We start from the raw sequence: 112,526 nt of genomic DNA, 5'->3' as shown, positions 1-112,526 counted from the left end.
CGCCTCCTTCGACAGGCCGGGGACCCGTCCGGGCGGCGGACAGAACAGCAGGTTCTGCCAGGGGCGGTGCTGCCGTCCCTGCCAGCCCGGCGGAGTTACCATGAGCAGTTCCTCCCGGGTAAAGCTGCGCCGGATCGAGGTCAGTCCGTCTGCGCGGATGAACGAGCCGGGGAAAAAGGGCAGGGTCCCGATGGAGAAGAGGGCATACGCCCAGGGGTTGCGTTCAATGTCGCTGTGCAGGCTCAGGTGCCGGGCCAGCTGCCGTGAATCCGCCAGCAGGGCCTGCATTTGTTCCGGGGTGAGGTGGTGCAGCATGTGGTTGGAGATCACCACATCGAAAACCTGCCCCTCAGCCACCAGATCGGAGCTGAAGGCCTGACGGAAGGTCAGTCCTTTGACCGCCGGCCGCGCGGAAGCGAAGGCGTGGGCCCGGGGATCGGGGTCAATCCCGGTGATTTCCACGTCGAGGCCGTCCCGCCGGGCCCAGCGGGCCAGGCTGCGGGCTACGTCCCCGCCTCCGGAGCCGATGTCCAGCAGGCTCCCGCCACCCGCTTCACGGAAGAGGGGGCGAAGGTAGCGGACATAGTTGCGCCGCCACCCGGAGACCACCGCATTGATGAGCCAGAACTGGGCATAGGTTCGCTCGAGGCGGCGCGGGTCGGCGTCCGGGCGGTCCATTTCCTCCACCGCGTCCACCGCCCGCTCTGCCAGGGACGGAAAGCCAGGCGTCATACGGCCGCAGGAACGCCCAGCGGCGCCGCCCGGTCCGCCTGCTCTGCTGAACCGGGCTGCACCGGTCCGCCAACGCGGGTGAACAGCCCCGTCTCCACCGTGAGTCCGGGCCCGAAGGCCATGGAGCAGATCCGCTCATTACCGCCATTGAAGGGCAGCTCCAGAATGCGTTTGAGCACAAACAGCACGGTGGCGCTGCTCATGTTTCCTACCGTGCGCAGGGTTTCCCGCGCCGGGAGCAGCTGCTCCTCGGTGAGTTCGAGTTTGGTCTCCACCTTGTCCAGGATGCTGCGTCCGCCCGGGTGGATGGCCCAATGCTCAATGTCGCTGTACGGGCGGCCGTTGACGGTCGGGTCGTGTGCCAGCAGCGGCTCAAGTGCCCCGACAATGTGATCGTCGATGATGTGCGGAACGTAGGTGCCCAGCACCATCTCAAACCCCTCGTCGCCGATGTTCCAGGCCATGGCTTCCTCGCCGACGGGCGTGAGCACGGTTTCGAAGTGGTCCAGCCGGATGGCCGGACCGGAAGCGGGGAGGTCTTCGCGGGCAGTGATGATGGCCGCCGCCGCGCCGTCTGCGAAGAGCGAGGACCCCATGATGGCATCCGGGTCATTGGAGGTGCGCACATGCAAGGAGCACAGTTCGGCGCTGACCACCAGCACCACGGCGTGGGGATCGGCGTCGCAGAAGGATTTGGCGGCCCGCATCGCCGGGAAGGCCGCATAGCAGCCCATAAAACCGAGGTGGTAGCGCTGCACCGAGGCGTTCAGGCCCAGCGCCCGGACCACCTTGTAGTCCGGTCCCGGGTTGAAAAACCCGGTGCAGGAGACGGTGATGACATGGGTGACGTCCGCCGCGGCAATTCCGGCGCACGCGTCCAGGGCCTTCGCGGCGGCTTCAATAAACAGCTTGGTGGCCTCGACCGCGAAAATATCGTTGCGGACCTTGGTGCTGGGACTCAGCAGCAGGCCGCTGCGGGCATCATAAAACTTAGGGTGTTCCGAGGTGTCATTGAGGGAAAGCTCGGCCAGCGCGGTGCGCCGGGTATCGATGGCAGCGGAATTGAAACAGGTGCGGACCAGCCGTTCGCCCAGCCGGGTCAGCCCCGGCTGCGCGGCGAACGTATCGCGGACTTCATCCTGCACCAGAACAGTGGGGGGAATTGCAGTTTCCAAGGACCTGAGGGTAACCGTCATAGTCCATTCTTAGGGGATGGTGATCTTCCGCACAATGCCCGGTGTCCCCTGACGGTTGCCCGAGGCTACCGGTTTAGCGGCTCCAGCAGGCCTTTTTCCACCACCAGTTCCACGGACAATGTTTTGTATCCCGTGGACTCGAAGAGAACCGTTACCGTGTCATTCTCGTAGCTCATCACGACGCCGGGTCCCCACTCGGCGTGCGTCACGGCGGACTGGAGCGGGAAAGGATCCTCCATTTCCCCGGTGCTCGGCGCTGCGTCCTCCACGGCCTCACCTTCGGCGGCAGCCCTGTCGCAGTTGTCGCAGTTGCCACACGGTTCGGGCAGTTCCTCGCCGAAATAGCCAAGCAGGAACTGGCGGCGGCAGCCGGAGGTCTCGGCATACTGGCGGGCCATGTCCACCCGGGACTGGTCAATGTTCTCGCGGCGTTCGGCGTAGTCCATGGCGGCCGCCACCGCATCATTGGGTGCCATTTTGCGTGCCTTGTAGCCGCGTTTGGACATGCTTACGGCGCCGGCTTCCTGCAGCAGGTTCAGCAGGCCGGAGAGCCTTCTGCCGCTGACGCCCAGCTTCTGCGCGAGCTGCGCGAGCTGCGCCTGCTTGATCGGGCCTCGTTCGGCGCGCAGTGCCGCCAGCAGCTGGCGCAGGGAACCCTCATCGGGGCGTTTGCTGGCGAAGAAGCGGCGCAGCCCCAGGTCCTCCGGGCGGTAGTGCAGTACGGCGGCCGACGGCAGACCGTCCCGCCCGCCACGGCCGATCTCCTGGTAGTAGCTGTCAATGGAATCCGGGATACCGGCGTGCACCACGTAGCGGACATTGGGTTTATCGATCCCCATGCCGAAGGCGGTAGTGGCTACCACCACGTCCAGCTGGTCATCGAGGAACTGCTGGTGGACCTCTTTGCGTTCTCCGGCGGGCCGGCCGGAGTGATAGGGCGCCGTGCGCAGGCCCGCCATGGCCAGGTCCGCCGCGTATTGCTCCGTTTCCTTGCGGGTTGCCACGTAGACCAGCCCGGGATGGGTGAGTTCCGTGACGCTCTGCATCACTGCGCGGCGCTTGTCCTCGGCTTCAACGTGCATATGGACGGCCAGGTGCAGATTGGGCCGGTCGAACCCCTGGGCAATCAGGAACGGGTCCTTGAGCTGGAGTACCTCGGCGATCTCGGCCCGGACCGGGGGAGCGGCGGTGGCCGTCAGCGCCACGACGGGCCGGCCCAGCGCCTGCGCCAGCCCGCCGAGCTGAAGGTAGTCCGGCCGGAAGTCATGGCCCCAGGTTGAGACGCAGTGCGCCTCGTCAATCACGAGGATGGAAACATCCAGGCCTTTGAGCCGGTCCGAGACCTCCTGGCGGGCCAGCTGTTCGGGTGCAAGGAAGAGGAACTTGGCCCTGGTGTCCTCATTCCGGTCTTCGGCGGCAGCCCAGGCGGCATCAATGCTGCTTTGGGGCTGGCTGGAATTCAGGACGTAGGCGCGGGTGGCGCCGGCGGCCGCGTTGATCCCGTCTGCCTGGTCGCGCTGGAGTGCAATCAGCGGCGAAATGACGACGGCGATGCCCGGCAGGGTGAAGGCGGGCACCTGGTACACGGCGGATTTACCGTGTCCGGTTGGCATCACACAGAGGACGTCCCTGCCCTGTGCCACGGCGGCCATGGCCTCCAATTGTCCTTCGCGCGGGGTGTCCCAGCCGAAGATCTCCGACGCCGTCCTGATCAGGTCTTCCCGCGTGATATTCATTCATGATCCTTCAGGCGTACCGGGCCGGCTCCTGCCGGCGTGAAGTAATCAGCTTACTGATGACGGGTTCCGGATGCGATTCGGCTGCGCGGCCGGGACCATTGGTACCACTGCCGGCAGAGCAGCACAATCAGCACGATTTCGACGGCGGCCCCGCCGTAGTACATCACCAGGGCGCCCTGTTCCGCGGCTGCCGGCTCAATGCCCGGCGGCGGGTCAGCGTAGATGCCTTTGGCCAGGATGTTGTGGGCGGCAATGGAGAGGATCAGGACCACGGCACGCAACCGGTATCCGGCCCGGTGCGGTGACGGGTCCCGGCCAATGATCGAGGCGGTGAAGAGGTATCCGGCGGCCAGCAGATGGAAGGTGACCAGCCAGTGCACCGGCATGGAGTCCTGCATGGCATCCAGCAGCCCGGTGCGGAACATCAGGATCATGCCCCCGGTATTCAGGACGGCGGCGGTGACGGGATTGCCGAGGAAGCGTACAAACCCGCTTCTCAGCAATCGGGAGAGCCGGCGTGCGGGATAAACATCGAGAGTCCGCAGGGCCAGGGTGAAGGGGCGCGAGAGGACCAGGAGCAGCGGCGAAACCATACCGGCCAACAGGTGGGAGAAGCTCAGCACGGCGAAATCGGTATGTGAGAGTTCGGCCAGGGGATTCAGCACGGTCGCCAGCACTGCGGCTACCCCCAGGGTGAAGAACACCGTGCGGTGCCAGGGCCAGCTTCCGGACCGGGGCGAGAGCGCTCCGGCCCAGTACGCCACCAGCGCCACTACGGCGGGAATGAAGAAAAGCGACTCCGCCGGGAATCCGCCCTCACCGTGGCTATGCATCGGTCCTGGCGTCCGCGGCCGGGGGAACCGCAGCACGGGTACGCCACAGCAGCACGGCTCCGGAGAGCATCAGCAGCACGGCCACCGCGTTCCACACCGTGTCATACACCAGCAGGTCCACCTCGTAGCGGATCTGGTGCAGCCCCATGAGCTTGTGCTGCACCGTCCCGTCATACAGCTGGAAGGCTCCGGCGCCCAGCAGAACCCCGCCGGCCCAGCGCTGCAGGATGACCTCGTGCCAGCGGCGCAGATCCGCGAACAGGAACAGCCCGGCCACCACGGCGAACCAGCCGAAGGCGTGGAACAGGCCGTCCGAAAACAGCCCCGCTGCAGTAGTGGACCGGTCATAAAAGTGGTGCCACTGCAGTAACTGGTGAAAAACCACCTCGTCTACGAAAGCAGCCACCCCGATGCCGAAAAGGGCTCCGGAAAGGAGGTTGCGCCGCCGGGGGGACCGTGATGGAGGAAGCGGAGAAGCCATGTTTCGAACATAACACCGGGCCCCGCACACCCGCAGGTCCGCCAGTGACAAGGTCCATCCCGGCAGCAAGGATGGAGGGATGTGGATCGGCGCGCTGGAAGTAGACCTGCTGCTGGGGGACGTGCACTCGCTGAAGGGCAAACGCTCACTCGTCCGGCCCATCCTCGCCGAGCTGCGGCGGAAGTTCGATGTTTCCGCAGCAGAGGTCGGGTCACTGGACCTGCATCGCAGGGCTGCCATCGGCGTGGGCGTGGTGGCCGCGGACCGTACGCATGTGGTGGATGTGCTCGACGCCGCCGAACGGCTGGTCGCTGCCCGGCCGGAAGTCCAGCTGCTGAGCACCCGGCGCCGGCTATTCACGGCAGAGGACTAGCCGACCGCGGCCCGACCTCGCCACGGTGGAGGCAATGGGGAACAATTGGGCGGGTGAGTCTTAGCGCAGCACCCGCCCCCGCCCCTTCCGCTCCCGATGCCGAGGTCATTGCCCAGCTGGCTGCCGAATTGGGGGTGGCGCCCTGGCAGGTCCGTGCAGCAGTTGAACTGCTCGACGGCGGGGCCACCGTTCCCTTTATTGCCAGGTACCGCAAGGAAGTCACCGGCACCTTGGATGACGCCCAGCTGCGCGAGCTCGATGAGCGGCTGCGGTATCTGCGCGAGCTGCAGGACCGCCGCCGGGTCATCCTGGCGGCCGTGGAAGCGCAGGGGAAACTGACCCCCGAACTGCGTGCCGCCGTCGTCGCCGCCGACACCAAGTCCCGCCTCGAAGACATTTACCTTCCGTACCGCAGCAAGCGGCGGACCAAGGCCCAGACCGCACGGGAAGCCGGGTTGGAGCCGCTGGCCGATGCCCTGCTGGCCGACCCGCGGCGCTCCCCGGAGAAGGAAGCCGCGGCCTATTTGGGCGACGGGGTCCCTGATGCCGCCGAGGCGCTCGCCGGTGCCCGGGCCATCCTCGTTGAGCGCGTCTCCCAGGACGCGGACCTGCTGACCGAGCAGCGGGAGAAGCTCTGGCGGCAGGGTCGGATGCGCTCGCAGGTCCGCCCGGGCAAGGAAACCGAAGGGCGCAAGTTCACCGACTACTACGACTTTTCCCAGTCACCGTCGGGGATGCCCTCACACCGGGTACTGGCACTGTTTCGGGGCGAGAAGGAAGGAATCCTGGAACTGAGCCTGAGTGAAGGAGACCCGGCCGACGCCGAGGCCCTCGCAAAGGCCCGGGCCCGCTATGAACGGTCCGTAGCCGCGCGGCTGGGCGTGGCGGACCGGGGACGTCCGGCGGACGCGTGGCTGGCGCAAACCGTGCAGTTGGCCTGGCGCCGGATCCTGGCCAAACTTTCCGTGGACCTGCGGGTCCGCCTGTTCACTGACGCGGAGGCTGAGGCCGTACGGGTGTTCGCGGCCAACCTGCGCGATGTCCTGCTGGCTGCCCCGGCGGGCAACCGGGCCACCCTCGGGCTCGACCCCGGGCTGCGGACCGGCGTCAAAGTGGCGGTGGTGGACGGCACCGGCCAGGTGGTGGCCACGGACACCGTGTATCCGCACGCTCCGGCGCGGCGCTGGGACGAGGCACTGGCGACACTTGCCGGACTGGTCCGGCAGCACGGCGTCGAACTTATTGCCATTGGCAACGGCACCGCGTCCCGCGAGACGGACAAGCTGGCCGCCGAACTGATCCGGATGCTGCCGGCAGGCACGCAGGTGCGGAAATTGGTGGTGTCCGAGGCGGGGGCATCCGTGTACTCAGCCTCGGCACTGGCTTCCGCTGAGCTGCCGGGCATGGACGTGTCGCTGCGCGGGGCGGTGTCCATTGCCCGCAGGCTCCAGGACCCGCTGGCAGAACTGGTCAAGATTGATCCGAAATCCATTGGTGTGGGGCAGTACCAGCACGACGTCACACCGGCCAAACTCGAGCGGTCCCTGGACGCGGTGATTGAAGACTGCGTTAATGCCGTGGGCGTGGACCTGAACACCGCCTCGCCCGCGCTCCTGACCCGGGTGGCCGGCGTCGGCCCGCTGCTCAGCGAAAACATTGTGGCGTACCGCAACGCCAACGGCCCGTTCACCCGGCGCCGGGACCTGGTGAAGGTGCCCCGGCTGGGTGCCAAGGCCTTTGAACAGTGCGCCGGCTTCCTGCGCGTCACCGGCGGGAGCGAACCGTTGGACGGGACCAGCGTCCACCCGGAGTCCTACCCCACGGCCCGGAAGATCCTGGCCGCGGCCGGGGCCACCATGAGTGCGGCAGGTGCCACCCTGGACGGGGTTGATCCGGCAGCTTTTGTGGACGGTACCGTTGGCCTGCCCACGGTCCTGGATATTCTGGCTGAGCTGCGCAAACCCGGCCGCGACCCACGCCCGGCCTTTGAAACGGCAACGTTCTCGGAGGGCATTGAAAAGATCTCGGACCTGCGTCCGGGGATGATCCTGGACGGTGTGGTCACCAATGTTGCGGCCTTCGGTGCCTTCGTGGACGTGGGAGTGCACCAGGACGGCCTGGTACACATCTCCGCCATGTCCACCAGCTTTATCTCCGATCCCCGCGAAGTGGTGAAATCCGGGCAGGTGGTCAAGGTCAAAGTGCTGGAGGCGGATCCGGAGCGCAAACGCATTTCGCTGACGCTCCGGCTCGACGACGACGCCGAGGGACCCGCGGGCGGCCGGCCGCGGCGTCTGCCGTCACCGGCAGCACCGGCAGGCAGCGCCGGAACCAAGCGATCCGTTCGTCAGGCCCGGTCCGACGCTGGGAAGCCGCCGGCCAAGGCGGGTGTGGGGAAGTCTGCCCGGGGAGGCGACAGCAAGCCGGCCAAAACCGGGGCGCCGTCGTCGTCCGCGTCCACCCCCGCCGCGAAGGCTGGCAGGGGCGGACCACAGACCACGGTTCCCACCGGTGCCATGGCCGACGCCATGCGGGCTGCCGGGCTCCTGAAATAGGGCGGTGCCGGGCTCAAGGAGCGGTGCCCGGCACAGGACTGCGCCCGGCCTGCGTGCGGAAGAGCTAGTCGGGGTTGCCGGGCCGATCGGCCGCTTCGGCTTCGTCCGCCTGATCCGGTGAGGCAGGTACGGTGCCCGCGGCATGGGTGCCCTGGTCCTCGCGGATGTTCCCGGCCGAGTGCGAAGAGCTTCCCGGCCTACGGGGTTCTCCGGTGGGGCCGGGCTGCGGTGCGCTCGGACCCAGCGGGTCCTCGGCGTCGTTGGCTGGTCCGGTGGGTTCAGTAGTCACGGTGTCCTCTCGGTGATGCTTGCTTCTTCTGGAAAATCAGTTGCGGCCGATCAGCGTGCCCAGCAGGCTGCTGTCCAAGGCCGCCAGCAATGCGCGCGGATCCTCGTAGACCTCTTCGGCACCGGCCTCGCGCAGTTCGGCTTCGCTGGTACCGCCGCAGGTCAGTCCGATGGTAGGGATGGAGAGCTTGCTTGCCGCTTTCACGTCCCAGACGGAGTCGCCCACAAAAACGGTGTCTGCTGCGTCCAGTCCGCCCGATTCCAGTGCCGCCTCCAAAATGTCAGGGGAGGGCTTGCTGGCCTCGGCATCGCCGGAGCTGGTGGCGCCGCTGATGGCCGAATCGGCGTCGATCACGGTGCGCAGGAACCCGAGCTCAGCCTCCGAAGCGGAGGAGGCCAGCACCACGGTCAGGTCCTTGCCGGCGCAGGCCTTAAGCAGGTCCCCCGCGCCGTCGAACGCGCGCAGCGAAGGCCACCAGGTGGAGAAGATGGCGCCGTGGGTGCTGTCGAGCTTTTCGTCCTCCTCCTTGTTGCGGTCCTCGCCAAGGAGGTGTTCCACGAGTTTGTCCCCGCCCATGCCAATGCCGCGGTGGATGGCAGACATGGGAACGTCATGTTCCATCCGGCGGAATGCCTGCCACCAGCAGACCGCGTGCAGATAATTGGAATCCACGAGGGTGCCATCCACATCGAAAAGGACCCCGCGCTTGCCGTTGCCGGAACTGCTCATAGCTTGCCGCCTTCGTTATCCGTAGTGCCTGTGCCTGCTCTCGAGTCTAGTGCCGGGGCCGGGAACTCTGCCCGTCCCGGCGGGCCCAGGAAGGCGCGAAGCTGCCGTTCCACCACGCTCAGTTCCTTGAGCTCACATTCCCACACCACCAAAACCTCCCAGCCCGCCGCCTCAAGGACGGCCCGGGCAGCGGCATCCCGTTCCACCGTGCGGTTTCGCTTCGCGGACCAGAACGCGCTGTTGGTTTGCGGGGCATGCTGCCCGGCCCGGCAGGAGTGGACATGCCAGAAACAGCCGTTGATGAACAGGACTTTTCGGCGGCCGGCGAACACCAGGTCCGGCTTCCCTGGCAGACGGGCGGGACCGTAGCTTCCGTGCAACCGGAACCGATATCCGGCGGCATGCAGGAGGCGGCGGACCAAAAGCTCCGGTTTTGTGTCCTTGCCCCGGATGCGGGACATGTTCCGGCTGCGCTGCTCGGGAGTGAGGATGTCGGCCATGGTCCCAGTCTAGGAAAAGGTCACGATTGGGTTTCGCGCTACCCGGATTGGCTGGAGGGGATTTCCAAAGCCATAAGGTCGCTTACTATTGAAGTCACTGATAAACCCTTACAAGGAGGTAAGTGATGTCGGGCTACTTCAAGCTGGTGGACGCCCACGAGGGAAGTTACCGGATCAAGCTCATTTCCGGTGACGGGACGCTGATGGCAGTGTCCACCACCTTCGACACCAAGCAGGATGCGGCGGCGGGAATCGAGCAGCTGCGCGAGATTGCCGGCACCGGACCCGTGGTTGACCAGAGCAAGGACGCAGACGTGTTGGGTGCAGCCAACAGCTCTGCGCCACGGGCGGCTGCCAACTAAGCCGGAAGTATGTAGAGCACCAGTAACACGGCATTTTCAGCAACACAGCACCTCCGCACTACGGAACAGGCCCCGTCCCCACTGTTTTAGGTGGGGACGGGGCCTGTTCTACGTCTCCGGGAGCTGCCGCGTCACCTGACGCCGGGTTCCCGGTGCCTAGGTCTGGTCCTCGCCGCCCTCAGCGGGTTCCTGAGGGTGGACCTGCGCCTCGTTTTCCTCATCCTTGCCGTTGCCCTCCGCAGGCTGCTGCGGATGCGTCCGGCCGGAGTCCTTTTCCTCGCTGCCCTGCTCGCTCATGGGATTCTCCACTTCGCTCACGGCCGGCACCGGCGGACGCCGGTTCTCCTGTGGAGCGGCCTTCGTTCCAGTCTAGGGACTTGGCCCGGTCTGGGAACCCCGGACGGTTCAAGCCGTCCCCGTCCCGCCGGGCGGCTGCGCTAAGTGCGGTGTGGGGCGATCAGACACTCCCTCACAAACTGCTGGCCTGTACCGCACACTGCCGGTAGCGTGAGCCGGATGCAGCCCAAAGACGCAGACGTCATTGTTGTAGGAGCAGGCCTCGCCGGCCTGGTGGCCACCGCCGAGCTGGTGGCGGCCGGACAAACCGTGATCCTGGTGGAACAGGAGGGACAGCAGAGCCTCGGCGGCCAGGCCTGGTGGTCCTTCGGCGGGTTGTTCCTGGTGGATTCACCGGAACAGCGCCGGTTCCGGGTCAGGGATTCCGTGGAACTGGCCTGGCAGGACTGGCTTGGCACGGCCGGCTTTGACCGGGAAGAGGATTACTGGCCGCGCCGCTGGGCCGAGGCGTACGTGCATTTCGCCGCCGGGGAGAAACGGGCCTGGCTGCAGCAGATGGGACACCGCCTTTTCCCGGTGGTGGGATGGGCGGAGCGCGGCGGGTACGGCGCCAACGGTCCGGGCAACTCCGTGCCGCGTTTCCACATCACCTGGGGTACCGGCCCCGGTATCACCGCACCCTTTGAAGCGAAGGTGCGCGACGGCGTCGAACGCGGCCTGGTCCGCCTGGCCTTCCGCCACCGGCTGGATGAGCTGGTCCTGACCAACGGGGCCGTGACCGGAGTGCGCGGCAGCGTGCTGGAACCCACGACGACGCCGCGCGGCACGGCCTCGTCGCGGACGGTTACCGGCGACTTCGAATTCACTGCTTCTGCGGTGATCCTGACTACCGGCGGCATCGGCGGAGACCATGACGCGGTGCGGGCGGCCTGGCCGCAACGGATGGGACCGGCACCAAAGAACATGCTCAGCGGCGTGCCTGAACACGTGGACGGCCGCGGAATCGGGATTGCACAGACGGCCGGCGGGCGGGTAATCAACCCGGACCGGATGTGGCATTACGTGGAAGGCATCCGGAACTGGGACCCGGTATGGAAGAACCACGGGATCCGGATCCTGCCCGGGCCGTCTTCCCTTTGGCTGGACGCGGCCGGCAACCGGCTGCCGGTTCCGCTCTTCCCCGGTTTCGATACCCTCGGCACGCTGGAACATCTGCGCCGCAGCGGGCACGACTACAGCTGGTTCATCCTCAACAAGTCGATCATCCGCAAGGAGTTTGCCCTCTCCGGGTCCGAGCAGAACCCCGACCTCACCGGCAAATCGGTACGGGACGTGCTTCGGCGGGCCACCGCGGGCGTACCGGCACCCGTGCAGGCCTTCCTGGACCACGGTGAGGATTTCCTGACGGCCGATTCCGTGGAGGAACTCGTGGCCGGAATGAATGTGCTGGCCAAAGGATCTTCGGCGCAGGGGCAGGTCCCCGAGCTGTCCGTTGACGCGGTCCGCAGTGAGCTGGAGGCCCGGGACCGCGAAATCCTCAATCCGTTCAGCAAGGATTCCCAAGTCACCGCAATCCGGGGCGCCCGCACGTACCTCGGTGACCGGCTTATCCGCACGGCCGCCCCGCACCGGATCCTGGACCCCAAGGCAGGACCACTGATTGCCGTCCGCCTTTCGGTGCTGACCCGCAAAACCCTCGGCGGATTGGAAACTGACCTGCAGTCACGGGTCCTGGGCGACGACGGCGCTCCGGTGCCGGGGCTCTTCGCCGCAGGCGAGGCAGCGGGATTCGGCGGCGGCGGTATGCACGGCTACCGGTCCCTGGAAGGCACGTTCCTGGGCGGATGCCTCTTCAGCGGCCGTGCAGCCGGCCGAGCCGCGGCCGGGCAGGGCACCGCACAAACATAGGCACCGTACAAACATAGGCACCGCACAAACATAGAGGCGCCGCTTAAAGACGCCCGGCCGGGACAGCAGCCTCATGGATGCCGTCCCGGCCGGTGCGGGAGTTGAAGGGACTAGCCCGCGTATCCCATCTTCCGGGCCTGCCGGTATTCCTTCATCTGGTTGTAGTAGGCGCTGGCCGGGCCCATGAACAGCATGACCACGCCGGCAATAAGCAGCAGGATGGAGACCAGGCTGAGGATGCCGGCCGGTGAACCATTGACCCCGATCAGGCTGGTGAGGGACAGACCGGCGAAAACGGCCATGACGATCCGGGCCCAGTTGTGTCCCTTACGGGCGAACACAGCGAACAGGACGTTGACGGCAAGGCTGATCACGCCGATAACGACTGCTGTGACCAGGCCAATGGTGACGGCCGTATCCACATCGGAGCCGGTCAGGCCGCTGGCGCGTGCCAGTTCAGCGCGGCCTGCATCGGAGGTCAGGGTAGCCACGGACAGAACCAGACCGATGAGGCTCGCAACAGCCGAGGCGATCAGCAGCCAGAAGCCGCGCTCCACGGCCGTGGGCCGCTGCGGCTCGTTGGCTACAGGGGCGGATTCTCCGCCGCTGTACGCGCCGTAGTTGTAGTTAGGCGTGCTCATAGTAATTTTCCCCTTTTGTTTCACACGAATAATGAATGACTATCAGTGAAGACCCAAACGATGTCCTGCCCAGCCTAGCCAAGTCAAAGCCCCAATGGGTCCCCATAACGGTGGATATTCCCGGGGTTTTTGCCCGGCTTCCGAAACCGGGCTCCACCGAATGGAGGATGTGCGGGCAGGTCACGCGGTGGTGCTGGCTGCCGGGTGCGGAAAGAGCGGGAATAAAGGGTGTGTCCGCGGCCGTTCCCCACTGTATGCAAACGCATGAAAAGGAGAATCGGATGACTGATCGCAGGCTAGTGGTGGTTTCGGGCGGGCTGGGCGTTCCCTCGTCCTCGCGGATGCTGGCCGATGCTCTGGCAGCGGCAGCGCGGATGGAAATCGAAGCCGGCGGACTGAGCGCATCTGTCAGCACCTTCGAGCTGCGGGAATACGCCGTGGACATTGCCAACTCCATGGTCACCGGCTATGCGCCTCCGCGATTGGAAGCGGCCATCAACGAGCTGGTTGCCGCCGATGCCCTGATTGCCGTCTCTCCGGTCTTCACCGCCTCCATGAGCGGCCTGTTCAAATCCTTCTTTGACGTCATCGATAATTCCTCCCTTGACGGCAAGCCCGTACTGATCGGCGCCACCGGCGGAAGTGCCCGCCATTCCATGGTGCTGGACTATTCCATGCGCCCCATGTTCAGCTACCTGCGCGCACGGACGGCCCCCACCGCTGTTTACGCTGCTCCCGGCGACTGGGGAGAAGGCGAAACCGGCACCGGTTCCCTGGATCAGCGGGTCCGCCGTGCTGCCGGCGAGCTGGTTGCCCTGATGGGGGATGCTCCCGCTCCACAGCCGCGGGCGGCCGCGGCGCCGCAGAAGCTTGCTGAAACGTCACTGCCGTTCGAAGAGCTGCTGGCCCAGACGCAGCGCAAGTAGCGTCCGCGGGGGCAATCCGGCCGGGACCCTGCCCGGCCGGACCCGCGGACCCTATACTTTTGGGACTGCCAGCTCACTTCGAACGGGGACCGTTCATGGAACCGAGCGTTGCAATCCTGCCTCAGGCCAGTGACTACCTGCTTCAGGCGGTGCACGCCGGCGGGGGCGTGGTTGAACCGCTTTCCCCGAGCACTCTCGGACTGGTCCTTACAGGCGGCCTCTCCCAGGATGCGCTGGAAACCGTACTGCTGCAGCATCCGCACCTGAGCTGGATCCAACTGCCGCTGGCAGGTGTGGACGCGTATGGGGACCTGATCCTGCGCACCCCGGACCGCCAATGGACCAGTGGCAAAGGCGCCTTTGCGCAGCCGGTGGGTGAATTCGCCCTGGCATTGACCCTGGCAGTACTTCGCTCGGTGGACACCTTTGCACGGGCACGGTCCTGGGGGAGTCCGCAGGGCGTTTCACTGCACGGGAAGAACGTAACCGTTGTCGGAGCCGGGGGAGTGGGTCGGGAGATCCTGCGCCTGGTCTCAGCCTTCACCGACCACGTCACCATGGTGCGTGCCCATGACCGGCCCGTGCCGGGGGCGGAAAGAACCGTCACCGACGCCGGGTTGGACGGCGTGCTGCCCGGCACGGAGGTCCTGATTCTGGCAGCACCCATGACAGCTGCCACGAAGCATCTGATCGATGCACGGCGCCTGGCACTGCTTCCTCCCGAGGCATTCCTGATCAACATTGCCCGCGGCCCGTTGGTGGATACGGATGCGCTGGTCGCTGCCCTGGCCCAGGACCGCCTGGCCGGAGCGGCCCTGGATGTCACCGATCCGCAGCCCCTGCCGGACGGCCACCCGCTGTGGTCCGAGCCCAGGGCGCTGATAACCCCGCACAGCGGTGAAACACAGGACATGATCCGGCCGCACTTTGCCCGGCGGGTGCGGAACAATGTGCACAATCTGGCGGTCGGAGCGCCGCTGGAAGGTTTGGTGGACGCGCAGGCAGGCTACTGAGCCCATGCCGGCGGGCCCCTCCCCGGCCCGGGTTTAGGTATCCACGGCCGGTCCGGAGGCGACGTCGCCGTCCCATCCGAGATTGCGCGCCATCCGCTGCAGCACCGTCAGCAGGGCGGCATATTCTTCTTCGGTAATCTCTTCGGTCATCAGGCCGCGGATGCGGTCCACTGCCCCGCGGAGGTTTTCCAGGCTGCGCCGGCCCAGATCGGTGAGCTCATACTGCTCCGCGTCCAGGGCCACCCACCCCGATTCGCGCAGTTCCTCGATGAGCTCCTCGGAGGTACCGGTTTCCACCGCGGGGAAAAACGGCCGCAGCCCGTCCGCCAGCTGTTTCTGTGAGGCAGGGCCCTCCACCAGGAGGTTCATCATCTGCCATTGCCGGCGGGTAACGCCGTGCTCCTCAAAGCTGGCACCGAACTGGTCATCAACCAGCTGGTCTACGAGTTTGAGCCAGAATCCAATGGGCCGCTCCTGAGTCGCCATCACTCCACTGTACAAATCAAACACCCTGCCGGGAACCCTTGGGCCTTCGGCATTGCCCCTAGTCCAGCCGTGCCCGCGTACCGCAGCGCGGACAGGGTGCGGACCTGGCCAGTTCCATGCAGACAATACAGACGGGGAGCTGTCCGGTGTCATCGCGCAGCGGACGGTTTGGCATGTGCTTGCCGCAGTACGGCACGGGCCGGCGGGCGCGGCGCAAAGCCTGCTGTTTACACGGGGTGCAGAACACGTGCACCAGATCATCTTCATCCCTCGGCGGTGCTTCCACCGGTCGGGTCAGGGTAGATTCCCGGACGCTCATTACCTTTCCTTGCCACGTGGTACCGGGGCCCGGAGCCGCAGGGCAGCCAACAGGCCTAGTTCCACGGTAGCTTTTTCTACACTCCGTAGAAAAAGTGGGGGTGCGCGGAAGCCGCTGTTCCACGGGCTTCACGGACCGGTGGCGTGCCCTATTTCACGCGGCAGTTATTGCAGCAGTGCCCGGATGTCCTCAGCGGTCAGGGCGGAACTGAAGACGGCGTCGTCGTCCATGACGGAACTGAAGAGTTTGGCCTTCTGTTCCTTCAGCGCCATGACCTTCTCTTCGATGGTGTCCCGGGCGACCATGCGGTAGACCATCACGTTGTTCTTCTGCCCGATCCGGTGCGTGCGGTCCACGGCCTGGGATTCCGCTGCGGGGTTCCACCACGGGTCCAGCAGGAAGACGTAGTCCGCCTCTGTCAGGTTCAGGCCGAAGCCGCCGGCCTTCAGGCTGATCAGGAACACAGGCACTACGCCGTCCTTGAAGGAGGCAATCACCTCCGCACGGTTGCGGGTGGAGCCGTCCAGGTAGGCATACTTGATGCCCTGCTCGTCCAGCCGGTCCGCTGCCTTTTTCAGGAAGGAGGTGAACTGGCTGAAGATCAGTGCCCGGTGGCCCTCGGCGGTGATGTCCTCCAGCTGTTCAAAGAGGACGTCGAGTTTGGCTGAGGGCACACCCTCGTGTTCTTCCTCGACCAGGGAGGCGTCGAGGCTGAGCATGCGCAGCAACGTCAGGGACCGGAACACGATCATCCGGTTGCGGTCCATATCCTGGATCAGGCCCATCAGCTTCTGGCGTTCGCGCTGCAGATGCGTTTCATAGATTTTGCGGTGTTTGGGGTGCAGCTCCACTTCCAGGACCTGTTCCTGTTTCTCCGGCAGGTCCTTGGCCACGGCTTCCTTGGTCCGGCGCATCAGCAGGGGCCGGATACGCCGGCGCAGCCGGGCGAGCAGGTCCGGGCTGTCGCCGCGCTCGATCGGCCGCTGGTACTCATCGGCAAACTTCCGGGCGGAGGGGAACAGCCCCGGCGCCACAATGGCAAAGAGCCCCCAGAGCTCCATCAGGTTGTTTTCCATCGGGGTGCCGGTGATGGCCAGTTTGAAGGGAGCCGGCAGGTCGCGGGCGCACTGATGCACGCGGGTTACCCGGTTTTTCACAAACTGGGCCTCGTCCAGGATCAGCCCGTCCCAGTCCAGTTTCCGATAGGAGGCGAAGTCCAGCCGGAACACGGCGTAGGAGGTAATGACGACGTCGCCGCCGGCCACCACCTCGGCCAGCGGCACCTTGGACTTGGCTGTGGTGTCTCCGATGGTCACTACCTTGAGGCCGGGAGTGAAGCGGGCCGCTTCGGATCCCCAGTTCGGCACCACGGACGTGGGGGCCACCACCAGGAAAGGCCGGGGCTCCGGGGCGCCGGGGGACTGCCCGGGGTTTCGGTCCTGGCCGGCCTGCTTTTCGCGGGCGTGGGCCAGCAGGGCCAGCGTCTGCAGGGTTTTACCCAGGCCCATGTCATCGGCGAGGATGCCGCCAAGCCCGTGGTCCCAAAGGAAAGCCAGCCAGTTGTACCCCTCGTGCTGGTACGGCCGGAGGTTGGCCTGCAGCCCGGCCGGCAGCGGCACCGGCTCTACGGATTCCAGGTCCAGCAGGGCGGAGACCGATTCCCGCCAGGCAACGGCTTCCTCGGTTTCCTCCGCCAGCTCCTCCAGCTCGGACCACAGCCCGGCCTGGTACCGGCTGATGCTCAGTTCCCCGGTGTCCCACTCCTGCAGCCCCTGCGCCTCATTGATCAGGGCATGGAGGTGCTCAAACTCCGGACGGTCCAGTGACAGGTAGGTGCGGTCCACCAGCAGCAGCTTGGTCTTGCCCTGGGCGATGGCCTTGAAGATGTCAGCAAACGGGACCAGACGGCCCTCTACCGTGACCATCACCGCCAGATCGAACCAGTCGCGGCGTTCGGTTTCCACCGTGGTGATCTTCAGCTTGGGTGCTTCAAGCAGTTCGCGGTAGTCGGGCCGCTCGCCCTGTATTTCCACTCGCAGGCCTTCGGTCCCCTCCAGCACCGGCAGCAGGTGCTCAGTGAACTCGGCGGCCTCAATGCCGTGCAGTGTCCGGTTCCGCGGCACGGCGGACAGCGCCTTTCCAGCTGCGGCCAGCAGCGCACCTTCGGCGGGAACGTCCCGGTAGGAGGTGTCGGCGTCGTCGGACGTGCCGGGGGACCTGCCCGTCAGCGGCAGCCGGGTCACGGTGCTGCCGTGGCGGTATTCCCACTCCCAGCGCAGGGCCAGCTGATCCTCGGCGCCGAAGGCGGCGGTGAGGACCAGGACGGGCGGGGAGATTTCCGGGAACTCGACCGATTCGTCGCTGCTGGTCACCGGCAGCACCTGGCGCAGCCGCGGATAGAACTTTTCGAGGAACACTCCGGCGTCCGCCCGGGGCACCATCACCGGAGCGCCCTGCAGCAGCAGGCCTTTGTCCTGTTCCGTAAGGGTTTTGGCAGTGGGTGCCAGGGTGATGGTGTTCTGCGGGGAACGCAGGTAAATGCCGTGACTGCCAATAATGCCGGCATCCTCCACGGGGACCACGGTGCCGTCGATTTCCAGCGTCGGCAGCAGCTGCAGGGGCGCCGGGGTTTCCACACCGGCGGCGCGGACGTCCAGTGAGAGGGTGGCGAGTTTCCCTACGCGGACCTGGGCGTCTTTTTTGCTGCCGACAAACGGGATACCCAGACGGGTGGCTTCCTCCAGCAGCTGCCAGAGCAGCGGATTGGCGAAATCGTCCAGGTACAGCCAGGAGTCGTTCTGCCCGAAATAGCTCACCCCGTTGGAGCGGTGCAGTGCCGGGAACTGGGAGAACCAGCGGTGCTGGTCCGGATCCAGCCGCAGCCCGTATGTCTGGTAGCTGATGTTGCTCCAGGCCAGGTTGTTCTTCACCCAGTTGCCCTTGGTATTGCGCACCACAGGGCGGACCCCCAGGCGGAAGGGAGTGGCCCGGTGCTGGCTGTGCGGGGCGGGCGCGCCCCACCGGGTGGCCGCAGCCACGATATTGCGCAGTTCAAACTGGAGGGCAAGCGGGGTGGTTTCCACCGCTTTGGTGCCATCCGCCAGGTCCGCATCAATCAGGGTCTGCAGGGACTGCTGCCAGGCCGGCACCGTGGGCCTTGATACCGGGGCGGAGAGCTCCTGCCGGGCGCGCAGATGCTCGGCATTGCTCTGCAGGGCCGCCGCTGCCACGTGCTTGCAGTCAAAGCCCAGGGGACAGCTGCAGTGGTTGTCCAGCAGCCGGTAGTCGCCCTGCCGTTTGGCCCCCAGCTGCAGCAGGGTCCGGTAGGGCGCCGCCGCGCTGCCGCGGACCTGCGCGCGCAGTACTTCGCCGGCCGGATCCCATTCCAGGGACTCCACGGCCCCGCCCCGCGAGTAGGTCTGTCCGCGCTGGAACGCGGAGCCGCCCACCACGCGGATGACGTCGGTGACGTCGACGAGCGGAGGGGTTTCAGGCATGGTTTTATCGTCTCACGCAGCACCGACCGTTTATGCGGCCGGCTCCGGCGGGCGGATTTGGTGACCACCGGGGGGCCATGCCTAGGATGGTGGGTAACGCGGATCACAATGGCGTGATCTGCGTGCTAATTCTTCTGCATTGTTCAGAGGGCCCGCCCGGAGATGACGGACGGCAGGCTGGAGGCGGCCACCCAGGCAGCCACCAGCAGAATCAGCACTGCGAACGCGCGGCTGACTACTCGCTCATTCAGCCGCCGGGACAAGCGCCCCGCTGCCAGGGAAGCGATGACCGCTACGGCGGCAAAGGACAACGTCAATGCCCAGTCCATGGTCAGGCCCGGCAGATGGGCGGCAAACCCCGAAGCCGAGTTGATGGCGATTACCGCCAGCGAGATTCCCACCGCCTGCTGCATACCCACCCGCAGAATCAGCGTGAGGGCTGGAATGAGCAGGAAACCGCCGCCGACCCCCAGCATCCCGGTGAGGAAACCGACCACCAGGCCGACGGTGAGCCCGCGGACGAGCATCCCGCGGATGGCCGCTTCCGGGCTTTCCCCCGGAGGGCGGGCGGTCCGCGCCGCCGCCCCGACGCGGCTGGCCAGCAGCATTCGGACGGCGGCAAACACCATCATCCCGGCGAAGAACAGCATCAGGACGTCCGGATCCAGGCGTTCAGCAACGGCGGCGCCGGCCCATGATGCAGGAATCCCCGCCGCACCAAGAACGGCCACCAGGCGCCAGTTGATGCCAACATGCCGGCGGGGGAGCAGGCCCGCCAGCGACGACAGTCCCACCACAATCAGCGAGGTGGGAACGGCATCCTCCGGGTCCAGGCCCACCAGGTATACGAGCGCCGGTACGGCAATGATGGCACCGCCCGCCCCGGTCAGGCCCACCACGGCGCCGACGACGAGGGCAACTGCCACTCCGACCACACTCATGGACTCCACGCTCGCACCGGGGGAGCCCGCAGACTAGGCGGCGCCGTCGCCGGCCGTTCAGTCGTGCTATCTTTTGGGAAGATAAATCTGATTTATTGTCGCTTCGGTCACACAAGTCAGATGTAATGACGCGTCTGAGGAGTCTATTGTCATGTCGTCGGCAAACCCGGGTGTTCCCCCGCTGATCGTGATGGGGGTGCAGGGGTGTGGGAAATCCACCTCCGGACGCGCCATTGCAGAAGCGCTGTCCCTGCCCTTCATCGACGGGGATGATCTGCATCCGCTCAGTAACAAGGCAAAGATGGCCTCCGGCCACCCGCTGACGGACGCTGACCGCGAACCCTGGCTGGCAGCCATCGGTACCGCCCTGGCCGAGGGACTCAGCCGCGGACAATCCACCGTCATCGCCTGCTCGGCCCTGAAACGCCGGTACCGGGACCTGATCCGCTCCTTCGCGCCCCGGACGCGGTTTGTGCACCTTGCCGGGAACCGCGGCCTGATCGCCGAACGCCTCTCGCACCGGAACCACGAATACATGCCTCCTGCGCTGCTCGATTCCCAGTTCGAAACACTGGAACCGCTGGAAGCTGATGAAGCAGGCATCCCGGTGGACATCAACCTCACGCCCGAGGAAATTGCCGCCGTCGTGGCAACCGCGCTCACCAGCCGCTGACTTCCCTCCCCCTAACCAACCGTTTTATCCAGATAGGACAACGATGACCGATCTAGAGCTCAACTGGACGTTGAGTACTCCCGGCCTGCTCCTCATCGCCGTGGCCGCCATTGCGCTGCTGCTGGTGATGATCATGAAGTTCCGCATTCATGCCTTCCTGTCGCTGATCACGGTCAGCCTGCTGACCGCCGTCGCCACCGGAATCCCGGCCTCGGGAATTGTGCCCACACTGACGTCCGGGTTCGGCTCCACGCTGGGCAGCGTTGCCCTGCTGGTGGGCCTGGGTGCCATGCTCGGGCGGATGCTCGAGGTCTCCGGCGGTGCCGAGGTCCTCACCAACGCGCTGATCAACAAGTTCGGCCAGAAGCGGGCCTCGCTGGCCCTGTCCATCGCGTCGCTGATGTTCGGCTTCCCGATCTTCTTTGACGCCGGCCTGGTGGTCATGCTGCCGATCATCTTCACCGTTGCCCGCCGGATGGGCGGCTCACTGCTGACCTACGGTTTCCCGGCTGCCGCCGCGTTCTCCGTGATGCACGTTTTTGTGCCGCCGCACCCCGGCCCCGTGGCTGCCACGGGCCTGCTGGGCGCCGACGTCGGGCTCGTCCTGATCTTCGGCCTGCTGGTTGCCATTCCCACCTGGTACCTGGCCGGTTACCTGTTCGGCACCTTCCTGGGCAAGAAGTTTGTCCTCCCGGTCCCGTCCATCCTGGACGCACCCACCGGCTCGGCGGAATCCGAGTTCCGGTCCGCTCCGAAGCTGGGCACCATCGTGACCCTGCTGATGCTTCCCTTCTTCCTGATCTTCCTGAACACCGGCCTGAACATGCTGGCCACTGCCGAAGTGGTCTCCCTGGAGGACGGCTGGGTGCAGATCCTGCGGACCCTGGGCGAAACCCCCGTGGCCCTGCTGATCACGGTGTTCCTTGCCATGTGGCTGCTGGGCCGCCGCCAGGGCAAAAAGGGAACCCTCATTGAAACGGTGGTGGACAGTGCCCTGGGCCCGGTCTGCTCCATCATCCTGATCACCGGTGCCGGCGGAATGTTCGGCGGGGTGCTGCGCGCCTCCGGAATCGGCAACGCCATTGCCGAATCGCTGGACGCCATCGGACTTCCGGTCATTGTGGCCGGCTTCCTGATCGCCGCCATTGTGCGGCTGGCGCAGGGCTCGGCCACGGTGGCGCTGACCACCGCCGCGGCGCTGGTCCAGCCCGTGGTGATGGACAGCCCTGACTTCAATGCCGTGCAGGTGGTGGCGATTGTGCTGGCACTTGCGGGCGGATCGGTCTTCGCAGGACACGTCAACGACTCCGGCTTCTGGCTTATCAGCCGCTTCTTCCAGATGGATACCAAGACCACGCTGAAGACGTGGACCGTGGGCCAGGCGCTGATCGGCGTCGTCGGCTTCGCCTTCGCGCTGGTCATCTACCTGGTGGCCTCCGGGTTCTAACCGCAGGACATGCAAAGGGCGGGCAGGCCGGAAGGCCTGTCCGCCCTTTGCGTTCAGCGGAACCCGGGTCAGCGCTACACCCCTTCAACCGCACGCAGCTGGCCCGAGCGCACTGCCGCAGCGAAAGCGGAGTAATCCTGCTCGTTTTGGTCGGCGTACCGTTCGCAGAAGCCGGCCACCGAGTTGTCGAACTTGTCGCTTTTGCCCAAATAAGCGGAAATCGCAACGGGGTCCCCGGACCTGGCATGCGCCCGGGCCAGGGTCCAACCGCAGATCCGGGCATAAAGCTCCATACCGTAGGGCTTCATCGCCTCAACGGCTATGGAACCCTTCATATCCCTCAGCTGGCGCCAGTAGAGGTAGCGGTTGTCCTGTACGCCCCTGGTCCAGCCCAGGAAAATATCGCTTGCCGCCTGGATCATGCGTTGGCCCTGCACCACCCGGGCACCCGGCTGCCGGTACTTGCTTTTGGGGAGGTGGTCCTCCAGTACGGAGCGGGTGGCTTCCTTGACCTGCAGGAACAGCGGATCACCGGCATCGCGGCCCTGCAACAACACGATGAAGCTCCGGGTACCCACGCTGCCGACTCCCACCGCCTTGCGGGCGACGTCGACCACCTCGAAGCGCTCAAGGAGCTGGCGCCGATCCTCCTGCAGGCTCGCCCGGTAGGACCGGAGCTGGTCCCGGATGGCTGTTTCCATTTCCTCGGCCGTCAACCCCCATGAAACGTCAAGCTCCCTCAGGGGAACGATGATGGGCGCCCGGCTAAGAATCCGGTATGACCCGTCTACCTCTTCGGCCAGCTTTGACAGTGCATGCAGGCTGTCCCGGGAACGGGCTTTCCGGGCTGTCTCCTTTGCCGTCCTTTTGACGTGTTTGGCGGCCTTCTTGTCTGCCTTGCCCTTGCCGGACTCCGCTGCGCGCCGGATGGTTTCCGCAACGTCCTGCTCCGCCAGATGGGCGTACCAAATGTCCATGGTGTCCATGTGTGCGAAGTCCTGCATTGCTTCCCGATAGGACCGAACCGCGGCCCCGGTGACCGTCCGGGTCTCTTCCGTGGAGAAGCCGTTGTTCCGGGCTGCGATGGTGAAACTCGCGGCCAGCCGCAGAACGTCATATTCAAACGGACCCGGAAGTGTCTCGTCGAAATCGTTCAGGTCGAACATCAGCGCCCGTTCCGGTGAGGCGAAGACCCCGAAATTGGACAGGTGCGCGTCCCCGCACAGCTGGACCGTCAGGCCCGCGCGCGGCATATCCCTGAGATCGGCGGCCATGACCTTGGCCGTGCCGCGGTAGAAGGTGAACGGCGAAGCGAGCATCCGGCCGTGCCGCACCGGCACCAGATCCGGATCGCGGGTGCGGTTTTGTGCCTCGATGAGCGTCACCGGGTCCGGGCGGCCCGATGCAGGCCCCCACCCCTGATGGGCGGAAACGGAAGTCGATTGTCGGAGGTCCTTGCCTGCTGCCGCCCGCTCCGCGACAGTGGGACGGGTGGTTTGGGTGCTTCCCATGGTCCGCGGCCTCTCTGCAGCAGTTCGCTGCTTCCCTCGGTCAGGCCCTGCGGGGTCAGGTTACCGCCGGCGATCTTCCTTAGGCCAGCGGTGAGCCCAAACCTCCGCCCTCGACCCTCACGGTGCACGCATCCCGGAAGGTGAGTACGGGGCAGGCCCGACCGCCCCCGCCCCGTGAACGCCTGATCCAACAGCTACGGAGGACAGGATGGTCCCGCTATTGCTCGCAGCCGCGGTAATGCTGGCCTACAGCGCCTTTTCGTCGCCATTGAGCCGGCACGGCGTGACCAGCGCGATGGTGTTTGTGCTCGCCGGGACCATCCTGGGCGCGATGCTCGGCGGATCGGCCCACGTGGAAGGCCACACGGTTGAGCGGCTGGCAGAACTGGCCCTGGTCTTCCTTCTCTTTACCGACGCCGCACGGCTGGATCTTGGCGTTCTGCGGCACAGTCTTGGCTGGCCGGGCCGGTTACTGCTCATCGGCCTCCCGCTGACCCTCGTTCTTGGGTTCGGGACAGGGCTCCTCCTCTTCCCGGAGCTTCCGCTCGCCAGCGTCTTCCTCCTGTCCGCCATGCTCTGCGCCACCGATGCGGCGCTGGGCCAGCGCGTGGTCGAAGACCCGGCCGTGCCGGGCCCGGTACGCCAGGCACTGACCGTGGAGAGCGGCCTGAACGACGGTATTGCCGTGCCCTTCTTCCTGGTGGCCCTGGACATCACCATGGCACCGCTGGAGGGGAGCCTCCCCTCGGCAGTTGCGGCCGCCGTTGCCGGGCAACTCGGGTGGGGCCTGCTGGCCGGGGTTGGGGTGGGAGCCGCTGGCGGGTACCTGCTGCGGGCTGCGGGGGAGAGGATTCAGCCCGAATGGCGCCAGCCGTTTAGCCTGGCCGTTGCCCTGGGCGCGTATGCGGCAGCGGTATCCCTCGGTGGCAGTGCCTTCATCGCGGCGTTTGTGGGCGGTATGGCGTTCCGTCTGGCCTCCGGCCCCGGGATCGTGGCGCCCACCCGCTTCACCGCGGAAACGGGGCAGGTGCTGGCGGCGGCAACCTGGATGATCTTCGGTGCCGTTGCAATTCTGGCCGCACTGCCGCACATTACCTGGCAGGTGATTGCCTACGCCGTGCTGAGTCTCACCGTCATCCGGATGCTGCCGGTCGCCGTCGCGCTGCTGGGCAGTGGGGCCCGCTGGCAGACCAGGGCCTTTATCGGCTGGTTTGGCCCGAGAGGACTGGCCTCCGTGGTGTTCGGGCTGTTGGCCTTTGAGCGCGGAACCCCGGAAGCGACCACGCTTATCACCACTGTGGCCGTGACCGTGGGACTGAGCGTTTTCGCCCATGGGTTCTCGGCCAAACCGCTCGTAGCGGCTTTCCAACGATGGACCGCTGCAAACCCCGGCGGGCCGGGTTAGGATCGCCGCGTGAATAACATCAGCGATCTGCAGGACTGGTCCGCCTCTCTGCTCACGGGCGAGCGGGTCCGCTTCCGTGAACTGCGGGAGCAGGACCTGCGGCACCTCGCCGAGTGGTGGAATGACCCGGCTCAGGCCATCCTGCAGCAAAACCGGGTGGTTGCACGGCCGGAGGAGTCCGCAGCAGCCATGTTCCGGACCTGGAGCAAGAACGAGTCACCCTCAGGATTCGGCTACAGCATCGTGAACCCTGCCGAGCGGCTGGTGGGGCATATCAGCGTCTGGGGCATCGCGGTGCCCGAGCGGATTGCCACCGTGGCGATCATCATCGGCCCGGAATTCCAGGACCAGGGCATAGGCCGGGAAGCGCTGCGGCTGGGCCTGCGGATTGTGTTCGAGGAAATGGGTGCGCACAAAGCGGAACTGCAGACCTGGTCCTACAACCATCGGGCGCTGCACCTCTACACGTCACTGGGATTCGCTGAAGAGGGCCGCCGCCGAGCCGCCGTGTTCCACCGCGGAGCCTTCCACGACCAGGTGCTGCTGGGCATGCTGGCGGACGAGTACCGGGCCTCCACCACCGGGTAGGGGGCTAGCGGGGCAGAGCGGGCGAGGGTGCCGCGATGCTGGCCAGCCAGTCATTTACGAGCGCCGAAACCACTGCGGGGCGCTCCATGTAAAGGTGGTGGCCTGCGGCGTCGAGCACGGCAAAGGTCCCGCGCACATAGTGATCCCGCAGCGCCAGGCCGTCCTCATACCCGGTGACGTGGTCCTGCCGTCCGAAGATATGCAGCGACGGCGCCTCGAACGGTTCCGGATAAGCTTCCTCCGGTTCCCGCTGCAGCGCGTAGTCCGCGGCAATCCGCTCGGTCACCTGCGGATCCGTTCCGCGCAGGCCGGGAAGGACAAACTCGTTGAACGCGGCAAGCGTGTCCGGAGTCTGGATCACGGCAATACCCAGGAAATCGCCGTCGACCACCTGCTCGGGAAGGTCCGCGCGGATGACGGCGGGTGCGGGGAGTAACCGCTCTTTGTGGTCGGCAATGAAGACGGCCCCGAGCGTGGCCAGCCCGAGCACCTGGCTGCGCATCGTGTGGGCCACATGGCGGGCGATCATGCCGCCGAAGGAATGTCCGATGATCGCGAACGGCTCCTCACCCAGCAGCTGCCGAAGTTCGTTGACGACGCCGTCGGCCACCTCCTGGGCGCTCGCAACGGATCCTGGCACCGCCTGCGCGGTCCACGGCAGGTCGAGGTAGATGCGCCGCCACGGACCCCCGGCCAGCGAGGCGTCCAGGGGCAGCATGCTGCGGTGGTCCAGCTCGAACCCGTGCACCAGAACCAGCGGCCTGCCCTGCCCAACCTCATGCGCTATCACCGGATCATCCTAGGGCAGCTGCGTGAAAATCCGCGGTTCGTCGGCCCAGACACTGCCGACTTCCTCCATGGTGCGGCGCATGATCTTGTCCATGGCAGTGCGGGCGGCCTCGGGATCGCCGCCGGATATCGCGTCGGCAACGTCCATGTGCAGCTGCAGGGCCTCCTCATGCGGGCGCTCGGGCATCAGCCCGTAGTCGGTCCGGCCACGCAGCACTTCGGCGATCATCGACTGCATCCGGGCAAACATCTCATTGCCCGAAGCTGCGAGCACCAGCCCGTGATAGTGGATGTCCAGGTCCAGGAACTGCTGCAGGTCTCCGGCCCGTCCCACGGAACGCATCTTGGCGGCGACGGCCATCAGCTCGGCGCCGAGATCGGAGGGGGCATGCCGGGCGGCGAGTTCCGCGGCGGCGGGTTCGACGGCGGAGCGCAGCTCGGTAAGTGAGCGCAGCTGGGCCCCCTTGCCGGCCGCGGCCAGCCGCCAGCGGATCACGGAGGGGTCAAAGACATTCCAGCTGGTTTCGGGCAGGACCCGGATGCCGACGCGCTTGACGCTTTCCACCAGGCCCAGGGACTGCAGCACGCGCACCGCCTCACGGGCTACGGAACGGGACACCTGCAGCTCGGTCTCGAGGTGCTCGGAGTGCATGGTGTCACCGGCCGCGAGGTCGCCGGAAATAATCCGGGTGCCCACGGATTCAATGACGAGGTTATGCAGCCTTGACGTCATGCGGCGGCCGGGATTCGAATCACCAGATCATTCTATGCATTGGGTTCTTTCCTGCGCTCCGGACGTTCCGGGCGGCTGCGGAATATCAAATTCGGCACGTAGTTATTTTGATGGTTTATTCCCGCTCCGCCGGACGCGTAAAACGGTTGTGCATTCCCCCGCGCGGTCATAGCGTGACCGGACAATTTCGGCTCGAGAAGGAGCAATTCCCATGTCCGCTAACAGCACTGAGCTTTACGGCGTTTTCGCCGCCACAGGAAAACAGGGTTCAGCGACCGCCGAGGCCCTGCTGGAGCAGGGCGCCCGGGTCCGCGCCCTTGTGCGGCGGACGGATTCTCAGCAGGCCAGGGACCTGGAAGCACGCGGCGCCGAGGTGGTCCTGGCGGACCTGGACCGCCCGGAGACGCTCCGTCCGGCCATGGAGGGCTTGGACGCACTGTGGTTTATGACCACCATGAACACTCCCGCCGGTCCGGCCGGGGAACCGCCCATGGCCAAGGCGCTCGGTGATGCCGCCGTGGAGGCCGGCGTCCGGCGCCTGGTCTTCAGTTCCGTGGACGGCGCCGAACGGAACAGCAGCGTGCCGCACTTCGACAGCAAGTACGACGCCGAGCAATACCTGCGGGAGCTGCCCGTGGGGCTCACCGTGGTTCGTCCGGTCTTTTTTATGGAGAACCTGCCGTATCTTTCCGCAGTAGAGGACGGGGAAACGGTGCTGCGGATGCCCCTGCCGGACGGGATTCCGCTGCAGATGGTGGCCGTGCGCGACGTCGGCCGGGTGGCCGCTGCGGCGCTGCTGGACCCGTCAGCGGTACCCGGCGGCGCGCTAGGCATCGCCGGAGACGAACTGACCGGAACCGAGATAGCGAATGTGCTCGGTGCCGCCGCCGGCCGGCCCGGACGGTATGAGCCGCTTCCCCTGGATTCGCTGGAGGGACAGACCGACTCGCAGGCGATGTTCCGCTGGTTCGGTGAGCTGCCTGCCTATCAGGGGGACTTCGAGGCAACCAACACGCTGGCCGGCGGTGCGCTGGAGCTGGACGGCTGGTTGGCTACCCGCTGAGGGCAGCCGCCGGCACGCCTTCCTACGGGCAGAGCGTGCGAAGGGAACTTAGGAGCTCGAGGCGCCGGCGTTGCCCTGTGGCCGGACCACGGGGAAACTGCCGTGTGACCGCTCGTCCTCTTCGAAGTGGTTGGCGGCCCGTCCCACTATCAGCGGGTCCGGTTCGTGGGCAATGGAGGTGTCCTTGTTCGGATAATCCACGGTGCTGAGTACATAGCGCATGGCTTCGAGCCGGGCACGTTTTTTATCATTCGACTTCACCACCGTCCAGGGGGCGTCCCCGGTGTCGGTGTAGAAGAACATGGCTTCCTTGGCCTCGGTGTAGGCATCCCACTTGTCCAGGCTGGCCAGATCGGTAGGGGAGAGCTTCCACTGTTTCACGGGGTCCGTCTCGCGGGCGGCGAACCGGGCCAGCTGCTCCTCGCGTCCCACGGAGAACCACAGCTTGTGCAGCAGCGTGCCGGAGTTGACCAGCATGCGTTCCAACTCGGGCACCTCACGCATGAACTCCAGATACTGCGCCGGCGTGCAGTACCCCATCACCCGTTCCACGCCGGACCGGTTGTACCAGGACCGGTCCATCATCACGATCTCCCCGCCGCTGGGGAGGGTGCGGATATACCGCTGGAAGTACCACTGCGTCTGTTCCTCAGCAGTGGGTTTCTCCAGGGCCACGACGCGGGCGCCGCGGGGATTCAAATGCTCATTGAAGCGCTTGATGGCACCGCCCTTGCCTGCGGCGTCCCGGCCCTCGAAAATCAACAGCATTTTCTGGCCGGTTTCCTTCACCCAGAGCTGCATCTTCAGCAGTTCAATCTGCAGCAGCCGTTTCTGCCGTTCATAGCTGCGCCGGCTGAGTTTGGTGTCATAGGGGTAGTTCTGCCGCCAGGCATCATCGTCAGCCTTGACCTTGACCTTTTTGCCTTTGCGGTTCAGTTCCTGGATCTCTTCGAGTTCCTCGACATAGTCCTCTGAAACGGAAACCCGCCGTACGTCTTTCCGGCCGTTTTCACCCAGCTCATCAGGGGAGGCGTCCTTCGGTGTTTCCTTGGTGCTCTTATTTGTTGGCATGGCCCCTCCTGCGACGGTTCGTTATCCGAACTTACGCGGGACGGCCACCTGATTGGAAGGGGCTGTCCGGTCTCCATCACGGGCGGGCCGTGTGCGGCGCGCCTGAACGGAAGCGCAGGACGCGCGGCCGATAATTGAGGGCGATGACTTCACTACGCACCAAAGTTCTGTCCCTTCTTGCCCTGCCCGCGGTCCTGTTCGGCGCTGCCGCCTGCACCCCTGTTGCCGAGAGTGTTCCCGGCGCCGCGCCGTCGTCCGCAGCAGCAGCCCCCGCCGTCACGGAGACGCCCGCGGATTCCGCCGCGGCGCCCGCCGAAACGCCGGCACCGTCGGCCGCGGCCGGCACGGCACTCGAGCAGCTCGCCGGCATCCCGATCAAGGGGCGGGCACCGAAAACGGGCTATGACCGTGAGCAGTTCGGGCCGGCCTGGGCGGACACGGACCGCAACGGCTGCGACACCCGCAATGACATCCTCGCCCGCGACCTCGTGGACGTGGTCTACAAGGACGGCACCAAGGAATGCGTCGTTGCGTCCGGCACCTTCCTGGACCCGTACACCGGGGCAACCATCGGTTTTGTCCGCGGCAACACCACCAGCACCGCCGTGCAGATTGACCATGTGGTGGCACTGTCCGACGCCTGGCAGAAGGGGGCGCAGCAGCTCAGCGCCGAGGAGCGGCGGCTGTTCGCCAATGATCCGCTGAACCTGATGGCCGCGGACGGTCCGGCCAACGGGGCGAAGTCCGACGGCGACGCCGCCACCTGGCTGCCGGCGAACAAGGCCTTCCGGTGCGAATACGTGGCCCGGCAGACTGCGGTCAAGGCGGAATACCGGCTGTGGATGACCCAGGCCGAGCATGACGCCATCGCGACCGTGCTCGCCGGCTGCCCGGACCAGCCGGTGCCCGAGCGTGCCGGAACCGCGTCCGCGTCGGTCGCTGCCGGGACCGGGGCAGGCGTGGCCGAGGCAGCCGTCGAGCCCGGGCCCGGGACTGCTCCCTTCGCCGGTGACGCAGCGCCCGTTTATGCCAACTGCTCAGCGGTGAAGGCCGCCGGAGCCGCCCCCATCCGCACCGGCGATCCCGGCTGGGATCCCAAGTTTGACCGGGACGGCGACGGCGTCGGCTGCGAGTCCTAGCCGAACCTGCCAGACCTGTTAGTCGCGGTCCTCGCCCAGTGTCAGGGCAGCCGTGATCAGTGCCAGGTGGGACAGTCCCTGCGGGAAATTGCCCAGGAATGAGGAGTCCTCTTCGGCGATCATTTCGGTGTACAGGCCCACGTCATTGGCCAGCGGCACCAGCTCATCCATCAGCGCTGCGGCCTCGTCCCGGCGGCCCACGCAGTCCAGGGCGGCGGCCATCCAGAAGGCACAGGCGACGAACGTTCCTTCCTCCTTCTCGGCGCCGCTGAACCGGTAGAGCAGCGGTCCGCGGCCGAGTTCGCGGCGCAGTGCGTCCAGCGTGGAGTTCATCCGTTCCCCGCGGTCGAACCCGCTGATGGCATGCAGCAGGATGGAGGCATCCAGCTGGTCGGTGCCGGGATACCAGACATAGCTGCCGCGCTCCTCGGACCAGCAGTTGGCCTCCACCCAGTCCCGGATCCGTTCCATCTCGGCCCGCCACCGTTCGGGGGTGCCGGGAATCTGGCCCAGGTCCGCCAGGTGGGAAGCGCAGCTGAGCGCATGCCAGGCCCCCAGTTTGGAGGTGGTGTAGTGCCGTTCCTCGTCCAGTTCCCACATGCCGGAGTCCTTGCGCTGCCAGACATCGCAGGCCAGGTCCGCCAGGTCCGCCAGGTAGCGGCCGGTGCCGGTATCAAGGACATGGCCGGCATCCACGTACAGCTGCACAATGTTGAACAGGTCCCCAAAGACGCCCATCTGCAGCTGCGCGGCGGCGTCGTTGCCGTTGACCACCGGCCCGATGCCCCGCCAGCCGGGCAAATCCAGTACCTCGGCGCCCTCGGCGCGGCTGCCGTTGAGCCGGGTGAAGACCTTCAAATCCGTGCCCTGTTCGCGCACGCTTTTGAGCATCCCGGAGACGGCCGCATGGACTTCCTCGCGCAGCCCGAAGCGGATCATGGCGTTCAGGGTGTAGGCCGTGTCGCGGACCCAGGCGAACCGGTAGTCCCAGTTCTTTCCACCGTTGACGTTTTCGGGCAGTGACGTGGTGGCCGCGGCGGCAATGGCCCCGGTGGGGCTGTGCAGCAGCAGCTTCAGCGCCAGCGCACTGCGTTCGACGGCGTCCGCCCACGGACCGTCGTACTGGAACTCGCTGGACCAGTCCTGCCAGTTCGCGATGGTGCGGTCAACGCCGTCGTCAATGGTGTCCAGGTCCGGCAGCGGCAGCGGTTCCTCATGGGTGGAAATGACAGCCAGCAGGTGACGTGTTCCGGCGCCGGTGGTGAAGGTACCGCTGATGTCCCGGTCGGAGGCCTGCTCCTCGCCGATATCCCGGCCGCGGACGGCCATGGTGGTGCCCTGCACCTGCAGCACGGGCCCGTGCACGGAATGCTGCACCCACGGGGAGGCGGTATTGAAACTGCTGCCCGGGGCAACGGACCAGCGCATGTCCACCTCGCCGTCGAGCCCCTCGATCCGCCGTGCCAGTTCACCCCACGGCAGCCGGCCGGCCACCCCCGTGTTCAGTGAGTCGGTGACCCGCACGGTTCCGGTGTCCGTGAAGAAGGTGGTGGCCAGGACATTGGTGCCCTCCACGTAGGCGCGTTCCACGGTGAAATCCGCAGCGGGCCGCAGCTCTATCTGCCCGCCGTTCTCCGCATCCAGCAGGCGGGCGAATGCCGGGGTGGAATCCAGGTCCGGTGTGGGATACCAGTCGATCGATCCGTCCAGGGCAACCAGTGCCACGGTGCGTCCGTCACCGATGGCAGCGTAGGAGCGCAGATCGACGTACCCGTCCACGCGGTCCGGTTGGGGCAGTGTCATGTGCAGCTCCTCGTAATGCGTCAGGCGGTCAGGCGGTTTTGCGTGCCTCGAAAATCCAGGGCTCCCGCGGAATCCGTGCCGGGTCGAACTGCGCCAGCGCAGCGTCCAGGGTCCCGGGAAGCCCCAGTGAGCCCAGAATGAGTTCCCGGGCGGCATCAGCGTCAATATCGGCGGCGGCAAGGTCCGGAAGGGTGACCGCCCCGTCCCGCTTGGCCAGCCGCTGTCCGGCGGTGTTCAGGGCCAGCGGCACATGCGCGTAACGCACCGGGGGAGCGCCGAGCAGGGAGCCCAGGTAGGCCTGCCGCGGTGCGGAGCTGAGCAGGTCATCTCCGCGCACCACCTGGTCGATGCCCTGCAGGGCGTCATCGAGCACCACGGCCAGGTTGTAGGAGGGCACCCCGTCATTGCGCAGCAGCACCAGGTCATCCACGGCGGAGGTGTATTCGCCGTGCAGCTCATCGGTCACCGTGAACTCGGGCACCTGCGCCCGCAGGCGCAGCGCCGCGGGCCGCTCACGCCGTCGTACCGCGCGCTGTTCCTCGGTGAGGTTCCGGCACGTACCGGGGTAGGCACCGGGCGGGGCATGCGGGGCGGAGGAAGCCTCCGCCACTTCCCGGCGGGTGCAGAAGCACTCGTACACCAGTCCGTCCCGGCGCAGCCGGTTGATCGCTTCGAGGTAGAGGTTGCCGCGTTCGGACTGCCGGACTATCCCGCCGTCCCAGTCCAGCCCGACGGCGGCCAGGTCACGCAGCTGCGCTGCTTCGGCGCCGGAACGGACCCGGTCCAGGTCCTCCATCCGGAGCAGGAACCGCCGCCCGGTGCTGCGCGCGAACAGCCAGGCCAGCAGGGCGGTGCGCAGGTTGCCCACATGCAGCTCTCCGGTGGGGCTGGGGGCGAAGCGGCCGGCGGCGTCGGAGGTAGGCACCCCCTCAGTCTATAAACCTGCGGCTCCGGCCGGGCCACCCGCACCCTGGTGCCGGCGCAACGCGGGTCCTGGAAGGCCGCTCACACCAGCGGACCGGAGGTGTCCGCAAAGGCGTGGGAAGTTTCCGGGGGAGTGCCTAGCGTGGCAGGCATGGGACTCATGGAGCTGGAACTTGCCCGGCTGGAGCACCGACAACGAACCGAGGACGCCGAGCGGCGCAACGGCTTTCAGCAGCTGAGGCGTGAACGGCTGCCGGCGCGGGACCGGCAACGGGAGCGACCGGCCGCATTGCGGTCCGCCGTGAAACTGGACTGGCCAGTCATCACGCTGCGGCTCGGTCCGTTCCAACTTGCCCTCTTCCGCACCGTGCACCTGCCGCAGCGGGGTCCGGCCACCGATTCACACGGGACGTCCAGCTTTTTCCCGGGGTGAGCGGAGTACCGTATTCCGCGAAGAGGCAACCGCCGCTTTCCGTGCTGGGCGGGACGGCGGCCCCGGTTGGGATGATCATGACAAGTGGTTACGCGGGACGCAGCTCATCATCCGGACGGCGAAGCACCACGACGGGCGGATCACGGTGGACCATTGTGGTGGTGGGCCTGGTGATGCTGCTGCTCATCATTGCCCAGGGGGTGGCGACAGGCTTCACCGGACTGCTCGGCTCGGCCGGACTGATAGCCCTGTGCACAGGGCTTTACACCTTCCTGACCAACCGGCCGTCCTGGCTGGACCTGCCCAACCGGCTGCTCGGCGGAATTCTGGCGCTGGCGGGGCTGATTGCCTCGATCATTGCCACCGCCATCCACTGGGGCTGACTAGACCCGTCCGGGAAGGGGTGCTTCCCGGTCCACCCCGGTTTCGTCGGCCAGTTCGGCGCGCACCCGGCCGTCGCCGCGCACCCACAGGCGGTAGGCGACAAAGAGCAGCGCAATCCAGACGGCGCCGACAATCAGCGCCACCCGGGTGCCCGGCATAATGCCGAGCAGCACCACAATGAACACCATGAACGCCAGCGCGGCGTAGGAGGCCACCGGCCAGAACGGCACGCCGAACTCCGACGCCGGCAGGTTCCGCCGGGCTATCTCCCGCTTCATTGCGATGTGCGAAAGCAGGATCATCAGCCACACCCACACGGTGGCGAAGGTGGCAATCGAGGCGATGATGGTGAACAGGGACTCGGGCAGCAGCGCGTTGAGCACCACCCCGGCCAGCAGCACCACGGCCATGGCCGCCACGGTCATCCACGGCACGCCGTTTCGGGAGACCTTGGCGAACGACGCCGGTGCCTGGCCCTGCCGGGCCAGCCCGTACATCATCCGTCCGGCACCGAAAATGTCGGCGTTGATCGCGGAGAGGGCAGCGGTGATGACTACTGCATTGAGGATGTGCGCCGCGGCGTGAATGCCGAGCGAATCGAAGATCTGCACAAAGGGGCTGGTGGAGCCGTCAATGTCCTGCCACGGGAAGATCATCATCAGCACGGCCAGGGTGCATACGTAGAAGAGCAGGATCCGGAACGGGACGGTGTTCACGGCCGCCGGGATGGCCTTCTTCGGATTCTCTGCCTCTCCCGCAGTGATGCCGATGGTTTCAATGCCGCCGAAGGCAAACATAACAATCGAGAAGGACGCCAACAGGCCCCAGAAGCCGTTGGCGAAGAACCCGCCGGAGCTCAGGAGAGTGTCCATACCCGGGGTGGCGCCGTCGTCGAGCCCGAAACCGAAAACGATGATCGCTATGCCGCCTACGATCATGGCAATAATGGCCGAAACCTTGAGGATGGACAGCCAGAACTCGGTCTCGCCGAACACCTTCACCCGCATCAGGTTCAGTGCCGCGATGAGCAGGACCACCGTCAAAATCCAGATCCAGCGCGGCACATCCGGGAACCAGAAGCCCATGTAGATACCGAACGCGGTGACGTCTGCAATGGCCACCACCGCCATTTCAAAGGCGAAGGTCCAGCCGGTGATGAAGCCGGCGAAGGGGCCGAGGTAACGGCTGGCGTACTGGCCGAAGGACCCGGAGACCGGATGCCGGACGGCCATCTCGCCCAGGGCGCGCATGACCAGGAACACAGCCGCGCCGCCGATCATGTAGGCCAGCAGTACGGCCGGACCGGCGGACTGGATGGCGGACGCTGAACCGTAGAACAGGCCGGTGCCGATGGCCGAGCCGAGCGCCATGAAGCGGATGTGCCGGACATTCAGCCCGCGGGCCAAGGCCTGGGTAAAGGAGGACTTCAAAGACAACGCACCTTGGAAATTGGGGGATCAGCCGAATAGTCGGCCTATCCATGGTACGCCTGCTGCCGGCGGCTCCCTTTTCACCGGCGTTCCTGAGCCTGGTGCCGTTCGACGCTGCGCACCGTTTTGTAGACTCGTCCCAACTGCACGCACCAATGGGGGGACAACCATGGACAACAGCTCGGGCCACAGCACTGCCTATCCGCCGGCAGGACCGCCGGCCCCGCCGCCACCGCACAAGGAAAAGCCGGAACCGGCAAACGGCAGCCGGCGGCGGAATCTCCAGCTGGCGGGCGTACTCCTTCTCGCCGTGCTCGCGGTCATCGCCGGACTGGTCCTGTCCCGGGACAACGACGGCGAGGAACCGGTTGCGGAGTCCGGTGCACCGGAGGTGGGAACGGCCCAACAGGTGGCCGATTACAACCTGACGGTGACCGGCGTGGACACTGATGCCACCGAGGAGCTCAAATCTGTCGCGGCGTTTAACGAAGACCCGCAGGGAAACTATGTGCTGGTGGACATCAGCGCGGAATATCTGGGCACTGGCAGCGGGACACCGTCGGAGGATCTCCAGATCCAGTTCGTCGCTGCGGACGGGAGCGAATACGGCCAGTGCAAGGCGCTGATGGCCAAACCCATGCACAACGTTCCGGCCATGGCCAACGGTGACACTGCGAAGTTCCAGACCTGCATGGACGTGCCGTCGGAGGACCTGGCCGGGGCCACCATTCGGATTGGCTCCTATATATGGGTCAATGAGGAGGAGGACGAGGTGGACTGGGCGGTGAAGTAGGCGCCTGCAGGTACAGCACAGGGCGGGCTTCCGGCGTGGAAGCTCCGCCCTGTGGGCTATACGGACCTGCCGCTGCTACGGAACAGTCGGCTGCACCGTCTGCGGAACGTAGGGCACCGTGTATTCCTCGATGTAGGTGCCCGTGGGCACGGTGCCGGAAAAGCGGTTCGGCGGGCCGAACTGTCCGTCCAGCTGGCAGATCTGCTGCGATCCGGAGAAAGACACGATGTCGAAGCCGTACGTCGCGATCTTCGACTGGCCGAGCGTTACCGGCCCCGAAAGCTGCAGTGGATCCTGGAGACTCCAGCTTTTACTCAGGGAGGCGTCGGCGTTGACCTGTGCCTGCAGGGGCTCAAGGATTTGCCCCAAAGGAACAGAACCGGACACCGAAGCGGTGGCGGTGGCGGGGGTCTGCGCAGTCAGTGAGACGGGGACGTCGAATCCGGAAGCATTGGACAGCGTGACCGAGGAGACGGCTTCCTTACTGGTGGTGACGTCATGGTGGTCGAAGCCTGTTTTCACATCACCGGGGCCGCACTCGGTCCCGGCAGCGGCTGCTGACGGTGCCAGGGCCACGGAGCCGGCAATGAGTCCGGCGGTTGACAGTAGGACGGCGGTTCTCTTGCTCGTGCTCAACATGTCGCTCCTTCGTGCAACGGAATCGTCCCGTTGCCTTGGGGAGCCCCCACGTTACTCCTCGGTACAGGAGTGTCAAGCATAAGGAAGGCATCATCGGGCCGGCATTCCGGTCTGTCAATAGTGTTTCGCCTAATTCATTCAGCATCAGTCCTGGTCTGCGCCGTAGCCGATGCGCGCCTCGAGAGGAATCAGGGGGCGGCCGGCGCGGACCTTCATTTCCTGAACCGTCCACGAATTGCCGTCCGGGTCCGAGAACCCGAACAGTGTCCCGCCGTCGCGCGGGTCGATGACCGTGACATCGCCGGCGTCAACACCGCGCTCCACCAGCTGCTGCCGGGCAGCCCGGGCGTCAGGGACCACCAGCTGCAGCCCGTGCAGGGACCCCGGTGCCATCTGCGCCATGCCCAGGACTATTGAGCAGCCCGAACCCGGCGGAGTCAGCTGGGCGAAATCCATCTGGTCAGTGGTGGTGCGGTGATCCAGGACAAAGCCGAGCTGATCACGGTAGAAGCTCACCGCGCGGTCCAGGTCACTGACCGGAACCTGCACCACTTCGAGGGCCCAATCCATTCGGATCATCCTCCTGTCCGGGCGGATGCCAGCAGTTCGTCCAGCTGGTCATAGCCGGCCGACATACCGTCCTCTATGCCGTTGGTCAGGAACTGATCGCGGGATTCCACGGAGGGATAGAGGGAGCGGCCCTGCACGCTGCTCCGTCCGCCGGGCAGGGCGGTGAAGGCGGAGTATTCAAGGGTCACCACGTCCGGATACCCCTCGAACTCGAAGGTCTGCAGCACAAATTCGTCCTGCCGTACCGTGTGGAACATACCCCGGAAGGCGAATTCGTCGTCGCCCCGCGACTGCACAAAGCGGTAGGTCCCTCCGGTGCGGGCCTCAAAAGCATCTATTCGGGTATCCAGGTCCCGCGGCCCGACCCACCGGGCATACAGGTCCGGGTCCGTGTGCGCGCGGAAGACATCGCTCACCGGGAAGTCGAAGTCCCGGTGGTATTCGAGTAACGGTTCGCCCGCCGGAGCGTTGAGGCTCAGAGGGTTGCCCATCACGCACCCCGTCCCTGCAGCGGTTCCGGCTGGAGCTGGGCGAGAAGTTCATCCATCCGGTCAAAGCCCTCGGCGACACCCGCCTCCATGCCGGAGGCGGCCATCCCGTCCCGTGCCTCCATGGACGGGTAGACGGCGTGGGCAGTGATCCGGGTGCGGCCGCCGTCGAGCGCTGTCAGTGTCATGAACTCAAGGCTGGTCACATCGGGGTAGCCGGAGAACTCGAAGGTCTGGATGGCGGCTTCGTTTTCCCGGACGGTGTGGAAAATCCCGCGGAACTCGTAGGGCACCCCGTCCGGTCCGGTGTGGATGTAGCTGTAGGAGCCGCCGGTGCGGAAGTCGTAGTGGTTGATCTCCATTTTCATTCCGCGCGGCCCCAGCCACTGGAGGATCAGGTCAGGTTCGGCGTAGGCGCGGAACACCTGGGCGACGGGGTAGTCCACTTCACGGCTGAAATCGATGAACGGAACACCGTCCGGAACGGAAAGCTGCAGTGCGTTGGTCATGATGGATCCTTTGCCTGCGGGCCGCCTTTCGCTGCGGCCTGTGCGTGAAGCACGGCGTCAAGGCTGCGGAACTGCTCTTCGCGGACCAGCCGGTATTGGCCGATCCAGGCGGTGAGCGCCTCCAACCGTGCGGGATTCAGGTGGACGGGCCTGCGCTGGGCGTCACGGCTGCGCGTGACAAGCCGGGCATGCTCGAGGACCTGGATGTGCTTCGAGACCGCCTGTTTGGAGATCTCGAAGGGTTCCGCCAGTTCGTTGACCGTGGCCGGACCCCGGGAGAGCCGGGCAATGATGTGGCGGCGGACCGGATCGGCCAGGGCCAGGAAGGCCTGGTCCAGAAGGGGTTCGTCGCTGTGGGAGTCCATGCGCCTGGTCAGTTTCTGTAAAGCACGATGCTGGTAGTCAAGGTACTGGTTGTTCAACCTTGCGGTTGATTACGAAGCTACGCCGCGGCCGAGCAGGGTTCAAGGGGTAGCGGTGAAAAAAGTCCGGGCAGTATGGTGGTGTCCCTCTGGACCGCGGGAGGCGTGGAGCGTGAAACGGGCGGGCTATACCCTTACCGAACCGGCGGTTGGAATCTTCTTCGTGGAGGGTCCGGCGTCGAACTGGATCATTGCGCGTCGCGGCCAGGAGTTCACCCTGATCGACGGCGGCTACCGGGGCGACCTGCCCCGGGTCCTGGCGTCGATCCGCGACGTCGGGCTGGACCCGGGCGGCGCCGTCGCGCTCCTGATCACTCACGCGCACGTGGACCACACCGGCGCTGCCGCACATTTTGCCCGGCGTTACGGCACGCCGGTGTTCAGCAGCGCGGCCGAGCACCTGCAGATGACGGGTGTTGTTAAATTCCAGGTGTCACCGCTGCAGATACTGGCCCGTGCCTGGCGGCCCAGGGTGTTGCGCTGGACGGTGCGCGCGCTGCAGTCCGGCGGTTCCAAAGCGGTGCCTGTTCCATCGGCTGAGGTCTGGGATGACGCGTTGCTGGCTTCGCTGCCGGGCGGGCCGGTCGCCGTACCCACGCCGGGTCACACGCCAGGGCATACGGCGTTTTATCTGCCGGCGGCCAGGGCGGTGGCCACCGGGGACGCACTGGTGACCGGCCACGGCATCAGCACGCGGAACGGCCCGCAGTTGCTGCACCCGATGTTCCATCACCACCGTGCCGGAGTACAGGGGTCGCTGGCGGTCCTGGCGAAACTGGACGCCGGCCTGCTGTTGCCCGGGCACGGTCCCGCGCTCCGGATGCCTGTCCGTGATGCGGTGGAAGCGGTGCGCCGGACCTCGGTGACCGGCAGCCGCGCCGGCCGGTCCACCCGGCCGGGGCTGGCACCGGTGCCGGGACGGACAGGGCTGGCCGGCAACGGCGTCCGCTTCTTCACCTGACCCCAGCACAGTCGTACACTGAGCGCCACGTTAGTACCGCCGTCGCTGTGCAGATGAACCGGAGCTGGCTCGCCCTCCGGCACGGTTGCGGACCGGCAAGCATACGAAGGAAGCGCATCATGCAGAAACAGGTCATGACGCCCCGGCGGCGCTGGATCGTAGCCTTGTGCTGGCTCACCGTGGTGTTTGAGGGCTATGACATTGTGGCGCTGGGCGCCGCCATTCCCACCCTGCTGGATACCCGGCACGTGGGCATCACCGCGGCCGGTGCAACCTATGTCTCCACCATTTCCCTGGTGGGCGTGGGTATCGGCGCCGCGCTGATCGGCCCGCTGTCGGACCGCTGGGGCCGGCGGGTCCCGCTGATCCTGTGCGTGGTGGTTTTCTCCCTGTTCACCCTCGTGCTGCCGCTGATGCCCAGCGTTGCACTGATGGGGGTGGTCCGGTTTATCGCCGGTCTGGGTCTGGGCGGGTGCATGCCCGTGGCCATCACCGCCATGCAGGAAGCGGCTTCCGAGAACGCGAAGGCCAATGCCAGCACCATCACCATGACCGGCTACCACTGCGGCGCCGTGCTGGCCTCGGTGCTGGCGATCATCTTCCGTGAGCACTGGGGGTGGCTGTTCTATGCCGGCGGTGCCCTGGGGCTGGCAGCCGCCGTCGTGATGTGGTTCCGCCTGCCGGAGACGGGATCCGTGCATCTGGCCGCCAAGGAGAAGGGAGCGGCGCAGGTGAAGCTGGGAGACCTGCTTCGTCCGCCGTATCTGCGGATAACCCTGGGCCTGTGGGTGGCTGCGTTTATGGGGCTCATGCTCGTGTACGGCCTGAACACCTGGCTGCCGCAGATTATGCGGGAGGCCGGCTATAGGGTGTCCGCCTCGCTGGTGCTGCTGCTGGTACTGAACGTCGGCGCGGTGATCGGGCTGCTGATTGGCGGCCGGGTGGCGGACAAACGCGGGCCCAAAGGAACCACCATGGCGTGGTTCGGTGCGGCTGCGGTGCTGCTGGCCATCCTCAGTATCCGGATTGAGAGTTCGCTGCTGTTGAATGCCGTGGTTCTGGTTACCGGCGTTTTTGTTTTCTGCGCACAGGTCCTGGTCTACGGATTCGTCGGATACCTGTATCCCCGCGCGGTGGTGGGTTCAGCCATGGGGTTTGTTGCCGGCGTCGGGCGGCTGGGCGCTATTGTGGGCCCGTGGCTGACCGGAGCCCTGGTCACGGCGGGGATTGCCTATCCGTTCGGGTTCTACGTCTTTGCGCTCGCCGCCGCCCTGGGAGTGGTGGCCGTGGCGGTCATCCCGCGCCCCGGGCGGCCCGTCGCGGATACAGCGGACCCCCGGGTGTCCCCGGACGGCCAGGCGGTCTAGGGGCACCCGTTCATAGTCAACGCAGCCGGGGCGGGCGGCAGACAGCATTACCTGCACGCTGAACACCCCGTCAGCAGAGATCCCGAACACTAAGTGGGCTGTCGATGGGCATGAACGGTGGCAAACCTGAAAGAATGGGAAACGCCGGCTCGGGGGAGTCACGCTGCGGAACCGTTGTGGAACCCCCTGCCGACGCGCCACCGACAGTCTCACGCAGGAGCATGCATATGACCCCCGAACCATCCGCCTCCCCCTTCAACATTCCTGCGGACTCCCGCGTCACCGTTTACGGTGCCCACGGGCGTCCGGAGGCGGCGGAGTTCGTTCCGGCCGGTGCGTTCCTTGCGGAGGATGACGGACGGTTCCCCGCCGACGTCGTGATCCTTTTCGTCTCCACTGCCGCTGACCTGGCCCACGAGCTGGCCACCGCCGCCGCATCCGTGGAATCCGGCGGGGTGCTGTGGGTCTGCTATCCCACCGCCGAAATAGACGGCGTTACTCCGGACCTGAACCGGGACACCGTGGCCTCCCTGTTCGAAACCAATGATTGGGAGCCCGTGGGCGACGGCACCCTCAACGCCCGCTGGTCCGCGGTGCGCGGGCAGCCGACCGGAATCTGACCGCCGAAACCGGCAAATTTCTCTTGTGTAAGCGGAGATCACGTGGATAAGTTGTCCGCGCCTACAAATAGTTGACGGGCTGGACCCGGCAACAGGTGCTACAGCGTTGTATCCGCTTGATCCAGCCGCCGCCAGCCGCGGCCGTGACGCCGGTTCCCGGCCGCACGGCCCCCGTCTTCCGACTGCGGGATCCTTTTCGAAGGCTTCAGCATGAGCACAATGAAGAATGTTTCGGCCATCTTCCTGGCCGCGGGACTCGCCGCCGGACTGGCAGCCTGCGCACCGGCAGGATCCAGCGAGGAGGGGGAGGGGGAAGCAGCCTCCTGCAACGTGGGCATCGCCATGCCCACCCGCAGCCTGGAACGCTGGATCAATGACGGCGAGGGCCTGAAGGAAAAACTCGAGGCCAAGGGCTGCCAGGTGGACCTGCAGTACGCGGACGACAAGACCGACCAGCAGATCAGCCAGATCCAGAACCAGGTGGCCGGCGGTGCGAAGATCCTTGTGGTCGCGGCCATCGACGGCGAGGTCCTGGGCCCCACCCTGGAGGATGCCAAGAACCAGGACATCCAGGTGATCGCTTACGACCGCCTGATCAACGGCACCGACGCCGTGGACTACTACGCCACCTTTGATAACTATCAGGTGGGACAGCTGCAGGGCGAGTTCATCGAAGAGGAGCTGGGCCTGGCCAACGGCGAGGGACCCTACAACCTGGAGCCGTTTGCCGGCAGCCCGGATGACAACAACGCCAGGTTCTTCTTCGCCGGCGCATGGGACGTGCTGCTTCCGTACGTGGAAAGCGGGCAGCTGGTGGTTCCCTCCGGCAAATCGCCCACCAGCAATGACGGGTGGACCTCCATCGGCATCCTCGGCTGGAAGTCCGCGGACGCCCAGGCGGAAATGGATAACCGGCTGCAGTCCTTCTACACGGGGGACAAAAAAGTGGATGTGGTCCTGTCCCCGAATGACAGCCTCGCTTTGGGCATTGAATCCTCTCTGGATGCCGCCGGCTATGAGCCCGGCACCGACTGGCCGGTGATCACCGGCCAGGACGCCGACGTCGCCAATGTCCAGGCCATGCAGGGGGACCGGCAGTCGATGACGGTGTGGAAAGACACCCGCCAGCTCGGCAGCCAGGTGGAAACCATGGTGGATGCGATCGTGGCCGGTGACGAGGTGGAGGTCAATGACACCGAGACCTACGACAACGGGGTGAAGGTGGTTCCCACCTACATCCTGGAGCCGATGGTGGTCACCAAGGACACGGTCCAGAAAGAGCTGGTGGACTCGGGCTTTATGTCCGCCTCCGACGCCGGGCTTTGACCCCGTTCTCCACTACTGAAGCGGGTTCGGCATGAGTAACGTCATCCTGAAAATGGACGGCATTGTGAAGGAATTCAGCGGGGTCCGGGCGCTGGACGGCGTTTCGATCGACGTGGAACGCGGCCGCGTGCACGCCATCTGCGGTGAAAACGGCGCCGGAAAATCCACCCTGATGAAGGTGCTCAGCGGCGTGTACCCGCACGGCAGCTTCGACGGGACCATCACCCTGGAGGGCAGCCCGGTCAGCTACGGATCGATCAACGATTCCGAGCGCGACGGCGTGGTGATCATCCACCAGGAACTGGCACTGAGCCCGTTCCTGTCGATTGCCGAGAACATTTTCCTGGGCAACGAGGTGTCCCGCGGCGGGGTGATCGACTGGAACAAAACCAACCTGGAGGCCGCCCGGCTGCTGCAGCGGGTGGGGCTGGCGGAGAACCCGGCCACCAAGATAGTGGAGCTGGGGGTGGGCAAACAGCAGCTGGTGGAGATTGCCAAGGCCTTGTCCAAGGAGGTGAAGATCCTGATCCTGGATGAGCCCACCGCAGCACTGAACGACGACGATTCCGCGCACCTTCTGGGACTGATCCGCCAGCTGAACGAAACCGGCATTACCTCCATCATTATTTCGCACAAGCTCAAGGAGATCCGCTCCATTGCGGATACGGTCACTGTCATCCGGGACGGACGGACCATCGACACCTTCGAGGTCCAGGACACCGAAGAGATCGAAACGCGCATCATCCGCGCGATGGTCGGACGCCCGCTGGACCATCAGTTCCCGCCGCGCGAACCGCAGATCGGCGAGGAGAAGTTCCGGGTGGAGGACTGGACCGTGCACCACCCCATTGATGTGGACCGGCTGGTGGTGGACCGTGCCTTCTTCTCGGTGCGGGCGGGGGAGATCATCGGCTTCGCCGGACTGATGGGGGCAGGCCGGACGGAGCTGGCCATGAGCATCTTCGGCCGGTCCTACGGCTCCGGGATCTCCGGCCGGGTCTACAAGGACGGCGTGGAAATCCGCACCCGCACCGTGGAGGAAGCCATCCGGCACGGCATTGCCTACCTCAGCGAGGACCGCAAGCGGTACGGGCTGAACCTGATTGGCAGCGTCACCGTCAACGTCTCCGCCGCGGCGCTGGGCAAGCTGGCCAGACTGGGCATCATCGACCGGAACCGGGAATACCGGGTGGCGGACGAGTACCGCAAACGCATGAACATCCGCACGCCCAGCGTTTCCTCCCTGGTGGAAAACCTCTCCGGCGGAAACCAGCAGAAGGTGGTGCTGAGCAAATGGATTTACTCCGGCCCGGAAGTACTGATCCTGGATGAACCGACCCGGGGCATCGACGTCGGGGCGAAATTCGAAATCTACGGAATCATCAACGAGCTGGCAGCGCAGGGCAAGGCGGTCATCCTCATTTCCAGCGAACTGCCGGAACTGATCGGACTGGCGGACCGGATCTACACCATCGCCGAGGGCAGGCTGACAGCTGAAATCCCCCGGGCGGACGCGACCCAGGAGGAACTCATGCGCCATATGACCGCGGACCGGAGCCAAGGAGCAGAAACACCGTGACCACCACAACTCCCGAACAGGCCCGGGCGCCGCTGCCGCCGCAGCCCGGCAGGAACGGCAAAAAACGCCGCCGGGTGGACCTGCGGCAGTACGGCATCCTGGGGGCCCTGGCCGTCATCATCCTGCTGTTCCAGATCCTGACCGGCGGGCGGCTGCTGTATCCGGGTAACGTCAGCAACCTCTTCCAGCAGAACGCCTACGTGGTGATCCTGGCCATCGGCATGGTCATGGTGATCATTGCCGGGCACATCGATCTTTCCGTGGGATCCGTGGTGGCCACGGTCGGCGCCATCGCCGCCCTGTCCATGAACAGCTGGGGCCTGCCCTGGTGGGCGGCCGTGACCCTCTCCCTGGTGGTCGGAGCCCTGATCGGTGCCTGGCAGGGGTTCTGGGTGGCGTTTGTGGGGATACCCGCCTTTATTGTCACGCTGGCCGGGATGCTGGTGTTCCGCGGTACCGCACTGATTCTGCTGACCGGCGGAACCATCAGCGGACTGCCGCGTCCGTACACGGCCATCAGTTCCGGCACCCTGCCCTCCACGGGCACACCGGACCTGATGACCCTGGGCATCGGCGCGCTGGCGTGCGTGGCCCTGGTGGTGCAGCAGCTCAAGGGACGGGCGGACCTGCGCCGGCTGGACCTGCCCCGGGAGAGGAACGGCTCCTTCGTCTTCAAGATCGCCCTGGCCGTGATCGCCATCATGTACCTCTGCTACCTGCTGGCCTACAGCCGCGGCATGCCGATCATCGTGGTCATCCTGGCGGTGCTGGTGCTCGCGTACTCCTTTTTGCTGAACCGCACGGTGTTCGGCCGGCACATCTACGCCATGGGCGGGAACCTGAATGCCGCGATGATGTCAGGGGTGAAAACCCGGTGGGTGAACTTCCTGGTGTTCGTGAACATGGGCTTCCTCGCCGGGCTGGCTGCGGTGGTGAGCACCGCGCGGGCCGGCGGCGCCGTGGCCTCGGCTGGCGGCGGGTTCGAGCTGGACGCGATTGCCGCGGTGTTCATCGGCGGCGCTTCGGTACAGGGCGGGGTGGGCACGGTGGTGGGGGCGGTGATCGGGGCGCTCGTGATGGGCGTGCTGAACCAGGGCCTGTCCATCCTGTCCGTGGATGCCGCCTGGCAGCAGGTCATCAAGGGCCTGGTGCTGCTGGCTGCGGTCGCCTTCGGGTTCAGTCGGCGGAAGGGTGCGCGGTAGGCGGGAAGATTTAGCCGGAGCGCTTCCACCGGGCCTGCCGCCGGAGCATACTCGGAGGCATCCGATCTGCCACGCGTAAGGAGACCATTATGCCCAGCCAGATGAACCCCTACCTCAGCTTCCGGGACAACGCCCGTGAGGCCATGGACTTCTACCAGAGCGTCTTTGGCGGCACGCTGGAAAGCTCCACATTCGGTGACATGAACATGTCCGATGATCCGGCCGAAGCCAACAAGATCATGCATTCCTCGCTGACCACGGACAGCGGCTTTGTCCTGATGGCCTCGGACACGCCCTCCAGCATGAACCTGGACGAGGGCAGCAGCTATTCCATCTCCCTGAGCGGCGATAACGGAGAGGAACTGCGCGGCTACTGGGATCGGTTGCTTGACGGCGGCCAGATGGACCTGCCGCTGGAAAAGGCGCCGTGGGGAGACCTGTTCGGCATGCTCACCGATCGGTTCGGTACCAGTTGGATGATCAGCATTGAGGGCGAGGACTCCTAGCCGGATTGCGCCGCGGCCCACTCGGCGACCCTGGCGGCGCTTTCCTCCTCGGATAGATCCTCCACCCGGCTCATCACGGACCAGCGCACCCCGAACGGGTCGCGGATGCTGGCGAACCGGTCTCCTGAGACAAAGGTGCGCAGCGGTTCCCGAATGGTGGCCCCGGCTGCTTCTGCCCTGGCCACGGTGTCATCCGCGTTTTCGCAGTACAGGCCCATCGAATAGCAGTCGGCATCACCATCCGGCGCGGGGACCAGACCGTAGTCGGGGTTGGGCTCGCCCAGTTGCAGCCTTCCGGTGCCGAAGTCCAGATCGGCGTGGACCACAATGCCGCCCATCTCGGTGGCATCGATCAACCGGGCGCCAAAGACATCGCGATAGAAACTGATGGCCTCGCGGGCGTCCGGAACGGCGAGGAACGGAGTCAGGGTGGTGACGCCGTGCGGGACGCCGCCGGTGGTGTGCCGGCCGGTGACACCTGAGGTGCTCTGCGGCGTGTTTGCGGGATTGGTGTTGGCTGAAGTAGTCATGCTTAGACGCTAGGGGTCCGGACCTGCATCGGGCTTGAAGATTTGCGACAGTCCGGAATCTTGCGACAGTCCGAAATGAGGCACAGAGGGGGAGGGACGTGGAGGAGCAGTGGCGTGGGACGCTGTATCCCGCCCGGCTGCCCTCCTTCCACCGGCTCCCGGCCCCGGCAGCGCTCGCGGACCGGGTGCGCTGGTTCTGGATCCCGGAATGGCAGCTCGCTCCCGGACGGGTCAGCCGGCAGGAAGTACTGCCCTTTCCTGCCCTGAACCTGGTGGTGCAGCCTGACGGGGTGACGCTGTCCGGGCCTGCCACCCGGCGTTCCTTCCGCGACTTGTCCGGGCGTGGCTGGGCGGTGGGGATGCTGTTGCGTCCGGCCGCGGTGCCGGCGTTCACCGGCGAACCCGGCAGCCTGCGCAACCGCGAAATCCCCGTGGACATGCCCGATCTCCATGCCGCCGTCGTCGCCGCCATGGCCGGGGAGAAGGGGAAGAGCGACGGCGACGGCCGGCGGGAGGCAACGGCGTGCTCGGCGGGGAGGTGGCTGGAGCGCAGGGTTCCGGTTCCGGATGCCGACGGGGTGCTGGTGAACCGGTTGGAGGAGCTCATCGCCGCCGATGCGTCACTGACGCGGGTGGGGCAGGCGGCGGATCTGTTGGGGGTATCGGTGCGGACGCTGCAGCGGCTGGCCCGGCGCCATGTGGGCCTGCCGCCGCTGGCCATGATCCGGCGCTACCGGCTGCAGGAAGCCGCCGAACGCCTGCGCCTGGAACCCGGCCTGCCCGTCGCGGACATTGCCGCCGAGCTGGGCTATGCCGACCATGCCCACCTGACGGCGGATTTCCGCACCGTCCTGGGCTTCACCCCCAGCGGTTACCGGCGTTCGGCCGCGGAACCGTAGTAGGACCGGATGGTGAACCGAACAGCCCGGCCACCTGCGCCAGCTCCGGGGGAGCGGCGGCGTTCCACGCGGCCCAGGTCTGGACCTGCAGCGAGTGTCCGCCGGCATCCTGAGCGGAAAGCGGCACCCATTTCCAGCCGGGAAAGTTGATACCGGCCGATGCCTCGGTGGTCAGCGCCGCATCCGCGTCCGCCAGATCCGCAATCAGCAGGCTGTGGTGGCTGAACTTCCGGAACACCCAATGGGCGCGGACGCCTTCCGCCTCGGCGGCGCTGCGCAGCTTCACTTCCTGGATGCGGATTTCCCCCGCGGCGTGCGCCATCACGGTGAGCCCGTCCAGATCAAACAAGCTCAGCACATCCCTCTCATTCATCGGCGAGGAGGGACGGACGGCAGCGCCCAGCGGCTGGGTGAGCAGGTGCTGCCGGTGCATGCCCTCGGCGGGTTCCGTGTGCAGCAGGGCCATATCGATCTGGCCGGCGCGCAGCAGCCGGTTCTGTTCATCGCTGCTGGCCTCGTAGAGGGAGAAGCTCACCGGCAGGCCGGCGGCCTGCACCCGGCCGACGGCGGCCCGGAACCAGTCATGCGGCAGCCCGGGCGGTGCACCCAGCCGGATCAGGGAATGGCCGCTGGCAGCCAGGCGGACAATCTCGGGCGTCCGGTCCACCTGCGCCAGGATGGTGTCGGCATGGGACTTGACCGCCCGGCCGAGGGGAGTCAGTGACACACCGCGGGGGTTGCGCTGCAGCAGTGTCCCGCCCAGTTCCTTTTCCAGGTCGGCCAGCTGCCGGCTCAGCGCGGGCTGGGTCATGTGAAGCTCGACGGCGGCGCCGCTGATACTGCCCGTTTCCGCGGTGCGTACAAAGTACTTCAGCTGGCGGATGTCCATGCCGGCCAGCCTATGCCTAAAAAGTATGTCGGGGGTCACATTTAGGCATTTGATTTATATGCCGGCGTGGCTGATGGTTCTTATGTGAGCCATGTGACGCGGCTCACGTGGACCGAACTAAGGATTCCCGTTTTTATGACTTCGATATCCGCAAGAACCACCTACGACGTTGTGGTTGCAGGTGGAGGGGCCGCCGGTGTGGCGGCCGCCGTCAGCGCCGCCCGGACAGGGGCCAGCGTGTGCCTCGTGGAGCGCTACGGATTCCTGGGCGGCGCCGCGACCAACAGCTCGGTCCTGGCCTACTGCGGCTTTTTTGACCAGACCCGGGAGCAGGTGGTCCGCGGCATCGGCCAGGACTTCCTGGATGAACTCGAGCGCCAGGAACTGCTGACCCTGGAAACCTCGCCGGCCACCGGCAACACGATTGTGGTCCTGGATATGGAAACCACCAAAACCGTGCTGGACCAGCTGGTCCGGGACGCCGGCGTCGACGTCCTGTTCCACAGCACGCTGGTGGCCGCGGACACCGATAACGAGCGCATCAGTGCCGTGCACATTGCCCACCGCGGCGGCACCCTGCGCCTTTCCGCCAGCGCCTTTGTGGACTGCAGCGGCGACGGTGCACTGCTGGAAGCCGCCGGCGCGGAGTTCCAGCTCTCCCCGGTGGAACGCCGCCAGGCCAGCACCCTGGTGATGCGGGTGGGTGGTGTCGGCGAGGACGCGGACCTCTCCACCGACGCCATGGACACGGCCTTCGCCGCCTACGGAAACGCCACCGGCGAAGTGCTGACCCGCAGCAACGGAACCTGCGTGCGGATGCCCCGCTCCCGCGAACTGATGCTGCTGCTGGCGGATGCCTACGTGGATGTGCTGGACGTACACCAGCTCTCCCGGGCCGAACTGGACGGACGGGCCCGGGCCCGCCACTACCTCAACGCGCTCAAGGCAGGAATGCCCGGCTGGTCCGGGGCCTACCTTGCTTCCACGGGTCCGCAGATCGGCATCCGGGAAGCACGCCGGATGCTGGGCAGGGAAAGCGTCAGCGCCGACGACGTCCTCTCCGCCCGCCGTCGTCCGGAGGACGGGATTGCCCGCTGCGGCTGGCCGATGGAGGACCATTCCACCCCCGGCGCCACCGAGTACAGCGGCATCAGGGACCGCAAGTGGTACGACATCCCCTACGGCGCGGTGACCAGCGCCAACATCACCAACCTGTGGGGCGCCGGCCGGCTCACCAGCAGCGACAGCCGTTCCTTCGCCTCGCTGCGCGTGATGGGCACGTCCTTCGCCACCGGGCACGCCGCCGGCCTGGCCGCGTCCCTGCACAGCTCCACGGGCAGCGTGGACCTGCCCAAGCTGCGCGGCCTGCTCCAGGACCAGGGGGCGCTGCTGTGAACCCGGAACGCGGCGCGAAGATCGCGCTCACCGGAGCTGCGGGCAGCCTCGCCGGTGACATCATCCCGCACCTGCTCGACGCCGGATACTCCCTGGTCTGCGTGGACCGGGTGGCACCCGCGGAGTCCTACGGCCAGGAATGGGTCATCACCGAGGTGACCGAGACCGAAACCCTCGTCAACGCGTTCGCGGGCTGCGCCGCCGTCGTGCACCTGGCCGGCATCCCGCTGGAAGCTGACTGGGACCGGATCCTCACCGCCAATATCGACGGCACGCACTCCGTCCTGGACGCCGCCCACCGGGCCGGGGTGCCGCGCGCCGTGCTGGCCAGTTCCATTCACGCCACCGGATTTACCGCCGTGCCCCGCCCCGGGGAACTGGTTCCGGATGACACCGCGGTGCGGCCCAACACTTTATACGGCGTCTCAAAGGCGGCGGTTGAAGCCCTTGGAAGCTACTATTCGGATCGATACGGCATGGATGTTATCTGCCTTCGCATCGCCTCCCGGTTCGACCGCCCCCGCGATGTCCGAATGCTGAGCACCTGGCTCTCGCCCGACGACGCCGCACGGTTGTTCCGCGCGGCCCTCACCGACTCCGGGCACGGCTTCCGTATTGTCTGGGGGGTGTCCGCGAACACCAGAAGCTACCTCTCCCCGGATGCCGGCAGGGCAATCGGCTACGTCCCACAGGACGACGCCGAGAGCTACGCCAAGGACCTGATCGGCCCGGCCGCGCCCAGCGCCGCCGCGGAAACCGACTGGGACAGACAATTCATCGGCGGCGTTTTCTGCTCACCCCGGCCTCCGCGCCATACCGATATGCACCCCTCCAAATGACCAGGAATCAGAACATGACACCAGCCCCACCCGCGGTGAATTACGCGTTCGAGGTCGACGCGGTCCACAAAGTCTTCTCCGGATCGCAGAACGTGTATGCCCTCGAAGACATCAACCTCAAGCTGAAGGAGGGCTCCTTCACCTGCATCGTCGGACCCTCCGGCTGCGGCAAGTCCACCCTGCTGCGGATCCTGGGCGAACTCGAAACCGCCACCGCCGGCACGGTTACCCGCAACGTCACCGCAGACAAGGTGCCCGCCTCCGCTTTCGTCTTCCAGGAACACGGAGTGTTCCCCTGGTTCACCGTGCTGCAGAACGTGGCCTTCGGCGAGCACATGGCCGGTGTGGGCAAACGCGAGCGGCTCGAACACGCCCGGCACTGGATTGCCGAAGCAGGCCTGTCCGGCTTCGAGGACAGCTACCCGCACCAGCTTTCCGGCGGCATGCGGCAGCGCATTGCCATTGCCCGCGCCTTCGCCACCGGTTCCCCGGCCCTGCTGATGGACGAGCCGCTGGGCGCCCTGGACGCACAGACCCGCATGCTGATGCAGGAACAGCTGGTCCGGCTCTGGGAACTCGAGCGCAAGACGGTGGTCCTGGTAACCCACTCCATTGAGGAGGCACTGCTGCTCGGGGACCAGATTGTGATGATGTCCGCCCGCCCGGGCCGCATCAAGGAAATCATCGACGTGCACTTCGGCCGTCCCCGCAGCATGGAAATCGAAGGCACCAGCGAGTTCGGCTCGATGAAGCAGGGGATCTGGGATTCGCTCCGCGACGAGGTACAAGCATCTTTGAGGTTCTCCTAATGACTAACACCACCGCCGACCGCACTGCCGCGAAGGCCAACCAGCCCGAGCTGGACGCCGCCATCCGCCGCGAATACCGCCAGGGTGTCCGGCTGCGCTACCGCGACGTCCTGCTTTCCACCCTCACCCCGGTCCTGCTTCTGGCCCTCTGGGAAGTTGCCGCCCGGACCGGCGCCCTTGACGCCCGGCTGTTCACCCCGCCAAGCCTGATCGCCCAGCAGGCGTGGAACATGCTGCTCAGCGGGGAACTGTGGACCCACACCTCGGCCACCATTGCCCGGCTGATGGCCGGTTTCCTGCTCGGCGCCGTCGCCGGGATCCTGGCCGGGCTGCTGATGGGGGTCTGGCGGCCGCTGCGCGCAGCGCTCGGGCCCACCTTCACGGCACTGTATGCGCTGCCGAAAATCGCCATTGTCCCGCTGCTGCTGCTGATCTTCGGGCTGACCGAAACCCCCAAGGTCCTCTCCGTGGCCATCTCCGTGTTCTTCGTAATGCAGATCAACACCCTGGCCGGCATTGTCCAGATTGACAGCCGCGTGCTGGAAGCGGCCCGCGCCTACAAGGCCAGCGGACTGAAACTCTTCCGCTACGTGCTGCTGCCCGGCGCCACACCGGCCATCATGACCGGCCTGCGCGTCGCCGCCGGTATGTCGGTAATTGTGATTACCGCCGTCGAATTCGTCGCGTCCAACAACGGCCTCGGCTACCTGATCTGGAACTCCTGGCAGCTGTTCCAGCCCAGCAAAATGTACGTCGGCCTGATTGTGGTGTCCCTGGTGGGCGCCGGCGTCACCGCACTGATCATCCTCCTCGAACGGGCGGCCCTGCCCTGGAAATACAAATCCGGATCCAAGAAGAAAGATCGAAAATGAAAAAACACCTGAAGGTCCTGGCAGCAACGGTGCTGGCCGGACTTGCCCTCTCCGCCTGCGGGGGAGACACCAGCGCCTCCTCCGAGGGTGACTCGCAGGAAAACGCGACGGTGAAGGTCGGCATTGTGCAGCTGCCCATCTTCGCGCCCATCTACGTGGCTGACGCCAAGGGCTACTTTGACGAAGCCGGCCTGGACGTACAGCTGGAAACCGTGAAGTCCGGCCAGGACGCGGTGCCGCTGGCCTCCAGCGGAAAGCTCGACGTCGTTGCCGCCGGGTTCTCCGCCGGCATGTTCAGCGCCATCGAAACCGGCCTGGACATCAAGGTGGTGGCGTCCATGGGCGTCAGCGACGGCGACACTGAGAAGAGCCCCACGGACCTGGTGGTCTCCAAGGCCAAGGTGGACTCCGGCGAGATCACTGACATTGCCGGACTGAAGGGCAAAAAGATCGGCGCTGCAGGCGGTGCCGGCGGTACCGGTGCCTTCCTGCTGAGCCTGGCGCTGGAAGAAGCCGGGCTGAGCATCAACGACGTGGAAATTGTGAACCTGGGCAACCCGGACATGCCGACGGCGCTGGCCAACGGCAGCCTGGACGCAGGCCTGATCTCCGCACCGTTCTCCACCATGGCCATCGAAGACGGCACCGGCGTGTCCATGGCCGTGCCGCCGGCCGGCACCTCGGGCACCGGCATGCTCTACGGCGGGCAGTTCGCAGACGGTGAGAACGCCCAGAAGTTCTTCGACGCCGTGGCCCGTGCCGCCAAGGACCTGCAGGGCGAGGACCGCTACTCGGATGAGAACCTGAAGATCATCGGCGAGGCCACCGGCCAGAGCGTGGAGGAACTGAAGTCGGTTCCGCTCTACACCTGGTTGCCGAATATCGAACCGCTGCCGGAGCAGCTCGAGGGCATGGAAGCGGTCTGGATGGAATCCGGTGCCATTGAGTACAAGGACGCCATTGACCAGGATTCCTACATCGACGCCTCCTTCTCGGAGAAGACGCCGTAATTTCGGTTGAGGCAGATCGGCAGCGGCACCCTGGGAAACCGGGGTGCCGCTGTTTTTGTTGCAGGGGAAATGCTCCCGGGCTACGTCCGCAGCAGGTACACCGCGAGGAGGGCAGCCGCCGTTGTCAGGGTGAGCCGGAGCAGGAAGTAGGCCTGCGGATAGCTGCGTGCCAGGCGCAGCCACACCCCCGGCTGGCCGGCCGGCCAGGACCGGGATTCACACCGGATCACGGTCAGCGTGAAAATGACGGCCCCGCCCACACCACACAGAGTGGTCAGGGCGCCCACCAGGTCCGCGTTGGCGCTCAGCCCGCCGGCCAGCAGCACACCCACAGCCAGGCCCAGCGAGCTGCCGCGGCCCACGAAATCCAGATAGCGCGCCATGCCGGGCAGGAAGGCATCCCGGAAACGGCGCGGAACCCCGCCCCGCAGCAGCCGCAGCCCCGCGGCCCGGCGCAGCTTCTCAGTGGCGGCCAGCTCCCCGGGAGTGCGCGCGGCGGCGACGGCAACGGCCAGCCCGGTGAGCTCATTCCCGGCGGACGGCTGCAGGCCCGGGGCCAGCGAGGGCCGGTTCAGCAGCTGCAGCAGTGCTTCCTGGGAGGCTGCACGTGCGGCCGGGGAGGGGCGCGCCTGCAGTGAGCGGCGCAGGCGGCGGAGGTAGCCTGACTCCTGCCGGTTGGCGGCGTGTTCCATCTCCGGGTCCTGCAGCCGGTCTTCCACCAGTTGCAGGTAGCGGTCCTGGAACTCCGGCAGCCCGGCGTAGTCCCAGCAGGCCCGGGCCAGGATCCAGATCCCGAAACCGGCGGTCACCAGAGCTGCTGCCTGCAGCACGGTCCAAAAACCTATCCCCAGCACGTTCCCCGGCCCCCGTTTCCACCTGGCCCGCAGCGGTTGCGGCCGGAAGAAATCCTTTCACAGGGGCCGAAGTGTTACGCGGCCGGCTACCGGGTGACTGCTTCGTCCTGGTCCAGCAGCGCCAGTTCATCGCGGGTGGGCAGGCCCTCCCAGTCGCCGGAGGCAAGGCAGGCAAACGCCCCGGTTTTGGCCGCCGTCGCCAGCCGTTCGGCCGGGGGCCGCCCGTTCATCAGCTCGGCCAGATACCCGGCAACAAAGGCATCCCCGGCGCCCACCGTGTCCACCGGGGTAATGGGCACCGGGGGCTGCACCAGGATCTGCCCGTCGATGTACGCCACCGCGCCCTCGCTGCCGAGCTTGATCACGGCCTGCGCGGGCCCGAGCTTGGCCAGCCGGCGGGCGAGTTCGGCCGGGGCTTCGTGTTCCCCCAGTGCCAGCGCCGCTTCCTCGTCGCCGCCAAACACAATGTCGGTGAGCGGAATCAGCTCCCGGTAGCTGCGCGAGGCGTCTTCGGCGCTCCACAGCTTGGTCCGGTAGTTCAGGTCAAAGGACACGGCGACCCCCGCAGCCCGGGCCGTGTCGATGCAGTACCGGATGGTCCGCGCCGCGGAGTCCGAGAGGGCAGGGGTGATGCCGCTGACGTGCAGCACGGCAGCGCCGGCAATCAGTGCGGCATCCACGTCCCCGGGGGAGAGCCGGGAGCCGGCACTGCCGGCACGGTAATAGTTCACCTTCTGTGTGGAGGCGGTACGGCGTTCCTTCAGCATCAGTCCGGTGGGCGCTTCCGGGTCCTGCACACTGCAGACCGTGATCCCTTCGGCCCGGATCTCGCGCCGGACCAGCCGGCCCAGGGAATCGGCGCCGGTGCGGCCGCACCAGACCGCGTGGCCGCCAAGGCGCTGCACCCCGATGGCCACGTTGGACTCGGATCCGCCGATGCCCAGGTCCATGGAGGACACATGGGCCAGCGGTCCCGGATGCCCGGACGTCAGCAGGGCCATGGTTTCCCCGACGGTCAGCAGGTACGGCTGCGGCAGCCCGGTCACAGTGCAGCCGCCGCTTCATCGACGACGTCCCGCAAATGGGCGGCACGTTCGGCCAGGCGGCGCAGGTCCCCGCCGTCGAACGCGTCGCCGAGCAGCGGTCCGCCCAGGCTGACGGCCGCGGCTCCGGCCCGTATCCAGTCCGCCGCGTCCTGGATTCCGACCCCGCCGGAGGGAACCACCTGGATGTCGGGGAAGGGCCCGCGCAGCGCCGAGACATAGCCGGAACCCACCACCGAGGCGGGGAAAACCTTCACCGCGGACGCCCCGGCGGACCAGCCGGTATACAGCTCGGTGGGGGTGAGCCCGCCGGGATAGACCGCGACGCCGCGCTGCACCGCAGCCTCAATCACGGCGGTGTCAGTGCAGGGGGTGACCAGGTAGGCCGCACCGGCGTCGATGGCCTGCACGGCGTCATCAACATCCGTCACGGTGCCCACCCCGAATTCCGCACTGTCGCCGAACCGGTCCTGCAGGCGCGGCAGTTCCGCGAAGACCCCCGGGGTGCTCAGCGTCAGTTCAATGCTCAGCACCCCGCCCTTAATCAGGGCCTCGACCACCGGGGCATAGTCGGTGGCATGCGCGGCCCGCATCACCGCGATGGTCCGGGTGCGCTGCAGCAGAGGTGAAGCGGGGATGCGCCGCGTGGCGGCCGGAGCGTCTTCGGTGGAGTACACGGCAGGTCCTTCGTCTCGTGGTGCACGGTGGCGGTCACCCGCCGGTGAGGAGCGTGGTACGTCAGCGGCCAAGCCAGCCGCCGTCGACGGGCAGAACGACGCCGTGGACATAGTCCGAGGCGCGGGACGCCAGAAAGACGGTGGCCCCGGCAAGGTCCTCCGGCCGGCCCCAGCGGGCTGCCGGAATGCGCTCGAGAATACCCCGTTCACGGTCCGGATCATCCTGCAGGGCCTGCGTGTTGTCGGTGGCGATGTATCCGGGCGCAATCGCGTTCACGTTCACGCCCTTCGGTGCCCACTCGTTGGCAAGTGCCTTGGTCAGGCCCGCCACGCCGGACTTCGAGGCGGTGTAGCCGGGCACATTGATCCCGCCCTGAAAACTCAGCAGGGACGCGGTGAAAATGATCTTGCCGCTGCCGCGTTCCAGCATCTGTGCGCCGAGCTCCCGGCTGAGCACAAACTGGCTGGACAGGTTCACCTCAATCACCTGGTCCCACATCTCATCCGGATGCCGGGCAGCGGGTGTGCGGGCGATCGTCCCGCCGTTGTTGACCAGGATGTCGATCGGTCCGGCCGCCCTCAGGTCGGCCGCGAGGCCGTGCACGGCGGAGCGGTCCGCGAAGTCGGCGCGCATGCCCGTAAACCTCCGGCCCAGCGCGGTGACGCGTTCTTCCACTGTGCTGCCCGAGGATTCGAGCTTGGCCGAGACACCGATGATGTCCGCTCCGGCCTCGGCCAGGGCCACGGCCATGGCCAGGCCGATGCCGCGGCGGGCACCGGTTACCACGGCGGTTTTGCCGGTCAGGTCAAAGAGGTTCCGTGCACTCATCGGCCGGCCTCGCTGCAGTTGACGAGGACCTTCATGACGCCGCCGGATTCCAGGGCCAGGAAGCCCTGTTCCACCTCATCGAGCGGCACTACCCGGGAAATCATTCCGCGCGCCGGAATGGCTCCTGCGGCCACCAGCCGGACGGCTTCGTCGAAGTCGGTGCGCTGATAGAGCCGGGCACCGAACATTTCCAACTCGCGCCAGAAGAACCGGTGCAGATCAATTTCCTTGGGCATGGGGTGGATCGCCACCATCACCAGCCGGCCGCGGGTGGTCAGCACTTCCACGGCTGAGGTGAGTCCGGCAGCGGCGCCGGAAACCTCAAAGGCGACGTCGGCTCCCGCCCCGTCGGTTTCCTGCTGCACGTACTCCAGCAGGTTCAGCTCGGTGGGATCGATGGCATGGAGGCCGAAACCCGCGGCGGTTTCCCGCCTGCCGGCGTCGAGCTCCGCCAGCACCACCCGGGCGCCCTGCTGCTGCGCCACGCAGGCAATGAGCTGGCCCACGGGGCCGCCGCCGATCACCACCACAAAATCCCCGGCGGCCACCCGTGCCCGGCGGACATCATGGACGGCGACGGCGGTGGGTTCGATCAGTGCCGCCTCGTCCAGCGCGAGCCCCTCGGGCAGGGGGATGACAATGTCTGCGGGGACGTTCCACCGGTTCTGCATTGAGCCTTCGGAATCAATGCCGACAAAGTTCAGGTGGTGGCAGATGTGGCTGTTGCCGCGGCGGCAGGCCGGGCAGTCTCCGCAGGAGATGGTGGGCATTACCGTCACCGGCTGGCCGGGGGCGAACTCCGTGACGCCGTCGCCGACGGCCTCCACCACACCGGACATTTCATGGCCGATCACGGCGGGCATTGTCACCCGGGCATCCATGTCCCCGTGGAAGATGTGCAGGTCTGTTCCGCACAGCCCGGTGTAGGCAACGGCTATTTGCACCTGGCCGGGCGGGGGAGGCCCGGCGTCGGGTTCCTGGATTTTGAAAGTCCGTGAGCCGGTGTAGGCGGCAGCGGTCATGGGTAGCTCCTAGGGATGAGGGGAAGGATTACCGGGGTCGGGTTCGGTACCCCGGTAGCCGAGCGCCTTTGAGATGGCTGCGGCAGTGCTGAGCAGGCTGCCGGACATCGCTTCAATCTGCTCGTCTGTATGTTCAATGGACAGGGTGGAAATGCTCAGGCCGTACCGCACCACTCCGGTGTGGTCGTGGACGGGGGCGGCAATGCAGGCAATGCCCGGCACGTTTTCGCCGCGGTCCCGTGCGGTGCCCCGCCGGCGCACGTCGGCGAGTTCGCGCTTGAAGTCCTCCACCGTGGTGATGGATGCTTCGGTGATCTGTGCCATTCCCGCCCGCGTGAGCATGCGCTCCACGGTTTCGTCGTCATAGGTGGCCAGGATGGCCTTGCCGATTCCGGTGGTGTGCAGCGGCACGGACAGCCCCACCCGGGAGGGCATTTTGTAGGGTTTGTCCGAGTCTTTGCGCAGGATGTAAATGACGGCATCTCCGCTGATGGCGCCCATATGGACGGTGCAGTGGATGCTGTCCACCAGGGCGTCGACAAAAGGCCGGGCAATGGAGGAAATATCAATGCGCTCCAGCGCTTTGCCGGCCATGGCCAGGATTGACGGTCCCGGGAGGTAATTCCCCTCCGGATCAATGGTCACGAACTGCCGGTCCGCCAGCGTGGAAATAAGCCGGTGCACCGTTGCCTTGGGAAACCCCGTAGCGGAAACAACCTCGGAAAACCGGGAATGTTCCAGGGCTGCCTCCAGCACAATCAGTGTTTTTTCACTGGTGCTGGGAGTGGAAGCCGAAGCCTGCGAAAGTGTTTTTTCTGCCATGACCGTCTCTCGTGATGGGGAAGTTACCTCCATCATGGTCGGTCAGAGCAGCTCGGTGATAGCAACGGCATCCATATCGTCAAAGGACTGGTTTTCGCCCGCCATGGCCCAGACAAATGAATAACTGGCGGTTCCCACGCCGGAATGGATGGACCAGCTGGGCGAAATAACTGCCTGCTGGTTAGCCGCCAGCAGGTGACGGGTTTCCTTGGGCTCGCCCATCAGATGCACCACCCGGGCATCCTCGGGAAGGTCGAAGTACAGGTAGGCCTCCATCCGCCGGTCGTGCGTATGGGCAGGCATGGTGTTCCACATGCTGCCCGGGTGCAGGGTGGTCACGCCCATGACTATCTGGCAGCTGCGCACACCGTTTTCATGGATGTACTGGTTCAGGGTGCGCCGGTTGGAGGTGGCCTGGTCACCAAGCTCACGCACCGTGCCGTTGCCTGCTTCCACCAGGGTGGTCGGGTAGGTGGTGTGGGCGGGGGCGGAGAAGAGGTAGAAGCGTGCCGGCTCGCCGTCGTCGTCGGACGCGAAGGTGACGTCCCGCGCGCCGCGGCCAATGTAGAGGCAGGAGGCGTGCTTCAGGGCGTAGGTTTCCCCGTCCACGGTGACAGTGCCGACGCCGCCGACGTTGATGATGCCGCCCTCGCGGCGTTCGAAGAAGTGCTCGGCGCGCAGCTCGGGGAATGTCGGCAGTGTCACCGGGCCGCTGGCCGGGACGGCACCGGCCAGCACCACCCGGTCCTGGTGGGAGTAGACGGCACGGACCTGGTCCTGGAGGAACAGGTCCTCGATGAGGAACCTGCTGCGCAGGTCCGTGGCGGTGAGTGAGGGTATCTGGTCGGGGCTGGTGGAGTGCAGTACATCCATGGGAAGTCCTTTGGGTTGGTGTTGGTGCGGAGTGGTTAGAGGAACCCGAGGAGCCGTGGCAGCCACAGCGAGAGTTCGGGTACGAAGGTGATGATGAGCAGCAGCATGATGAGCACGGCCATAAACGGCATCAGCTTCACGATCACGGGACCAATGTCCACCTTGGCCACCTGCGCTCCGACAAAAAGCACCGGCGCTGATGGCGGTGAAATGACCGCGATGGAGAGGTTGAAGACCATCATGATGCCGAAGTGCACCGGGTCCACGCCGTAGCTGACGGCGATGGGCAGGAAGATCGGGGTGAAGATCAAAATGGCCGGGGTGGCGTCCAGGGGGATGCCGATGACCAGCAGTACCGCCATCATGATCAGCAGCACCACCACCTTGCTGTCGGTCCAGCCGAAGAGGCTTTCCGCGAGCAGCGCCGGAATCCGGGTGAAGCTCATAACGAAGGACATGATCGTGGAGACACCGATCAGGAAGATCACCACGGAGCTGGTCCGGGCCGCGTTCATCAGGATGCCGGGCAGGTCCTTGAGCCCGATGCTGCGGTAGATAAAGGAGAGCAGCAGGGCGTAGACCACGGCCACGGCGGAGCCTTCGGTGGGCGTGAAGAAGCCGGAGACAATCCCGCCGATAACGACGACGATCAGGCTCAGCGAAGGCAGTGCCTGCAGGAAGACCAGCAGGGCCTCCTGCGGACGTGCCCAGCGTTCTGCCTTCAGCTCCGGGTGGCGCTTGGCGTAGAAGTAGACCACCGCCATGCAGGCCAGCCCCCAGAGGATGCCCGGAATGTACCCGGCCATAAACAGCGCGCCCACCGAGGTGCCGCCACTGGCCAGGGCGTAAATGATCAGCGTGTTGCTGGGCGGAATCAGCAGGCCGCTCGGTGCGGCAGCAACGTTCGCCGCCGCGCTGAAGGCCGGGTCATAGCCCTGTTTCGCTGCAATGGGTGCGGTGGTTGAACCCACCGCACCGGCAGTGGCGACGGCGGAGCCGCTGACGGCGCCGAAGAGCATGCTGGCCAGGACGCCGGTCTGGGCCAGGGGTGCCGGGGTTTTGCCCACCATCACCTTGGCCAGGTTGATCAGCCGGATGGCTATGCCGCCGTTGTTCATAATGACGCCGGCCAAAATGAAGAACGGGATGGCCAGCAGGGCGAACGAGTTGACGCCGTTGAACATCCGCTGGGCTGAGGCGAGGGCGCCGTCCTCGAACCCGAGGACGTAAACCATGGACAAGGCCGAGGGCAGGGCCACGCTGATGCTGATCGGCGCACCGATGGCCAGCAGCAGCACCATGCCGATGATGAGGATGGTTCCTACGGTTCCTGCATCGGTCATAGCTCCACCTGCACTTCTTCAGGGGCGGTCGCTTCTTCCCTGGCTGCGATGATCCGGACAAAGTGGTAGCAGAGGTAATAGGTGAGCAGCACGCCGGCCACGGGGACCGCCAGATACAGCACACCCTGGTTTACCGGCAGCACCGGGTTGGCCTGGTTCCAGGACAGCGTGGCATTCAGGTAGCCGCCGTAGACCATAAACAGGATCGAGAAGCTCAGGGCGGAGAGGTAGGCCAGGGCCGTCACCCAGCGCTGCAGGGCAGCCGGAAGCTTCTTCACCAGGATGTCGATGGCCACGTCGGCCCGTTCCCCGGTGGCCACGGAAATGCCGATCAGGCTCAGCCAGATGAAGGTGTAGCGCGAGGCTTCCTCGGACCAGACACTCGGATCGTTGAAGACGAGCCTGGTGAAGATCTGCCAGCAGACAAGGAGGATGAGCAGTGCGAAGAGCACAATGCACAGGGTCCTCAGGACGGTATCCACCGCCTGTTTAAGTTTGGTCATAGGAATAACTTCCGAGGGAGAGCCGCGCTTAGCGGGCTGCGTCGATCTTTTCGAAGATGGCCTTGGTGACGTCGTTGTTGACCTTGTCCTTGTGCAGGGGTTCCACCGCCTTGCGGAAGGCCTCGACGTCGGCTTCATGGAAGGTGGCACCGGCCTCTTCCGCCTTCGTTTTGGCCTCGGCGACCTTCTCGTCAAAGGAGGCCAGCTCGCTGTCCACGGATTCGGCGAAGAGGGAGTTCAGCGTCTCGCGCTCCTCCTCGCTGAAGGCCTCCAGGACCATGGGGTTGGCCACCAGATAGTCGGGGATCATCAGGTGCTGCGTGTAGGAGTAGTGCGGGGCGATTTCGGCGTGGGCCAGGTCGGCAAAGATCAGCTCGTTGTTCTCGGCACCGTTCAGGACACCGGACTGGATGGCGGTGTAGACATCGCCCTGCGGCATCGGGGTGCCCACGCCGCCCATCATCTGGATCATGGCCACGTTGGTATCCGAGGAGATGATGCGGATTTTCTGGCCGGCCAGATCTGCCGGCTTTTCCGCCGGTCCGCCGGTGGTGTACACGTTGCGGACGCCGCCGTGATAGGCGCCAATCACCGAGATGCTCTCGGAATCCTCGAGCGAGTCAAAGAGCTCTCCGGTGATGTCGGGTTCGTTCAGCACCGACATCTGGTGCTCGGGGGAGTCATAGACGTAGGGCAGGTTCAGCACCGAGAAGTCCGGGTTGAAGGCCTCCATCAGGGGGCCGGCCACAATCGCCATGTCCACCGCTCCGGACTGCACCAGTTCCAGCGTTTCTGCCTGGGAACCCAGCTGCTCGTCGGGGAAGAGCTCCAGCTCGTAGGCGCCATCCGTGGCTTCCTTGAGTTTGTCGCTGAGCTCGGTGATGGCCACGGCCTGCGGGTGGGAGGCGTTCTGGTTGAAGGCCACCTTCAACACCTTCGTTGACCCGGCTCCGGCGTCGCCGTTACCGCCGCCGCAGGCGGTGAGTCCCAGCATGGCCGCCGATGTGATGGCCAGTGTGGCGAAAAGCTTGTTGCGATGCATGTGAATCCTCTTCGTCGAGCCCACGCTTGTGGGCGCCTCATTGCGCCTGGAACCAGGAATGTCCGCTCCGCAGATCACGGGCGCACCGGCCCTCGAACGGCTCCTGGGTGGATTGATCGAAAATGGAACTCGGTTCCATTTCCGGCAACGCTAATGTGTGCCAGGTCACTTGGTCAAGGAATTCGGTGAGATCTTTTTTGGCGGGACGGGCGGTGCCTGCCGGTTGGGGGACGACGACGGCGGCCGGCGGGAGCGGCGTGTATCCACCGGGCGGCGGAGGGTTTCCAATCAATGCGGAGGCTGCCCGGAAAAAGCCGGCGGAGCGATAATTACGATTTGGCATAGGAATCCACGACACCTTTTAGCGGTCCCGGAATGTCACTGCGCCGCTGTATTTTGTTGTGCACGGCCACGGGTGGACTTTTAGTATCCGAATCCCCGCACCTTTCACCATTAGAGGCTTTATCCTGCAACCCTTGGAGATTCCCTGTTATGACAGCTGCGGCCACCCCATTGGCACCCGGTTACACCGTCTGGATCCCCGGCGCGGAGTGGCCGCGGGTGCGGGCCGGATTCGAGTCCATGAACACTGAGGATCCGGATGGTCCAGGCCTGCGGCTTCCGGCCGATCCCTGGCCTGCCGCGGTTGACGTCGCTGAGAACGGGGACGTCTCGTACTCCGACGGCGGCAGCGTGGACGCGGACGTCGTCGTTGGCGAATCCACCGGGTATGACGTGTTCGGTGAGTCCGGGTGGACAGTGCAGAAGTTTGTTTTATTGGTCCTCTCCCGCGACCATCTGAATTGTGAGATCGCAGGCAGGAAATCACCCACCCTGGCTGTATTGGCGGGGTATTGGCGCACTCCCATGCTGGTGGAAAACCGGTGCGGTGATATCCAGCTGGTGTCCTTTATTACCCTGGACGGAAATGTCACCATTGCCGAGTGCACGGGCGGCGCTGAGCCTTTGGCCACGGTGCGGAAAACCTTTTTTGCCCAGGGCCTGGACGCGGCACTGGAGTTGCCCGGCGTCGTCCTGCGCAAGGCCGGAGAGCCGGCCCTGCCAACGGTTGAAGGGGTGGCCGCCAGCCGGCAGACTCTGCTGCGGGACTGGGTTACTGCCCATGACCTCGGGCGGCTGGCCCTCCCCAAGGGCGCAGAGCTATCCCCGCGGGACCTGCAGTTCCCGTACCGGGACGACATTGATCCGGACCGCCCGGTGGTGGCCTATGCGCGCAGTTCCACGCACCGATATGAACTGCTGCATCCGGTGACGGAGGAGCTGGGGCCGCTGGAGCTGCTCTGCGCCAGGGACGGCGTGCTGCAGCACTACGCTGATCCGGATACCGGCGCGGAGCGGGGACGGGGTGCGCTCGGGCCCGACTGGGCGGAGTGGATTATGGCGGATTCGGTTCCTGAGGGACTGCGGACCGCAAGGCAGCCCTGGGAGGGCAACAGCACCGAAGCCCGGCTTTACCGGCTGGAACACAACATTGTGGACTTTGCCGAGCATGAGACGTCCACCGCCCAGTTCAGTACCGCCCTGGAACTGGAAACCTGGCTGAAGCATGCCCTGGGCAACCATGCCGCACCGCTGGCCGTCCACGTCCTGGACGACGTCGCTCTGATGCTGAAGGCGGAGATGACGCCGCTCTATCAGGAGCACACCTATGAGCGTTCCGCCGGCAAGGTGCTGAAAATCCGGACTTCCGAAAAGTTCTTTTACCCCTGGGCCGGCGCCGCGGACTGGACGAGCCCGGACCGCAGCGGCCATCCCTATCAGCCGTCACTGGAGACGGTGATGGACGGCGGGGAACTGGAATCCTTCCTCGCTGTGAACTGCCTGGATTTGAACAAGCTGGACCCCTATCTGCTGCCCGCCGGCACCCGGGTCCACCTGCATTCCTGGTTCCTGCTCAGCGTGGGGGAGTCCCGGACCTGCATCCTCTTTCCTGCCGCCGGCACCATGCTCAACATCAGTACCGACCATGACGGCGCATCCGGCCGGATTGTTGCGCGGGAGTACTTCAGCCGGCGCCGGGAGCTGGAACTGGAACGGGACTTCGCCGCCCAATGGGCCGACTGGCTGGACGAGGAACACCAGCTCACCCGGGAGGAGGTCCGGCTGGGACTTCAGACACTGGACCGGATGATCAAGGAGAACAGCAAATGATCGGCACCAAGGACGACACCACCTCCGGCACCGGAACCCTCGAAGACTTCGGGTCTGTGCGCTGCCTATGGGATGACTCGGTCTGCGTGGACCCGCCCACCCACTTTGTGGCACAGGAATGGGCGGACGGCACCGACGCCGAGGTGTTCTGCGTCCGGCACTACGTCCTGACCCTGGCCCGGCTCTGCCAGCTGCACCTGGCGGACTGCGAGGGTGATTTCGCCGGGCACGTGGCCAGCCACGGGGAGCTCTAAGCCGGGCGGCTTCCGCCACCTAGGACGCGGGTAGGAAGCATCTTTTTCCCGGCCGCGGCGCTGCCGCTCCTCTCCGAGATCCGGTTGGCGTGGTGCTGCGCATAAACTGAGGGCTCCTAACTTTTGCCCCGAACCTGGGAGAACTCCCCGCATGATCAGCACGCCCATCACCGAATCCCTGGTCTGTGGTGCCGCGGAATGCGAAACCACCGCCCGCGGACTGCGGCCGCACCGGCTGCCCGTCAGCGTCCGCACCCGGTTCCCGGATCCGCAGCTGCTGATGGTTGAAGCCCAGCCCTCCGGCGTCCGGCTGGTCTTTACGACGACGGCGCAGCAGCTGGAACTGGTCCTGCATTCCACGCGGGTGGTCTACCTCGGGGCGGACCGACCGCGCGGCCATGTGGACCTGATGGTCGGCGGTGAGCTGCTGCACAGCGACGAACTCACCGGCGGCTCCTACACCGAGGTGAACATGTCCACCGGAGCCAGCCGGCAGGTGGACGGGGAGTCGCATGTGAGTGTGTTCCCCGGGCTGCCCGTGGGCGGCAAGCGGGTGGAGATCTGGCTGCCGCACAACGAATCGGTGGAACTGGTCGAGCTGCGCTCGGATGCGCCGCTGGAGCCGGCTGCCTCGGACCGGCCGGTGTGGCTGCACCACGGCAGTTCGGTGAGCCACGGCTCCAACGCGGCGACGCCGTCGGGCATCTGGCCCGCGGTCGCGGCGCGGATCGGCGGCGTGGAACTGACGAACCTCGGTCTGGGCGGCAGCGCGCTGGTGGATCCGTTCACCGCGCAAGTAATGCGGGATACGCCGGCGGACCTGATCAGCGTGAAGCTGGGCATCAACATGGTGAACCTCGACGGGATGCGGCTGCGCACCTTTGTGCCCGCCGTGCACGGCTTCCTGGACTCCATCCGCGAAGGACATCCGGAGACCCCGCTGGTGCTGATTTCGCCGATCTTCTGTGGCATCCACGAGGACACCCCGGGGCCCGGTGCCTTTGATCCGGCATCCTTCGGCACGGGGCAGGTGAAGTTCCTTGCCACCGGGGATCCGGCCGGAGTGGCGGCGGGGCAGCTGACGCTGCGTGTAATCCGTGAGGCGCTGGCATCGCTGGTGGACCGCCGTGCCGAGGATCCGAACCTCTACTACCTGGACGGACTGGAGCTGTACGGGGAAGCGGACGCCCAGGAGCATCCGCTGCCCGACGCGCTGCATCCGGATACCGCCACGCACCAGATCATCGGGGAGCGGTTTGCGAAGTATGCGTTTGCGGGGGCGGGGCCCTTCGCGGGCGGCCGGCACCTCGACCAAGGGTGATCCGGCAGCCCGCGATGCCCGGCTAGTGGATGACGGCGGAGAGGAACTGTTGGGTCCGTTCCATCTGCGGTGACCCGACCACAGAGGCGGCGGGGCCTTCCTCCACGATGGTGCCGTCCGCCATAAAGATGATCCGGTCGGCCACTTCCCGGGCAAAACCAATTTCGTGGGTAACCACCATCATGGTGCGGCCGGACTTGGCAAGCTCCCTCATTACGTCCAGCACTTCGCCCACCAACTCAGGGTCCAGTGCCGAGGTGGGCTCATCGAATAGCATCAGCTCCGGATCCATTGCCAGGGCACGGGCAATGGCTACACGCTGTTGCTGTCCACCCGAAAGCTGGACGGGATAACGGTCGCCGAAGGCTGCCATTCCCACCCGTTCCAAGAGGTCCCGTGCCGTCTGCCTGGCAGCGTCCGGGGTGATCCCCTTGACCTTTACCGGGGCTTCCATGATGTTCTCCAGCACGGTCATGTGCGGAAAGAGGTTGAATTTCTGGAACACCATGCCGATCTCGCGGCGCTGCCGTGCCTTCTGCCGTTCCGTCAGGTCAAACCAGCGTCCGTTCTTCGGCCGGACACCAATGTATTCATCCTTGAAGTTGATAGATCCGGAATCGATGGTTTCCAGCTGGTTGATACAGCGCAGGACCGTGGACTTGCCGGATCCGGAGGGGCCCAGGAGGCACACCACTTCCCCGGGGTAGATCTCCAGATCGATTCCCTGCAATACCTGGTTGCTGCCGAACGCCTTCCGGACCTGATGCATCGTCAGCAGCGGCTCTCGGGCAGCAGCCTCCGTTGTCTGGGTCTGATTCATCGCCGTGCTCCTCTGGACATCCGCTTTTCAAGAAATTTCTGCGCTACTGACAGGACTGTCACGATCACCAGGTACCAGAAGGTGGCGACTGCGAGAAGCTCCAGGGTCTTGTAGCTGATGGCGCCAATATCGTTGGCCACTGTCATGAGTTCGCCACCGGCGATGACCGAGACGAGGGCGCTGGCCTTCAGCAGGGAAATCAGCTGGTTTCCGGTGGGCGGGATGATCATCCGCAAAGCCTGCGGCAGCACAATGCGCATCATGATGCGCGGTCCGGACATGCCAAGAGCCTTGGCGGCTTCCTCCTGTCCCTGGTCCACACCCTGCAGGCCGCCGCGGACCACCTCGGCCATGTAGGCGGCTTCGTGCAGTGACAACGCCAGGATGGACGCGACGAAGACGGTGATGACCGAGTTGGTGGGCACATCGAAGAACATGACGTCGGTGAACGGTATGCCCACCCCAAGGTTCGGAAAGAGCAGGGCGAAGTTGCCCCAGATGAGTATCTGCACCAGCAGGGGCACACCCCGGAAGAACCAGATGTACAGATTCGCCAGTCCGTTCATCAGCCGGTTGTTGGAGATCCGGGCACAGGCGATGATAACCCCCAGCACTGTGCCGATGAGCATGGACACAATGGTGAGCTGGAAGGTCCGCAGGAGGCCCTCGAGGATCATTTCGTTGGTGATGTTGGAAAGTACCGTGCCGAAATCCAGGTTCGGATTCACCAGGATGAGGGACACGATCCAGGCCAGGATGATGAGTCCGACGGCGGCAGCAACCCACTGCGCGGGGTTGCGGACCGGGACGTAGTCGGAGCGGGGCGGAACAGCCGTACCGGGCCGCCCGGTGATGGTTGAAGCGTTCACGGGACCCCTACTTGCCTTCACCCTGCAGCGGATTGACAACGATGTCCGCTGAATCCATGGCGTAATCCTGCGCCGAGTAGCGTTCCAGCACTTCGCCGTACTTACCCGAATCGGCCATTTCCACCAGCGTTGCCCGGACGATGTCCGCCAGCTCCGCCTCATCCTTGTGGGTGCAGATGGTCATCACGGATTCATCAATCGGCACATCGACAAAATCGAACGTGCTGCCGTTGTTCGCGGTTTCAGCGTTGTGCTTCAGCTGGATGCCGATCCCTACGAAGGCCTCAATGTTGGCGGACTGGAGCTGCAGCAGGCCGTCAGTGCTCTTGTCGTAGAGTTTCACCTCCATGGGCTCCATCCCACCGCCCTTGCACACGGTTTCCTGGAATGCTTCCAGGGCTACGTGGCTGTTGCCGCCCCGGACAATTCCCACGGACCGGCCGCAAAGATCCTCGCTCTTCTGGATGTTCGAAGGGTTGCCCTCGAGAACTATCGGGGAGCTGGTGGTCTTCAGGTACGGAACCATGTTCACGCTGGCTTCCCGCTCTGCGGTATCCGTCATGGCGCTCCAGGTCAGGTCCACTTTGTCCGACTGCAGGGCAGTGATCTGCGCGGCCATGGGGGATTCGATGAATTCGACCTCCACGCCGAGGATCCCGGCCATTTCGTCGGCAAGCTCGGGAATGAGTCCTTCCACTTCCTTGCCCGGCTTCTGCGTGAGCGGGGTAGTGGAGGTGACGGTGCCGATACGCAGGACGCCGCGGTCCTTGATGGCCTCCGGCAGCCGGTCATGGAGTTCCTGGACCTGCTGGCTCGTCTCCGGTTTATCCGCTGCCTCACTGGTGCTGCTTCCGCACCCGGCCAGGGAGAAGGCGAGGAGGGCGGCCGAGGCCAGTGCTAAGGACTTCCACGCGGAGGTTCCGGGAAGATTTTTATGCGAAGAAAACACAGGGTCCTCGTATTCTCCGTGCCTAAAGGGCACGACCATGATTCTGCTTGGTAAAAAAAGGTTTTGTCATGCAGAATGGTGGCACCGGCAAAGCATGTGAGTCAAGTCACAGAAACAGGTAGTCTGCCGACACTCGACCGCCGTTCCGCTGAATGATCGAAGCGGTTCAGGGGAACGCACTACCGCAATAGAGTCCGGAAGGCCGGCGAATAAGCGGGGCTGGGCTCCGGAAAGAGGACTGGGATGAGAACTAATTTGCTAGACGGTGTCAGGGTTTTGGACCTGACCAATGTGCTGTCCGGGCCGTTTGCCGGCTACCAGCTGGCGCTCATGGGCGCCGAAGTCCTCAAGGTCGAGGCAACCCGCGGGGGAGACCTTGCCCGGAAGCTGGGGGCGTCCGCAGACCTCAGTGCCCGCCATCTGGGAATCTCCTTCCTCGCGCAGAACAGCTCCAAGCAGTCGCTGACCCTGAACCTCAAATCCGAGCAGGGCCGGCAGGTCTTCCGGCAGTTGGTGGAAACCCACGACGTGGTGTTGGAAAACTTCCGTCCCGGGGTGATGGACCGCCTGGGCTTTGGCTGGGAGGCCCTGCAGGAGATCAATCCGGGCATTGTCTACTGCGCCATTTCGGGATTCGGGCAGAGCGGACCGCTGCGGGACCGGCCGGCCTATGACCAGATCATTCAGGGGATGTCCGGCCTGATGTCCGTGACCGGTGACCGGGAGACCGCGCCCCTGCGGGTGGGAGCTCCCATCGCCGACACCGTGGGCGGATTTGCCGCCGCCTTCGCCATCGCGTCGGCCCTGGTGCGTCGCGGGCGAACCGGGCAGGGCGCTTTCCTGGACGTGTCCATGCTGGAAGCAACGCTCACCGCCATGGGCTGGGTGGCCTCGGACTACCTGGTGGGCGGCAGCGAACCGGTGCCGATGGGCAACGAAAACCGGACGGCCGCGCCGTCGGGCACCTTTGCCACAGCCGACGGCGACTTCAACATCGCGGCCAACAAGCAGGAACAGTTCGAAGAACTGTGCCGGGTGATCGGCCGCCCCGAGCTCATCGGGGACCCGCGCTTCGCTGAACGGGAATCCCGCAAAACCAACCGCCTGGCACTGAAGGCGGAAATCGAGGCCGTCCTCACCACCCGCCCCAGCGCCCACTGGGACAAGGAATTCGCTGCTTCCGGTATCCCCGGTGCCCCCGTCATGGACGTGGCAACCGTCTTGGACTCCGAACAGATTGTGGAACGGAGTCTGGTCTCGACCTTGAGGATCGACGCCGCAGCCGGCATTACCGGCACCGGCGTGGGACCCGAGGGGGACATCCGGCTGCTCGGCGCCCCCACGCACGTGGACGGCTCACCGGTGGGTCCTGACGCGCCGCCGCCGCTGCTCGGTGAACACACCGAGCAGGTGCTGGCCGGCCTCGGGTACAGCCCGGACGACATAGCTGCAATGCGAAACGAGGGAGTCATCTAATGGAAAGCTCAACCTGGTGGAAGACCTCCATCTCGGACATCTCGCCCGGCGTGATCCGCTTCCACGGCTACCCGGTGGAACAGCTGATCGCCTCCGCCGACGTCGGCATGGCCACCATGGCGTGGCTGATGACCCGGGGTGAGCTGCCCGGCGTGCCGCAGGCCCGGCTGCTGGAACGTGCCCTGGTGGCCGGGGTGGACCACGGACCGCAGGCGCCCTCCATCGGCATTGCCCGCATGGCCATGACCTGCGGCGTCGGCATCAACAACGCCATGGCCTCGGCCACCAACGTGCTGGGGGACGTGCACGGCGGAGCCGGCCAGGAACTGATGGAGATCTTCGAGCGGATCCTGCAGGATCCGCGTCCGGTACCGGACGCGGTGGCCGCCGAAATTGCCCGGTTGCGGGCGGAGAACAAATACGTTCCCGGCTTCGGCCACCGCTTCCATCCGGTGGACCCGCGCAGGGCACCGCTGGTGGCAGCGGTGGAGGAAGCGCGGGACCAGGGCGTGGTGGAAGGCCGCGTACTGGAGGTTGCGCTGGAGATTGAACGGCAGATCAACGAGGGCCGCCAGCGTCCCATTCCCATGAACATCGACGGCGCCACGGCCATCATCTACGCGGAACTGGGGTTTGCGCCGGTGCTGGGCCGGGGGCTGTTCATCCTCTCCCGTTCCATTGGAGCGCTGGCTCACGCCTGGGAGGAATCCAACTCCGGACAACGCAATAAAGGGCCCGAACACCGAACGATCCTGCCGGACTACGTGGGACCCGCCCCGCGCGACGTCCCCTGATCCCGCCCTGCCGGTTACACACAAAGGATTGCCCCCATGCTGACCACGTCCTTCACCGCCTCAACCGGGACCCTGGACCTCTCCACCGGCCCCGTGCGCTACGTGGATATCACTACGGTGCCGGGCGTGGAGGGCCTGCCGCTCAGCCTGAAAATCCTGCTGGAAAACGTGCTCCGGCACGGGGCCGGGCCGGAGGCGGTGGCGGCGCTTATGCACTCCCCGTCAGCGGGAGAAGGCCGGCAGGTCCCGTTCCATCCGGCCCGGGTGGTCATGCAGGACATGGCCGGCGCCCCCGTCATCCATGATCTGGTCACGCTGCGGGAGGCCGTCGCCCGGCACGGCGGGGACCCGGCAGGGGTCAAGCCGCTGATCCCCGCGGAGCTGGTGGTGGACCACTCGGTGATCGTGGACAGCTCCGGCAACCGCTCCTCGTTCCGGCGCAACGCTGAACGAGAGTTTGAGCGTAATGAGGAACGCTTCCGGTTCCTGCGCTGGGCCCAGGACGCCTTCGACGGACTCAAAGTGGTTCCGCCGGGACGCGGCATCATTCACCAGGTCAACATTGAACACCTGACCCGCGGGGTGATGACCACCGATGCGGACGGCGAACGGATCGCCTACCCGGACTCCTGCATCGGCACGGACAGCCACACCACCATGGTCAACGGCCTGGGCGTCCTGGGCTGGGGCGTGGGCGGCATCGAGGCTGTCTCCGCACTGCTGGGCCACCCGCTGTCCATGCTGGTTCCCCCGGTGGTGGGAGTGGAATTCACCGGCAGCCTCCGGCCGGGAACCACCGCAACGGATCTGGTCCTGCGCATCACCGAACTGCTGCGCGGACACGGGGTGGTGGGCAAAATCGTGGAGTTCCACGGCGCCGGCCTGGCCGGCATCCCGGTGGCGGACCGGGCCACCATCGCCAACATGTCGCCCGAGTTCGGCTCCACCGCAGCAATGTTCCCCGTGGACGCCAAGACCGTGGAGTACTACACGCTCACCGGCCGCCCCCGGGAACAGGTGGAACTGATCGAGGCCTACGCCCGGGCACAGGGAATGTGGAGCGACGGCGGGAGCTCACCGGCGCACTACAGCGAGTCACTGCGGCTGGACCTGTCCGAAGTGGTTCCCTCGATAGCCGGCCCCTACCGGCCGCAGGACCGGATATCCCTGGACGCGGCCCATGACCGCTTCCGGGGAGACCTAGCTGCGCTGCTCGACCGGGACAGCGAGGGGGACAGCGACGGCAGCACGGGCAGCCGCCGCAGCACCACCGACGGCGTGGACGTGACCGTCAACGGGGCCAATGTCCGCCTGCGGCACGGGGCGCTGGCCATTGCCGCCATCACCAGCTGCACCAACACCTCCAATCCGCACGTGATGATGACGGCGGCGCTGCTGGCCCGCAACGCCGTCCGGCACGGATTGCGCGTCCCGCCCTGGGTTAAGACGTCGCTGGCACCGGGCTCGCAGGTGGTGACCCGCTACCTGGAGCAGGCTGGACTGATGCCGGACCTGGAAACGCTGGGCTTCCATGTGGTGGGCTACGGCTGCACCACCTGCATGGGAAATTCCGGCCCCCTGGCGGATCCGGTCTCCGACGCCGCGCAGGACGTGGTCCTTACCTCGGTGCTGTCCGGAAACCGGAACTTCGAGGGCCGCATCAGTCCCGATGTCCGCATGAACTACCTTGCCTCCCCGCCCCTGGTCATCAGCTACGCCCTGGCCGGAACCATGGACATTGACCTGCACCGGGACCCGCTGGGACAGGACAAGGACGGCAGGGCAATCCATCTCGCCGACCTCTGGCCAAGCCCGCAGGAAGTGGAGGAGGAACTCGCCCGGGCCGTCACCGGCGCCCTGTACCGCGACACCTATGCTGAGGCCTTCGCCGGCACTGCACAGTGGGAGGGCATGGCTATCCCTGCCGGCCCATCCTATGAATTCGGCGAGTCCACCTACATGCGCCCCTCCCCGTTCCTGGACGGTGCCGGCCTGCAGCCGGAGCCGGTGGCTGATTTGGCCGGAGCCCGGGTGCTGCTGAAACTGGGCGACTCCGTGACCACGGACCACATCAGCCCGGTAGGGCACATCCGGGCCGACAGCCCGGCGGGGCAGTACCTGCTCGCGCAGGGCGTGCCGCGCCGGGACTTCAACACCTATGGTTCCCGCCGCGGCAACCACGACGTCATGGTGCGCGGTACCTTCGCCAATGTGCGCCTGCGAAACGAGCTGGCCAACGGGCGGAGCGGGGGATTCACGCAGTTCCTGCCCTCGGGGGAGGAAATGACGGTCTTCGACGCCGCAGAAGGCTACCGCCGCCAGGGCGTCCCGCTGCTGGTGCTGGGCGGCAGGGAATACGGCAGCGGTTCAGCCCGCGACTACGCCGCCAAAGGTACCTATCTGCTGGGCGTCCGGGCCGTGCTCGCCGAGTCCTTTGAGCGCATCCACCGCTCCAACCTCGTAGGCATGGGGGTCATCCCCCTGCAGTTCCGCTCGGGCGACAGTGCCGAGGTCCGTGGACTGGACGGGACCGAGGAGTACAGCGTGTCCGGTCTGTCCGGGTTTAGCGACGGCGGATGGCCGCGCACCGCAGGTGTGGAAGCCCGGCGCCAGGACGGCACCCGCGTGATGTTCGACGTCGATATCCGCGTGGACACGGCCACTGAAGCGGGCTACATCCGCCACGGCGGGATCCTGCCGTTCGCCTTCCGTGCAGGATTGGCCGCATGAGCGGGATTCACCCCGCCAGTAACCAGGAGTTCTCCGCGCATACTGCCGGGAAACTGCCGGCCCCCGAAGAGGTGGCCGACGGCGTCTGGACCCTTCCGCAGCCCAACAAGCCCGGGCACATGCCGTTCACCCTGTCCTACCTGATCCAGGATTCGGCCGGGGACATCCACGTGCTGGACCCGGGGTGGGACCTGCCACCGAACACAGGGATCCTGGCCGCGGCCCTGGACCGGATCCGTCCAGGGCTGAGGGCACCGGCTTCCGCCATCCTCACCCACCTGCACCCGGACCACACCGGCCTGGCCGGGAGCCTGCGGGAGCAGCACGGAACCCGGACCGTGATGCACCGCCGGGAGCAGGAGGCGCAGCAGGACTATGCCCGCTGGACGGCCGATGACTCCCGCATCCGCGCCGATCTGGACGCCTGGGCCGTACCGCACGGCCGCTACACGGAGGTTTTGGGTTATGCGAAGGGCAGCCCGCGCGTGGTGGTTCCCGCGGACCGGCTGGTGGCGGACGGGGACCTGCTGCCGGTGCCTGGACGCCGGCTGCGGGTGCTGCACAGCCCCGGCCATACCCCCGGGCATATGTGCCTGGTGGAGGAGGACCAGCGGCTGCTGTTCTCCGGGGACCACCTCCTGCCGCGCGTCACGCCGGGCATCGGCGCGTCCGGCGGTTTCCCGGAGAATCCCCTGGAGCTGTATCTGCAGAGCCTGCACCGGCTGCGTGCCTATGACGACTGCCAGAACCTGCCCGGCCACGAGTACCGGTACCGGGGTATCGCGGACCGGGCGCACGCCATCGCCACACGCCATCTGACGCGCACGGCGGAGGTGGAGCAGGTGCTGGCCGCGGATCCGGATGCCACGGTGTGGCAGACCGCTGAACGGCTGAGCTGGGGGAGGGGCTGGGACGCACTGACCCGGCATTACCTTGTCTCTGCCCTGCGCCAGACCGCCATGCACATGGACCTGGTGGCGTCCGGCGGGCATAAAAAAGCGTTCGGGTCCTGGCAGCCACTGGCTGCCAGGACCCGAACGGCCTGAGGGTTACGCGCGGGCAACCACCGGCATGGTCAGCTCCCCGACCTCCGGGATGGTCAGCACCACGGTTTCACCGGGCAGGATCTGGCCCACGCCCTCGGGCGTGCCCGTGGCGATGATGTCGCCGGGCTGGAGCGTCATCACCTCGGAGTACACCTCGATCAGCTTGGCAATCCCGTAGATGAGGTAGGAGGTGTTCGAGCGCTGGCGTTCCTCGCCGTCCACCGTCAGCCAGAAATCCAGGTTCTCGGGGTCCGGCACCTCGTCTGCGGTGACGATGTAGGGGCCGATCGGCGTGAACGTGTCAAAGGATTTCCGGAAGGAACGGTCCTCTTCCCCGCGCAGGGTGATATCCAGCAGCGGGGTGTAGCCGAACACGTAGTCCAGCGCGTCCTCGGCGGACACCCGGCTGGCGGTCTTGCCGATGATCACGCCGATCTCCGCTTCATGATCGAACCGCCGGTCCTCCCACGGCAGCTCGATGGCGCCGTCGGGCCCGACCACGGAGGTCACGGCCTTGAGGAATCCCTTCCGCACCTCGGCGGTGAGGATCTTGCGGTCGGCGTAGACACCGTTCTCGCCGCCCATTTCCTGCTGGTGCTTGTGGTAGTTCACGGGAGCGGCAAACAGGTTGCGCGGGCGCGGCTGCGGCGCACGGAGCGTCACCTCGGCCTCCGGGATGCCGCCGCCGGCCGCGGCGCGCTCGGCCGCGGCGGCCTGCAGTGAATCCCACCCCGAAATCAGGGCGTTCATCCGGTCCTCAGCGTGCGTGTGCTCCGGCACCAGATCCGTCAGGTCCACCACCGTGCCGTCGTCGGCCAGACCGCCGAGACGCTGGTCGTTGAAAACACAAAGCCGCATTACTTGCCCACCTGCTCGCGCCACAGGCCCAGTGCCGTAATGGCCGGGCGGTCGGTGTAGGAGAACAGCACCGCGTCTTCGGACGTGGAGTTGTGGTGGGAGTGCTCGTACCAGAGCGGAACGGCCAGGGTATCGCCCTTGGTCCATTCGATCTTCTGCCCGTCCACAATGGAGTAGCCGCTGCCGCTGACCACGTGGTAGACCGTGCTGTGCGTGTGCCGGTGCGAACGGGTGTCCACACCCGGGCGGATCAGCTGCAGGTAGGCGGAAATGGTGGTCATGACCGGACCGCCGGTGACCGGGTTCTTGTACTCCACGATGATGTCGTCATAGGGGTCGCCTTCGCCGTCGCGCAGGTATTCCAGTGCCGCCAGGGCATCCGCCAGCTTGTAGACCAGCGGCTGCTGCAGCTGGTGCGGCTCGCCGTAGGTCTTCGCCAGCATGCCCTCCACATAGGCGGCCGGCATGGCCTTCTCCACCGGCTGCTCATCCGAAGACTCGTCGATGATGTACTGGTTCAGCCGGCTGATCAGCGGGGAATCCAGGCCGTCCAGCCAGATCATGGGACCGTCGCCCTCGTGGCCGTGTTCGTGCCAGTGCAGGGACGGGGTCAGCAGGAAATCTCCCACCTCCATGGGGACGCGCTGCCCGTTCACCACGGTGTAGGCGCCCTCGCCCTCAACGATGAACCGCAGGGCAGAGGGGGTGTGGCGGTGAGGGGGTGCCACCTCGCCGGGCATGACCAGCTGCAGGGCGGCCCAGAGGGAGTCGGTGGCACCGGTGCGCTGATCCGGGCGTGACCCCGGGTTGCGGAAGCCCAGGACGCGGCGGAGTGCATCCTCGAGGGGAACCACCTGGCCAGCCTTCACCATGAGTTCGCGGGCCTGCTCATAGCGCCAGATGTGCGGCACCAGGTTGGTTTTGGCCTCGGGTCCAATGCCGCCCATGAGCTTCCACAGCGGGGAGTAGTGGTTCTCGGCCAGCTCGGCGTAGAAGGCCTGGTCAGCGGTGACTGTCTCGGTTGTCATCATGGCTCCATTCTGCATGACAGATTCATATTCCGCTTACAAGAATGTGTCACCGGTCACGCCGCGTCAAGACCCCTCTCGCTGGGTGAGAGTACGGAGCTCCCTCGCCGCGTGCGGAATCAGGTGAAGCCTCCGGCTACGCGTACGGAATTGGGTGCCTGCGTGTGCCGGGTCTGCACGGAGGACATCAGCGTGGAACGGAGCCACTCCAGATCTGCTGCCGGCAGGTCCCGCCGCAGGGTGTACATCGCCACCTGGGTGAGGGGAACGTCGAACGGCAGCCGGAAGGAGCGGACCTCATGGCGCCGGATGAGGCGGCTGGCGACGCCGGTGGGTGCGTAGGAGACCAGCTCACTGCCCTCGAGCAGGTCCGGCAGCGAGCTGAAGGTCGGGATGACCACCGAGACCCGCCGGTTGATGCCAAGTTCACGCACCCGCACATCCAGAGCGGTGTGGCCGGTGGAGGTTGCCACTGCCACATGTTCTTCATCCTCATAGGCGCCCAGGGCGGGCTCCTCGGAAATGCGCGGATGGTCCGCGGCGCACAGCCCGACATATTCCTGGTTGAAGAGCAGGTCCCTGCGGATATCCGATTCGTCCAGCCGGGTGGTGCAGATGGCGGCATCTGCAGCCCCGGTCCGCAGGTCATGCAGGACCGTGGACAGGTTCAGTGATTCCACCTCAAGCGTCACCCCTGGCGCCTGGCTGCGGACGGAACGGAGGATGGAGGGCAGCAGTCCGCTCACGCCGACGTCGGTCATCCGCAGCCGGAAGCGGCGGCTCGAGACGGCCGGGGAGAATTCCCCCGGGGTCTCCATGATGTCGTCCAGTGACTCCAGCAGGTGGCGCAGCTTGGGGTAAAGCTCATGCGCCAGGCGGGTGGGTTCAAGCCGGTGGCCCTTGCGCTGGAAAAGGGTGTCCCCGAAGTGTGCGCGCAGCTTCCGCAGCGTGTAACTGACGGAGGGCTGGCTAATGAAAAGCCGTTCGGAGGCATGAGTGACGCTGCCGGTTTCGTACACGAGGACAAAAACGCGGAGCATCCCGAGATCGTAGGAAGACATTCCCCGACTATAAAGACCCTCTATGTCTGCATCAAGTATTCATTGTTTGAATTTATGCAGGGCTCTCCTAGGGTGATATGCAACACATTTACTGATTCCAAAGGCAACCACATGACTACAAACCGCGAAGCGACATATGAATTGTTGCGGCGGCAGGGAATGACCAAGGTCTTCGGCAACCCGGGATCAAACGAGTTGCAGTTCCTCAAGGACTTTCCCGAAGACTTCCATTACATCCTGGGCCTCCACGAGGGTGCCGTGATGGCCATGGCCGACGGATATGCCCAGGCCTCCGGCGAAATCCCGCTGGTGAGCCTCCACTCCGCCGCCGGCACGGGCACGTCCATGGGCGTGCTGGCCAATACCGTCCAGTCCAAGTCCCCGGTGGTGGTGCTCTCCGGGCAGCAGCTGCGGGACATGGTGGGCCAGGAAATCATGGTGAGCAGCACCAACGCCGCCCAGCTTCCCCAGCCTCTGACGAAGTTCAGCGCCGAACCCCTCTCCGCGAACGACGTCGTCCGCACCATGGCGCACGCCATCCACCTTGCCGGCATGCACCCCAAGGGACCGGCCCACATCTCGGTCCCGCATGATGACTGGGACCGGCCGGTGGATGAGAACACCCAACTCACCATTGGCCGCACGGTGCAGGATGCCATGTCCCTGGCTCCGGCCCAGCTGGAAGAGCTGGCGGCGCTGCTGGACTCGGCCGCCTCCCCGGTGCTGGTGCTGGGACCGGAAGTGGATGCCACCCACGCCAACGACTCCGCGGTGGTCCTGTCCGAGCAGCTGGGCGCTCCGGTCTGGATAGCCCCCTCGCCGGCCCGCTGCCCGTTCCCCACCGACCATCCGCACTTTGCCGGGCTGCTGCCCGCCAACGTCCGCGACATCTCCGGACTGCTGTCGAAGCACGACCTGGTGCTGGTGGTCGGGGCACCCGTGTTCCGGTACCACCATGACAAGCCGGGAGCCTACCTGGGGGAAGGCACCCGGCTCATCCACCTGTCCCAGGATCCGGACGAGCTGGCCCGGGCACCGTTCGGTGACGCCTACCTGGCTCCGGTCGCAGACACACTCTCCGCCCTGGCCGCACGGGTACAGAAGCGCACGGACACCGCGGTTCCGGCCCGGACCATCCCCGCACCGCGCACCGACCGGCCGGATCGCATGCACCCGGATACGGTGTTCCGGGCCATCCAGGACCTGGGCCCGGAGGACCTGATCCACGTGGTCGAATCCACCTCCACCGCCGAGTCCTTCTGGTCCCATGTGAAGCTGCGCTCGCAGGGCTCCTTCTACTCCGCAGCCGCCGGCGGCCTTGGCTTCGGCCTGCCCGCCGCCGTCGGCATCCAGCTGGCCCAGCCTGAACGGCGGGTGGTCGCTGAAATCGGTGACGGATCGGCGAACTTCGGCATTACGGGCCTGTGGTCCGCGGCCCGTCACCAACTGCCGGTGGTCTTTGTGATCTTCCGGAATGAAACCTACGGCGCCCTGGTCAACTTCGGCCGGCGCCTGGACACCCTGGGAACCCCTTCCTTTGAGCTTCCCGGAATCGACTTCGTGGCTATTGCAAAGGGCTATGGGGTGCGGGCGGAGTCCGCAACCACCGAGGCCGAGCTTCGCGACGCACTGGCCCGGGCGTTCAGCGCCCACGAGCCGGTCCTGATTGAAGCATTCACCTACTTCGAATAGGCGGAACAATGAAGATTACTATCGAGAACCTCCAGCTGCGGTACGGCAAGTTCACCGCAATCGACAACATGAATGTGGAAATCGGCGACCGCGAATCAGTGGTGCTGCTGGGCAAATCCGGCTGTGGAAAAACCAGCACCATGCGCTGCATCGCCGGGCTCGAACAGCCCACCGCCGGCCGCATCACCATCGGAGACACGGTGGTCTTCGATGCCGAGGCCGGGATCAACCTTCCGCCCAACAAGCGCAACGTCGGCATGGTGTTCCAGTCCTACGCCGTCTGGCCGCACATGACCGTCTTCGAGAACGTGGCCTATTCCCTCAAGATCCAGGGGGTCGGCAAGAGCGAGATCAAGCAGCGCGTACACGAAGTCCTGGAACTGGTGGGGCTGGAGGACTTCGCTTCCCGGGGCGCCAGCCTGCTTTCCGGCGGCCAGATGCAGCGCGTTGCCCTGGCCCGCAGCCTGGTTATGCGCCCGGACGTGCTGCTCCTGGATGAACCGCTGTCCAACCTGGATGCACGGCTGCGGGACCGGCTGCGGATTGAACTGCGCGAGATCCAGCTGCAGCTGGGCCTGACCACCGTCTACGTCACCCATGACCAGCAGGAAGCCTTTGCCCTGGCGGACCGGATTGCGCTGATGAAGGACGGCATCATTGTCCAGATGGAGGATCCCACCTCCATGTACCTGGAGCCGGCCAGCGCATCCATTGCGCACTTCCTCGGCGTCTCCAACGTCCATCCCGTGGTTCCGGCCCCGGGCGGCGCGTGGAGCTTCCCCGGTTCGGACCTTCTCCTGGCCCCGGCCTCCCCGGTCCGGGAGACCGGCGAGGATCTGCGGGCCTGTTTCCGCAGCGAGGACCTGAGGCTTTCCCGCGCCGGCGCGGCCGGAGCCAACAGCTGGCGCGGCGTCGTCAAGGTGTCCAGTTTCCAGGGAAGCAGCATCCGCTATGCCGTTGCGCTCGGCGACGGGCACATGGAACTCGATGTCCTGGCGCCGCTCAGCGCCGCGGAGCGTTTCCAGCCCGGGCAGGATGTCTGGGTCACCATTGATCCCGCTGCAGTGCAGATCCTCCCGGAGAATCCCGCACCGCAGACGCTGCAGCCGGCGGTGGCCGCATGACGTCCACACTGCGCCCGGTCGAACCCGAAGCCATCCCGACCCTCACCGGCACCCAAAACCCGCTAAACCGACCGCATCACAAACGGTCCCGCGGCGGGCGGGGCCTGGTTCGGCTGAAGAACCTCCGCCGCGAGATCCCCAGCGGGATCCTGGGCGTGCTGTTGTTCTTCCTGATCATCCTGCCCATCATCTTCATTGTCATTGCGGCGTTCTCCACCGCGGTGCCGCGGCCCGGAAACGCCGAAGTGGGCTCCTTCACCTGGGCCAACTTCGGAATCCTGGGCACGCCCGAGGGCATCCAAAGCATCATCAACTCGCTGATCATCGGTGCGGGAGCGGGTGTGCTCTCACTGCTGATCGGGGCGCTGCTGGCCTTCATCGCGGCCCGGACCGATGCGCCCTGGAAGCGGTTCATCTACATCACCGGAATCGCCCCGATGTTCCTGCCGGCACTGGTCGGCGCCCTGGCCTGGTCCATCCTCGCCAGCCCCAATGCCGGGCACCTGAACCTCTTCCTGGAAGCCATCGGCATCGGCGGGACGCTGAACATCTACTCCTACGGCGGCATCATCTTCGTCCTGGGCCTGTACTACGCCCCGTACGCCTTTATGCTCACCTACAGCTCCTTCTCCATGATGAACGCGGACCTGGAAGAGGCGGCATCGGTGCACGGCGCCAGCCTGGGCCGGCTGTTCCGCACGGTCACCCTGCCGCTGTCCATTCCCGCCCTGGCGGGAGCAGCCATCCTCTGCTTCACCCTGGCCATGGAGAACTTCCCGGTCAACGCCATCCTGGGCAACCCCGCCGGCATTGAAACCCTGCCCACCTACATCTACCGGCTGATGGCCGGGGACGCCCGTCCCAATGCGGCAGCCGGCATCGCGATCGCCCTCACGGTGGCCGTGGTGGCCGTCACCTGGCTGCAGCAGCGGGTGGTGAACCGGAAGCGGTTCACTACGCTCACCGGCAAGGGCAACCGGCCGCGCACCATTCCGCTGCGCTGGCTGCGGTGGGTCGCCACCGGCTTCGCCGCGGTCTACTTCGCCCTGGCCGTGGTCCTGCCCGTTGGCGCACTGGTGTTCACAGCGATGGGGGAGAAGACCTACATCAGCCGCTTCGGGGATCTGTTCGGCGGATTCTCCGCCCACCGGCTGATCCAGGCCGTCGGCCAGGCGGACTTCCAGCAGTCCACCTGGAACTCCATCCTCATGGCTCTTGCCGCCGCGGTGGCGGGCACCCTGATTGCCTTTATGGCCTCCTATGTCCGGTTCCGGACCACGTCCAAGGCCGGCCAGCTGCTGGAACAGGTGTCCATGCTTCCACTGGCCATCCCGCAGGTGGTCCTGGGCATGGGCATCCTCTGGGGCTGGCTGACCCTGCCGCTGCCCGTCTTCGGCACGCTGCTGCTGCTGGTCATCGCCACCGTGGCGGTCAACATGCCGCAGGGATACCGCAGCATTTCCTCCTCGATGCTGCAGATGGACGGGGACCTGGAACACAGTGCGGTCATGCTGGGGGCCGGGCGCCTCCGGGCCGTCCGGGACATCACCATCCCGCTGATGCGCACCGGCATGGTCTCCACCCTGCTGCTGCTGCTCATGCTGGGCCTGCGGGAGATGAGCGCCATCCTGTTCGTCTACACCTCGGACACCCGGGTGCTCTCCATACTGGTGTTCCACAGCTTCGAGAACGGCAGCATCAGCTACTCGGCCGCCATCAGCCTGGTGTTCGTGCTCCTGATCGCCATTGTTGCCATTGCCACCCAGGTGATCGGCATCCGGGAAAAGAAGTTCAAGGAACCCGGGCACTGAGTTTTCTACCGGGCAGTGCGCAGGCGCTGCCCGCCACCCCCCCACAACAATGAAAGGCACACCCATGAAGAAGCGAATTGGCAGCGTCGCCTCGCTTGCCGCCCTCATGCTGGCCCTCTCCGCCTGCTCCGGTGCATCGGCCAACTCCGTGGTCACCGACGAAGCCGAGGTGGACACCAGCAACGGCAGCCTGGTCATCGACGGGGAACAGATTGCTGACAAGGAGACCTACGAGACGGCCAAGGAGCAGACCCTCACGGTCTACACCGGCTACCAGGAAGCCAACCAGCATGTCCTCAACGAGGCGTTCACCGAAGACACCGGCATCAAGGTGGAGTACGTTCGCGACGTAACCAACAAGCTCTCCGAACGGGTCCTGTCTGAGGCCGGTGCCGGCCAGCTCGGCGCCGACGTGCTGATCACCTCCGACTACAAGGTCGCCAACGCCTTTGACGAGGCCGGAATCTGGGACTCCTACGTCCCGGACGCCGTGGCGGACCTGCCAGAGCTCCAGCACAATGACGGCAAGTTCGTCACCTTCGCCAATGTTCCCGTCACCTTCGCCTACAACACCAACAACGTTGCCGAAGAGGATGCCCCCACCTCATGGAAGGATCTACTGGATCCGGCCAACGAGGGCAAGATCGGCATTGTCCAGGGCACCGCGGGCGGGTCCTCCATTGCCCTGAACCGTTTCATCCAGGAAAAAGTCGACCCGGACTACTGGACCAAGATGGCTGCGCTCAAGCCCACCGTCTATGACAGCGGCGGACAGCGTCAGGAGGCCCTGGCCCGTGGTGAACTCAACGTTGCCACCGCCGGAACCGCTGCCGTGAACGTGGCCATCACGGAGGACGGCGCCCCCATCCAGTACGTGGTGCCGGAAGAGGGGATTGTGCTCTTCAGCTTCTTCGCGGGCAAGGCTGCGGATACCAAGAACCCGGAGGCGGCGGAGCTGTACCTGAACTACGCCCTCTCCGAGCGGGGCCAGTCCGTGGTCCGGCAGGTGGGGGACTACTCGGCGCGTGCCGATGTGGATCCGCCCGTGGCCGCCGGCCGTGAACTGCCCGCCCTGGATTCCGAGCAGGTCTGGCTGATGCCGGCCCAGGATGAGCTGAAGTACGCCACCGAAGACGCCGCCCTCTGGCGGAGCGCTTTCGGCCGCTGATCTGCCGCGCAGCCCGTCAGGCCGGCGTTCGGATCAGCACCGAACGCCACGCAGAGCCCGGCACGGACCCCGTGCCGGGCTCGCTTTTGTCCGGGCCCGTTATTGAACGGGGCCGACCGACTTCCTAATGGGGGAAACATGGCTGCCACCGGCCCGAATGTCCAGGGACATCCCTTCGCCGCCCTCCGCCACCGCGGGTTCGCCCTGTTCTGGACAGGTGCCCTGCTCTCGAATACCGGCACCTGGCTGGGAAACCTGACTGTTCCGTACGTGCTGTACCAGAGCACCGGCAGCGCCTTCTGGGTGGGGCTCGCCGCGGCCGCCCAGTTCGGCCCGGCCCTTATCCTCTCTCCGCTGGGCGGACTGCTGGCTGACTCGCTGGACCGCCGCCGGCTCCTGCTGTGGACCCAGATGTGCATGGGCGGGGTGGCGGTGGCAATGTGGCTGCAGTGGTCCTCCGGCCTGCACTCACCCGCACTGCTGATCGCCCTGCTCACCCTCTCCGGAGTGTTCAACGGGCTGAACAACCCCGCCTGGCAGTCACTGGTCAATGACCTGGTGCCCCGGGGCGATGTGCTCTCCGCCGTCACCCTGAACTCCCTGCAGTTCAACCTGGCCCGCGCCGTCGGACCCGCCCTGGCTGGTGTCCTGCTGGCCTCACTGGGCGCCACCTGGGCGTTCTTCTTCAATGCCGCCTCGTTCGCCGTAGTGGTGGTGAGCCTGCTTTTTGTGCGCGCCTACCGGACCATGGATCCGCCGGCACACCGGGAGGGCTTTGTGGCGCAGTGGCGCCAGGCCGGCGCCTACCTGGCGTCCAGCCGTCCGCTGATGCTGGCCGTGGCCCTGTGCTGCGTGGTGGGCATGCTCAGCAACCCCGTCTTCAGCATGACCGTGGTGTTCGCCGAAACGGTCTACCGTACGGACACCATCGGACTCGGGCTGCTGACGGCGGCCCTGGGCACCGGGTCGGTGCTCTACGCCCTGGCCGGGCTGCTGCCCCGCCGCCGGCCGGTTTCCTTCGCCCGCCGCACGCAAGTCGGCATCACCGTCCTGGGAATCGGCCAAATCGCCCTCGGGGTGGTCTCCGGGCTGGGCGGGGGAATCTTTGCGGCGGTCCTGATCGGCGCGGCGTTCCTGGCCGCCATGTCCACCTTCAACTCCGTCATCCAGCTGCTGGCACCGGATCTGCTGCGCGGACGCATCCTGGCTGCCCGGCACATGGTGTTCTCCACCTCGGTGGCCGCCGGTGCGCTCCTGGCGGGCCTGCTCACGGATGCCCTGGGCGTCCAGGCCACCTTCCTGCTCCTGGGCGGCGCGCTGCTGCTGGCCGCGCTGATCCTGGTCTGCATCCCGCGGGCCGCAGCCCTGCTGGATCGCGCCGGAGCCAGTGCCAGCGCCGGCACCGGCGCCGCGAACGCCTCCCCAAAAGACACCGAACCGGAAACTCCCGGCGCTAATTCCACCCGGTGATACATCCGGTACCGCCCCGGCTCCGGCTTCGTTTCACTGGAGTCCAACACGACATAAGGAGTAACCATGGCAGATTTCATTGAGTCATCGGCATTCGGCCTCACTGAGGACCAGCTCGTCATCCGCAAGGCCATTGATGATCTGTGTGCCCCCTTCGACAACGAGTACTGGCGCAAGCACGACGCCGAGCACACCTACCCGGAAGAGTTCGTTGACGCACTCTACGAAGCCGGCTGGATGAGCATGCTGATCCCGGAGGAATACGGCGGCGGCGGCGCCGATATCCGCGACGCGGCCGTGGTGCTGGAACAGATTGAGCGCAACGGCGGCCACGCCGGGGCAGCCCGCGCCGGCATGTACACCATGGGCGCCATCCTGCGGCACGGCTCCGAGGAGCAGAAGGCGGAGTGGCTCCCCAAGATCGCCTCCGGTGAGCTGCGGCTGCAGTCCTTCGGCGTGACGGAGCCCGACGCCGGATCCGACACCACCCGCATCAAGACCTTCGCCGTGCGTGAGGGCGATGAATACGTAGTCAACGGCAACAAGATCTTCATTTCCCGCGTCCAGCACTCGGACCTGCTGCTGCTGCTGACCCGCACGGCCAAGCGCGAGGACGGGGCCAAGCCCACGGACGGTTTCACCGTGCTGCTGGTGGACCTGAAGACGGCCCTGGCCAACGGGCAGATCGAAGCCACGCCCATCAAGACCATGGTCAACCATGAGACCAACGAGTTGGCCATCCGCAACCTCCGGGTGCCGGTGGCCAACCGCATCGGCGAAGAGGGCAAGGGCTTCCGCGTCATCCTCTCCGGCATGAACTCCGAGCGGGTGATCGTCACCAGCGAATACATCGGCGCCGGGTTCTACCTGCTGGACCGTGCCGTGCAGTACGCCAACGAGCGCGAGGTGTTCGGCCGCAAGATCGGCCAGAACCAGGCGATTCAGGTGCCCCTGGCCCGGGCCTACGCCCAGCTGCAGGCCGCCTCGCTGATGCGCTGGCGTGCCGCCGAAATGTACGCTGCCGGGGAAAATCCGCGCTTCGAAGTCAACGGAGCCAAGCTGCTGGCCTCGGAGGCACTGTGGGCTGCCGCCGACGCCGCCTTCGACACGTTCGGCGGATACGCCGCCGCGGAGGAATACGGCATTGAGCGCAAGTGGCGCGAAGCGCGGCTGCCGCGTACCGCGCCCATCAGCAACAACCTGGTGCTGGCCGGTATTGCCCACGGCACCCTCGGCCTGCCGAAGTCGTTCTGACGCCTTGGCCGGGAACACAGCGGAAATGGGTGCCACGGAGGTCCTCGCCACCTATGCCGTAACAGGCAGCAGCGCGGCGGCGGACCACCGGGACGAGGTTGCCCGGGCACTGATCGACACGGTGGCCGTGGCGCTGGGCAGCGCCGGGTCCGCCGGGGAGACGATCCTGCGCGACTGGGCCCGGACCCAGTCTCCGTCCGGACCTGCCGCGGTGTGGACCTCGGGGGAGCGGACTTCGGCGTCCAACGCGGCGCTGGTCAACGGAACAGCGGCACACCTGCTGGATTTCGATGACATCTCCCCGTCCATGCCGCTGCACCCCAGCGCCGTGCTGATGCCGGCACTGGTGGCCGCCGCCGAGGCCTGGGGCGGCGAAGCCGCCGCGCCGGTGAACTTTACCGCCGCGTACGACGTCGGCGCCGCCGCGTTCCGCGCGCTGGCGGACCTGCTGCCGCAGCACGTCCACTACGCCCGCGGCTGGCACAGCACCTCCACGGTCGGCCGGCTCGCCGCCGTCGCCGCCCTGGCCCGGCTGAGCGGCCTGGATGTGGAGACCACCCGGCACGCGCTGGGCCTGGTCTCCTCGCTGGCCGCCGGCTCGCGGCCGAACTTCGGCTCCATGACCAAACCGCTGCACGCCGGTGCAGCCGCCCGCGATGCGGTGATGGCGGTGGAACTGGCCCGGGCCGGGTTTACCGCCAACCCGGAGGAGCTGGAAGCGCCCAACGGGTTCCTGGAACGCTACGGCGATCCGCAGCTGGCACCGGTGGGATCGGCAGCCCAGACCCTGGACGAGCGCCTGGAATATTGGACGGACGCGTGGGTCCAGGACTGGGGGCTCAAACGCTACGCCAGCTGCTACGGAACCCACCGCGGCATCGACGCCGTCCTGGAACTGCGCCGGCAGCATCCCCGGGACCTGCCGGTGTCTCTCAAGGCGACGCTGCACCGCCGCGGAACCCGTCCGCTGCGCCGGACCGCCCCTACATCGGGCACCGAAGCGAAATTCAGTCTCGAATACGTGCTGGCTGTGGCCTACCTGCGCGGGCGGGTCACGCTGGAGGACTTCACCGAAGAAGCCTTCGCGGACGGGCAGGTCCGGGATTTGATGGGCCGGGTCCAGGTGGGGGAGAGCGATCAACCGCCGGTGGGGCCGGCGGAGTATGCCACCGGGTTCACCGTGGTGGAGGCCTCCTTCGCGGACGGGTCCACCCGGGCGGCCCGCGTGGAAATCACGCACGGACAGTATGCCGATCCGCTGACGGATGCCGAGCTGCGCGAGAAAAGCGTGGAGTGCATCCGGGCCGGCGGCTATTCCGCCGAGCTGGCGGACCAGATCATCGAGGCGGTCTCGGATGCACCGGGCCCCGCCTTCACACGAGTTATTTCCGGGAGGAATCCATGAGCAACGGCAGGCCCACCGTCGTGATCCAGGAAGAAGGCATGCGCGAAGGCATGCAGATCGAAAGCCGCGACATCCCCGTCGACGGCAAGATCCGCTTGCTGGACGCACTGTCCCGGACCGGACTGAAAAAAATCATCGTTGGCTCGTTCGTGAGCCCGAAATGGACACCCCAAATGGCCGACGTCGAGGCCGTCATTGACGGCTTCACCCCGGCCGACGGCGTGGAATACACGGCGATCGTGCTGAACCGGAAGGGCGCCGAGCGCCGGGCGGCATATGCCTCCAAGCTCACCCTGCCGGACCCCACGCTGGGCCGCATCAAGGTCCACCTCTGCGACGTGTTTGTCCGGCGCAACACCAACCGCAGCCAGCAGGATGAACTGGACGCGCTGGAAAACTCCGTGGCCTCCGCCCGAGAGTCCGGCATCACCCACGCGGAGATCTCCATCAACGCCGCCTGGGGCTCGAACTGGCTGGGCGAATTCACCGAGGACGAGCGGATGCGGCTGCTGCAGCTGCAGTATGACGCCTGGACCGCCGCCGGCATCCCGGTGACTCGCATCCAGATCGGCGACCCGATGAGCTGGAACACCCCGGCCGCCGTGCGGTCCATGATGCGCCGCGTGGTCCAAACCTGGCCCGAGGTCCGCAACTACCACCTGCACCTGCACGACGCGCGGGGGATGGCGATGCTCTCCGCCTACGTGGCGATGGAGGAACTGGATGAGCGGCACACCCTGCTCATTGACACCGCCATCGGCGGCATGGGCGGCTGCCCCTACTGCGGCAACGGCCGCGCCACCCGGATGATCCCCACCGAGGACTTTGTGCACCTGCTCGAATCCGAAGGAATCGAGACGGGCATCGACCTGCCGCAGCTGATCGAGGCCGGGAAGATCGCCGAGGAAGTGGTGGGCCATCCGCTGTGGTCAAAGGTGACCGCGGCCGGCCCCCGCCCCACCGGCGAGGACGTGTACCCGATGGACATGCCCTTCATTGAAACCTTCGAGGAAGCCCAGCATTTCCGGCTGGGACCCTCCGTCTACCAGGGGGCGCTCTCACCCTGGCGCGAGCCGGTGCAATCCCCGGCCCGGAAGAACTACGACGCGCGGCTCGCCGCAGGAAAGGAACCGGCGCTATGAGTACCCAGGGATCCCTGGCCGGAATCCGGATCATCGAAATCGGGACCAGCGTGGCCGTTCCCTACGGCTGCCAGATCCTGGCCGATTTCGGAGCCGAGGTCATCAAGGTGGAACGCCTGGGCGGCGGCGACGACGCCCGCACCTGGGCACCGCTCAGCGGCGGCATCTCCATCACCTTCCTGTCCCTGAACCGGAACAAGAAGTCCGTGGTGCTGAATTACAAGGACCAGCGCGGCGCGGAACTGCTCGAGGAGCTGCTCGGTTCCGCCGACGTCCTGGTGCAGAACCTGCGCCCGGGAGCGCTGGCCGCGGCCGGGTTCTCCTGGGAACGGATCCACGAGATCAACCCGAAGCTGGTCTATGTGGAAATGACCGGCTACGGACGCACCGGGCCGCGCAGCCAGCAGCCGGCCTATGACGCCATGCTGCAGGCCTACGCGGGCGTGGTGGCCATGACCGGGTCCGACGACGGGCCGCCGGCGCGGGTGCCGCTGTCCATGATGGACATGGGCACCGGCATGTGGCTGGCGCTGGGCGTCTTTGACGCGCTCCGCCGCCGCGAGCAGACCGGTGAAGGAACCCATGTGGAGGTCTCGCTGCTGCAGACCGCCCTGGCCTGGGTGAACACCCCGCTGATGAGCGTCGCCGCCGGCGGTGCCGTCCCCGAACGGCTCGGCTCCGGGTTCCGCGGCAACGTCCCCAACGGCGCCTTCCCGGCGTCGGACGGCTACGTGTTCCTCTCCGTGGGCAACAACGAGAGCTTCTACCGCCTGCTGGACGCCATTGAGGCCACGTACCTGCGCGACGAGCCGGGCTTCGAGGACAACCTGGCCCGGGTGAAGAACCGGCACACGGTCAATGAACGGCTCGGCGAAGCCACGGCCAAGTTCACCATGGATGACCTGCTGCAGCGCCTGGAGAAGGCCAAGGTTCCGCACTCCGCGGTAAACACCCTGGACCGGGTCCTGGCCGACCCCCAGGTGGAGGCCCTCGGCCAGCTCGAAGACGTAAGCCACCCGGTCCTGGGAGACGTGACCGTGGTGAACACCCCGGTCACCTTCAACGGGGAGTACCTGGCCCAGCGCCGGACCCCGCCCGCCCTCGGTTCGGATACCGCCGACGTCCTCACCGCCCTCGGCCTCACCGGCGAGCAGATTGACGGACTGCTGGCCGCCGGCGTCATCGAGACCGGCACCGCAACAGACAGCACCACCACAGAAGGAGCAGACGCATGAGCGACGGCCTGATCAGCGGCAGTGCCGAGGAAGTCCGCTACGAAGTACGGGACTCGGTAGCGTGGATCACCATCAACCGGCCCGAACGGCGCAACGCCATCAGCCGGCACACCGTCCAGCTCCTGGTGAAGGCCTTTGTGGAGGCCGAGGAGGATCCGGATGTCTGGGCCGTGGTCATCACCGGCACCGGCGACAAAGCGTTCTGCGCCGGCGGCGACATGAAGGAAATGGACAGTGTTGCCCGCGCCGGGCGGCAGGTGCACACCCCCATGACCGGTGAGTACCGTGCGCTGCTGGAAGTGATGCTGGAGACCTACAAACCCGTGATTGCCGCCATCAACGGGCACGCCCTGGCCGGGGGCTGCGAAATAGCCCTGGCCTGCGATATCCGGATCGCCGTGGAGGGAGCCACCGTGGGCCTCACCGAGGCCAAGCGCGGCATGGGCGCCAACTTCGGTTCCGTGGTGCTGCCCCGGCTGATCCCGCGCGCCCTGGCCATGGACATGCTCTACACCGCCCGGATGGTACCGGTGGAGGAAGCCCTGCAGATGGGCCTGGTCAACAAGGTGGTGCCGCGCGAGGAGTTCGAGACCGCGGTGAAGGACTACGTGGCCGGCATTGTGGCCAACTCCCCGGTATCCCTGCGCCGTTACAAGGAAATGGCCACCAAGAGCTGGGGCCTGCCCGTCAGCTCGGCGCTGCGCCTGAACGTGGGTCCGAATCCCTATACCAGCGAGGACCGTGCCGAGGGGGTCCGCGCGTTCCTGGAGAAGCGCGCCCCGCAGTGGAAGAACAGGTAGGAAGCGGCCATGGACATGCTTCAGGTTGAGGAATGGGCCGTCCCGCGCGGCGGGATCTGGACGGACGGCGACGGCGAGCCGCTGCCGGTGCGCGAGGCTGCCACCGGTGAGGTGATCATCACGCTGGCCACCGCCTCCGTGGCACAGGCCGAAGAAGCCGCCCGCACCGCGGCCCGCGCCCAGCGGGACTGGGCCGCGCTCCCGCCGTCGGCCCGCGCCGCCGTGCTCCGGCGCGCCAGCGAGCTGTTCGCGCAGCATTCGGACCGGATCACGCCGTGGATTGTCCGCGAGAGCGGCGGCACCTGGGCCAAGGCCGGCACCGAGATCCTCGCCGCCGTCTCCGAGTGTGCCGAGGCGTCCGCGCTGCCCACCCTGCCGCAGGGGGACACCCTGGCCACCAACAAGCAGCGGTGGTCCTTCTCCCGCCGGGTTCCCGCCGGCGTGGTGTCCGTCATTGCCCCGTTCAACTATCCGCTGACCCTGGCCATCCGCTCGGTGGCTCCGGCGCTCGCTGTCGGCAACGCCGTGCTGCTGAAACCGGATCCGCGCACCACGGTGTGCGGCGGCGCCGTAATCCAGCGGATCTTCGACGAGGCCGGCCTGCCCGCAGGCGTGCTGCAGGTCCTTCCCGGCGGGGCCGAGATCGGCGCGGCCGTGGTCAGCGCCCCCGAGGTGCGCATCATTTCCTTTACCGGTTCGACGGCGGCCGGCATCAAGGTGGGCGAGGCCGCGGCACGGCAGATGAAGCGGGCGCACCTGGAGCTGGGCGGCAACAACGCGGTCCTGGTGCTGCCGGGGGCGGACACTGCTGCCGCTGCGGCTGCCGGGGCCTTCGCTTCTTTCCTGCACCAGGGGCAGATCTGCCAGGCGGCCGGCCGGCATCTGGTGCACGTGTCCCAGGTGGAGGACTACCTTGCGGAGCTGGCCCGGATCGCCAAATCCCTGATGGTGGGGGACCCGTGGCGGCAGGAAGGCGTGCAGATCGGCCCGGTGATCGATGAACGCCAGCTGGCCGCCGTTGAAGCCCTCGTGGACGGCGCCGTGGCAGCCGGTGCCCGGGTGCACGCCGGCGGACGGACGGACGGCCGGGCCTACCTGCCCACCGTGCTCTCCGGCGTCGAACCGGGCATGCCCGTGTGGCGGGACGAGATCTTCGGGCCGGTGGCCCCTGTCCTGGCCTACGAAACCCTTGATGAAGCGGTGGAGCTGGTCAACGCGAGCCCGTACGGCCTCTCCGTGGCGGTGCTCGGTGATGCCGGCACGGCCATGTCGGTGGCGGACCGGATCCACAGCGGGGTAGTGCACATCAATGAGCAGACCGTGGGGGATGAGGCCACGGCACCGTTCGGCGGGATGGGAACCTCCGGAAACGGTGCTCGCTTCGGCGGCCCGGAAGCGAACTTTGAGGCCTTCACGGAGACACAATGGGTCACAGTACGTCCAACTATTGAGACCTACGCCGTGCCGTCCGGGCGGGCGCCGCTCAACGGATAGAATCGCCGGGTGGCTGGCGGAAACGGGCCCGCCCCACGGGATAGACGGAGATTTTATGGCAGGCAACGGCACGGTGGATCCGCACGAGGACACAAAGCGGTCCGTCCTTGGCAGGGCCTTCGAAATCCTGGACTGCTTCGAGGGCGGCCAGGAAATGACGGTGGCCGGGATCTGCGAACGGACCGGCCTGCCGCCGGCCACCGTGCACCGGATGCTCGCGGCCCTGGTGGAGTGGGAGGGCGTGGAGCGCCTGGCCCGCGGCCGCTACCGCCTCGGCGCGCGCATCTGGCGGCTGGGCGTCAGCGCACCGCAGGTGCGGCGCCTGCGGGAGCTCGCCCAGCCGTACCTGGTCAACCTGCACATGGCCACCCGCGGAACGGTCTACCTGGGCGTCCGTGACGGCCAGGACGCCGTCTTCGGGGACCGGATCACCCGGGTCAAACCCACCGCAGCCTCCTCCTTCGTCACCCGCCGGATGCCGCTGCAGAGCACGGCCGGCGGCCGGGTGCTGCTGGCCTACAGCGAGGACGCCTGGGCGCAGGTCCGGAAGGACGCGGCCCTTGAAGCGGAGGACAGCAGCGGCGCAGCGTACGACGACGGCGCCTCCGCCGCGGGTGCCGCGGTTCCGTACGGGCTGGCCGCGCTGGAACGCGAGCTGGCCGAGATCCGGAGGCAGGGTTACGGTGTGATGCTCAACGATGGGCTGCCCGGCCGGACCTCCGTGGCAGCGCCCGTGTTTGGCGAACTCGGCACGGTGGTGGCCAGCCTCACCGTCTCCTTCCCGGAAACCCGGATTCCTGAGCCGCGCACCATCCTGCCGCAGGTGCTGGGGACCGCCCGGGCCATCAGCGGCGACCTGTCCCGGCACTCGCTGCCGGCGTCGTCCGCTGTGCCGCCGGAACCTGCCCACTAATTACCGGGAAGCTCGTTTACAGCGACCTACGTTTTCAGCGACACCGGCGCAGAATCGCATTCTGGAGGGCGAGACCCCGCTAAGGTCTTGACGTATGACAGCTAAGCAGCGCGAGAAGGACGAGCCCACCTATCCCATCGGATCGGTGGACAAGGCCCTGCGCCTGGTGGTCCTGGTCTCCGAACACCCGGCCGGCATCCGGATCGGCGAGGTTGCTGCCGTCCTGGGCGTGGCTCCGTCTACGGCCCACCGGCTGCTCCAGATGCTGGTGCACCGCGGCTTCGCCCGCCAGGACCCGGACACCAAGGCCTACCATCCCGGTGAAACCCTGGACCGGCTCTCCGACCAGCGCGAGCGGGTGCGGCAGCTGGCCCGGCCCATCCTGACCGGCCTGGTGGAGGAGTTCGGCGAGACCGTGCACCTGGCCATGCTGGACGGATGGAACGCCCTGACCATTGCCTCCGTGGAAAGCCCGCATCTGCTGCGCGTGGGCAACCGCGAGGGCCACGCCCAGCCCGCGGTGCGCAGCGGCATGGGCCGGGTGCTGCTGTCCAGCAGCGACACCCAGGTTCCCGCGTCCGTGCTCGAGTCTGCGGGCGTGGACCGGGCACGGTTCGAAGACCACCTGGCGGAGATCGAGGCGAACGGATTCCTGCTCCAACACGGGGAAGTGGAGCACGGCGTCACCGCCCTGGCCGTTCCGGTGTACGGGCGGGACGGGGAATCGGTGGACTACGCCATTGGCGTCACATACCCCACCGGGCGGATTGAGGAAACGGCCCTGGCCGGGCTGGTAGAGGCTGCCAAAACAGCAGCGGTGCAGCTCGGAGATGAGCTGCACCGCTGAGCTGCACCGATGAGCTGCACCGCTGAGCTGCACCGCTGACAGGCGCCGGGTCCGGCGGCCGGGTTAGATCGGGTAGTTCCGCTCCTGCGGGGCCCGGTCCAGCGGCATGAACATCCAGTCCAGGTCCGAGTAGTCCTTGGGATCGTGGTCCCGGAAAATGAAGTTGCGCATGTTCCGGCCCACTCCCTCAATGTGGAAGAGCTCTCCGGCCGCGCGGGCCAGGCGCTGGATGTTGCCGGCGTGCTTGAGGCGGCGGTCCTGGTACGCAGCGAAGGCGCCCTCGACGTCGTCCGTCCGGTTCAGTTCCTCGGAGATCGCGATGGCGTCATCGATGGACTGGGCGCCGCCCTGGGCGAGGTACTGCAGCATCGGATGGGCGGCGTCGCCCAGCAGGGCCACCCGGCCGTCCACCCACACATCCGCCGGTTCGCGGTCATACATGGGCCAGCGGATGTCGCGGCTGAGGTACTGGCCGGCGTTCTGCACGGCGTCGCAGCACGCGGAGAAGCGGGCGTCCAGTTCCTCCGGGGTGCCCCAGTTGTCGTGGTCCGGGGAGTAGGCGTCCGACTTGAAGACGGCAACGTTGTTGTACAGCTTTCCGCCGCGCAGGGGGTACTGGATCAGGTGCATGTTCGGGCCCAGCCAGCACAGCACGGCGGGGGAGGAGGTGACGTCCTCGCCCACGGCTTCAATGGGGACCGTGCCGCGGTAGGCCACGTACTTGGACGGCACCAGATCGTCATCGATGATGGCCCCGCGCAGGTTGGAGCGCACGCCGTCGGCCCCGATTACCGCTTCGGCAAGATACTGGGAGCCGGAGAGGGTCTTGACCAGCACCGTCCCGTCGGCCTGGTTGGTGGCTCTGAGCACCTCCGCATCGGTCTGCAGCTGCACCCGGCCACTCTCCTGGCAGGCCTCCAGCAGTGCCGAGTGCAGGTCCGCGCGGTGCGTGACGATGTAGGGGTAGCCGTAGTGCGCCTGGAACTCTTCGCCCAGGTCAATGGTGGCAATGGTCTGGCCGGTGACGGCGTCAATGTAGATTTTCCGCTCCGGGACCACCGCGTCCTTCTTAACCTTGTCCAGCACGCCCAGCCGGTCCAGTGCGGACAGCGCATTGGGGGCCAGCTGAATGCCGGCGCCCACCTCGGCGAATTCGGGGGCGCGTTCCAGGACGAGGACGTCCTTGCCGGCACGGGCGAGGCCGGCAGCGGCGGCCAGGCCGCCGATTCCTCCGCCTACCACCAGGGTGTGGACCTTCGTGATTTCCTGCGTCATGTCTTGCTCTCCTCCGGTGCGAATCCGCGGCGTCGCGGTTCCTGCTGATTCTGTATAGCGGAACTTCATTCGTTCCAACAGAATAGGGAGGGATGGAAGCTGCGTCAATGGGTTGCCACCGCACTATCAGCCAGTGAGAGGACCGGTACGCAGCCTGCGACTCCGCCACTAGGCTGGCGCTGATGAAACTGAGGCGGTGCCCGCGGGCCGGGCCGCCGTAGCTTCCGCACACTTAAGGAGCCGTAATGAGAATCGTTGTCTTGGTCAAGGAAGTCCCGGACACCTATGGGGACCGCAAGCTGTCCCTGGAGACCGGGCTTGCCGACCGTGCGGCCGGGGACGTGGTGATGGACGAAATCGGGGAGCGCGCCCTGGAGGCGGCTCTGACCTATGCCGATGCCAATGCCGGCACCGAAGTGGTCCTGCTGTCCATGGCGCCGGAATCCGCCTCCGCAACCATTCGGAAGGGCCTGGCCGCGGGTGCGTCCTCGGCCGTGCAGGTGGCGGACGAGGCCCTGCTGGGCGCGGACATGAACCTGACGTCGGAAGTGCTGGCGGCCGCAGTGCAGCGGATCGACGCCGACCTGGTGATCGCCGGCAACCAGTCCACCGACGGCTCCGGCGGCATGATGGCGGCCATGCTGGCCGAACGGCTGGGCCTGCCCCAGCTGACCTTCCTCTCCTCCGTTGAGATCTCCGAGACCGCGGTTTCCGGAACCCGGATGACGGACGCCGGCACGGCACAGGTGTCTGCGGACCTGCCCGCGGTGATTTCCGTGACCGAGGCGCTGCCGCCCTGCCGCTTCCCCAATTTCAAGGGCATCATGGCCGCCAAGAAGAAGCCGTTCGAGGTGCTGAGCGCCGCGGACCTGGGCCTGGACGCCGAACGCCTGGACGTTCCGCGTTCCATCCTCACTCAGGTATCCGTGCGTCCGGCCCGGGGGACGGGCGTGAAGATTGTGGACGACGGCGACGGCGGCCGGCAGCTGGCGGAGTACCTACTCGAAAACAAACTGGCCTGAGGGGCACCATCATGACTGAATTCGCAACTGATTCCATTCTCGTGCTGCTGGACACCCTTCCCGGCGGAGCCCTGGCCAAGAGCGCTTCGGCGCTGCTGGGGGCCGCGGACAGCATCGGCACCCCCGTGGTGCTGCTGGCCGGAACACCGGACGACTTGGCGGAGGCGGCCGAGGCCGCCGCCGGCTTCGGTGCCGCGCAGGTCCTGGTGGCGGACACTTCCGCCTCCGGTGGGGAGCTGACCGTGCCCACCGTGGATGCCCTGGAAGCGGCAGCCGCCCTGGTCCGGCCCGACGCCGTGCTGATCTCCCACTCCGTGGAGGGCCGCGACGTCGCCGGGCGGTACGCGGTGCGGGCGGGCACCGCCGTGGCCGTTGATGCGGTGGGCGTGGCCCGGGATGCCGAGGGCATTGTCGCCCAGCATTCCGTGTATGGCGGCGAGTTCCTGGCCGAATCCGCCCTGACCTTCGGCACTCCGGTCATCACGCTCCGCCAGGGTGCCGTTGAGGCACGGGCCGAGGCACGGCCGCTGCAGCGGCAGGACCTGTCCTTCACGCTCTCCGGTGCCCGCGCCGCCACGGTGAACTCCTTTGACGCCGCTGCAGTCAATGCTTCCCGGCCGGAGCTGCGCGGTGCCGCCAAGGTGGTGGCCGGCGGCCGCGGACTGGGTTCCGTGGAGCAGTTTGCCCTGGTGGAGCAGCTGGCCGACGAACTCGGGGCCGCGGTGGGTGCCTCCCGTGCCGCCGTCGACGCCGGGTACATTCCCTACGCCCATCAGGTGGGGCAGACCGGCGTCTCGGTGTCCCCGCAGCTGTACCTGGCCCTGGGTATTTCCGGTGCGATCCAGCACAAGGCCGGCATGCAGACCGCCAAGACCATTGTGGCCGTGAACAAGGATGCCGATGCGCCGATCTTTGAGGTGGCGGACTTCGGTGTGGTGGGTGATCTCTTCAGGGTGATCCCGCAGGCCATCGAGGTGCTTCAGGCGAAGAAGGCGGCGTCCTGATGCCTGCCGCAACCACCACCCTGCGCCGGGGGCTGCCCCGCCGGCCGGGCGGGGAGCCGTGGCCGGAGGTAGATGGGGGAGTGGTGGGTGTTGGCAGGGGCGCGCAGACTGCGGCGGCTGAGGCCGGGGCCGCTGATATGCAGGCTGAGGTCGCCCCGGCCGAGGGCGCCCCGCAGGTTGCCACCGAGGCGGCGACTCCGCAGGAGCCGGCCGAGTCCACAGCCCAGGCTGTTCCTGCGGCTGAAGCCCCTGAACCGACTGACCAGCCCACTCCGCCGACCGAGTCTGCATCATCGGCGACCGTTTCCCTGCGCCGCGGACTGCCGCGCAGCCCGGGCGGCGAGCCGTGGCCGCCCGGTGGAGTGTCGGTGCCGGTCGCAGCCGCCGTTCCGGCGTCGTCGGACGCGGCTGCGAACAGTTCCGCATCGGATCATTCGGCTAACGGCGGCTCGGCAGCGGGCGCTTCGGCACCTACCGGTTCCGCGGGTGCCTCCCCGGCGTCGGTGACGGAAGCGCCCGTCACCGACTCGGCGTCGGCGTCCTCCGCTGCGGCTGTCTCCACTCCGGTGCCCGCAGTTGCAGCCAGTGCCCCGAATCCGGACGGCACCCGGACCGAGACGGTTCGGCTGCGGCAAGGGCTGCCTCGGAAGGCCGGAGAAGGCTCCTGGCCGACGGTTGCCGAAGTCGAGACCGAAGTGGCCGCCGTCGAGCCCGTCGCCGCGTCGTCGTCGTCACCTGCGGCGGGTGCACCCGTTGCCGCGTCAGTGACTACGGACGCAGTGGCAGCAGATGCCCCGGAGGCCGCTGCGGCGCCGACAGTAACCGCAGCACCTGCCGGGAAGGCAGCGTCAGCAAGTGCTGCGGCTGTTCCGGCAGAGCCGGCGGCTCCCGCCAAGCTGGCAGCTCCTGCCGGGGCTGCAGCTGAGGCGGAACCCGCTGCCCAGGCCAAACCGGCTTCACCTGTCGCTTCGGTTCCCCTTGCGGCCTCAGGCAAGCCGGCCACCGCGGCCACCCCGGGCACGCCAGCAACCGCGGCATCCCCGACCAAATCGGCATCTGTGGGTTCCTCCTCCGATCCCGGTAAGGCGTGGCTGTCGAACCGCTGGGCGAAACTCGGTGCCGCCGCCGCAGCCCTGGTGGTCCTTGCCGCCGTGGCCGTGCTGTGTTCGCGCTGGTTCCTCAGCAGCGACGCCGGCGTTTCCTTCTTGGCGGCGTATCCGGGGGAGTATCACCTGCCCGAGGGCGCTCCGGTCGGGCTGCCGGCCTGGCTGGGCTGGCAGCACTTCATGAACGTGTTCCTGATGGTGCTGATTATCCGCTCCGGTCTGCAGATTCGTCGGGAGACGCGGCCCTCCGCGTACTGGACGCCGAAGCGCCCGGGCGGATCCAAGGTCAGCCTGACCGTCTGGTTCCACCAGTCACTGGACCTGCTCTGGCTGGTGAACGGGGCCGTGTTTATTGTGCTGCTGTTCGCCACGGGCCAGTGGATGCGTGTCATTCCCACCTCGTGGGAGGTCTTCCCCAACGCGGTGTCCGCCGGGTTGCAGTACATGTCCCTGGACTGGCCGACGGATAACGGGTGGGTAAACTACAACGCCCTGCAGCAGCTGGCCTACTTTGCCACCATCTTTATCGCTGCGCCGCTTGCCGCAGCGACCGGTTTCCGGATGTCGGGCGTGTGGCCGAAGAAGGCCGTGAAGGCGAGCAAGCTGTTCCCGATCGAAGCGGCCCGCCGGGTGCATTTCCCGGTGATGCTCTACTTCGTGGCGTTTATTGCGGTCCACGTCATCCTGGTCTTCGCCACGGGCGCGCTGCGCAACCTGAACCATATGTACGCGGCGCAGGGCTCCACGGATCCCTCGGCGTATGCGTCCAACTGGTTCGGCTTTTGGATGTTCGTCTTGTCGCTGGCCGTCATTGCTGGAGCGTGGGCAGCCAGCCGGCCGTTCATTCTGGCGCCGGTGGCCTCCCTGTTCGGGAAGGTCAGTTCCCGGTAACGGTTTTCCAGTCCTCCGGCCACGGGGTTCCCCTGTCCCGTGGCCGGGGTTTTATCCCCGGGGTTGCCGCACCGCCACGGCTTCAACACTGCGACGCCGTTGTCCGTATGACCCTTGGTGGCCGCGCGGATCGGCGAGGTGGAGCTGCACAACCTCGGCTTGGGCGGCAGTACCATGGTGGATCCGTTCACCGCGCAGCTGATGCGGGATACCCCGGCGGACCTAATCATTCGAAGCCGTGCATTGACGGGCTCGACGGGGACGTGTGCCTGTGGCGCATGGGTTCCTGGACACCATCCACGAGGGGCATCCGGAGTCTCCGCTGGTACTAATTTCGCCGGTTTTCTTCCCACCCATGAGGACACTCCCGGTCCCGGGGCGTTTGATCCGTCGTCGTTCGGGCGGGACAGGTGAAGTTCCTTGCTGCCGGCGATCCGGCGGGTGTGGCCGCAGGGCAGCTGACGGTGCGGGTAACCCGCGAGGCGCTGGCGTCGCTGGTGGAACGCCCGGGGGAGGATCCGAACCCTGTACCTACCTGGACGGGCCGGAACTGTTCGGAGCAGTGGACGCTAAGGAGCAGCCGCTGTTCGACGCGCTGCATCCGGATAGCGCCTCCCCATCAGCCGATCGGTGAGCTGTTCGCTAATTATGCGTTTGATGGGAAGGGGCCGTTTGGGAAGGTGTTCGGGGTGGGGGTAGCAGGAATAGAAGAGACCCTAAGCAGTAAAGCTGCATTGTTTTGAACACAGCAAGTGTTCCACTATCGAGCATGAGGATCTGCTTACAAGAACCTCCTAGCTCCCGATGGTTTAAGAGAGGTGGCGCGTTGCGTCACGGGAAGCCTTTGGCTTGAGTCTTAGTCTCTCGGGGGTAACACGGTGGTTCAGCGCATGTACGGAGAGGTGCCGGGTAATCCCCCGGGTACTCGGTTTGCTAATAGGCGTGCGGCTTTTGACGCCGGTATTCATAGAACGATTCAAGCAGGTATCGCAGGAACGGCTGATGGAACGGAATCAATTTGTCTCTCCGACGGGTATACGGACGACGATATCCAGGAGGACCTGATAACCTATACCGGCTTCGGAGGGAGGAATCCCAACACGGGGCGTCACACTGCCGACCAGAAGATCATGCGAGGCAACGCCGGTCTAGTCCGAGACTACGAGCTCGGGAGGCCAGTCCGCGTTCTTGCTAAAGAATCAGTCCTTACAGGTCGCAAATCGGATGCCTCCTACATCTACTTGGGGCTGTTTCTAGTTACCCAATGGAGTTGGGGCGAACGGGACAGCTTCAAAGTGCTTCGATTCCAACTACAAGCGGAGCCTTTCGACAGCCTAATTCCGGGTGAGGTGTCCCAGGCGCTGGTTCGCGGTGAGGAACTTCCGCCGCTCAGGCGGACATCACTAGTCAATCGCAGACTACGGAACCCTGACGTTGCGGACTCCGTGAAGAGGCTGTACGGCAATACGTGCCAAATCTGTAGAACCCAGTTAAAGACTGCTGCCGGTACCTACGCGGAAGCGGCGCATATACGGCCACTGGGGATTCCACACGAAGGCCCTGACATCCTGGAAAACTTGTTGTGTCTCTGCCCGAACTGTCATAAAGAATTCGACGGTCACGCCTTGACCGTGGATGAGGCTGGAAAAGTATATGAGTTTGGGCGGTACAAGGCAGACCTATTCGTACGTCCTGAGCACCAACTCGAGATGGACTATTTAGACTATCACCGGGAGATATCGGAGAGCAGATCACGCTTGGTGGGAAGCCACCAGTCGGTCCAGTCACAAAACAAATAAGGTTAAGGAACAAATGACGAGATACTTAGTAGCGCCCTACCTGGTACAAGCTAACTTCCGCGGCGACCGCTCGATTGCATTGCCAATCGACGATATAGATGGGAGCGGTGAAACCCTAGAACTGGCCTTAGGCAACATACTGAAAAGTATGCTTGACCGCGCGGATCCCTATCAGGAAAAGGCTGATCCAAATAAAGACTATCTGATAACTGAAGTACACGCCGTGTCGGGCGAAGCGTACCTGGTAACGGTCGAGCCTGGCAGAAGGGGAATGCGGAGCACCGTCAGGAAGCCGTCAGGTAACCAGTATCTGCGCCAGGTAGGGGACACAGAGTATACTCCTCTGCGTCATCTTATCTATTTCCCGAAGCACGGTCATTCAGCAATAATATTTGCGGAACGTTTTGGGCGTTATGGGGCAATGACGTTCCTGCGCAACTGTTTTGTACAAGTTTTGCGTGAAAAATATGAAGCATTGACCTTTCATATCGACCCCATGACCACGCTGGAAGCCCTTGATACAGCTACTTACAAAAACCTTATCTTCAAAGCGCCGCGAAAGAAGGACAGCTCGGGTCGGTTCTTGGATTACGCACCTCAGGTCGGGATAGATCTCGCGTTTAAAGCTCGGCGCAGGGTTAAGTCCTTGACGACCAGAGATAGTCTTGGTAATGACAGGATCGATGCAAAGAAAGTATTTGGCGTACTTCGAACCGAGGGTCCCGATGCCGGCATATCTGCTCCAACGGACACGAAGGGGTGGGAAGCTTCTTTGACCGTTGAGATGGATGACGGATTGCCTAAGACCTTCAAAATCGATAGCGATGGTCCTGCATTGGTGTATCCGATCAACGGGGCAACTATCAACGGAACGAAGATCGGATCCACCAGATACCCCTCTACCGACGAGTATCTGGCTGTTTGTCAAAGCATCGTGATGGACATTGCAGGTCAATACAGTCTTACAACGCGGACCAAACTACCGCCTGAGGTGGATTTGAAGCCATGGAGCGGGGTAAACGCGACCCCCTGGGACGTGACGTACTATGACAACCCTTAGTCATGGCGAGATAATAAGGGGGCAGTTTACCCATCCCCAGCAGGGGGTATGGCATAAAAGCATTAGGTGGTTCCAAGTCATTCTAATTCTTGGAGCTATCGCTGTCGCGGCATTGATTGCGATACTTGAAGTTCGGACAGTTGCGGTTGGGGCGATCCTGACTGCCACCTCAATCATTACTGGTCTCACATTTACCATGGCCATGAGGTTTTGGGAAAAACGAATCGAAATCAACTCGGCCCCGCAGATTGCTGGATATACTGAACGGCGAAAACTGATTGCTGAATCGGGGACACACCTGATATGGACCGTACTGGTGGGTGTATGCTGCACCGCTTGGACAGCCTTCGCTGCACTAGTATCGGGTGAAAGTATCTCCCCCTGGGCGACCTCCATCTGCGCCGGGTTACTGAGTTATCAGTTAGCTCTAGTGGCTCAAGCCCTGCTCAAAATGTATACGAGTTCTATAGAGCTTGGATGAGGAGGGGTGACAGCACGGATATTGGCGACGGCGGCTGTGATTGGTAACGATCGTCAGCTGTTTCTAGCCGAGCTAAGCCCAAAGAACCGATCGAAGTACTCGCCCAACTTCTCGAGAACCCGCTGCTTCTTCTCGCCAAGCCCACCGGAAGGAGCAAACCGAGACACCGGAGGCAACACCCTGGTGATCGCCGGTCCAGCTATCTGAATGCTCCCATCAGCGAACGCCATGTCAACAAAGGTCCGAGTGGCATCGGGGCGCAGGTTCTCCGCCTCGATGATCTTCTCGAGCTCACTTTCGCGGCGCTCCTCGATGAAAGCACGCCAGTCTTCATCGATTTCCCCGGTAATCGAAACGCGGTCAATGAAGGCTTCAACCAGGTCCTTCTTGTTACGCAGGGTCGGGCTGGCATCGACGGCACGGGTGATCTCGGCCCGGATCTCTTTGTCCTCGCCATCACCGCGCTGCGCGCGGTACTTCTGGGCAAGCATGAGGACGTAGTCGACCTTGATCTCGACCTGCTTGATCAGCTCGATTTCAAAGACGATGTCATCGTTGATCTGTTGCTTGTCGGCAGTTTTTTCCTTGCGGAACTCCGCGTACAGGTCCAGGTACACGCTGCGGTAGTCCTGGCCCTGCCTGTCGGTCAGGATCTCCTTCCCGGCGAACTCGTCGACGGAAGTCAGGATGTTCTGCAGGCGCAGGACCGTGCCAAACAGAGCGATGAATTCCTTCTGCGCGGATTCCCCGACAATCGATGTCCCGAGCGGGTAGGCGGTGAGGAGTTCGTCCACCTTCCCCAATTCGGGCCGACTTCCATACGTGACCTAGGCAAACGTATGTTCGGGACTTTTGCGGAAGCTCGCCTGCGTGGCAGTTCCGAAGGGGTTTCCGCAGGGCCGATCGGTCACGATTAGCGCCCCCAGTCGCGTCAGGCCTCGGGCGTCTTGTCGCCGCCTAGCGATCCCTTGCCGGTGATCAAAGCGCCTGCAATGGCTGTTGCTCCTGCGATGGCGAGCCCCCTGAGCACCGGCTTGCCCTTCTCCCAGGTGACCGACCCGCCTTCGGCGAGGGCGTTCTTCACCTGTTCGACCTCCAGCAACGCCGCCCGCCACTGCTTTGCCGTGATGTCGTTCCAGTCGATCTCGAGACCTAGCGCGTCATAGAGATTCTTAACCGTGCTTCGAGATTCTTTGATCGTGCCGAGCACCCTAGGCGACTTCTTGGGGTGCCCCACCAAGTTCTTATTGGCGCTCTCTGCACTTGCCGTCATCTGGCCCATCAGATCTGCGACACCGTCGGACAGCTCGATGATTGCCTCTTGCCGGTCCTCCTGGATCGCCCGGCGCTTGGCGTCGAGTTTGCTCGGGGCGATCATCGCCGTGTGCTCCAGTTCGAGCACAGAGAACTCGTCCAGTGCGGTGAAGCAGCGCGCGATCACTCCAACCCACAGCTCGACCTGCTTCTTCAGCTCCGGCAGGTGGGCATCGAGGTCTCCGACGCGCTTGTGTTGATCCATGTCTGCGGCGACGCCGCGCAGCTTCTCGACCGCCGTGGATTGGATCTCTCGGATCCTCTGCGGAGCGCCAGCGATCTTGTCCCATTCCTGTGGGTCGACCTCGCCCTGAATCCGCAGGAACGTCTGAGCGGAGCGGAGATGCCGCTCAACGCCCCTCAGAGGACCAAGAACCTCGTCGCGCTGGCCGCGGAGCACTTTATCGATCTTTGCGTCCAAAGACGCCAGCAGAGCCCGCAGCTGCTCGGCCTCGGCTTGGCTAGCGGCTTGCGCAAGCCCGCCGGCGACGCCGGAGAGCGTACCGGGGCTAGCGAGCCTTGCACCTTTCGAGGTGCTGATCTTCAGCCACTGCTTGATGTCGCCGGGGCAGCCCGCCATTGCGTACGCCACGCCGGGGACGTTGGTCTCAGTGAGTCCGAACTCCTTGATCGCCTGGGCCGACTCCTCAGTGAGTTTGACCCACAATCCCGATTCCGCTACGTCGTCCGTGATTGCTTGGGTCACTTCTGAGGCAGTGCGGAGCATCGGCACGAGCTGCTGGGAGGCGATCACCATGGCACGTTCCAGCAGGCCAACGGAGCGCATGAAGCCCTCTACAGCACCTTTGCTGCTTCCGACGACGAGGAGGTTCTCCCCGTCTCGCATCAGCTCTACCTCAAAGGCCGGCTCAGCTGTTTCATCAGGCACTTCGCTCATCTTCGAAGGGTATCTGGGAATGTGCTGATGAAGCGAGTGCGTTCCGCGGCCCGGCACACCTCAGAGGTGGTGAAAGTCCTATCAATACTCCCGTCAGCACCCACGTCCGTGATCTGGCTCGTCGACGTCCATTCCTCGAAACCGAACAGGAGCGGAAGAAGAAGAGCTTCGGTTTCAGGGACGTGGTGATCTGGGAAACGGTGCTCGCGGTGCTCGACGGCGCGGACTCCGGCGACACCGTCTTGTTCGTCACCGCTGACAAGGGCTTCGTCGAGAGAGGAGAGACGGTAAAGATCCACCCGGCTCCTTGAGGACCTCGATGCGCACGGCATCGACCACGGGCGCATCGCGGACGCCAAGGCCCTCAATCATGTTCTGGCCGTAATCAAGACCCATGATGAAGTTTCACGGGTGACGTCGCGACCGAGGCGGTCTTCGCTCTGGCCGGCGAAGAAGTCGGCATTCAGCTGGTGCACGGGGGAGACTACGACTACCCCGACTTCGTCAAGTTCACCGTGCCCGGTTTCGAGAACCCTGAGATCTCCGAGCTCGAGCTCATCACCGATTTCGACCTGGAGGAGGACGGCTCCAAGGCCACCGCTGCGGCAGACGTTGACCTCTATCTCGATGAGGCCATCTGTAAGGGAGACTGGCTCGGCAGCGAGGACGAGCCATTTCACGTCGGTCCTGAGCTCAACCGTCACTACTTAGAGGCCGATGCCTTGATTAGGGTTCGAGCCGTCGTCGAGCTGGACGATAGCGGCGTTGAGCCAGTCGTGACCAGCATAGAGCTCCATGACAAGGAAGAGGCCCAGCCATCGGCCGCAGGATCGTAGGGTCGCGAGGAAGAGGCGGCAGCCAGTCCGAGGAGCTGGCACGGGATCGAGTACAGTCGCTCAATGAGTGATATCGAGAGTCTCCAGATGGTCCGCAGGACGCCCGTGCGCAAACGCCGGTACTGGACCCCCACCTACGAGGGCTCTTCCGACTTCCAGATGCTGTGGTGGAGGGACAAGTACGAGAGCGAACCGCCAATCGAAGACCATTGGGTGTCGTTCGTGTTTGGCGATCGAGAAGTCGCGCGGTGCAAGTACGTCATGATGGGCGCGCGTGCGGACCCCGTCCTCGGCGATCTCCCGCACGGGCAGCTCGACATCCTTGCGTTCGAAGTCGCGGTCCCCATGCGCCGCAAGGGCGTTGGCCGCGCGGCCGTTCAAGCCATCAGGAACCAGAACCCGCTGCCGCGCCTGACTGCTTTGAACGATGGAGTCGAATCAAGGAAGTTTTGGGACGGCCTCGGCTGGATCAGGCATGAGCCGGCTCACGCCATCTTGAGAGGTGTCGAACGGGTGACCTACTCCGAGCCATAAGGCCCGGAGGTACGGCGATGGTCGGCTGGCGAGCTGGCGACGCTCGTGAACGCCATGGAGACGATGGGCGAGGGCGGCTCGGACTGGCAGTGCGGCGGCGTCGGTCAGAGCTCTGGTCAATCATGGTGATGGACCCAGACCTTCGCCGGAAGCTGCCTAGCGCTATAGAGATCTGCGTGGCGGCCGGGCAGCTGCAGGCGGCACTCCGTTTGGAGATCTGGTACCAGCACTTGGCCGATGACCCAGTAGCCGTCGTGGACGCGATGATGGAGGAGCATCCCCGTCTCGCGGAGGAGCAGATGGCCAGATACCTCGCGCAGCATGTGCATGAGTCGGGCGACTCGACATTTACTGAACCTCGGCCCAAGACCTGTCGCTGAATGCCTCTGCTCAACAACCACGATCCGGAAGGTGTCGCCACCGGAACCGACATGGCAGCCGGGGAAACGCTTAATGGAGGCACAGCCCGACGGGCTCTACGTGACGTAGAGCTGCAGCCAAAGTGTTCGGCAAAGCCGGGCTCCGGAGAGACATCGAGCGGGTCGGCCGTCTGAGGATGATGGACGCCCGGCGTGGCACCGGCGCTGCATCGACTCTTTCGGAGCCCCGACCGGGATTCCCCGATGGCTGCCGGTTTCCGTGCTGAGAGCTCATGCTCCTCTGTTTGCCACCTGCATCCCCAGAGAGAAGATCCAGCAGAAAAGTAACCAGTAGATGCCCGCCCCATTGAGAACGGGCAGCCAAAATTGACGGAACAAGTCGACCTGAGGGGCAGCGGGTGGCCCCAGCCTGGACCGGGGTCTTGGCGCCGGAGAATACATGTAGATGCTTTTGGCGACTATGAACGCCACGATGCTGGTTACTACGAGGCTGATGTTCAGGAGAAAGCCGCCCGTTTCTCCGAGCTGCTCGCTGTCCAGGTACACTGCGAGGTCTTCGGGCTCTGCAAATATTTCAACGAACCAGCGACCGGCAAGGCTGCTGATCCAGTTCATGAGAGACGAGACGGCCATCGAAAGCATGAGGAAGCCACATGTCCATTTGATGCGTAGGGACCGCCAGTGCTTTTCAGCTGAAGTCATGGTTTCGTTCATGAACACATAATTACTCACTGGCCGGAAACGAAAGCGGTCGGCAGCAACAATCCGCCAGCCGCCCGTAATGCTCAGGTGCTGACGGGTTACATCGGTTCGGAGTACTTCCACTGAGGCAGGGCAACCATCGCCAGCGAGGACTTTCCGGATGGCGATGCGCACCGCACAGTCTTCCTCCTTGGTGTTGTTCCGACCGTTCCTGCACACTTTCCGCAGACGGGATAAATGTTGATTGGACCCTTTGCCACGAAGACTGATAAGTCCTCCGGCTTATACGCTCGCTGCCGTTCGCTGCACCCTAGGGAGTTGATCAACTCGCGGAACGGGAAGTACAACACGAAAGCTGTCGTTGTTGCGCTGTTGTCCGTCGTGGCAACTGAAGATGCTAAGCCTCAACTGGGGAGGCCACACACATCATAGTGTCGGTTATGTTGTGGGGAAGAGCCTGTGGCTGAGCAGCGGTCGGACCTATGGGATCTTGACCGATGCGTAACTGGGAGCCAAAGGTATCTTGCGACCCGTGATTTCGGTCGAGGTATGCAACGCTGTAACCGACCGTGAAGCGGTGCATCAGCTCCTCTCGTACATACATCACGGCGTCCACCCTCAACCCAAAGTGGCACCTTTACGCCGGTTGCATGGTTCGCATAGGAGTTGAAGGTTGCGCGCTGTATCAGCCCCGCCCATCGCGATGGGAATGATGTGGTCGAATTCCAGATCGGACTGCGAGCTACAGTTGACGCATCGGCCTTGGTCCCTCTGCCAGACAAGGATTTTGACGTCTTGGCGGATGTGCGCCCGTTTCGGTCCCTTGCTGAGTTCTTCAGTCATGGCTTGTAGTGCGTGGGCCTTTTCAAGCTGCAACCGACGACGATTGGAGGCTTCGTTGATCAATGCGATGACATCGTCCGGCGTTAGCTCAAGATCGGTCGTGACGTAGACCTTTTTTTGGTAAAACCAGAAGTCCCACTTGTCCCGGAAGCCGTGCTTGAGTTGGATCGCATGAGAACTGTCGTAATCACTAGGCGATATCAGTCCACTCGCTTTCCCTGGCACACCCCAACTGAGCATCCCGTTGTCCCAAGTGCCGTATTTCACTGTCGGAAGATTTTTCAGTATCACAGCCACCGACCCAGCCTATGCGATTTCAAACGCTATTCAACTCATTTGTGATGCTCTCAGGTCAACCGTACGGAAAGAATGCCTGCAACTCTGCTATTGGTCGCACCGCCATTTCCAGCACCTCGGAACAATGAAGCGAGGAAGGCGAAGTTTCGCGAGGAAGAAGCATTGGAGACGGTTCGGAGCCTGCCTTGGACGTAGTGAACCAAGGCGGTTCCGTCGACTTGGTAGATTACTGTCTGAAAGCCGGATCCTGAGACTGGCCTTCTTCAGTGATCGTGACCCCAATCGATGCTAAGTATCGTGGGTTAGTAAGCGCCGCCCACTTCACGGAACAGTTGCTCGATGGATTCCTTGGATGTCGCCTCGGCTAGTTTCCTTTCGAGGCTGTCATCAGTTTGACCGGAGAGCTGAATCGCAAGCAGCACACCTCCGGCATCTTTGATGACGATTGCGGCCCGGCGGAAGTCCCCGTCGTGCTTTCGAACATACCGCGCCAACGCAGCCCACTTGGGTGCAGTATCCGCTAGGGAGTGATTGTGCGGGTCTACCAAGTCGATGGCCACACCGTTGGCCCCGTCATCATGAAAGAACAGGAAGTCTGGGTAGAGATTCTTGGACACCTCGGAGTCCAGATAATGCACGGACAGCGCGTGGCTGCCGCCGACAGGATTCCGGTACCAACCCAATAGTGTGCCCGAGGATTGCTCGGCTTCGAGGACACTTGCCTCCCAGCCGGTGAAGGAATCTGGGAACAATTTGGTCTCTGATAGGGCGTAGAGATGGCCGGCATAGAGTGGCAACTCTTCGATCAGCCCCGTCTGCTTGTTCAGGATTTCTGTCTTCTGAGAAATTGCCGCCGGCATACCCAGGTTACTGGATAGTGCTGAACCGATAGGTGCGAAAACCGTCTCGAACTCCTGACGCTGTGTGGGATTCAGTCGTGCCACCGACCCAGCGGTACTGCGCCGCCAGGATTCGACGCGTGAACCGCACTGGGCTTCCAACGCTTCCCTCGCGTCGGCCGACCGGGCCAAGGCGACGGTCCTGACGACTACTTCATCCCAATCCAAGGTGTCCGCAATGACCAGAGACGTGCTGTACCAGGCCGCAGACGCGTCGGGCAGCCGCCGTCTGGCTTCCTCTAATAGCTGACGCAGGTTTTTTTGACTTGTTGCAGCAGTGCGTGCCACTGTCCCAGTATTGGCGCCGGTGTGCTGGTCGAACGTCGCCATTTCAAAGCTCACTTCGAGCAGTGAATCTGCAACTCTGTCTATGGCCACCCGGTTTTGGTTGTACACCGAGGTGAGGGCCTCCACGACCACATCTCGTGATTCCTGGGTGTACGAAGATCCGCCCGGATGCTCGAAATCGGAGTTATCCAGTAGGGCACCCAGCCGCACTAGACGGTTCACATTTGACTTGAACCGGCGCACCGGCTTCTCCTCCCGAGTCAGACCGCCGATAACACCCCAGACTGCGGATGGGACTTCCGGGTTACGAATCATGCGCTTCGGGTTTAGTTGCACCGGAACTTCGATGTCAGCTGAATCCATGAAGGATTTGACGACTGTTGCCACTTCAATCTTGTTGAAGTGCGGTAGGTAGAGGTCTACCGCATTCAGATCATCGAATTCAGGCTCTTCGATCTTCTTCGCCAGCGGATTGCGCACCATGCGGCCGATGAGCTGGGCAATTTGAGTGTGCTCCTGCGCGGAGCGCAGAGACACCATGACCTCGGCACGGGGGCAGTCCCAGCCGGTCGTTAAGGCCTGCTTGAAGATCACTGCACGCAAGTTGCCTGACTGCGCGATGGAGGTCGGAGCAATGTACTGAATTACACGGGGCATCTCCACGCCGCTCAACCGCGTGGTGGTCGTGACAGGTGCATGCTCACCAAACGAGTGGGCAATAGAATCGGCATTATCAAAAGCATCAGAGGCATCGGTGAGAGTCTGGACGATTTCACCGATCTTAGCGTCCGTCGTCATATCCGGAACTTGGATTGCCAAGAGCGGCACAGGATTCGACGATGCGCCGGTAGTACGAGCCCACTTCTGCCATTGCCGCTCTGACCGGTCAAGGTCAGCCACGGCCTGGCGAATGAGGGTGTCATCGCTCGGTTGGTCGTCAGCCGCATAGCTGACATTGATGCGCTCTTTGATGAGTCCAGAGGCTCGCACCTTCTGGACGTCTGCAACAACTTGCACCAGGGAACGACCGGAGGCCCCGCGCATGGCAGCTTCAAACTTCTTCGGTGTTGCCGACAGCCCAATGACGAGGGGGGCTGGAGGGTTCACAATGGTACGGAGGGTTTCGTTGATTCCCGGTACCTCGATAGTTGCCCCGTCCAGGATTCGGCGCAGAATTGTCGGCCGACTCCGGTCCGTAGCCCCACGGTGGGCTTCGTCTACCAAGACGATGAAGCTACTGCCGCGGTGCCTGATGGTGTTTCCGATGGTTTCCCAGAGCGAATACCGGCGCCCGTCACCAGTCTGGATATGCCGTGTCGCGCCAGTCCCGAGCTTTTGAACGTTCAAGAAATAAACTTGGCCAGGGCTAAATTCGGCCTGGTCAAAGTCAGCTTCGACAGTTCGAAGCATATTCATGTTGATCCGGTCCGAGGACGCCCGAATCTTCTTGCGGGATTGCTCGTTCAGTTCGCCATCATCAGTCAGCCATAGGACGGTGGTGTCCGGACGCGGATCGGAGTCTTGTGTTCCAAAGAACAAACCCTCTAGAACAGCCGAGGCAATCACGGTCTTTCCGGCACCGGTCGGAGCACTGAGGCCGATCGCGGTTTTGCGGTCGCAATTGGAACGGAGTCGTTGGACAGCAATGTTGATTTCGTTGAGCGTCTCATCAACAACGTCAGCCTGGTAATCAGCAAGGGTGAATTTCACGAATCGCTCCGGTTGATCTGGAAGGCGTCAAGATAGGAACCGTAGATGGGCTCAACGGTGATCGCATCGCCGAAAGCTTCACCAGCGAGGTCGCCCTGCTCCGGGGAGTCCGTGATGATGAACACGTGTTTGACATGATTGGGCCTGGTTGTTAACAATTCAGCTAGCTCGGCGGCTTTGCCCGCGTTGAACAACGCAGCCATCGAGGATTCTTCATTCCATCCGTAGTCTGGGGTGTCCTGAGAGGACTGGATGACTGGTCCCACCGCCCCAGACTTCAGCCAGAACAAAGGTGCGAGACTCTCGTATTCCAGAGCTGCGTGGACACGACTTTCTTCAAGGTAGGTAAGTTCCAGGAATTCCATATTTGCCGTCAATCCGTCCGAATACGTAGAGCCGTCCGCGCGCAGGCCGGTCACCACTGTCTCAAGACGAGGTTTGGTGACATGGTGAAACACTCCCTTTGCCTCATACTCGGCCGTTCCAGGCTGATAACCTGCTTTGCGCAGGGCGGCGTCGTCTTTGGCTGAAAGTTCATTATTGGTGACCAGCATGCATTGCCGCTTACCGTTGTCTTCGGCGTTGAGCCGAATAACCGCCTCAGCTGTGGTTCCTGAGCCGCCGAAGAAGTCGAGGATCACGGCGTTTTTCGGCGCGGCGAGCCGAATCCAACGCATCAAGATCTCATGGTCCTTAGGGAAGGGGAACCTCTTGTCTCCGAAGATGTCTTGAAGATGCCGTCCACTATGGGTGCGCTGCCGCTCAAAGACAGACTGCGGAACTATTCCGGCAGTTGAGGCAAGGGCACGCTTCACTGAGATTGGTTTGGTGTGGTCGTCTCGAAAAATGATACGGCCTTCAGCTATAGCCCGATTCATTGTTGATTCCTGGAATACCCAGCCACGCTCTGGTGTGGGTACGGCCTTGCCAGTCAAAGGATGGAGAACGTCGTAGTAATACCCCCAGTCTCCCGGTTTAGAAATATTGTCGTCTCGGCAGAGTGTGCCATCG

106 protein-coding genes (2 of these 106 only partly in view) are annotated in these 112,526 nt (G+C 65.3%); 56 read left to right on the top strand and 50 right to left on the bottom strand.

Features of this window, described 5'->3' with window-relative positions; all coding sequences use genetic code 11:
• From QWJ37_RS14175 to QWJ37_RS14155, 5 genes are all read right to left on the bottom strand, one after another.
• A protein-coding gene (locus QWJ37_RS14175) for a class I SAM-dependent methyltransferase (RefSeq protein ID WP_290245666.1) crosses the window boundary here: on the bottom strand, positions 1 to 732 show its 5' portion. 3 nt of this gene lie to the left of the window's left edge; only the first 732 of its 735 coding nucleotides appear in the window; it begins with the start codon at positions 730 to 732; its stop codon lies beyond the left edge, outside the window.
• Positions 729 to 1,928, bottom strand: coding sequence for a type III polyketide synthase (locus QWJ37_RS14170; protein ID WP_290245665.1), 1,200 nt, complete (start codon positions 1,926 to 1,928; stop codon positions 729 to 731). The genes QWJ37_RS14175 and QWJ37_RS14170 overlap by 4 nt, the downstream gene beginning before the upstream one ends.
• 65 nt (positions 1,929 to 1,993) lie before the next feature.
• Positions 1,994 to 3,664: a RecQ family ATP-dependent DNA helicase gene (locus tag QWJ37_RS14165; protein ID WP_290245664.1), complete on the bottom strand. Its 1,671-nt coding sequence runs from the start codon at positions 3,662 to 3,664 to the stop codon at positions 1,994 to 1,996.
• Between the two features lie 53 nt (positions 3,665 to 3,717).
• Positions 3,718 to 4,500, bottom strand: a complete 783-nt coding sequence (locus QWJ37_RS14160) for a cytochrome c oxidase assembly protein (RefSeq protein ID WP_227905589.1) — start codon at positions 4,498 to 4,500, stop codon at positions 3,718 to 3,720.
• Entirely contained in the window at positions 4,493 to 4,981 is a 489-nt protein-coding gene (locus tag QWJ37_RS14155) for a DUF2243 domain-containing protein (RefSeq protein WP_227929176.1), read from the bottom strand. The genes QWJ37_RS14160 and QWJ37_RS14155 overlap by 8 nt, the downstream gene beginning before the upstream one ends.
• 79 nt (positions 4,982 to 5,060) lie before the next feature.
• On the opposite strand from QWJ37_RS14155, the gene QWJ37_RS14150 reads away from it, so the two are divergent.
• Together QWJ37_RS14150 and QWJ37_RS14145 are read left to right on the top strand one after the other, a co-directional pair.
• On the top strand, positions 5,061 to 5,354 hold the full coding sequence (locus QWJ37_RS14150) for a DUF503 domain-containing protein (RefSeq protein WP_227905584.1): 294 nt from the start codon (positions 5,061 to 5,063) through the stop codon (positions 5,352 to 5,354).
• Between the two features lie 53 nt (positions 5,355 to 5,407).
• A complete protein-coding gene (locus QWJ37_RS14145; protein ID WP_290245663.1) occupies positions 5,408 to 7,909 on the top strand; it encodes a Tex family protein in 2,502 nt (833 codons plus the stop codon).
• Between the two features lie 64 nt (positions 7,910 to 7,973).
• Here QWJ37_RS14145 and QWJ37_RS14140 read toward each other — a convergent pair whose 3' ends face one another.
• The 3 genes from QWJ37_RS14140 to QWJ37_RS14130 are packed head-to-tail and all read right to left on the bottom strand — an operon-like array spanning position 7,974 to position 9,427.
• Positions 7,974 to 8,198: a hypothetical protein gene (locus tag QWJ37_RS14140; RefSeq protein WP_227905580.1), complete on the bottom strand. Its 225-nt coding sequence runs from the start codon at positions 8,196 to 8,198 to the stop codon at positions 7,974 to 7,976.
• Between the two features lie 36 nt (positions 8,199 to 8,234).
• Positions 8,235 to 8,927 carry an HAD family hydrolase gene (locus QWJ37_RS14135; RefSeq protein ID WP_290245662.1) on the bottom strand — a complete coding sequence of 231 codons (693 nt, stop codon included), beginning with the start codon at positions 8,925 to 8,927 and terminating at the stop codon, positions 8,235 to 8,237.
• Entirely contained in the window at positions 8,924 to 9,427 is a 504-nt protein-coding gene (locus tag QWJ37_RS14130) for a very short patch repair endonuclease (RefSeq protein WP_290245661.1), read from the bottom strand. The genes QWJ37_RS14135 and QWJ37_RS14130 overlap by 4 nt, the downstream gene beginning before the upstream one ends.
• 125 nt (positions 9,428 to 9,552) lie before the next feature.
• On the opposite strand from QWJ37_RS14130, the gene QWJ37_RS14125 reads away from it, so the two are divergent.
• Positions 9,553 to 9,789 carry a YegP family protein gene (locus QWJ37_RS14125; protein WP_227905567.1) on the top strand — a complete coding sequence of 79 codons (237 nt, stop codon included), beginning with the start codon at positions 9,553 to 9,555 and terminating at the stop codon, positions 9,787 to 9,789.
• A 156-nt stretch (positions 9,790 to 9,945) separates the two neighbouring features.
• Here QWJ37_RS14125 and QWJ37_RS14120 read toward each other — a convergent pair whose 3' ends face one another.
• Positions 9,946 to 10,086: a hypothetical protein gene (locus QWJ37_RS14120; protein ID WP_290245660.1), complete on the bottom strand. Its 141-nt coding sequence runs from the start codon at positions 10,084 to 10,086 to the stop codon at positions 9,946 to 9,948.
• A gap of 219 nt (positions 10,087 to 10,305) precedes the next feature.
• On the opposite strand from QWJ37_RS14120, the gene QWJ37_RS14115 reads away from it, so the two are divergent.
• Entirely contained in the window at positions 10,306 to 11,994 is a 1,689-nt protein-coding gene (locus QWJ37_RS14115) for an FAD-binding dehydrogenase (RefSeq protein ID WP_290245659.1), read from the top strand.
• Positions 11,995 to 12,104: 110 nt separating this feature from the next.
• On the opposite strand, the gene QWJ37_RS14110 is transcribed toward QWJ37_RS14115, so the two are convergent.
• On the bottom strand, positions 12,105 to 12,635 hold the full coding sequence (locus QWJ37_RS14110; protein WP_290245658.1) for a hypothetical protein: 531 nt from the start codon (positions 12,633 to 12,635) through the stop codon (positions 12,105 to 12,107).
• Between the two features lie 281 nt (positions 12,636 to 12,916).
• Between QWJ37_RS14110 and QWJ37_RS14105 the strand changes: the two genes are divergently transcribed.
• Both QWJ37_RS14105 and QWJ37_RS14100 read left to right on the top strand, forming a co-directional pair.
• Complete coding sequence (locus tag QWJ37_RS14105; RefSeq protein WP_290245657.1) at positions 12,917 to 13,561, top strand: CE1759 family FMN reductase; 645 nt, start codon at positions 12,917 to 12,919, stop codon at positions 13,559 to 13,561.
• Between the two features lie 95 nt (positions 13,562 to 13,656).
• Positions 13,657 to 14,574 (top strand): NAD(P)-dependent oxidoreductase, encoded by a 918-nt coding sequence (locus QWJ37_RS14100; RefSeq protein WP_290245656.1) that lies wholly within the window; start codon positions 13,657 to 13,659, stop codon positions 14,572 to 14,574.
• A gap of 33 nt (positions 14,575 to 14,607) precedes the next feature.
• Here QWJ37_RS14100 and QWJ37_RS14095 read toward each other — a convergent pair whose 3' ends face one another.
• The 3 genes from QWJ37_RS14095 to QWJ37_RS14085 all read right to left on the bottom strand — a co-directional run bounded on the left by QWJ37_RS14095 (position 14,608) and on the right by QWJ37_RS14085 (position 19,817).
• Positions 14,608 to 15,060, bottom strand: a complete 453-nt coding sequence (locus QWJ37_RS14095) for a MarR family winged helix-turn-helix transcriptional regulator (protein WP_290245655.1) — start codon at positions 15,058 to 15,060, stop codon at positions 14,608 to 14,610.
• A 483-nt stretch (positions 15,061 to 15,543) separates the two neighbouring features.
• Positions 15,544 to 18,876 (bottom strand): DEAD/DEAH box helicase, encoded by a 3,333-nt coding sequence (locus tag QWJ37_RS14090; RefSeq protein WP_290245654.1) that lies wholly within the window; start codon positions 18,874 to 18,876, stop codon positions 15,544 to 15,546.
• A gap of 143 nt (positions 18,877 to 19,019) precedes the next feature.
• Positions 19,020 to 19,817 carry a sulfite exporter TauE/SafE family protein gene (locus tag QWJ37_RS14085; RefSeq protein ID WP_290245653.1) on the bottom strand — a complete coding sequence of 266 codons (798 nt, stop codon included), beginning with the start codon at positions 19,815 to 19,817 and terminating at the stop codon, positions 19,020 to 19,022.
• A 151-nt stretch (positions 19,818 to 19,968) separates the two neighbouring features.
• On the opposite strand from QWJ37_RS14085, the gene QWJ37_RS14080 reads away from it, so the two are divergent.
• Entirely contained in the window at positions 19,969 to 20,490 is a 522-nt protein-coding gene (locus tag QWJ37_RS14080; protein ID WP_227905553.1) for a gluconokinase, read from the top strand.
• Between the two features lie 43 nt (positions 20,491 to 20,533).
• On the top strand, positions 20,534 to 21,937 hold the full coding sequence (locus QWJ37_RS14075; RefSeq protein WP_290245651.1) for a gluconate:H+ symporter: 1,404 nt from the start codon (positions 20,534 to 20,536) through the stop codon (positions 21,935 to 21,937).
• Between the two features lie 74 nt (positions 21,938 to 22,011).
• On the opposite strand, the gene QWJ37_RS14070 is transcribed toward QWJ37_RS14075, so the two are convergent.
• Entirely contained in the window at positions 22,012 to 23,448 is a 1,437-nt protein-coding gene (locus QWJ37_RS14070) for a DUF2252 domain-containing protein (protein WP_290245650.1), read from the bottom strand.
• 208 nt (positions 23,449 to 23,656) lie between these two features.
• Here QWJ37_RS14070 and QWJ37_RS14065 point away from each other — a divergent pair, with 208 nt between their 5' ends.
• A complete protein-coding gene (locus tag QWJ37_RS14065; RefSeq protein WP_290245649.1) occupies positions 23,657 to 24,853 on the top strand; it encodes a cation:proton antiporter in 1,197 nt (398 codons plus the stop codon).
• A 9-nt stretch (positions 24,854 to 24,862) separates the two neighbouring features.
• Complete coding sequence (locus QWJ37_RS14060) at positions 24,863 to 25,441, top strand: GNAT family protein (protein ID WP_290245648.1); 579 nt, start codon at positions 24,863 to 24,865, stop codon at positions 25,439 to 25,441.
• Between the two features lie 4 nt (positions 25,442 to 25,445).
• Here the strand turns inward: QWJ37_RS14060 and QWJ37_RS14055 are convergent, their stop codons facing one another.
• Positions 25,446 to 26,231 carry an alpha/beta hydrolase gene (locus QWJ37_RS14055; RefSeq protein WP_290245647.1) on the bottom strand — a complete coding sequence of 262 codons (786 nt, stop codon included), beginning with the start codon at positions 26,229 to 26,231 and terminating at the stop codon, positions 25,446 to 25,448.
• Positions 26,232 to 26,240: 9 nt separating this feature from the next.
• A complete protein-coding gene (locus QWJ37_RS14050; RefSeq protein WP_227905532.1) occupies positions 26,241 to 26,963 on the bottom strand; it encodes an FCD domain-containing protein in 723 nt (240 codons plus the stop codon).
• A gap of 211 nt (positions 26,964 to 27,174) precedes the next feature.
• On the opposite strand from QWJ37_RS14050, the gene QWJ37_RS14045 reads away from it, so the two are divergent.
• Positions 27,175 to 28,026: an NmrA/HSCARG family protein gene (locus tag QWJ37_RS14045; RefSeq protein WP_290245646.1), complete on the top strand. Its 852-nt coding sequence runs from the start codon at positions 27,175 to 27,177 to the stop codon at positions 28,024 to 28,026.
• A 48-nt stretch (positions 28,027 to 28,074) separates the two neighbouring features.
• On the opposite strand, the gene ppk2 is transcribed toward QWJ37_RS14045, so the two are convergent.
• Positions 28,075 to 29,097, bottom strand: coding sequence for a polyphosphate kinase 2 (ppk2, locus tag QWJ37_RS14040; protein WP_290245645.1), 1,023 nt, complete (start codon positions 29,095 to 29,097; stop codon positions 28,075 to 28,077).
• Between the two features lie 143 nt (positions 29,098 to 29,240).
• Here ppk2 and QWJ37_RS14035 point away from each other — a divergent pair, with 143 nt between their 5' ends.
• Entirely contained in the window at positions 29,241 to 30,236 is a 996-nt protein-coding gene (locus tag QWJ37_RS14035) for a DUF1524 domain-containing protein (protein ID WP_290245644.1), read from the top strand.
• An 18-nt stretch (positions 30,237 to 30,254) separates the two neighbouring features.
• Here the strand turns inward: QWJ37_RS14035 and QWJ37_RS14030 are convergent, their stop codons facing one another.
• Together QWJ37_RS14030 and gluQRS are read right to left on the bottom strand one after the other, a co-directional pair.
• Positions 30,255 to 32,039, bottom strand: coding sequence for a glycoside hydrolase family 15 protein (locus tag QWJ37_RS14030; protein ID WP_290245643.1), 1,785 nt, complete (start codon positions 32,037 to 32,039; stop codon positions 30,255 to 30,257).
• 28 nt (positions 32,040 to 32,067) lie between these two features.
• Positions 32,068 to 32,964 carry a tRNA glutamyl-Q(34) synthetase GluQRS gene (gene gluQRS, locus QWJ37_RS14025; protein ID WP_290245642.1) on the bottom strand — a complete coding sequence of 299 codons (897 nt, stop codon included), beginning with the start codon at positions 32,962 to 32,964 and terminating at the stop codon, positions 32,068 to 32,070.
• 150 nt (positions 32,965 to 33,114) lie between these two features.
• On the opposite strand from gluQRS, the gene QWJ37_RS14020 reads away from it, so the two are divergent.
• Entirely contained in the window at positions 33,115 to 33,396 is a 282-nt protein-coding gene (locus QWJ37_RS14020; protein WP_290245641.1) for a hypothetical protein, read from the top strand.
• A 77-nt stretch (positions 33,397 to 33,473) separates the two neighbouring features.
• Positions 33,474 to 33,779: a hypothetical protein gene (locus tag QWJ37_RS14015; protein WP_227905519.1), complete on the top strand. Its 306-nt coding sequence runs from the start codon at positions 33,474 to 33,476 to the stop codon at positions 33,777 to 33,779.
• Here QWJ37_RS14015 and QWJ37_RS14010 read toward each other — a convergent pair whose 3' ends face one another.
• A complete protein-coding gene (locus QWJ37_RS14010; protein ID WP_290245753.1) occupies positions 33,780 to 35,150 on the bottom strand; it encodes an amino acid permease in 1,371 nt (456 codons plus the stop codon).
• 229 nt (positions 35,151 to 35,379) lie between these two features.
• On the opposite strand from QWJ37_RS14010, the gene QWJ37_RS14005 reads away from it, so the two are divergent.
• Positions 35,380 to 36,003, top strand: a complete 624-nt coding sequence (locus tag QWJ37_RS14005; protein WP_290245640.1) for a hypothetical protein — start codon at positions 35,380 to 35,382, stop codon at positions 36,001 to 36,003.
• Positions 36,004 to 36,078: 75 nt separating this feature from the next.
• Here the strand turns inward: QWJ37_RS14005 and QWJ37_RS14000 are convergent, their stop codons facing one another.
• The 5 genes from QWJ37_RS14000 to QWJ37_RS13980 form a co-directional block, all read right to left on the bottom strand.
• Positions 36,079 to 36,642, bottom strand: a complete 564-nt coding sequence (locus QWJ37_RS14000; protein ID WP_290245639.1) for a hypothetical protein — start codon at positions 36,640 to 36,642, stop codon at positions 36,079 to 36,081.
• Between the two features lie 144 nt (positions 36,643 to 36,786).
• Positions 36,787 to 37,212: a VOC family protein gene (locus QWJ37_RS13995; protein ID WP_290245638.1), complete on the bottom strand. Its 426-nt coding sequence runs from the start codon at positions 37,210 to 37,212 to the stop codon at positions 36,787 to 36,789.
• 5 nt (positions 37,213 to 37,217) lie between these two features.
• Positions 37,218 to 37,703 (bottom strand): SRPBCC family protein, encoded by a 486-nt coding sequence (locus tag QWJ37_RS13990; protein WP_290245752.1) that lies wholly within the window; start codon positions 37,701 to 37,703, stop codon positions 37,218 to 37,220.
• Complete coding sequence (locus tag QWJ37_RS13985) at positions 37,703 to 38,209, bottom strand: SRPBCC family protein (RefSeq protein ID WP_227905514.1); 507 nt, start codon at positions 38,207 to 38,209, stop codon at positions 37,703 to 37,705. Before QWJ37_RS13985 ends, QWJ37_RS13990 begins: the two co-directional genes overlap by 1 nt.
• Entirely contained in the window at positions 38,206 to 38,574 is a 369-nt protein-coding gene (locus QWJ37_RS13980) for a metalloregulator ArsR/SmtB family transcription factor (protein WP_290245637.1), read from the bottom strand. Before QWJ37_RS13980 ends, QWJ37_RS13985 begins: the two co-directional genes overlap by 4 nt.
• A 169-nt stretch (positions 38,575 to 38,743) precedes the next feature.
• Between QWJ37_RS13980 and QWJ37_RS13975 the strand changes: the two genes are divergently transcribed.
• The 7 genes from QWJ37_RS13975 (at position 38,744) to QWJ37_RS13945 (ending at position 46,192) form a co-directional block, all read left to right on the top strand.
• Positions 38,744 to 39,592, top strand: coding sequence for an MBL fold metallo-hydrolase (locus QWJ37_RS13975; protein WP_290245636.1), 849 nt, complete (start codon positions 38,744 to 38,746; stop codon positions 39,590 to 39,592).
• Between the two features lie 119 nt (positions 39,593 to 39,711).
• Positions 39,712 to 40,959 (top strand): aromatic acid/H+ symport family MFS transporter, encoded by a 1,248-nt coding sequence (locus tag QWJ37_RS13970; protein WP_227929155.1) that lies wholly within the window; start codon positions 39,712 to 39,714, stop codon positions 40,957 to 40,959.
• Between the two features lie 227 nt (positions 40,960 to 41,186).
• A complete protein-coding gene (locus QWJ37_RS13965; protein WP_290245635.1) occupies positions 41,187 to 41,579 on the top strand; it encodes a hypothetical protein in 393 nt (130 codons plus the stop codon).
• 210 nt (positions 41,580 to 41,789) lie between these two features.
• Positions 41,790 to 42,905, top strand: a complete 1,116-nt coding sequence (gene chvE / locus QWJ37_RS13960) for a multiple monosaccharide ABC transporter substrate-binding protein (protein ID WP_290245634.1) — start codon at positions 41,790 to 41,792, stop codon at positions 42,903 to 42,905.
• A 31-nt stretch (positions 42,906 to 42,936) separates the two neighbouring features.
• On the top strand, positions 42,937 to 44,484 hold the full coding sequence (mmsA, locus tag QWJ37_RS13955; RefSeq protein WP_290245633.1) for a multiple monosaccharide ABC transporter ATP-binding protein: 1,548 nt from the start codon (positions 42,937 to 42,939) through the stop codon (positions 44,482 to 44,484).
• 32 nt (positions 44,485 to 44,516) lie between these two features.
• Entirely contained in the window at positions 44,517 to 45,686 is a 1,170-nt protein-coding gene (gene mmsB / locus QWJ37_RS13950) for a multiple monosaccharide ABC transporter permease (protein WP_227905631.1), read from the top strand.
• Between the two features lie 89 nt (positions 45,687 to 45,775).
• The gene (locus QWJ37_RS13945; RefSeq protein ID WP_227905501.1) at positions 45,776 to 46,192 is read left to right on the top strand and encodes a VOC family protein; all 417 of its coding nucleotides are present in this window, start codon (positions 45,776 to 45,778) and stop codon (positions 46,190 to 46,192) included.
• On the opposite strand, the gene QWJ37_RS13940 is transcribed toward QWJ37_RS13945, so the two are convergent.
• Positions 46,189 to 46,722 carry a VOC family protein gene (locus QWJ37_RS13940; protein ID WP_227905499.1) on the bottom strand — a complete coding sequence of 178 codons (534 nt, stop codon included), beginning with the start codon at positions 46,720 to 46,722 and terminating at the stop codon, positions 46,189 to 46,191. The genes QWJ37_RS13945 and QWJ37_RS13940 overlap by 4 nt on opposite strands.
• A gap of 98 nt (positions 46,723 to 46,820) precedes the next feature.
• Here QWJ37_RS13940 and QWJ37_RS13935 point away from each other — a divergent pair, with 98 nt between their 5' ends.
• On the top strand, positions 46,821 to 47,621 hold the full coding sequence (locus QWJ37_RS13935) for a helix-turn-helix domain-containing protein (protein ID WP_290245632.1): 801 nt from the start codon (positions 46,821 to 46,823) through the stop codon (positions 47,619 to 47,621).
• Here QWJ37_RS13935 and QWJ37_RS13930 read toward each other — a convergent pair.
• Entirely contained in the window at positions 47,581 to 48,510 is a 930-nt protein-coding gene (locus QWJ37_RS13930; protein ID WP_290245631.1) for a LysR family transcriptional regulator, read from the bottom strand. The genes QWJ37_RS13935 and QWJ37_RS13930 overlap by 41 nt on opposite strands.
• A 135-nt stretch (positions 48,511 to 48,645) precedes the next feature.
• Between QWJ37_RS13930 and QWJ37_RS13925 the strand changes: the two genes are divergently transcribed.
• Genes QWJ37_RS13925 through QWJ37_RS13905 form a run of 5 tightly spaced genes read left to right on the top strand, consistent with a single transcriptional unit; the run spans position 48,646 to position 53,435 of the window.
• Positions 48,646 to 49,905 (top strand): FAD-dependent oxidoreductase, encoded by a 1,260-nt coding sequence (locus QWJ37_RS13925; protein ID WP_290245630.1) that lies wholly within the window; start codon positions 48,646 to 48,648, stop codon positions 49,903 to 49,905.
• Complete coding sequence (locus QWJ37_RS13920; protein ID WP_290245629.1) at positions 49,902 to 50,744, top strand: NAD(P)-dependent oxidoreductase; 843 nt, start codon at positions 49,902 to 49,904, stop codon at positions 50,742 to 50,744. Before QWJ37_RS13925 ends, QWJ37_RS13920 begins: the two co-directional genes overlap by 4 nt.
• Positions 50,745 to 50,758: 14 nt before the next feature.
• Complete coding sequence (locus QWJ37_RS13915; RefSeq protein ID WP_290245628.1) at positions 50,759 to 51,553, top strand: ABC transporter ATP-binding protein; 795 nt, start codon at positions 50,759 to 50,761, stop codon at positions 51,551 to 51,553.
• The gene (locus QWJ37_RS13910; protein ID WP_227929148.1) at positions 51,553 to 52,425 is read left to right on the top strand and encodes an ABC transporter permease; all 873 of its coding nucleotides are present in this window, start codon (positions 51,553 to 51,555) and stop codon (positions 52,423 to 52,425) included. The genes QWJ37_RS13915 and QWJ37_RS13910 overlap by 1 nt, the downstream gene beginning before the upstream one ends.
• Positions 52,422 to 53,435 carry an ABC transporter substrate-binding protein gene (locus QWJ37_RS13905; RefSeq protein WP_227929147.1) on the top strand — a complete coding sequence of 338 codons (1,014 nt, stop codon included), beginning with the start codon at positions 52,422 to 52,424 and terminating at the stop codon, positions 53,433 to 53,435. Before QWJ37_RS13910 ends, QWJ37_RS13905 begins: the two co-directional genes overlap by 4 nt.
• A gap of 80 nt (positions 53,436 to 53,515) precedes the next feature.
• Here the strand turns inward: QWJ37_RS13905 and QWJ37_RS13900 are convergent, their stop codons facing one another.
• From QWJ37_RS13900 to QWJ37_RS13855, 10 genes are all read right to left on the bottom strand, one after another.
• Entirely contained in the window at positions 53,516 to 54,265 is a 750-nt protein-coding gene (locus QWJ37_RS13900) for a hypothetical protein (RefSeq protein ID WP_290245627.1), read from the bottom strand.
• A 110-nt stretch (positions 54,266 to 54,375) separates the two neighbouring features.
• A complete protein-coding gene (locus QWJ37_RS13895) occupies positions 54,376 to 55,335 on the bottom strand; it encodes a sugar kinase (RefSeq protein WP_290245626.1) in 960 nt (319 codons plus the stop codon).
• Positions 55,332 to 56,009, bottom strand: a complete 678-nt coding sequence (locus tag QWJ37_RS13890; RefSeq protein WP_290245625.1) for a bifunctional 4-hydroxy-2-oxoglutarate aldolase/2-dehydro-3-deoxy-phosphogluconate aldolase — start codon at positions 56,007 to 56,009, stop codon at positions 55,332 to 55,334. The genes QWJ37_RS13895 and QWJ37_RS13890 overlap by 4 nt, the downstream gene beginning before the upstream one ends.
• Before the next feature lie 61 nt (positions 56,010 to 56,070).
• Entirely contained in the window at positions 56,071 to 56,838 is a 768-nt protein-coding gene (locus tag QWJ37_RS13885; protein ID WP_290245624.1) for an SDR family oxidoreductase, read from the bottom strand.
• Positions 56,835 to 57,860: an alcohol dehydrogenase catalytic domain-containing protein gene (locus QWJ37_RS13880; RefSeq protein WP_290245623.1), complete on the bottom strand. Its 1,026-nt coding sequence runs from the start codon at positions 57,858 to 57,860 to the stop codon at positions 56,835 to 56,837. The genes QWJ37_RS13885 and QWJ37_RS13880 overlap by 4 nt, the downstream gene beginning before the upstream one ends.
• A 9-nt stretch (positions 57,861 to 57,869) precedes the next feature.
• Positions 57,870 to 58,682: an IclR family transcriptional regulator gene (locus QWJ37_RS13875; RefSeq protein ID WP_290245622.1), complete on the bottom strand. Its 813-nt coding sequence runs from the start codon at positions 58,680 to 58,682 to the stop codon at positions 57,870 to 57,872.
• Between the two features lie 42 nt (positions 58,683 to 58,724).
• Entirely contained in the window at positions 58,725 to 59,555 is an 831-nt protein-coding gene (gene kduI, locus QWJ37_RS13870) for a 5-dehydro-4-deoxy-D-glucuronate isomerase (protein WP_227929140.1), read from the bottom strand.
• A gap of 35 nt (positions 59,556 to 59,590) precedes the next feature.
• A complete protein-coding gene (locus QWJ37_RS13865) occupies positions 59,591 to 60,898 on the bottom strand; it encodes a TRAP transporter large permease (protein WP_290245621.1) in 1,308 nt (435 codons plus the stop codon).
• Positions 60,895 to 61,401 (bottom strand): TRAP transporter small permease, encoded by a 507-nt coding sequence (locus QWJ37_RS13860; protein ID WP_290245620.1) that lies wholly within the window; start codon positions 61,399 to 61,401, stop codon positions 60,895 to 60,897. Before QWJ37_RS13860 ends, QWJ37_RS13865 begins: the two co-directional genes overlap by 4 nt.
• Positions 61,402 to 61,429: 28 nt before the next feature.
• The gene (locus QWJ37_RS13855; protein WP_290245619.1) at positions 61,430 to 62,443 is read right to left on the bottom strand and encodes a TRAP transporter substrate-binding protein; all 1,014 of its coding nucleotides are present in this window, start codon (positions 62,441 to 62,443) and stop codon (positions 61,430 to 61,432) included.
• 492 nt (positions 62,444 to 62,935) lie between these two features.
• Between QWJ37_RS13855 and QWJ37_RS13850 the strand changes: the two genes are divergently transcribed.
• The 3 genes from QWJ37_RS13850 (at position 62,936) to QWJ37_RS13840 (ending at position 66,190) form a co-directional block, all read left to right on the top strand.
• Positions 62,936 to 64,615, top strand: coding sequence for a hypothetical protein (locus QWJ37_RS13850; RefSeq protein WP_290245618.1), 1,680 nt, complete (start codon positions 62,936 to 62,938; stop codon positions 64,613 to 64,615).
• Positions 64,612 to 64,869 (top strand): hypothetical protein, encoded by a 258-nt coding sequence (locus QWJ37_RS13845; RefSeq protein ID WP_290245617.1) that lies wholly within the window; start codon positions 64,612 to 64,614, stop codon positions 64,867 to 64,869. The genes QWJ37_RS13850 and QWJ37_RS13845 overlap by 4 nt, the downstream gene beginning before the upstream one ends.
• Positions 64,870 to 65,020: 151 nt before the next feature.
• Positions 65,021 to 66,190 carry a GDSL-type esterase/lipase family protein gene (locus tag QWJ37_RS13840; protein ID WP_290245616.1) on the top strand — a complete coding sequence of 390 codons (1,170 nt, stop codon included), beginning with the start codon at positions 65,021 to 65,023 and terminating at the stop codon, positions 66,188 to 66,190.
• A gap of 22 nt (positions 66,191 to 66,212) precedes the next feature.
• Here the strand turns inward: QWJ37_RS13840 and QWJ37_RS13835 are convergent, their stop codons facing one another.
• From QWJ37_RS13835 to QWJ37_RS13825, 3 genes are read right to left on the bottom strand one after another with little or no spacing between them, the layout of a single operon-like run.
• Positions 66,213 to 67,010 carry an amino acid ABC transporter ATP-binding protein gene (locus QWJ37_RS13835; RefSeq protein WP_290245615.1) on the bottom strand — a complete coding sequence of 266 codons (798 nt, stop codon included), beginning with the start codon at positions 67,008 to 67,010 and terminating at the stop codon, positions 66,213 to 66,215.
• Positions 67,007 to 67,879, bottom strand: coding sequence for an amino acid ABC transporter permease (locus QWJ37_RS13830; protein WP_290245614.1), 873 nt, complete (start codon positions 67,877 to 67,879; stop codon positions 67,007 to 67,009). Before QWJ37_RS13830 ends, QWJ37_RS13835 begins: the two co-directional genes overlap by 4 nt.
• A 7-nt stretch (positions 67,880 to 67,886) precedes the next feature.
• On the bottom strand, positions 67,887 to 68,828 hold the full coding sequence (locus tag QWJ37_RS13825; RefSeq protein ID WP_290245613.1) for a transporter substrate-binding domain-containing protein: 942 nt from the start codon (positions 68,826 to 68,828) through the stop codon (positions 67,887 to 67,889).
• A gap of 243 nt (positions 68,829 to 69,071) precedes the next feature.
• On the opposite strand from QWJ37_RS13825, the gene QWJ37_RS13820 reads away from it, so the two are divergent.
• The 4 genes from QWJ37_RS13820 to QWJ37_RS13805 are packed head-to-tail and all read left to right on the top strand — an operon-like array spanning position 69,072 to position 74,874.
• On the top strand, positions 69,072 to 70,304 hold the full coding sequence (locus tag QWJ37_RS13820) for a CaiB/BaiF CoA-transferase family protein (protein WP_290245612.1): 1,233 nt from the start codon (positions 69,072 to 69,074) through the stop codon (positions 70,302 to 70,304).
• The gene (locus tag QWJ37_RS13815; RefSeq protein WP_290245611.1) at positions 70,304 to 71,098 is read left to right on the top strand and encodes a citryl-CoA lyase; all 795 of its coding nucleotides are present in this window, start codon (positions 70,304 to 70,306) and stop codon (positions 71,096 to 71,098) included. The genes QWJ37_RS13820 and QWJ37_RS13815 overlap by 1 nt, the downstream gene beginning before the upstream one ends.
• Before the next feature lie 36 nt (positions 71,099 to 71,134).
• Positions 71,135 to 73,828, top strand: a complete 2,694-nt coding sequence (acnA, locus tag QWJ37_RS13810) for an aconitate hydratase AcnA (protein WP_290245610.1) — start codon at positions 71,135 to 71,137, stop codon at positions 73,826 to 73,828.
• Complete coding sequence (locus tag QWJ37_RS13805) at positions 73,825 to 74,874, top strand: MBL fold metallo-hydrolase (protein ID WP_290245609.1); 1,050 nt, start codon at positions 73,825 to 73,827, stop codon at positions 74,872 to 74,874. The genes acnA and QWJ37_RS13805 overlap by 4 nt, the downstream gene beginning before the upstream one ends.
• Positions 74,875 to 74,877: 3 nt before the next feature.
• On the opposite strand, the gene QWJ37_RS13800 is transcribed toward QWJ37_RS13805, so the two are convergent.
• The 3 genes from QWJ37_RS13800 to QWJ37_RS13790 all read right to left on the bottom strand — a co-directional run bounded on the left by QWJ37_RS13800 (position 74,878) and on the right by QWJ37_RS13790 (position 77,821).
• Positions 74,878 to 75,732 carry a fumarylacetoacetate hydrolase family protein gene (locus tag QWJ37_RS13800; RefSeq protein ID WP_290245608.1) on the bottom strand — a complete coding sequence of 285 codons (855 nt, stop codon included), beginning with the start codon at positions 75,730 to 75,732 and terminating at the stop codon, positions 74,878 to 74,880.
• Positions 75,732 to 76,763: a cupin domain-containing protein gene (locus QWJ37_RS13795; RefSeq protein WP_290245607.1), complete on the bottom strand. Its 1,032-nt coding sequence runs from the start codon at positions 76,761 to 76,763 to the stop codon at positions 75,732 to 75,734. The genes QWJ37_RS13800 and QWJ37_RS13795 overlap by 1 nt, the downstream gene beginning before the upstream one ends.
• A 116-nt stretch (positions 76,764 to 76,879) precedes the next feature.
• On the bottom strand, positions 76,880 to 77,821 hold the full coding sequence (locus QWJ37_RS13790; protein WP_290245606.1) for a LysR family transcriptional regulator: 942 nt from the start codon (positions 77,819 to 77,821) through the stop codon (positions 76,880 to 76,882).
• 111 nt (positions 77,822 to 77,932) lie between these two features.
• On the opposite strand from QWJ37_RS13790, the gene mdlC reads away from it, so the two are divergent.
• The 13 genes from mdlC to QWJ37_RS13725 all read left to right on the top strand — a co-directional run bounded on the left by mdlC (position 77,933) and on the right by QWJ37_RS13725 (position 94,176).
• Positions 77,933 to 79,513, top strand: a complete 1,581-nt coding sequence (mdlC, locus tag QWJ37_RS13785; RefSeq protein ID WP_290245605.1) for a benzoylformate decarboxylase — start codon at positions 77,933 to 77,935, stop codon at positions 79,511 to 79,513.
• 8 nt (positions 79,514 to 79,521) lie between these two features.
• A complete protein-coding gene (locus QWJ37_RS13780; RefSeq protein ID WP_290245604.1) occupies positions 79,522 to 80,637 on the top strand; it encodes an ABC transporter ATP-binding protein in 1,116 nt (371 codons plus the stop codon).
• Positions 80,634 to 82,448: an iron ABC transporter permease gene (locus tag QWJ37_RS13775; RefSeq protein ID WP_290245603.1), complete on the top strand. Its 1,815-nt coding sequence runs from the start codon at positions 80,634 to 80,636 to the stop codon at positions 82,446 to 82,448. Before QWJ37_RS13780 ends, QWJ37_RS13775 begins: the two co-directional genes overlap by 4 nt.
• A 64-nt stretch (positions 82,449 to 82,512) precedes the next feature.
• Positions 82,513 to 83,616: an extracellular solute-binding protein gene (locus tag QWJ37_RS13770; protein ID WP_290245602.1), complete on the top strand. Its 1,104-nt coding sequence runs from the start codon at positions 82,513 to 82,515 to the stop codon at positions 83,614 to 83,616.
• Between the two features lie 138 nt (positions 83,617 to 83,754).
• Positions 83,755 to 85,086, top strand: coding sequence for an MFS transporter (locus QWJ37_RS13765; protein WP_290245601.1), 1,332 nt, complete (start codon positions 83,755 to 83,757; stop codon positions 85,084 to 85,086).
• Between the two features lie 66 nt (positions 85,087 to 85,152).
• Positions 85,153 to 86,340 (top strand): acyl-CoA dehydrogenase family protein, encoded by a 1,188-nt coding sequence (locus QWJ37_RS13760; protein ID WP_290245600.1) that lies wholly within the window; start codon positions 85,153 to 85,155, stop codon positions 86,338 to 86,340.
• Between the two features lie 25 nt (positions 86,341 to 86,365).
• Positions 86,366 to 87,745 (top strand): MmgE/PrpD family protein, encoded by a 1,380-nt coding sequence (locus QWJ37_RS13755; RefSeq protein WP_290245599.1) that lies wholly within the window; start codon positions 86,366 to 86,368, stop codon positions 87,743 to 87,745.
• A complete protein-coding gene (locus tag QWJ37_RS13750) occupies positions 87,742 to 88,887 on the top strand; it encodes a citramalate synthase (protein ID WP_290245598.1) in 1,146 nt (381 codons plus the stop codon). Before QWJ37_RS13755 ends, QWJ37_RS13750 begins: the two co-directional genes overlap by 4 nt.
• A complete protein-coding gene (locus QWJ37_RS13745) occupies positions 88,884 to 90,122 on the top strand; it encodes a CaiB/BaiF CoA-transferase family protein (protein ID WP_290245597.1) in 1,239 nt (412 codons plus the stop codon). Before QWJ37_RS13750 ends, QWJ37_RS13745 begins: the two co-directional genes overlap by 4 nt.
• Entirely contained in the window at positions 90,119 to 90,922 is an 804-nt protein-coding gene (locus QWJ37_RS13740) for an enoyl-CoA hydratase-related protein (protein ID WP_290245596.1), read from the top strand. The genes QWJ37_RS13745 and QWJ37_RS13740 overlap by 4 nt, the downstream gene beginning before the upstream one ends.
• Before the next feature lie 9 nt (positions 90,923 to 90,931).
• Positions 90,932 to 92,416, top strand: coding sequence for an aldehyde dehydrogenase family protein (locus tag QWJ37_RS13735; protein WP_290245595.1), 1,485 nt, complete (start codon positions 90,932 to 90,934; stop codon positions 92,414 to 92,416).
• 55 nt (positions 92,417 to 92,471) lie between these two features.
• The gene (locus QWJ37_RS13730; protein ID WP_290245594.1) at positions 92,472 to 93,329 is read left to right on the top strand and encodes an IclR family transcriptional regulator; all 858 of its coding nucleotides are present in this window, start codon (positions 92,472 to 92,474) and stop codon (positions 93,327 to 93,329) included.
• Between the two features lie 94 nt (positions 93,330 to 93,423).
• Positions 93,424 to 94,176 (top strand): IclR family transcriptional regulator, encoded by a 753-nt coding sequence (locus QWJ37_RS13725; protein ID WP_290245593.1) that lies wholly within the window; start codon positions 93,424 to 93,426, stop codon positions 94,174 to 94,176.
• 63 nt (positions 94,177 to 94,239) lie between these two features.
• Here the strand turns inward: QWJ37_RS13725 and QWJ37_RS13720 are convergent, their stop codons facing one another.
• Positions 94,240 to 95,451 carry an FAD-dependent monooxygenase gene (locus tag QWJ37_RS13720; protein WP_290245592.1) on the bottom strand — a complete coding sequence of 404 codons (1,212 nt, stop codon included), beginning with the start codon at positions 95,449 to 95,451 and terminating at the stop codon, positions 94,240 to 94,242.
• 245 nt (positions 95,452 to 95,696) lie between these two features.
• Here QWJ37_RS13720 and QWJ37_RS13715 point away from each other — a divergent pair, with 245 nt between their 5' ends.
• From QWJ37_RS13715 to QWJ37_RS13700, 5 genes are all read left to right on the top strand, one after another.
• Positions 95,697 to 96,473 (top strand): electron transfer flavoprotein subunit beta/FixA family protein, encoded by a 777-nt coding sequence (locus QWJ37_RS13715; RefSeq protein WP_290245591.1) that lies wholly within the window; start codon positions 95,697 to 95,699, stop codon positions 96,471 to 96,473.
• A gap of 11 nt (positions 96,474 to 96,484) precedes the next feature.
• Positions 96,485 to 97,477 (top strand): electron transfer flavoprotein subunit alpha/FixB family protein, encoded by a 993-nt coding sequence (locus tag QWJ37_RS13710; protein ID WP_290245590.1) that lies wholly within the window; start codon positions 96,485 to 96,487, stop codon positions 97,475 to 97,477.
• Positions 97,477 to 99,474: a cytochrome b/b6 domain-containing protein gene (locus QWJ37_RS13705; RefSeq protein ID WP_290245589.1), complete on the top strand. Its 1,998-nt coding sequence runs from the start codon at positions 97,477 to 97,479 to the stop codon at positions 99,472 to 99,474. Before QWJ37_RS13710 ends, QWJ37_RS13705 begins: the two co-directional genes overlap by 1 nt.
• Before the next feature lie 890 nt (positions 99,475 to 100,364).
• On the top strand, positions 100,365 to 101,273 hold the full coding sequence (locus QWJ37_RS16210) for a YDG/SRA domain-containing protein (protein ID WP_356882517.1): 909 nt from the start codon (positions 100,365 to 100,367) through the stop codon (positions 101,271 to 101,273).
• 13 nt (positions 101,274 to 101,286) lie between these two features.
• Positions 101,287 to 102,333, top strand: coding sequence for a hypothetical protein (locus QWJ37_RS13700; protein WP_290245588.1), 1,047 nt, complete (start codon positions 101,287 to 101,289; stop codon positions 102,331 to 102,333).
• Positions 102,334 to 102,867: 534 nt separating this feature from the next.
• Here the strand turns inward: QWJ37_RS13700 and QWJ37_RS13695 are convergent.
• Together QWJ37_RS13695 and QWJ37_RS13690 are read right to left on the bottom strand one after the other, a co-directional pair.
• A complete protein-coding gene (locus QWJ37_RS13695; RefSeq protein ID WP_290245587.1) occupies positions 102,868 to 103,608 on the bottom strand; it encodes a hypothetical protein in 741 nt (246 codons plus the stop codon).
• A gap of 137 nt (positions 103,609 to 103,745) precedes the next feature.
• Positions 103,746 to 105,026, bottom strand: coding sequence for a hypothetical protein (locus QWJ37_RS13690; protein WP_290245586.1), 1,281 nt, complete (start codon positions 105,024 to 105,026; stop codon positions 103,746 to 103,748).
• A gap of 182 nt (positions 105,027 to 105,208) precedes the next feature.
• Here QWJ37_RS13690 and QWJ37_RS13685 point away from each other — a divergent pair, with 182 nt between their 5' ends.
• From QWJ37_RS13685 to QWJ37_RS13675, 3 genes are all read left to right on the top strand, one after another.
• Positions 105,209 to 105,337: a hypothetical protein gene (locus QWJ37_RS13685; RefSeq protein ID WP_290245585.1), complete on the top strand. Its 129-nt coding sequence runs from the start codon at positions 105,209 to 105,211 to the stop codon at positions 105,335 to 105,337.
• 159 nt (positions 105,338 to 105,496) lie between these two features.
• Positions 105,497 to 105,862, top strand: a complete 366-nt coding sequence (locus tag QWJ37_RS13680) for a hypothetical protein (RefSeq protein WP_290245584.1) — start codon at positions 105,497 to 105,499, stop codon at positions 105,860 to 105,862.
• A gap of 63 nt (positions 105,863 to 105,925) precedes the next feature.
• Complete coding sequence (locus QWJ37_RS13675; protein WP_290245583.1) at positions 105,926 to 106,396, top strand: hypothetical protein; 471 nt, start codon at positions 105,926 to 105,928, stop codon at positions 106,394 to 106,396.
• Between the two features lie 650 nt (positions 106,397 to 107,046).
• Here QWJ37_RS13675 and QWJ37_RS13670 read toward each other — a convergent pair.
• The 4 genes from QWJ37_RS13670 to QWJ37_RS13655 form a co-directional block, all read right to left on the bottom strand.
• Entirely contained in the window at positions 107,047 to 107,652 is a 606-nt protein-coding gene (locus QWJ37_RS13670) for a hypothetical protein (protein ID WP_290245582.1), read from the bottom strand.
• Positions 107,653 to 108,096: 444 nt separating this feature from the next.
• On the bottom strand, positions 108,097 to 108,618 hold the full coding sequence (locus tag QWJ37_RS13665) for an HNH endonuclease signature motif containing protein (RefSeq protein ID WP_290245581.1): 522 nt from the start codon (positions 108,616 to 108,618) through the stop codon (positions 108,097 to 108,099).
• Positions 108,619 to 108,920: 302 nt separating this feature from the next.
• Positions 108,921 to 111,515 carry a DEAD/DEAH box helicase family protein gene (locus tag QWJ37_RS13660; RefSeq protein WP_290245580.1) on the bottom strand — a complete coding sequence of 865 codons (2,595 nt, stop codon included), beginning with the start codon at positions 111,513 to 111,515 and terminating at the stop codon, positions 108,921 to 108,923.
• Positions 111,512 to 112,526: the 3' portion of a site-specific DNA-methyltransferase gene (locus tag QWJ37_RS13655; protein ID WP_290245579.1), read on the bottom strand. The gene runs 968 nt beyond the window's last position; the window shows 1,015 of its 1,983 coding nt (coding positions 969–1,983); its start codon lies off the right edge, out of view — the gene reads right to left on this strand; its stop codon occupies positions 111,512 to 111,514. The genes QWJ37_RS13660 and QWJ37_RS13655 overlap by 4 nt, the downstream gene beginning before the upstream one ends.

Source organism: Arthrobacter sp. YD2, assembly GCF_030410475.1.
In the GTDB taxonomy this organism is placed as follows: domain Bacteria; phylum Actinomycetota; class Actinomycetes; order Actinomycetales; family Micrococcaceae; genus Arthrobacter_B; species Arthrobacter_B zhangbolii.
This window is presented reverse-complemented; position numbering and strand designations above follow the sequence as displayed.

Coding starts and splice junctions, on each gene's coding strand:
- QWJ37_RS13865 (WP_290245621.1), bottom strand. CDS start 60,898: ATGACCGATGCAGGAACCGTAGGAACCATCCTCATCATCGGCATGGTG.
- QWJ37_RS13730 (WP_290245594.1), top strand. CDS start 92,472: ATGGCAGGCAACGGCACGGTGGATCCGCACGAGGACACAAAGCGGTCC.
- ppk2 (WP_290245645.1), bottom strand. CDS start 29,097: ATGCCAACAAATAAGAGCACCAAGGAAACACCGAAGGACGCCTCCCCT.
- QWJ37_RS13745 (WP_290245597.1), top strand. CDS start 88,884: ATGAGTACCCAGGGATCCCTGGCCGGAATCCGGATCATCGAAATCGGG.
- mmsA (WP_290245633.1), top strand. CDS start 42,937: ATGAGTAACGTCATCCTGAAAATGGACGGCATTGTGAAGGAATTCAGC.
- QWJ37_RS14000 (WP_290245639.1), bottom strand. CDS start 36,642: ATGTTGAGCACGAGCAAGAGAACCGCCGTCCTACTGTCAACCGCCGGA.
- QWJ37_RS13790 (WP_290245606.1), bottom strand. CDS start 77,821: ATGTCTTCCTACGATCTCGGGATGCTCCGCGTTTTTGTCCTCGTGTAC.
- QWJ37_RS14050 (WP_227905532.1), bottom strand. CDS start 26,963: ATGACGTCAAGGCTGCATAACCTCGTCATTGAATCCGTGGGCACCCGG.
- QWJ37_RS13820 (WP_290245612.1), top strand. CDS start 69,072: ATGAGAACTAATTTGCTAGACGGTGTCAGGGTTTTGGACCTGACCAAT.
- QWJ37_RS13930 (WP_290245631.1), bottom strand. CDS start 48,510: ATGGACATCCGCCAGCTGAAGTACTTTGTACGCACCGCGGAAACGGGC.
- QWJ37_RS14125 (WP_227905567.1), top strand. CDS start 9,553: ATGTCGGGCTACTTCAAGCTGGTGGACGCCCACGAGGGAAGTTACCGG.
- QWJ37_RS13750 (WP_290245598.1), top strand. CDS start 87,742: ATGAGCAACGGCAGGCCCACCGTCGTGATCCAGGAAGAAGGCATGCGC.
- QWJ37_RS13780 (WP_290245604.1), top strand. CDS start 79,522: ATGAAGATTACTATCGAGAACCTCCAGCTGCGGTACGGCAAGTTCACC.
- QWJ37_RS13995 (WP_290245638.1), bottom strand. CDS start 37,212: ATGGATTGGGCCCTCGAAGTGGTGCAGGTTCCGGTCAGTGACCTGGAC.
- QWJ37_RS14070 (WP_290245650.1), bottom strand. CDS start 23,448: ATGGGAAGCACCCAAACCACCCGTCCCACTGTCGCGGAGCGGGCGGCA.
- QWJ37_RS13775 (WP_290245603.1), top strand. CDS start 80,634: ATGACGTCCACACTGCGCCCGGTCGAACCCGAAGCCATCCCGACCCTC.
- QWJ37_RS13845 (WP_290245617.1), top strand. CDS start 64,612: ATGATCGGCACCAAGGACGACACCACCTCCGGCACCGGAACCCTCGAA.
- QWJ37_RS13800 (WP_290245608.1), bottom strand. CDS start 75,732: ATGCGGCTTTGTGTTTTCAACGACCAGCGTCTCGGCGGTCTGGCCGAC.
- QWJ37_RS14005 (WP_290245640.1), top strand. CDS start 35,380: ATGGACAACAGCTCGGGCCACAGCACTGCCTATCCGCCGGCAGGACCG.
- QWJ37_RS14085 (WP_290245653.1), bottom strand. CDS start 19,817: ATGAGTGTGGTCGGAGTGGCAGTTGCCCTCGTCGTCGGCGCCGTGGTG.
- QWJ37_RS13795 (WP_290245607.1), bottom strand. CDS start 76,763: ATGATGACAACCGAGACAGTCACCGCTGACCAGGCCTTCTACGCCGAG.
- chvE (WP_290245634.1), top strand. CDS start 41,790: ATGAGCACAATGAAGAATGTTTCGGCCATCTTCCTGGCCGCGGGACTC.
- QWJ37_RS13770 (WP_290245602.1), top strand. CDS start 82,513: ATGAAGAAGCGAATTGGCAGCGTCGCCTCGCTTGCCGCCCTCATGCTG.
- mdlC (WP_290245605.1), top strand. CDS start 77,933: ATGACTACAAACCGCGAAGCGACATATGAATTGTTGCGGCGGCAGGGA.
- QWJ37_RS14020 (WP_290245641.1), top strand. CDS start 33,115: ATGGGACTCATGGAGCTGGAACTTGCCCGGCTGGAGCACCGACAACGA.
- QWJ37_RS13880 (WP_290245623.1), bottom strand. CDS start 57,860: ATGACCGCTGCCGCCTACACCGGCTCACGGACTTTCAAAATCCAGGAA.
- QWJ37_RS13815 (WP_290245611.1), top strand. CDS start 70,304: ATGGAAAGCTCAACCTGGTGGAAGACCTCCATCTCGGACATCTCGCCC.
- QWJ37_RS14130 (WP_290245661.1), bottom strand. CDS start 9,427: ATGGCCGACATCCTCACTCCCGAGCAGCGCAGCCGGAACATGTCCCGC.
- QWJ37_RS13875 (WP_290245622.1), bottom strand. CDS start 58,682: ATGGCAGAAAAAACACTTTCGCAGGCTTCGGCTTCCACTCCCAGCACC.
- QWJ37_RS13980 (WP_290245637.1), bottom strand. CDS start 38,574: ATGGACTCCCACAGCGACGAACCCCTTCTGGACCAGGCCTTCCTGGCC.
- QWJ37_RS14150 (WP_227905584.1), top strand. CDS start 5,061: ATGTGGATCGGCGCGCTGGAAGTAGACCTGCTGCTGGGGGACGTGCAC.
- QWJ37_RS13915 (WP_290245628.1), top strand. CDS start 50,759: ATGACACCAGCCCCACCCGCGGTGAATTACGCGTTCGAGGTCGACGCG.
- QWJ37_RS13755 (WP_290245599.1), top strand. CDS start 86,366: ATGGGTGCCACGGAGGTCCTCGCCACCTATGCCGTAACAGGCAGCAGC.
- QWJ37_RS13945 (WP_227905501.1), top strand. CDS start 45,776: ATGCCCAGCCAGATGAACCCCTACCTCAGCTTCCGGGACAACGCCCGT.
- QWJ37_RS14155 (WP_227929176.1), bottom strand. CDS start 4,981: ATGGCTTCTCCGCTTCCTCCATCACGGTCCCCCCGGCGGCGCAACCTC.
- QWJ37_RS14120 (WP_290245660.1), bottom strand. CDS start 10,086: ATGAGCGAGCAGGGCAGCGAGGAAAAGGACTCCGGCCGGACGCATCCG.
- QWJ37_RS13840 (WP_290245616.1), top strand. CDS start 65,021: ATGATCAGCACGCCCATCACCGAATCCCTGGTCTGTGGTGCCGCGGAA.
- QWJ37_RS14035 (WP_290245644.1), top strand. CDS start 29,241: ATGACTTCACTACGCACCAAAGTTCTGTCCCTTCTTGCCCTGCCCGCG.
- QWJ37_RS14030 (WP_290245643.1), bottom strand. CDS start 32,039: ATGACACTGCCCCAACCGGACCGCGTGGACGGGTACGTCGATCTGCGC.
- QWJ37_RS14065 (WP_290245649.1), top strand. CDS start 23,657: ATGGTCCCGCTATTGCTCGCAGCCGCGGTAATGCTGGCCTACAGCGCC.
- QWJ37_RS13970 (WP_227929155.1), top strand. CDS start 39,712: ATGCAGAAACAGGTCATGACGCCCCGGCGGCGCTGGATCGTAGCCTTG.
- QWJ37_RS13715 (WP_290245591.1), top strand. CDS start 95,697: ATGAGAATCGTTGTCTTGGTCAAGGAAGTCCCGGACACCTATGGGGAC.
- QWJ37_RS14135 (WP_290245662.1), bottom strand. CDS start 8,927: ATGAGCAGTTCCGGCAACGGCAAGCGCGGGGTCCTTTTCGATGTGGAT.
- QWJ37_RS13805 (WP_290245609.1), top strand. CDS start 73,825: ATGAGCGGGATTCACCCCGCCAGTAACCAGGAGTTCTCCGCGCATACT.
- QWJ37_RS13740 (WP_290245596.1), top strand. CDS start 90,119: ATGAGCGACGGCCTGATCAGCGGCAGTGCCGAGGAAGTCCGCTACGAA.
- QWJ37_RS14160 (WP_227905589.1), bottom strand. CDS start 4,500: ATGCATAGCCACGGTGAGGGCGGATTCCCGGCGGAGTCGCTTTTCTTC.
- QWJ37_RS13990 (WP_290245752.1), bottom strand. CDS start 37,703: ATGGGCAACCCTCTGAGCCTCAACGCTCCGGCGGGCGAACCGTTACTC.
- kduI (WP_227929140.1), bottom strand. CDS start 59,555: ATGGATGTACTGCACTCCACCAGCCCCGACCAGATACCCTCACTCACC.
- QWJ37_RS13985 (WP_227905514.1), bottom strand. CDS start 38,209: ATGACCAACGCACTGCAGCTTTCCGTTCCGGACGGTGTTCCGTTCATC.
- QWJ37_RS16210 (WP_356882517.1), top strand. CDS start 100,365: ATGTACGGAGAGGTGCCGGGTAATCCCCCGGGTACTCGGTTTGCTAAT.
- QWJ37_RS13690 (WP_290245586.1), bottom strand. CDS start 105,026: ATGAGCGAAGTGCCTGATGAAACAGCTGAGCCGGCCTTTGAGGTAGAG.
- QWJ37_RS13835 (WP_290245615.1), bottom strand. CDS start 67,010: ATGAATCAGACCCAGACAACGGAGGCTGCTGCCCGAGAGCCGCTGCTG.
- QWJ37_RS14010 (WP_290245753.1), bottom strand. CDS start 35,150: ATGGCGCTCGGCTCGGCCATCGGCACCGGCCTGTTCTACGGTTCAGCG.
- QWJ37_RS13925 (WP_290245630.1), top strand. CDS start 48,646: ATGACTTCGATATCCGCAAGAACCACCTACGACGTTGTGGTTGCAGGT.
- QWJ37_RS14170 (WP_290245665.1), bottom strand. CDS start 1,928: ATGACGGTTACCCTCAGGTCCTTGGAAACTGCAATTCCCCCCACTGTT.
- QWJ37_RS13965 (WP_290245635.1), top strand. CDS start 41,187: ATGACCCCCGAACCATCCGCCTCCCCCTTCAACATTCCTGCGGACTCC.
- QWJ37_RS14105 (WP_290245657.1), top strand. CDS start 12,917: ATGACTGATCGCAGGCTAGTGGTGGTTTCGGGCGGGCTGGGCGTTCCC.
- QWJ37_RS13765 (WP_290245601.1), top strand. CDS start 83,755: ATGGCTGCCACCGGCCCGAATGTCCAGGGACATCCCTTCGCCGCCCTC.
- QWJ37_RS14110 (WP_290245658.1), bottom strand. CDS start 12,635: ATGAGCACGCCTAACTACAACTACGGCGCGTACAGCGGCGGAGAATCC.
- QWJ37_RS14075 (WP_290245651.1), top strand. CDS start 20,534: ATGACCGATCTAGAGCTCAACTGGACGTTGAGTACTCCCGGCCTGCTC.
- QWJ37_RS13725 (WP_290245593.1), top strand. CDS start 93,424: ATGACAGCTAAGCAGCGCGAGAAGGACGAGCCCACCTATCCCATCGGA.
- QWJ37_RS13940 (WP_227905499.1), bottom strand. CDS start 46,722: ATGACTACTTCAGCCAACACCAATCCCGCAAACACGCCGCAGAGCACC.
- acnA (WP_290245610.1), top strand. CDS start 71,135: ATGCTGACCACGTCCTTCACCGCCTCAACCGGGACCCTGGACCTCTCC.
- QWJ37_RS13860 (WP_290245620.1), bottom strand. CDS start 61,401: ATGACCAAACTTAAACAGGCGGTGGATACCGTCCTGAGGACCCTGTGC.
- QWJ37_RS14045 (WP_290245646.1), top strand. CDS start 27,175: ATGTCCGCTAACAGCACTGAGCTTTACGGCGTTTTCGCCGCCACAGGA.
- QWJ37_RS14080 (WP_227905553.1), top strand. CDS start 19,969: ATGTCGTCGGCAAACCCGGGTGTTCCCCCGCTGATCGTGATGGGGGTG.
- QWJ37_RS13675 (WP_290245583.1), top strand. CDS start 105,926: ATGAGTGATATCGAGAGTCTCCAGATGGTCCGCAGGACGCCCGTGCGC.
- QWJ37_RS14165 (WP_290245664.1), bottom strand. CDS start 3,664: ATGAATATCACGCGGGAAGACCTGATCAGGACGGCGTCGGAGATCTTC.
- QWJ37_RS13735 (WP_290245595.1), top strand. CDS start 90,932: ATGGACATGCTTCAGGTTGAGGAATGGGCCGTCCCGCGCGGCGGGATC.
- QWJ37_RS13855 (WP_290245619.1), bottom strand. CDS start 62,443: ATGCATCGCAACAAGCTTTTCGCCACACTGGCCATCACATCGGCGGCC.
- QWJ37_RS13700 (WP_290245588.1), top strand. CDS start 101,287: ATGACGAGATACTTAGTAGCGCCCTACCTGGTACAAGCTAACTTCCGC.
- QWJ37_RS14090 (WP_290245654.1), bottom strand. CDS start 18,876: ATGCCTGAAACCCCTCCGCTCGTCGACGTCACCGACGTCATCCGCGTG.
- QWJ37_RS13760 (WP_290245600.1), top strand. CDS start 85,153: ATGGCAGATTTCATTGAGTCATCGGCATTCGGCCTCACTGAGGACCAG.
- QWJ37_RS13885 (WP_290245624.1), bottom strand. CDS start 56,838: ATGAGTGCACGGAACCTCTTTGACCTGACCGGCAAAACCGCCGTGGTA.
- QWJ37_RS14015 (WP_227905519.1), top strand. CDS start 33,474: ATGACAAGTGGTTACGCGGGACGCAGCTCATCATCCGGACGGCGAAGC.
- QWJ37_RS14095 (WP_290245655.1), bottom strand. CDS start 15,060: ATGGCGACTCAGGAGCGGCCCATTGGATTCTGGCTCAAACTCGTAGAC.
- QWJ37_RS14115 (WP_290245659.1), top strand. CDS start 10,306: ATGCAGCCCAAAGACGCAGACGTCATTGTTGTAGGAGCAGGCCTCGCC.
- QWJ37_RS14100 (WP_290245656.1), top strand. CDS start 13,657: ATGGAACCGAGCGTTGCAATCCTGCCTCAGGCCAGTGACTACCTGCTT.
- QWJ37_RS13710 (WP_290245590.1), top strand. CDS start 96,485: ATGACTGAATTCGCAACTGATTCCATTCTCGTGCTGCTGGACACCCTT.
- QWJ37_RS13905 (WP_227929147.1), top strand. CDS start 52,422: ATGAAAAAACACCTGAAGGTCCTGGCAGCAACGGTGCTGGCCGGACTT.
- QWJ37_RS13720 (WP_290245592.1), bottom strand. CDS start 95,451: ATGACGCAGGAAATCACGAAGGTCCACACCCTGGTGGTAGGCGGAGGA.
- QWJ37_RS13705 (WP_290245589.1), top strand. CDS start 97,477: ATGCCTGCCGCAACCACCACCCTGCGCCGGGGGCTGCCCCGCCGGCCG.
- QWJ37_RS13910 (WP_227929148.1), top strand. CDS start 51,553: ATGACTAACACCACCGCCGACCGCACTGCCGCGAAGGCCAACCAGCCC.
- QWJ37_RS13850 (WP_290245618.1), top strand. CDS start 62,936: ATGACAGCTGCGGCCACCCCATTGGCACCCGGTTACACCGTCTGGATC.